Raw genomic sequence first — 115,343 nt, 5'->3', positions numbered from 1 at the left:
TAGCGAATTTTTTTACGCCGCCGAAAAATACGTAGACATGAAAAATAATGAATAATAAATGATAAAATTCGAGATCCGATTGACATGGTTTATTGATCCTCCTTCTTTAAATAACCTGCATTTAAAATTTTTTTAACCTCTCTTGCGCTTGGAATATTTTCAGTAAATCCATTGAATTTATTTTGATGTTCAATTTTTCCTTTAAGATAGCGTGGTCTATGAGACCATTTTTTTGAGGCATAATGCGTTCGGTAACGACGTTCAAATTCTTTTTGTAAAAAAACCAACTCTCGCTCAGGTTGCTGGCATAAAAAAATCCATCCGCCCATATCGCTCACCACACTGTGGATCAATGGATCCGTAAAGATTACACTTTCGTAATGGCCCACTTGTCGGATCGCTTTAACAATCTCTATCCACGCGGCAAGACTTTTGCTTTCTGTATCTCCCTCTATTGCTTTGATCCAATCCGCGGGACTTGGAAAATTTCCTTTCGCGTAATCAGGATTTTTTAAAAAATTCCATAATGTCGATTCAAAGACAACATATGAATATTTTTTTAAACAATTCCAATACGTTTGTAATAACAACGAAGAAAGTTTTCGATTATAAATTTCTGCTAAGATCATTAACCCTTGTGTAAACTTCTTTTGATCATGCAACGTCATCGTTCTTTTTTCCCCTTCAACACAGGAAAATTTTTTTGATGATCAAAAGACTCTTCGCACACTGAAAAAGGTGTCAACCATTTTTTAGCAATGCGTACGTTATGCTCAAAAGTCAATGGAAATGAACGACCTATTGTAAAATGCTTTAACCTATCCTGCTCTCTCGCCAGCCACGTATGAATATGTTGTAGAATTCGGTCACGTTGTTTCCGCTTATCCGGATTCGCTGTATTCCAAACAATTAACTTGCGCAGTTCTTTTAAAACATCAATGTTGCTATAAATATGCTGCCACTCAAGCAATTCTTGCCGTGTGATTGGATAAGCGGCATTATCATTCAGTGGTATGGTTAATAAAATTTCTGAGTGAGGGATATTCGATGAACACGGGCGCGTTATGGGGTTAAACGTTTCGAGGGGATCGTTAAACGCCGCTTTCTCTTCATGTTCCTGCTCCTTATCGTGTTCCTGTTTCTGATCCTGATTCGGGCAAGTATTCTCATAAGTGTCTCGAGAAGTATTTACTTTATAGTGATTCAAGGTTTCCATAAAGGCTAATGCAAAGGCTTTGCCTAAATCTCGAACACTGGACTCTAGTTTATTATACGCCTCATTTTTTAATGCACATTCAGGAATTTCATCCCAATGACCTCCCCAACTTCGTATTACATTCGGTGATTGCGGCTTATTATATTTAATTGCATTCGGGATAAAAATAACACGCGCTTTCGGATCCGCCTTCACTAACCCTTGTTCGATAACTTCTTTCAATGCGCGCTGAAATCCTTTAAGGGGCCATGCCAATTCTTCAGCCATCGCGCTTGGTCCCGCGCGATAGAGACCCGGAATGGATGTCGTATGCGGATTACTTAATAGATAAAGAAAAAGGGCTTGGCCACTCGGCTTCAGTGGTGTTAAGGATCTAAACTTTTTATCACACCAAATTCTAACATCTAACATTCGATAACGCATAACTTTCCTTGTTTAATAAATGAGATAAAACTTATCGCCTCATACGTTCATTGGTTGCTTGTTGATTTAACATTCCCTTTTCTTTTCAATCATTTTTTGTCGTGATAACGGTGGAATCAATTTAGCGGCTTTAGAAATACTTATTTTTTTTTGCTCAACATGTAGGATTAATTCTGCATTGGCATACGTTTTTATTTTTTTTGCATTCTGATAGGTAAAGTGACTCCCAAAACCTAATCGATGTGCAATCAATTGACGTAAAGAGAGTCCTTTTTTCTGGCGTACTTGTGCATCTTTATTCATAAGTTGAATCAATTGATCACTTTTTTGGATATTTCTTTTTTTATTTTCAACTTTATTTTTTAAATGGATCAAATCCGTTCGGTAACCCTGTCGATTTCCTAAAAATTTTTCTAACGCAATGCCAATATCAACGCGTTCACTAATTAAAAAGTTTTTCACGAAGAGTTCAGCGTTATAATAACCTTTCGCCAAATTCGCTAAAGAAATACGCCAGGTGGGTATAGTCCTTTTTTTAGCGTATTGATATAAACAAAAAACTTTTTCACCAAAAATTAATGTATTTTCTTCATTCACGCAGATGGGGCGATGTTTATGGAGCGGGATTACTTTATCCGCATCTGAAAGAGGCGGTTTAATCTTTTCAGCGTGTATACGTTCTAAAGCAACATACACTAATTCACAAGGAGGCAAATCAAATTGAGGTAACTGCAAGGTTAAATGTTTTAAACGTTGCACCAGATGAAAAGGAACTAAGTCTTTCCAATTAATTTCGCCACCCGTTAAATATTCAATTTGTAAGGCATATTCTAGCGGTATTTTGCTGAATCCCTTTATCCATGCATAAATATGCTCACGATGAATCCCCAATTTTTTAGCCATATGTCTCACGGAACCTAAACTATAAATGGCTTTATCTAACATTGCTTCCTGCATGAACTTACATCCTTAGTTTAGTTCTACAAAAAGTTTAACCAATAAAAATTAAATTTTTTTACTTCATCATTGCGTATCTTAAGTACCACACGACCACTACTGATTTGAGGATTAGAAACTGTATGCAACCTCGTTTAATTCGTTTACGTGATGCCCCCACTTATTTAGGCATGGATAGAAATCGATTTAATAATGAAGTACGACCTTTCCTCATCACACTTAAAATTGGCCGACAAGGGATTGCCTTCGATCGTATTGATCTGGATCACTGGGCCGATGAATTTAAAAAACATCAAGGTTGTCCTCCTCAGCAAACATTGCATTGGCAATATCCTCCCAATCAACACACTTTAATCAATGAAAAAAATAAGTCATTGACAAAAAACAATATTGAAGAAAAATTTCAACAACTTGTTGATCGTGTTTTGAAAAAAAATAGGTTTCATTTGCTATTGAAATGAAGAAAACATTCGGTTTCCTTTGAGGGGTATGAGAAATCATGGCAAGAAGACGTACACCAGGTCTCATTAAAAGAGGATCGATCTGGCATATTAATAAAAAAATGTATGGTCGACGTATTTCAGAAAGCACGCGTACTACCTCATTGGCGGAAGCAGAATGTTACTTAATGCATTGATTGGAGGAAATCCGTAAGGCCCGTATTTATGGAACAAGACCCAGACGTTGTTTTCGTCAAGCTGCACTTAAATTTCTCAATGAAAATAACAGAAAGCCAGTCTTCACATGGACGCTCGTTTACTCAAACAACTGGATGCTTTCATTGGTGACTTATCCTTGGCATCCATTCATCAAGGACATCTTGAAACCTATATACAAACACGCAAAGCAGCGGGTGTGAAAAATCGAACCATTAATTATGGATTACAAGTCGTACGTCGCATTTTATACCTTGCTGCTTCAGAATGGCGAGACGAAAATGGTCTGACGTGGATAGCGCATGCGCCTAAAATTCGTTTACTCACGGAAGAAAATAAACGCTTACCGTATCCTTTATCAAAAGAAGAAGAAAAACGATTAATTGGGCAATTACCGCAGCATTTAAAACAAATGGTCTTATTTGCGGTCAATACGGGTTGTCGCTGTCAAGAAATTTGTCGCCTACAATGGCAATGGAAAGTCGACATTCCTGAGTTAAACACGTATGTTTTTATTATTCCAAAAAATTTTGTCAAAAATCGACAACACCGATTGGTCGTTTTAAACCAACAAGCCAAGCAAGTCATCGAATCACAGCGTGGCCAACATCCTACTTATGTATTTACCTACCGTAATAAACCGCTATCAAGAATGTTAAATTCAGCGTGGTTACGTGCACGGTTGAAAGCGAAGCTTCCCAAGGTACGGGTACATGATCTAAAACATACCTTTGGTCGTCGTTTACGCGCTGCCAACGTCAGTTACGAAGATCGACAAGATTTACTCGGTCATAAAAGCCAACGGATGACCACGCATTACTCCAATGCTGAACTGGCCAATCTTATTTCAGCAGCCAATTCCATTACACAAAACAGTAGTACAACGCTTTTTACATTAATGCACTCCTATGATCATGGAACTTCTTATTGACGTTGCACGCTGTTGCGCGTGTCTCACCAAACAAAATGCTTTTATCAACATTTGCTGACTCAAGTGAACCCTCGTACACCGCCGTCATGCGCATTGTGATGGTTTGCAATGACAAAAAATAATCTACATTCAAAGGATTCATTCCGTCAGTGGATGACTGTTAATCATCCACTCACCTGCTGTTGTCGGCAGAATTTGGAGTGATTTTAGGGTACATAAACCGCGTTTATATTTATTACACTTTTCCTATCATTTCCGCATCAAGGCTGATAGAATAGGCCACTTTTAGAGCTAAAGATGTTACTTGGCTCAATTTTTAGCCAGGAACTTTTAGTGAACTTTACAGAATTTAACTTCAATACTCAGATTTTATCCGGAATTCAAACACAAGGGTATCGCACGGCTACACCGATTCAAATAAAAGCCATACCGGCTATTTTACAGGGTCGAGATGTTGTCGGATTAGCGCAAACCGGGACGGGTAAAACAGCCGCTTATGCTTTGCCTTTATTACAGCAACTCACTGAAGGTCCTCCAGGTCAATTACGTGCACTTATTTTGTCACCGACCCGCGATTTAGCGGATCAAATTTGTGTTGCTATGAATCACTTCGGTCGTCAAACTCATTTACGTTGTGCAACAATTTATGGTGGTAAAATCAATTACACGAGGCAATATCAACTATTAACCGGTGGTGTTGATATCATTGTTGCGTGCCCTGGTCGTTTATTGGACTTACTTCAAGGAAAAAAAAACAACTTTCTGCAACAGGTGAAACATTTAGTTTTAGATGAAGCCGATCATCTTTTTGATCACGGTTTTCGAGACGCGATTTATCACATCTTAAAACACTTACCCCCGCGGCGGCAAAACCTACTCTTTTCAGCCACCATGTCAGCAGATATCCGATTACTGATCGATAAAGTTCTTCATCGTCCGGTTCGGATTCAAATTGGCGAACCCAAGCCGGCCGTTACCATCACGCAAACACTCTTTCCAGTCTCTGAGACATTAAAGGTCAACTTATTAGAAACTATTTTACAAAATCATTCCATTCATTCCGCTATCATCTTTACGCGGACTAAACATCGTGCTCAATGCTTGGCCGAACACTTACGTGATCTGGGTTATAAAGCCACGTCCTTCCAAGGAAATTTATCACAAAGCCGGCGAAAAACAGCACTCGGAAAATTTCGACAAGGTGAATTGAAATTTTTAGTGGCCACTGATGTTGCTGCACGTGGCATTGATATTGATCATCTGTCCCATGTCATTAATTTTGATATGCCTAATACGGCCATTGAATATACGCATCGTATTGGACGAACCGGACGGGCCGACAAATTAGGAATGGCTTTCAGCTTAATTACCAAAAACGATAGACGAAAAATCCAATCGATTGAGCATCTTCAAAAAAAACGTTTAGAAGAATGTATTATTGCTGAATTTGATTACCACGCGAAAATAAATCCCTCCATGGAGCCTCTGAATGCCTATCGACGTAAGCCGCTTTCTTATCCTCATTCACCGTCAACATCGCGAAAAAAAATTGCATCACCTCGCCACTCAACCCTGCGCTCAAAAAAGAAAAACAGCTGATCCATTTAATTCGTTTAAAGACCCATGACGTGTCTGTAAAATTTATTGTACAATAGCCTGCTCATTGTTTTGGTATAACAAATAAAACTTTTTATTGTGGTGATAACGCTATGAACTTTATTGATGATTCTCAACGTATCAAAGTCGGTCTCGCTGAAATGCTGAAGGGCGGCGTCATTATGGATGTCACCACGGTCGAACAAGCGAAAATTGCTGAAAGTGCAGGTGCCTGTGCCGTGATGGCTTTAGAACGGGTCCCTGCAGATATTCGGAAAATGGGTGGTATTGCACGCATGGCTTCACCCCAAATCATTTACGATATCATGCAAGCGGTTTCGATACCGGTGATGGCTAAAGTGCGTATTGGTCATTTTGTTGAAGCACAGTTATTACAAGCGCTTAATGTTGATTTTATTGATGAAAGTGAAGTATTAAGTATTGCCGATGAAGAATGCTTTATTGATAAACACCGCTTTGAAGTTCCTTTTGTTTGCGGTTGTCGTAATTTAAGTGAAGCGTTAAGACGAATTGCTGAAGGCGCTGCGATGATACGCACAAAAGGAGAAGCAGGCTCTGGAAATATTCTTGAAGCAGTAAAACATATGCGAGCCATCACGCGAGAAATTAACGCATTAACCGTTCTAAAACAAGAAGAACTTTACACGCAGGCTAAAAACTTAAATGCACCTTTAGAATTAGTCCGTTGGGTTGCTCAGCATGCAAAATTACCTGTCCCTCAGTTTTCTGCAGGGGGTGTTGCCACGCCTGCAGATGCGGCGTTATTACGTCAACTGGGGGCAGAAAGTGTCTTTGTGGGTTCTGGAATTTTTAAATCCGCTGATCCTGAAAAACGCGCTTGCGCCATCGTCCAGGCGACAACGCATTTTAACAATCCAGAAATTGTACTCCACGTTTCACAGGATTTAGCCGAAGGGATGAGTGGCTTTCGTCTAAAAGCTGAAGAAACGTTAACGATGGCTGATTAATATGAACATCGGCGTTTTAGCGTTGCAAGGTGGTTATCAAGCCCATATAAACGTCTTAAACACGCTGGGCGTGTACTGCTCACTCGTCCGTGAACGACAAACACTCGACGCGAGCGATGCATTAATTATACCGGGTGGAGAAAGCTCCACATTGATTCAATTACTGAAGACACAACAACTGTGGACCCCTCTTAAAGAGTACAATAAACCTATCTTCGGAACCTGCGCTGGTGCTATATTACTCGCCAAGTCGGTATTATCACCGGCTCAAGAAAGCTTAAGTCGTATCAATATCCGTGCCATACGGAATGCGTATGGTAGACAACGCGCTTCACACGTCGTTCAGGGGCATTGTATCGTCAACAACACAACCCTGGAAATGGTTTTTATCCGTGCACCGAAGTTTCAGTTACTGAGCCCTGTTACACTAAAAATATTAGCCACCTATCAGGAGGAGGTCGTGGCTGTACAGGAAAATAATGTTATTGCGGCAAGCTTTCATCCCGAGCTCAGCCACGATCATTATTTACACCGTTATTTCATTCAACAAGTGGGCTGTAGCACCGCTACGGCGTTCTAACCGATGCACTTTTTTTCACCTCGGCATACATTTTGGCGTAACGGCCTGTACCGTTAAGTCTTTTTGTATTAACCAGGCCTGACAGGCCTCGCTAATATCCTTACAATCACTTTGTTGTCTAAAAAATGATTGGTAAAAAGATTGTGGATGAGTAACCTCTGTATTCCTAACCTTTTCTCGTCCACGAAGTAATAGCTCATCAAAAAGCGTAGCCTTAGCATCTTGCTTTATTATTCCATTGCATTTCTTAAATGGATTCAGTTCATGGATAAGGTTGTTCAGGGTCACTTTAGAAATAAATGTTTCATCTTTTTCGTTTAAATTTTTATAATCTTCGCTTAACGCATTAAAAACATCCGCTAATAACTTTTTATCTTTTTCATAGTCATGGGCTAATAACGTCGTTGCTAATTGCTTTAAACCTTCTATTTTTTTATGATATTTTGCATGTTCTGAAAAGAAATTAAATCGACTGTGTGAATTTTCTTTTAATTTAGCTTGCAACTCCACTATTTTGACAATAATTTCCTTTAACAGGTAAATTCGATTGGTCTCGGAAGCATTTGGATCAGATTTTAGCCTCGCCGTTCGGCATTTCTTCTTATAATAATCGTTATGAGTATTTTTAATGAATGCATTGTGTTGTGCTAAGCTACCGTTTGCAGGTGTTTGAATAACACAAGGCTTTAGATGAAAATAAATGGCTTTGGCAATATCAATAAACAATACTAAACCTACCAAACTGATCATAGCGATTAATCCACTTCCTCCCAAACTAAAACCAAACACACTCACGAGCGTTAATAGTATCGTTATGGGTATTCCGATACTTAAAATATGGATATGTTTTTGAAGATTGGCGCGATAATTTGCTTGTAACCACGTATGTTCTGCATCTTTCGGATAATGTTTAATCTTGTAATAACTCCACCCGAGCGTAAAAAGACTCATCATTAATTTTGAATAGGTATAAACACGAAATAAAATTTTAATATAAATATAGGTTGCCCATCCTACAGGCGATATGCCATAAATAAGGAGTGCTATCACAAAACTTAACATCAGACATGAAATAAAAACCTTAAAGCAAGCACATAAAAATTTTTTTATCTCCACTAAATTCTTATTCTCATTATCCTGAAAAAAATCCAATACGGTTAAAAAAGCTCGGAATAAATGGAGAATGTATAAAAAAATAAGCCCAGGAACCGGTAAATCCATTAAAAAATATTTCAATATGGTTTTAACAATGGAAACAATTCGCTTGACGACTAAGAGAATAAGTCGGAAAAGGGGAATCGTTATGAACTGGTTGCAATGCGATAAAAAAGCAAAATCTGGCTTAGGTTGATGGACACCCTTTTTTATTTCTGAAAGAAACTCATCACTCATCATGTAAGGCATAGTTTCTACTCTATGACTTGTTTCTTAATGCAGGCCATTGGCATCAGGCGGTTCAGTATAATGCTGTTTCCTTTAGTTATCCTTAAGTCCTTTTGTTGATTATCTCTCTTTAATTATTTTTACTCAGGATAATGGAACGAGACTTATCTGTTCCTCTATCGCACGTGACGCTTTAAAAGCATGTGATAACGCCTCGCACGCACCCATTTTTTTCCAAAAAGATTGATAAAATAGTTTTGGTTTATTCATTTCAGGAACCTGATTACTTTTCATTTGCTTTGCTAAAAAAAATAATTGACCCCATGTATTTTCTTTAAAACAATTTTTATCCTTCGGAATGAGATACGTTTGATTATTTTTATCGAATAATTCGAGTAATTCATCAAGTTTCTGATGTAAATATTTGAATTGTTTAATTTTTGCTAAATCGATTAACGTTCGAATAAACAAATCGATTAAAACCTCCTGATCGTCTGTATTTAAAACCCATGCTAACTCTCGAAGTAAGTATTTTTTTTTAATCTGGTGTTTTTTTTGTGATAGGATAAGACGGCCTATTTTTCCTAATTTCTCAATTTTTTCTAATGTACTTTCGATGTGAAGTAATTTTATAATGGTCATTTTTAACAGTAATTTTTTATTGGTCTGATTCACCTCAGTCATGCTCGGAAATTGATCCGAAATCTGCGTTTTTAAATAATAAATGGGTGAAAAAGTTGTGTAATAATCCCAACTCGTTTTCCAAAAATCTTGATGGGAAGGTTCACTCCAATGAGCGGGTTTCGGATCCGGAATACTACTATTAAAAAAATAATAATAAATAGTCAGTACAATGTCTTGCGCACAAAGAACGATTAAAGCGGTTGTCACTGAAAAAAAACCTAAACCCGGTGTCAGAATAATCAATAACAACGCAATGGAGGGTAAACCAAAAAATAATACTTTTTTTAAACACTGAACACTGTGTTCTCGACCTATTAAAATTTCACCATCGATGCGTTTATGTTTAATAATTTTATAACTGATATACCCTATTGTTGCCCCTATTCCGAACAGCATGACTCCATCAATCAGTAATAGTAGCGGGTTAGTCCACATCAAACGACTTCGCGTACTGAGATACGTTACGCTCACAAATAATAAGCCTGTACTTAATAAAGCCGCATGTTTGTTGATGTTACACCGATAATTCGATAACGCCCATTGCTGTTCGATACGTGACTTATTCATGTTGAGAGCGAACACGGTACTTGCGAGTAAAACAGCCGTACTGTGAACAAGTTTCAGCACCGTGTAAGAAAAAAACGCAGTCAGTAACGCGGTCGGTAGAGAGCCAAAACCAGAGGCCAATAAAGCGAATGCAATCAGAGCGATCAACACTTTAAAAACAGAAAATAAAAATTTGCACGTCTCGCCTAAATTTTTATTTTTAGTTTTCTTCACATAATGAACTATTCTTAAACTCGCCCTCACTCCATGCAAACTATAGAGAATTATCGTAAACGGAAGCGGAAGTTGTGTGAGATATTTTGCGATACTTTCAAGCCGCTTCAAGACGAACGATAAGGCCCGCCAAAATTCAGTTGTTGTGATATGTTCCTTGATGTGAGAAACAATCGTGAGCATTCAGTTGACTCAGCTCCCTAGTGAGGAAGGCCGGGATTATACTCAATTTTTTTAAAAAATGCTTGTTAATTTTATTTTCATGCTGATTCTGCTTTTTTTAAAAAAGATTGAGTCAACGTGAGAAAATTTTTGCTAAAATAGAAAGATTATGTCGCTTCATTCTCCAACTCCTTTATTTGATAACTTGAAATTTATCGATTTAAAGAAAGGGTTTCATCATTTAGACCTGTTCAACAATAAGCCTTATGCGCAGAAAGATTATGCACATGCTTTACAATTTCTCTATAGCTATCGTGGCAGCGAGGCGACGTTTAATGCCTATCGACGCGAAATTGAACGATTGTTACAATGGAGTTGGTTGGTTTTAAAAAAATCAATCAGAGAATTACGCCGTCATGACATTGAAGCCTTCATCACTTTTTGCCAACACCCCCCTCAACAATGGATAGGTGTTAAAACCGTTGCACGCTATTCCACACACCAGGGAGAAAGAAAACCTCATCCTGATTGGCGACCTTTTGTGGCAACGACGAGCAAAATGGCGAGCCAGCAAGGCATCCTGCCTGATATTAAAAAATATGCCTTGTCGCAAAAGGCTTTACAAGCAATTTTTGCCATTTGTGGAAGTTTTTATAACTATTTAATTCAAGAAGATTATATAAATTTTAATCCTGTTGCGCAAATCCGTCAAAAAAGTAAATTTATTCGACAGCAAAAAAATCATCGTCAAGTACGCCGTTTAAGTGAATTACAATGGTCCTATGTCATTGAAACTGCAGAAATACTTTCCAAAAAAAAACCGGACGTGCATCATCGAACTTTATTTATTATGAAAGCCTTATATGGCCTGTATTTACGTATTTCTGAATTAGCCGCAAGCGCCCGTTGGACCCCCCAGATGGGCCATTTTCAAAAAGACGCCGATGGCAACTGGTGGTTTTTAACCGTTGGTAAAGGAAATAAAGAACGTTTAATTAGTGTGAGTGATGACCTGTTAAATGCATTAAAACGATACCGTGAACATTTAGGGTTAACCGCCTTACCCAGCCGAGGCGAAACCACACCACTTATTCGAAAAATGAACGGTGGGGCTGCCATTCAAAGTACACGTCAAATTCGGTGTATTGTTCAAACCTGCTTTGACGCTGCTTTTTTACGCATGGCCCACGATGGGCTTGAGGATGATGCGATAGAATTAAAAACCGCCACGGTGCACTGGCTCCGTCACACAGGAATTTCGGAAGATATTAAACATCGTCCCCGTGAACATGTGCGTGACGATGCCGGTCATAGCTCGAGTGCAATTACGGATCAATATATCGATGTTGAAATGCGTGCACGTCATGCATCCGCCAAAAAGAAAAAACTCGATCCATTAGCCTAAGTTTTTAGGCAGAGCCAATCTCTTGCGATTAAAAATTTTTCGGTCAGTTCTGCTTCTTTAGATCCTTTATCCGGCTGCCAATTATATTTCCAATGTGCGTGCGGCGGCATTGTGCTTAATATAGACTCAGTCCGTCCATTACTTTGTAAACCAAATAATGTCCCTCTATCATAAATCAAATTAAATTCTACATAACGGCTTCGTCGTAAAGCTTGAAATTGGCGTTCGCGTTCACCATAAGCATCGTTTTTACGTCGTTGTACAATCGGTAAATACGCTTTTAAAAAATGATCACCCACACTTTGAACAAACGCAAAACATCGATCGAACGGCCACGCATTCAAATCATCAAAAAAAAGTCCACCGATACCTCGTGCTTCCTGTCGATGTTTTAAATAAAAATAATCATCACAATTTTTTTTGTAACGCTGATAAAGCGATAAACCAAACGGATCACAGCTTTGCTTAGCCACACGATGCCAATGCTGGCAATCTTCTAAAAAAGGATAATAGGGAGTTAAATCAAAACCTCCACCAAACCACCATTGCGGTTCCCGTCCTGGTGGCAAGGCAATAAAACGTAAGTTCATATGTACCGTGGGAACGTAAGGATTTCGTGGATGAATCACCAACGAAATTCCCATCGCCTGAAATGCAGTTGCGCCTAGAGAAGGATATCGTTGGCTCACACTGGCGGGTAATGCTTCACCCCACACGTGAGAAAAATTAACCGCTCCTTTTTCGATAAGATGACCTGATAAAATACACGTTTTTCCACCCCCTCCTTGAGGATGAATCCACTTATCGGTTATAAATTTTTCGTGGTTTTCTTCTTTTTCTAAACATAAACAAATTTTGGTTTGTAATGCCAGTAAATAATCTTTGATTGTTGGGATAATTACGTCATAATTCATCGTGTTCGTTTAATTAACCATTAAAATAATACGTGGAGATCATTTATGCTCTGGATCAAAGCCTTGCACATCATTGCAATGGTCGCCTGGTTTGCCGGTTTATTTTATTTACCGCGCTTATTTGTTTATCACGCTGATGCAAAAGATAGCATCAGCATCGAACGCTTTCAATGTATGGAGCGTCGTCTTTATTACTATATCATGACGCCTTCTGCGCTATTAACGCTTATTTTTGGATTTATCCTCTTTCACTCCGCGTGGCATTATTATGTCACCACTCGTTGGATGCATTTAAAGTTAGGTCTTGTGTTTATCTTGATTCTTTTTCATTTTTATTGTGGAAAATGCTTGATGGATTTTCGTAAAAATAACAACCCACATACAAGCCTATTCTACCGTGTATTGAATGAGGTTCCCACCGTACTGCTGATTGCTATTGTTATGGTCACGGAGATAAAACCTTTCAACTCATAATTCTACCATTTCAAAATCTTCTTTCATTGCACCACATTCAGGACAACGCCACGTTAAAGGAACATCTTCCCAGCGTGTGCCGGGTGGAATTCCATCTTCTTCCCAACCTTGTTCTTCATCATAAACGTAGCCACACAGCAAGCACATATATTTTCTAAAAATTTTAGTCTGTGACATTTTTCCTCTTTAATATACTATTTAATGTGTTCTAACGAGTTTGATTTTTTTTCCAAAGAAAATAAAGCCTCAACAAATTCCTTTGCAGAGAAAACATGTATATCACTCATGGCTTCACCGAGCCCCACAAAGCGAATAGGTAGACCCAATTTTTCGGCGATAGCAAAAATGACTCCTCCTTTGGCAGTCCCATCTAATTTAGTCAGCATCAAGCCGGTTAAGCCTAAGGCTTCATGAAAGACTTGCGCTTGCATTAACGCATTCTGGCCGGTATTTGCGTCTAAAATCAACATAATTTCATGGGGGGCGCTTACATCCAGTTTGCCCATCACCTTTTTAATCTTTTGTAATTCTTGCATTAAATTGTTTTTCGTATGGAACCTTCCCGCAGTATCTGCAATCAATACGTCAATATTTCTTGCTTTCGCGGCTTGGAATGCATCATAAATCACAGAAGCACTATCTGCGCCCTGATGCTGCGCAATAATGGGAATCTGATTACGTTCTGCCCAGATGGTGAGTTGTTCAGTCGCCGCAGCCCGAAAGGTATCCCCTGCTGCTAACATCACTTTCTTACCTTGTTTTTTTAAATAATAGGCAAGCTTCCCAATACTGGTTGTCTTACCTACACCATTCACGCCAACCACTAAAATAACCATCGGTTTATGGGTTGAATCAATCATTAACGGGGCTTCACACGGTTGCAATAATTCACCTAATTGTTGTTTTAATACGTCCCATATCACTTGGCCGTCTGTTAAATGGTTCCGTTCTAATTTCACCGTTAAGCGTTGGATAATCGCTTCGGTCACGGTAGAACCCACATCGGCCATTAAAAGCAAATCGACTATTTCATCTATTAATTCGGCGTCAATCTTTTTTTTACCGAATAGAAGATGGGCAAGATTTTCAGTAAACTGATGGCGTGTTTTCAGTAAACTATTTTTTATTCGATAAAGAAAATGGTCTTTACGTTCCAGGGATTCATTCCCCTCACGCACATTCATAGGAGATTCTTTGCGTTTTAAAAATTTAAACATAAGGTATGCAGTATAATTGAAACACTTTATAATAAATAGCGTCTCTAATTTAACACAATCTCGCTCAAAAGATGATGCTGCTTTTTAAAATTTTATTAAAAAATAAAACGTGCGGTATGCTATTTAGGTTAAGTTATGAAAAAAGGCGAAATTAGAATCATTGGCGGTCAATGGCGAGGTAGAAAACTTCAATTTCCCGCTCTCTTCGGTTTACGTCCTACGCCTAATCGCGTCAGAGAAACCTTGTTTAACTGGTTAGCTCACGATCTTGTTCATGCGCATTGCTTAGATTTATTTGCAGGCAGCGGCGCGTTAGGCTTTGAAGCACTTTCACGTCATGTACAATCGGTGACGTTTATAGAACAATCGGCCGTGTTAGTATCCTATTTAAAAACTCAACTGAGACAGTTTTCAGCGGAGAATCGTGCTCATGTCTATCAGAAACACTTTCCTTTTGATGCCAGCCGACTCTTTCAAACAAAAAATTCGCTATTTAATATTGTTTTTTTGGATCCTCCTTTTTACCAAAATTGGCTTGATTTAGCCTGTGCCTGGTTGCTCAAAGAACAGTTATTAGCGAAAGATGCTAAAATTTATATAGAATCCAAAACCCCGTTAAAACGGTTGAAACTTCCGGAAAATTGGTGTCTTCAATACAATAAAACAGCCGGTCAAGTGCACTATGGTTTAATACAATCGAACGTTTAGCCGACCGCTTGACATTATAGGGTCTTCTTGCTTCAATGCAGTATAAATAATAGAATTTTATTAAAACTCAACGTAAGAATGAAAAAAATAACAGCAGCGCTTTTTGTGGGTCTACTCTCCGGATGTGCTTCACAAAACGTACCTCATTCCATAACGCCAACAACGTTCAGTGCAACTTCAAGCGACGCTTCAATGAAGTTAGCCGAAGCAGCACGCTCTGTGAGTCAATCGCTCAATGAATTGAAAGAACTTGAAAAAGCATCGAGCCCTCCTATTACGAAATCACTTCCCTATCCGAGCGCCTCTGGCTTAGTGAAAACCATTGCTTCGGTGGACTGGTCGGGACCTATTGAGCCTCTGTTACAACGTATTGCAAAACTCGCTCACTTCCGTTTAGAAGTCATCGGAAAGCGGCCGGCCGTTCCTGTTTTAGTCACGATTTCCTCACACAATACACCGCTCAATTACATTATTCGAAACGCTAATCTGCAGGCAGGACAAAACGCGAATATCCATGTCTATCCCGGCATTAAAACGATTGAATTACGTTATGCTAAAAATTAAGCGCAAAAACATCCAAAACGGAGGTTACTCCGTTATAGGTCTATTGTTCAGCCCAAAAAAAAGGCTTAAGAACTACCTCAACAATATACTTTATTTTTTGACCCTATTAAATCTACTCGCATTGCTCAGTGCGTGTAGTACCGTGCAAACCCACTATAAAACGGTCGGTAGTCTCGACAATTTAGAACAGTTACAGAATTTACATGCACAAGCCGTAACTGCTAAAAAACAAATAACGGCTTTACGTTCGCACGCTTTAAAAGATATTGCAACCAGTGTCGGTGCTCAAGCGGGGTTAGCGTGGCAATCTGGGCGGATTAATCAAACGCTCACTCAGAACTCTTCTCAGCTTGATCGTATTTTTAATTTCAACCTCATGCTGCTCGATCACAATGTCGTCCCTCCTATATTAGTCCAAGGAAATAACTCGCTGAAACTTGCGGATGAACAAACGTTACGTATTGATGATCGTACTTATCAAATTATTAGCCAGGCTCGATTTACAACGGCTCCACCACAATGGCGTAACTATCTATGGATGGATTACTCACATCCCGAACTCCCTTTACCGGCTTTTTTGCCAAAAACGACAGAGGAACGTTTAATTTGGAAGAAATACGCGACCTTAGGCTGGCAAGAGGGGATTGATCAAGCCGATGCTATCTTTAATGACAATTTATCGCGTCTAACCCGTGATTTCAAAGGGATGGCTTTGTATCGGAATTTATTATTAAAAGGCATGGTGAGTAGGCCTTTCGTTGCGCATACTGATTTAGGGATTACCGGCAATAGTTCTGACTTACATATTAACGATAAAATACTCCGCATCACTTCATTACCTCAATTACAAATTAACCCGAAACGATGGAAATCGGTCGTAACACGTGATGACAAGCACTCTTCTTCCCGATGAACCGGTCCGTTTTACAGCGACTTGTTTAACTCGGCTATTAATTCATTGTCAAAAAACGCTTGCCGCATCGGATATTACTTTACAAACAGGTGAACCTATTTTTGCGGAAAGTTACGGTCGATTACACCGTATTACACAGCGAAAATTATCGAATACTGAAGTCGGCGAGATACTGAACCTTATTTATGGTCCTAATGGTAGCGCACAAATTTTAAGTGGTATTGATATTGATACGCATTATGAATTTCGGCCTCATCGAAATGAACGTTATCGATTCCGTGTGAACGCCACCGGTTGTTTGGTCGAAGGTCATGATGCAATACAAATAAGTTTTCGTGCTATTCCGAATACACCACCCAAAATGTCCGATCTAAACCTAGAACCTCAATTAATTGACGCTTTAGCGCCTTCACAAGGCATCGTTTATGTGACCGGTGCGACAGGTTCTGGTAAAACCACGCTATTAGCGGCTATCATCCGTGATTTGGCTGAAAAAGAAGATTCACATCGTAAAATTTTGACCTACGAAGCACCCATAGAATTTGTTTATGATTCAATTAGCATGCCCAGTGCTATTATTAGCCAATCCGAAATACCGAGGCATCTTCCTAGCTTTGCTGCAGGCGTACGTAATGCACTACGACGCAAACCTAGGCTCATTTTGGTCGGTGAATCCCGTGATCCAGAAACGATCACCGCTTCTATCGAAGCGGCTTTAACGGGACACCCTGTTTATACGACGCTCCATAGTAATGGTGTCTCTGAAACCTTAAGGCGTCTAGTCAATTCTTTCCCTGCTGAAGAAGCGAAAGCCCGAATGATCGATATCATTGAAACGTTACGTGTCATTATTTGGCAACAACTGGTACCCAGTCTGGATGGAAAACGCATTGCTTTACGTGAATTTTTAGTGTTCGATCAAACGTTACGTGATCATTTATTAGACGCGAAACTCGAAACAATGAGTGCCACTACGCGACGTTTGTTAAACGACTATGGCCAACCCATGTCGTCTGATGCTCAACGCAAATTTGACGCAGGTCTTATCAGTGAACCCGTTTTTAAACGTTTAATGCTCAAAACAAAAAATCTGCAGGATGACTGACTTTAAAAACACCTGGCAACCGACAACGACGTTAGCCCTGTTGCATTTACGGGCTAAACTATTGAAAAACATTCGTCATTTTTTTTCTGAACGCCATGTTTTAGAAGTGGAAACCCCATTACTTTCGCATGCCACGGTCACTGATCCTCATCTTCATAGCTTTCAAACGCACTATTATTTCGATAACGCTCACTATCAACAAACACTTTATTTACAAACCTCGCCTGAATTTGCTATGAAACGTTTATTAGCGGCCGGTTCCGGCCCTATTTATCAGATTTCTAAAGCGTTTCGCAACCACGGTGAATCAGGTTGCTATCATAATCCTGAATTTACGTTATTAGAATGGTATCGTCCTGATTACGATCATCATCAATTAATGGATGAAGTTGACGCATTATTAAAGCAATTACTCTCGTGCGAATCAGCAGAACGTTTTAGTTATGCGGAAATTTTTCAATATTATTTGAATTGCAATCCACATGAACTGACACTTAAAAATTTAAAAGAACTCACACTTCGCTTTCATTTAACGATTGAACATTTAAATTTAAATACGATTCCAGATTATTTAAATTTCTTAATGGCGCATGTCATCGAGCCTCAATTACCGAAGCAACTCGTTTTTATCTACGATTATCCGGTTACTTTAGCGGGTTTAGCCAAGATACGTTCTGACACGCTGCCTGTTGCTGAACGTTTTGAAGTGTATTGGAAAGGTATCGAACTTGCCAATGGTTTTCACGAATTAAATGACGCGGATGAACAACGATTACGTTTTATGAACGATCTCAGTGTACGAGACAATTACCATTATACGAAGGTCCCTATTGATGAATACTTCCTCGCTGCTTTGACGCATGGACTTCCTGATTGTGCCGGTGTTGCTTTAGGTATTGATCGATTATTGCTCCTTTTGACTCAAATGAAAAAAATTTCTGACGTGATTAGTTTTCCCATCCAGCGCGCTTAAAATAACTCCGTTTTTATTGACCTCTGAATCCATAAAAATAATTTTAGAAAATTGAGTCGCTTTGAATTATTTTTACGCCAACGGCTTTCATTTCTGAAATCGCTAAGCGTCCATCTTCTGGATTCACATTCACTGCTCGACATCCGTCTTCAATTAAATACGTTTTAAACCCTAATTTACAGGAATCAAGCACGGTATATTTCACGCAATAATCCGTTGCCACGCCCATAATATAGAGTTCAGTAATCTGTAATTTTTTCAAAAATTCAGCCAATCCCGTTGCTTTTTGATGATCATTTTCAAAAAAACCACTATAGCTATCAACATTTGGATTACTTCCTTTGCGAACCACTTTAATAATGTGGTCTAACTTAAGATTTTTAACAAACTCAGCCCCTTTTGTATTTTGCACACAATGAACAGGCCATAACATTTGTGACAAACCCGCTTGGTGAATAAATTCACCTGGGAAATGTCCGTGGTGATTTTTTGCAAAACAAATATGATCTTCTGGATGCCAATCTTGCGTTGCAATAACATATTTAAATTGTTGTTGAACACGATTAGCCACTGGAATCACTTCATCCGCTTTATCCACGGCTAAAGCGCCCCCTGGCATAAAATCATTTTGTAAATCCACTAAGATCAACGCTTTTTTCATATACGATTCCTAAAACACAAACAATGGTTATATGCGACAGCCAACAAAAAAATAGGCGTTCATTTTAAACTTTTCTCATGAGGGATAAAAGCAAAATTGAGGACGTAAACAACAACACTTTACCCTATTAAAATCTTATTATGAAAACTTTTAGCATGGTCTGCGATTCAAATGGCGTTTATCAATTATTTAACACTTTTTTTTAAAATAAGTTTTAATTTTAAATGATATAATTTTTCTTCTAAGCCAACAGGATAAGTATGTGGATTAAGGAGTCGCCGGATACTTTCATGAAATTGTTGTAACTCCCGATGTGTTTTTTCTTGGCTGGATTTTAGTGAAGGGATTTCGTAAACTAACGCTCCTTTTCTAAAAATGGGCTTTAATAGATCACGATAAGGCGTTCCTTGGGGAATAACACGTCGCTTTGTTGGATCGATCGGATCAATAATAATTTGATCGTCCTCAGAAATCCCGAATCGATCGTCATAAATAGCGTCTGCCATGGCCATTCCATTGATCTTGTCTACATAATAACGCCGTGCTGATAACAAACCCGGTGTAGAAATTTTAATGGTTTGTTCCGATAATTTAACTTTATTTTCCCATTGACCTTCCGCAGATTGAATCGCACTTAATTTATAAACACCTTCGAGTGCAGGTTGTTCATACGCCGTAATCAAATGAGTGCCTACACCCCATACATTAATCATCGCACCTTGTTCTTTTAAGCTACTTATCACAGAAGGATTCAGATCATTACTCCCTACGATAATGGCATCATCATAACCGGCCGCATCTAAAAGCTGGCGGGCTTGTTGGCTTAAATACGCTAAATCACCTGAATCTAAACGAATCCCCGCTAATTTAAATCCTTCCGATTTGAGTTCATCTGCAACATGGATAGCATTTTTTATACCCTGAATCGTATTGTAGGTATCCACTAAAAAAACACAGCTGTCTGGAAACGTACGTGCATACGCACGAAAAGCTGCTAATTCATTTTCAAAACTCAATACCCAACTGTGGGCATGCGTCCCTCGTACGGGAATATTTAATAATTTTCCAGCGAGTACGTTAGAAGTCGCAAAACAACCCCCAATATAAGCGGCACGACTGGCCATCAATGCGCCATCAAAACCTTGTGCGCGTCGTAAACCAAACTCCAATACCGGTTCGCCCCGACTTGCTTGTAGTAAACGTGCCGCGCTGGTCGCAATGAGACTTTGAAAATTAATAATATTTAGTAAAATACTTTCAAGTAATTGACATTGTAATAAAGGTCCTTTAACGCGAACTAAAGGCTCTTGTGGAAAAACAACACTCCCTTCTTCTATTGCATCAATATCGCACGAAAAAACGAGTTGTTGTAAATAATTTAAAAAATCAGTCGGAAATAATGGACTCTTTTGGGTGTCTGTTAATCCTTTTAAATAATCAATGTCTTCTCGGGTAAATCGTAAATGAAGCAAATAATCGATAAACGTTCCCAAGCCCGCACAAACGGTGTACCTCCCCTTAAAAGGTGCTTTTCGAAAACTATGATAAAAAACAGCTTCCCGTTCATGAATGCCCGCTTTCCAATAACCATAAGCCATGGTCAATTGGTAAAAATCAGTTAATAAAACTAAGGAGGATTTATAAAGCTGTGTTAATGAATGTTGCATTGAAAAAACCTAATAAGGACGAAAAAATTTCGTACCTTAAACGAATTGTTGTATTTCTTTGAATCGTTTTGGGATGGCTATAGCTTTCCCTTGAATGGCTGCGCAAGACAAACCGCCTCAGCCATGCAAGGACTACTCACCCCATTATTTAAAAAAATTCACGCTTTATGAAAAATAATGATTAACCACCGGTCTGTTTTTCTCGAATTTCATCCAATGTTTTACAGTCAATACAAAGATTTGCAGTAGGACGTGCTTCTAAACGGCGGATCCCAATTTCAACACCACACGAGCTACAGAAACCATAATGACCTTCATCGAGTTGATGTAGTGCATCCTCAATTTTCTTAATCAGTTTCCGCTCGCGATCACGTGCGCGTAATTCTAGATTAAATTCCTCTTCCTGTGTAGCCCTATCACTCATGTCAGGCAAAGGCGTACCCTCATCTTGTAGATGATGGACGGTTCGACCCATATCTTCCAACAATACCCGCTTTCGTTGTAATAATAATCGACGAAAATAAGCTTGTTGACTTGAGCTCATATAGTCTTCCCCAGGACGTTCCTTATAAGGCGCTATATTTAAATCGATTTCCGAATGAGTAGAAGTCAATTCTAGCCTTGTTTCTGGTAAAGAACGTTGTTTTTTTGATTCATTTTTAGGTTTTTTATGTTCTGCCATTTTTTTAGTTTCTATGAGTTGTTGTTTTACCGCAGGTAGCGCCTGGGAATCAGACTTTGTTTGCTGTTGTTTTTTTTTAGAAGGAGGTCGGACCACTTTTGCTTTTGAAGCGGTTGTTGCTTTTTTAGCTACAGGTTTTCTATGTCTGGTAACACGGGAGGACGACGTCGACGTTGTTTTTGAGATTTTGCTTTTACCAGGCTTTTTTTTTACACGACTAACGACTTTTTTTTTAGGCTTTCTACGCGTTGTTGTCTTACGACGCGTTGCCGGTTTCTTACGCGTTGCCGCTTTTCTGCGACGTGGTTTGCGAGCCACTGTTTTTTTAGCGGTTCTACGACGACGTGGTTTAGCTGCCACTGTCGTTTTTCGTTTTCTTCGTTTCATTGTTTTTCTTTTACGTGTAGGTGTGGACTTTGCAACGGTAGAGCGTTTTTTACGTCGCTTTGTCGTTGCAGGTTTTCTTTTTACTGGCATAAAAAGTTCTCCTTTTGAGAATTTAACAGTTTGCCGGAATTGGCACACACACATAACAACACATCTATACCAAAATTATTTCGACATGGCAATTATTTCAAAAAACAGGCCATGCCATTTTTTTTTATATGAATGATTTATAGATCATATTTTCAATTAATTCCATTTTCCACAACTCACACGTTGATGACCTGCCAAATCTTTGTAATTTTTTATCTCATGGTAACCATAGTTTAAAAAAAATTCCTCAACAAGAGTAGCCTGCTGTGCGCCATGTTCTAAAAATAAAATACCGCCCGGGTGAAGATATTCTCGTGATTGAATAATAATACGTTCTAAATCATCTAATCCTTTTTCTCCTGAAATTAAAGCATTTTTAGGTTCATACGCTAAACCAGGTTCGCTTTGCAAATGGGGATCATTCCGTGCGAGGTAAGGTGGGTTACTGAGAATGCCATCAAATTTTTCGCCTACATTGAGCGCCTCGCACCAATAACCTTTTCGGAGTTCTATAGTTTGTAGGTGATAACGACTGATATTACGTTTAGCCACCTGTAAAGCGGCCATTGAACAATCTGTTGCAAGCAATTGCCATGTGGGTCTTTCCCACGCTAAGGCAACAGAAATTGCTGCTGAACCTGTCCCCAAGTCGACTATTTTCCGAGGTTCAGTACTGAAGTTTTCCAATAGCACTTCTACTAATAACTCGGTTTCCGGCCTTGGGATAAGTACATCGGGCGTCACTTCCAACATGAATGACCAAAACTCCTGCCGACCGAGTAAATAAGCGATAGGTTCTCCTTTTTGTCTTCGTGCAATGACGTGTTTTATTCTTTTCTCCTGCGTAATGGTTATCAATCTATCCAGGGGCTGACTATGTAATTGCGCACGGGTTAATTTTAAAACCTCTGAAAATAATAATTCTGTATCTAGATATGCCGTGGGGCTTGTTCGCTTTAATTCGTTGATAGCCCAGCGCCAATAGGAAATAAATAACATAAAAAATAATATAAGATTACGTTACTCTCATGAAGCGTATCACTTAAAATTCTTTAGGATTTTGCTTACGTCGAACATAGGAGATAAAAAATAAGATAATTAATAACGGCAATAAAACCGGTAATAAAATAGGAAATAAAATAATAGCAACGATCGTCCATAGCGCCGCAATCGCACCAATAATTAAAACGCCTGCCCATGTTAAAATAAACAACAGTAAAATACTTAATGAAAAAAAGAAGACAGAAGCGACTAAAAATCCCCATACACTAAAACTAATGACTGCAGCGCCCGTAAACAAAGCGAGCGCAATATGCCCTCCCATAATAAGCAATAATAAAATAAACAACGCAATTGCCAATGATCGAAACATGAGTCTTCCCTCCACTCTTAAAATTGATGACCATTCTGGAACATTCAATATGAAAAAATTACGTGGTCGAACCCCCTAAAGCCGCTAACTCATCGGCTTGATACTCATGAGTCAAGGATTGAATAACGGGCTCTAAATGACCTTCCATGATATCAGATAATTGGTACAACGTGAGGTTGATTCGATGATCGGTTAAACGACCTTGTGGAAAATTATACGTTCTTATCCGTTCCGAGCGGTCACCCGTTCCGACGAGATCACGACGTGTTTCTGCTTCTTCACGTCGTTGTTTGGCTTTTTGTGCCGCTAATAATTTAGCCTGGAGTAATGACATGGCGCGGGCGCGATTTTTATGTTGCGATCGTTCATCTTGACATTCTACGACCAAGCCTGAAGGTAAGTGCGTAATGCGGATGGCAGAATCGGTTTTTTGGACATGCTGACCTCCCGCACCCGAGGCTCGAAAGGTATCAATTTTTAAATCGGAAGGATGAAGGGTAATATCATCCATTGATTCAATCTCGGGTAATATGGCAACCGTACACGTTGAAGTGTGCACACGTCCTTGCGCTTCGGTTTCAGGCACGCGTTGCACGCGATGAGCACCTGATTCAAACTTTAAATGAGCATACACCTTTGTTCCTGAAATCCGAGCAATTATTTCTTTATAACCACCTTGTTCACTCGGATTTCGATGAATAATCTCGACGTGCCAATGCTGACTCTCTGCATAACGTGAATACATTCGAAATAAATCACCTGCAAAAATCGCAGCTTCATCACCACCAGCCGCAGCACGAATTTCTAAAAAAACATTCCGATCATCGTTCGGATCCTGCGGTAACAACAAATGTTCTAATTCTTTCTCGAGCTCAATTTTTTTTTGTTGTGCTATTTTCATTTCTTCCATAGCCAGCTCTTGCACAATCGCATCTTTGTCCTTCAAGCAGTGTTCTGCCTGATTTAAGCGATCCAAGTTCGTCTGATATTGCTGAAAACATTGTACGAGAGGACCTAACTGAACATATTCTTTCGATAAATTACGGAAATGATTTTGATCCTTAATCACTTCTATATTCGCTAACAAAGCGGTTAATTCTTCATAACGCTGAACAATTAAGGTCAATCTATTGAATAAAGAGGTCTTCATATGGCCACACTTTATACTAAAGCTTGGCACAAAGTCGAGTGTTGAAAACGGGTATTCATGAAGTATGACATCACGCTTGTAAAATTGAATCTTAATGATTCATAAGCTATTCTAAAAATAAGTAGACCGCTATAGCGGGCGCTATAAGGTTTTACAGTATATAACCTAAGAGGATAGTATGAAAAAATTATTACTAATGGCTTCAGCTATTTGCATGGGTTTATTAAGTAGCATCAATGTAGCTAATGCCTACCCAGGCCAAAGTGCTTGTTCATTTAATGCTCACTTGATAAAAAAAGCTGGTTTTTGTTCTGGTTCCTACTATGACTGTGCCTGTATCCGACAGTTATTGGCCAGACTCCACGTTTCACCTAATGCATGTACCAATATAGCATCGTGTCAATATCGTTATATTTGCAGTGAATATCATCATCTCGCGACCAATAAATTAATTCCTAACCGAGGTCCAACGATTTATTGGCACACTTCACAACCTTTTTAACAAAAAAGGCACCGGGCATATTTAAGGTATCCCTTCCTTGTGGAGGGATATTTTTTTGTGCCTCTTATCTTTCGCGCTATACTCAGGCAATATGATTGAAAAGAACCTAAAAATTTTTTGGATAGCGCTTTTCATGAACCATTTATTAGGTTATGCATCATGTCAAATTTATCTGCAACGATTACGCTTTCAAAACAGGGGAATCATCAAATTGATTGCCAAGGCGCCTGGACCTTAAGTGGGATTCGTAAAAAAAATCTCGATCAATCGTTTCAAAAATTAAACCGACATATCGAATCACCGCTCATTTTAAATGCTGCTTTTATTACACAGATGGATAGCAGTGGTGCATGGCAGCTTTATCAATGGAAAAAACAACTGGCTAAAAAAAGAAAAGTACACCTTATTGGTCTGAATAGTAAACATCAAGCACTCTTTGGCATGATAGAAACAGCTGCCGAACAAATAAAACCCTTACCTCGTGAAAAAACTTTTCGTGGGCTTGGTTTACTTGGAAAAAAATCAATTGAACAATGGAACGAACTAAAATCTTATTTAGCCTTTATCGGTAAAAATTTTATAAGCGCCTGTCACGCATTTTTACATCCGAGGCAACTTCGTGTTCGCGCTATCTTAGGCATCATTGAAAATACAGGTTTAGACGCTTTAGGTATTATCGCTTTATTATCGTTTATGATAGGTATTGTTTTAACGTATCAAATGGGGTTTCAATTAAAAAATTTTGGTGCAACCCGATTTATTATTGATTTATTAGGGCTTGCCATATTACGTGAATTTTCACCGCTATTAACCGCTATTATGGTCGCCGGTCGCAGTGGATCCGCTTTTACAGCACAGCTCGGTATGATGAAGATCAAAGAAGAAATTGACGCTTTAAATACGATGGGCGTTTTACCGCGTCAGTTATTAATTTTACCTCGACTATGGGGCTTACTTCTCGCATTACCCTTATTGACGGTTTGGGCTGATATTTTTGGTTTACTCGGTGGCATGGCAATGACCCATAACATGATGAATATTAGCTACTTAGATTTTTTACACCGTTTTCCAAAGGTTGTTTCACTCTCTTCACTGATTATTGGTGTCGGGAAAGCACCGGTATTTGCGTTGATTATTGCAAGCACCGCGTGCTTCCAAGGCTTGCGTGTGAGCGGCAGCGCCGATAGTGTCGGTAGACAAACCACACGCAGTGTTGTACAAGGTATTTTTTTTATTATTGTTGCGGATGCACTTTTTTCAATTTTATTTAGCACATTAAATATCTAATCACCCTTTCTTGTAGAAACTCATAGAATCAAAATCCGCTATACTCAGATTATGACATCATGTGACCCTGTTATAAACGTTAAAAACGTTAAACTATGCATTGCTGGCCAATGGATTCATCGTGACATTACACTGCAAGTACAACGGGGTGAAATTGTTGCGCTGGTTGGCAAAAGTGGTTCTGGAAAATCTGTTTTATTGCGTGAAATTTTAGCATTAATGACGCCTGCTTCAGGCAACATTGAAGTATTTGGTAAAAATTTAAGCAAACTTTCTTCCAATGAACTGCTCACATTACAATGTCGTTGGGGAGTCTTATTTCAACAATCTGCACTCTTTACTTCACTCAATGTCATTGAAAATATTTCCTTTCCTTTACAAGAACATACTCAACTTGATCGATCAACGGTCAAGGAGCTCGCTTTAATTAAGTTATTAGCGGTCGGTTTACCGTTAGAATCTGCTGTAAAATACCCTGCTGAATTAAGCGGTGGGATGCTAAAACGTGCCGCTCTCGCACGCGCACTCATTATGGATCCTGAATTATTGTTATTAGATGAGCCCACCACGGGTCTCGATCCACAAGGTGCAGCAGAGTTTGACAAACTTGTTTTAAATCTGCGCAGTATTTTAGGATTAACCATTGTTATGGTCACGCATGATCTGGATACTTTATGGCAAATTACCGACAAAGTTGCTTTCTTAAGTGCGGGGCGTATTTTAGAATTTGCACCCATGGCGCAACTTGTACAATCAAAACAAACGGCTATCCGCACTTATTTTCAGGGACCGCGAGGGCGCACTGCACAACATCTTTATGAGGGAAATTATGGACACTAAAGTCAATTATACCTTAGTGGGTGCTTTCGTTCTCATTTTAACGATGACGCTCGTTATTTTTATTGTTTGGTTATCCACTGGAATATCGACAAAGCGTTATAAACATTTTCTTGTTATTATGCATGAATCTGTTTCAGGCTTGGCCGTGAACTCTCCTGTAAAATATAATGGTGTCGTCGTCGGTTCAGTTAAAAAAATTTATTTAACCCAAAACAATCCAGAACAAGTTCGTTTGCTCTTGCAAATCGAAGAGCATACCCCAGTCACCGAAGGAACAACCGCTACTCTAAATAGTCAAGGTTTAACGGGTATTGTCTACGTCGCCTTAAAAGGAAGTGACACGCATTTAAATCCTATTCCTCGTCTTCACGGCGAAAAATACCCCATTATTAAAAGTACGCCGTCGTTTTTTTTCCGCTTAGATCACACATTACGTGATTTAAATCATAATATGAATCAAATTACAGAGGATATTAATGGCATATTAGGGGGAGAAAATCCGATTTTATTGAAAAAGATTTTAAATAATTTATCCATAACCAGTCAGCATTTAGCGGCGCAAAGTAAATGCTTCGATACTATTTTAATTAATACCGCGCGTTCATCACGGTCGTTTCCCGCGTTAATGAATACACTCAGTCAACAAACACTTCCATCAACCAATCAAGTTTTGAATAATTTAAGTCTTATCACTGACAACTTATTAGAATTATCTGATCATCTCAGACAAAATCCTAGTCTATTAATTCGCGGACAAAAACCTCCTCCTTTAGGTCCAGGAGAATAATAAAATGGTTCACTTTCTCTCTCCCTGTTTCAATAAAAAAAATAATTTTATAATCGCAATCATCGTTTGCTTTCTCGCTTTCTTATTGTTATCAGCCTGTTCTTTATTTGAACCTATTAAAATACCCCCAACCCATTATTTTACGCTGGCAATACCGGACCCCAACGGGGATTGTCCTATACAGCGGGGATGCCGTACTATTTTAGTGAATCAACCTCGTGTCAATGCAGTCTATAACACGTCACGTATGATCTATATCCCCGCCTGTTATCAAATCCAATATTTTTCACAAAATCGATGGGTCGGCACGCCGGCAGAAATGTTACACCCTTTATTGATCAACGCGTTACAACATACGGGTTATTTTCAAGCGATTATAAACACGCCCTCTACGACCGATTATGATTGGGTGCTCAATACCCAATTACTGAGCTTTCAACAAGAATTTATCTATTTCCCCAGTCGTTTTCGTATTGCAATACGCGCACAACTTATCGATGCGCGTTCCAGACATATCCTCGCTACGCAAGATTTCGTCGCCGTAGAAATTGCACCTCACGATGATCCCTACGGTGGTACACTGGCTGCGAATTCCGCCATACAAAAAATACTGAATGAAATTAATTGTTTTTGTTTAAAAAATTTATACGTCAAAAACTAAATTATATTTCATTGAATGTCCTATTATTACGCTTTAGTTCATCAGGAAAGTAATGGTCACGAAATGATTTTGTTTTTTGTTGAACATCCTCAAGTAAAGTATTCATTTTTTTATCGATGCTTGCTTTTTTCAATCGACTTATTTTTTTTCTGAGTGAATAATAACGATTCGTTTTTTTGATTCGTATCGATAGCATAGTAGTCATAATCCTCAATTCATAGGTAAACGCTTTAGCCTATTTTTATTCGCTATAAAAATAGGCTAATAAGTATAAACGCATTATATTAAGTTTATATTAAATAGTATTATTTAATAATTTATAAAAACAACTATTTTTTTGTTTTACTTCAATGAAATAAATTTAAAATATTAAAAAAAGAATTATAATTTTTGATATACTCAAAATAGAAAATTTAAAAATTAAAATTTTACTGAAATAAAACCTTTGATGATTCCTATTTTCTCATTATTACTCATTTGTTATGGAATAATTTGTTATTTAGCTGTCGATATGTATTTGCCCGCTATGCCGAGTGTCGTCCGCGATTTGGATATCACGATTACATTAGCCCAACAAACCTTAACGGCGTGGTTTTTGGGTGCAAGTACTTTCTATTTATTGCTCGATCCTATCTCGGATAGATTTGGCAGAAGATCAACGTTACTCATCGGCGGTGTTCTATTTATTACAGCAACGTGGATGTGTGCATTTGCTGAAACGATTCGTATTTTACTAATTGCCAGGTTTATGCAAGGAGCGGCTATAACAACGTTTAATACAGCAGGTTATGCTGCTTTGCAGGAAACTTATCCACGAAAACAAGCCGTTCAAATGATTGCGCTCGTTAACAGTGTTGTCCTATTAGCACCAGCGATAGGACCTTTACTGGGTGGACTTTTTTTACAATGGTTACCTTGGCGCTGGATATTTATTTTTTTAGCCTTAAGCGCAAGTATTTTATGGTTCGGTTTATGTTTTATCATGAAAGAAACACAAACGACAACGCAACGATTGATGTTTGAATGGTCACAAATATTTACCAATTATCAGCTCATTCTAAAAAATAAAGCATTTATGTTAAATCTTGTCATCATTAATTTTAATAATTTAGTTAAAGTGGCATGGCTTGTCAGTGGACCTTTTTTAATTGTTCATCATTTTAAACTCAATACACTTTTTTTTGGCCTCATACAACTGTTATTATTGGCGAGTCAGCTCTTGGGAGTACATTTTAGGGAGCGAATGCATCATGTTGAAATAAATCGCCTTATTAATCACGGATTAAAAATTTCCTTATTCTCAAGTGTGCTTGCATTCAGTTTAAGTCTTATTTTCCCTCATGACTTTATTGGGCTCATCATTAGCTTGATGATTTTTTCTTTCGGCACAGCACTCGCTACTCCTTTACAACGACTTTGCATTGAAGCAAGCCCTGAACCGATGGATGAACGCATGGCTGTTTATTTCACGTTAATTAGTTTGTTTTGTACAATATCCAGTCTTTTATTTAGTTTCACTTATACCGGGCATTTATTCTGGTTTACAAGCCTTATGGTTGTACTCAGTTGTTTTGCTGGCTTATTGCGCTGGCTCAGCTTAAAATATTTTTTTTGCATTTAAATGAGTCATTTACCAAAAATGGCTATTAAGCTATTATTTATGAATTGTTTTTTACTCATTCATTGAAGTAGAATGAATCGGTCGTCAGCCATTGTTGGCAATCGCCGTTTTAAAATAATTAGTATAATAAAAATATGTCTGAATTCTCCATTAAAACTCATTTATTATCCTCGGATAGCCAGAATTATTTAAGGGAAATTTATTCACTCCCTTTTGCTATTTTGCCCGAAAAAATAACCTTTGATTCGTTGAGGATTCAGGGGAAGGATCCCGAAGCGATTTCAACTATTTTAAATCGATTAATTAATATGGAGAATGATTTTAAAATTAAATGTCGTCACCTCCTCACGCAGGCTCAGACTCATCTCAAAAAGATAAATAAATGGGGTATCGGTGTTAGCCTCTTCGCTATTCTACTCTCAGTAAGCACTATTTTATGTTTTTTATTTTTTCCACCGGCTGCTGCATTTATCCAGCCCCTTTCGCTCCTTCTCGGGAAAGGAGTCTATGGGATTTTACTTGTTGCAGACTTATTACCCACTTTAGGTCTTGGTATAGCGAAGCTTTTTAATTTATCTCGACTGAAAAAACTGCAACGGACATTGGCACATCATCAAGGGATAACCCAGCAATTAGTAGACGCCTTACAAAATACGGAAAGCTTGATGGCTCCACTCGAAAATGGATCTATTTCCCATCCTTCTTCATCAATAGACTTCATAAAACCAATAAGTCCAATCCTTTTTGCTGTCCCAAAGAGAAACTCCAATATTTTTACTGTTGATCATTCGTCGGATGTCACGACAAACGATGATAAAAGCATTGATGAGGTTTGTCCTATTACCTATCGAAATTCGATTTAACCCCGCGGAAATTTTATTTATTTTTCATAATGGATGGTGTTATTTATCGATAAATGTTTTAAAAAGAACGTCTTCGTTATATTTTTCTGTTTGAGTTAAAGCAATACTCGGCGCATGAATCAATTTATTCGTCAACCGATAGGCTAATTGTTTGATCACGGCTTCTTGACGACGACCTTTTTTTAATAAACTTAACGCTTTTTCAACTTCAGCATCACGAAGCTGTTCAGCATGTTTTCGGTAAGAACAAATCAGTGGAGCCGCTGCTTTTATTTTTAACTGTTCCAAATAGCGTTGCACTTTTTCTTCTATCAAACTTTCTGCTTTGACTGCTGCAGCTTTTCGACCTTGTTGATTTTTTTGGATCAATGTATGCAAATCCGCTAATGTATAAAGGTAAACGTCCTCCAATTCTTGAACAGCAGACTCCACATCTCTGGGCATACCGAGATCAGCAATAAATAAAGGTCGTCGTTTACGCGTCTTCAGGGCTTGTTTTAGGTTATATCTTTTAATATGGGGTACATCACTTGCTGTTGCAGCAATAATGATATCGGCTTTCGCTAAGAAATAAGGGATTGCATTTAAACAAATCGCTTGACCACCAATCGTTTTACCTAATTTTTCGGCTTGTTGTAATGTCCGATTCGCAATCCAAAACTGACGAACGTTTTGCGAGAATAAATACTTTCCTACTAAGGAAATGGTATCACCGGCACCTATCAATAAAATCTTTTTATCTGCCAAGCATGCAAAAATTCGTTTGGCACACGTCACCACTGCAAAAGCAAGCGATACAGGATGGGCCGTAATATCGGTCACTCCACGTACGTATTTACTCGCAGAAAAAACATATTGAAATAACCGATTAAAATGTACCCCCACACTGCCTAATGAATGAGCAAATGCATAAGCTGTTTTTATTTGACCTAAAATTTGTGGTTCGCCTAAGATTTTAGAATCTAAACCTGTGGCTAAACGCAACAAATGACGTAATACGTTTTCTTGCTGATAAACATACCAATGAGACTTTAAATGATCATGCGAAAGCTTTTTATAGCGATACAGCCAATTCATTGTTTTTTGGACATCGCCATTAATACAATAAAATTCAGTGCGATGACAGGTGGATAAAATAATGGCTTCTTCTGTTAACGTGTCTCTTAACATTGCACGTAAGGAATGGGCTAGATAATCCTTACTAAAACTCAGTTTCTCTCTGAGCGCAAAATCGACTGTTTGATGATTGATTCCCAAGGCAAGCATTTTCATAACAATTTTAGAGGGCTCTCCCTACTAAACTGACCCATTCTTGTTGAGAATTTATCTTTATTATTTCGAATCCGTTCGCACAATACGCTTTGCGCACGCTATCCATTTGCTCATTTAAAATCCCTGCTAAAACACAATCAGCATTGGGCTTTAGTAACGATCGAAAATAAGGAGCTAAATCAACCAGCGGTTGTGCTAAGATATTCGCTATCACAATATCGACGGGTTCTTGGTAGCGAAAATTTGCGGGGAAATAAACTTTCAATTTTTCGTCCGTAATTTCATTACGTTCGGCGTTCATTGCACAGGCTGTTACCGCTTGTGGATCATGATCAATTGCACTCACCTGCTTAGCACCCAGTTTAATCGCGGCGACCGCTAAAATACCAGAACCACAACCATAATCAATCATTGTTTTATCTTCAAGTATTTCACACGCTAACCATTCCAAGCATAAGGCCGTACTGGGATGCGTACCAGTGCCGAACGCTAAACCCGGATCTAAACGAACATTCACCGCATTTTTCAAAGGGGGATCAGACGTACTCGGACAAATCCAGAGTTTTTTTCCAAAACGCATCGGCTTAAAATCGTTTATCCAACACTGTTCCCACGCTTTATCGTTTAATCGTTCATAACGACTTTCTAAAATAACGTCTTCATCAAATGTTTGATGTAAGTGCTCCAAAACTTCAGACAAGGACGTTTCTTCTGCGAAAATAGCACTCACTTTAACCTGTTGCCACAGTGGTGTCGTATTTAATGGGGGTTCATAAATGTTTTCTTCAACGAGAGGTTGCCATGTAATGGCGATAGCCCCTCTATTTTCTAACACATGACTCACACGGTCGACATGTTCGCTGAGTGTATTCAGATAGAGTTGTAAACAAGCCATCGCGTTATTGTGATAAATGTTTTTCAAGATAGTGGATGTTTGTTCCGCCTTTTATAAAATTGGCATCACGCACTAATGCTTGATGCATTGGAATATTGGTGTGAATGCCTTCTATCACTATTTCATCTAAGGCATTGCGTAAACGCGCTAATGCAATTTCCCGCGTTTCACCATAGGCAATTAACTTACCTATTAATGAATCATAATAGGGTGGAACTCGATATCCCGTATAAATGGGTGTATCCACACGAATGCCTGGTCCCCCCGGAGGATGATATAAGCTGATGACGCCCGGAGAGGGCATAAATGTTTTTGGATCTTCTGCATTAATACGACATTCAATGGAATGGCCACGTAAACTAATTTGTTTTTGTTTATAATTCAATTTTTCACCGGATGCAATGCGTAATTGTTCAACCACTAAGTCAATACCGGTAACCATTTCAGTAATCGGATGTTCCACTTGAATCCTTGTATTCATTTCAATGAAATAAAAATGACCGTTTTCGTAGAGAAATTCAAACGTCCCTGCACCTCGATAATTCATATCACGACACGCTTTGACACAGAGTTCACCCATCTGTTGACGTTGTTTTTCAGTAATTCCGACAGCCGGCGCTTCTTCAATGACTTTTTGATGGCGGCGTTGCATAGAACAATCTCGCTCACCGAGATGGACCGCATGACCTTGACCATCACCTAATACTTGGATTTCAATATGTCTTGGATTAATTAAAAATTTTTCCAAATAAACACTGGCATTTTTAAAGTTAGCTTCTGCTTCCGATCGCGTCAGTGAAATTGCACTTAACAACGCTGCCTCACTATGCACCACACGGATCCCTCGCCCCCCTCCTCCACCGGCGGCTTTAATCAATACCGGATAACCAATTTTTTGTGCGATTTTCAAATTTTTTTTATCATCATTCTCTAATTCACCTTCCGAGCCCGGTACACACGGGATCTTTGCTTTTCGCATCGCGGCAATCGCCGATACTTTATCCCCCATTCTCCGGATAGTTTCCGGTTCAGGTCCAATAAAAACAAAACCACTTTGTTGGACCCGTTCTGCAAAATCTGCATTTTCAGAAAGGAAGCCATAACCCGGATGTATCCCCATCGCATCTGTAATTTCAGCCGCGCTAATAATGGCAGGGATGTTTAAATAACTTTGACTTGCAGAAGGAGGACCAATACAGACTGTCTCGTCAGCGAGTTTCACATGTTTTAAATTATCATCCGCGGTTGAATGCAAAGCGACCGTTTGAATACCGAGTTCTTTACACGCCCGTAAAATACGTAAAGCAATTTCACCACGATTTGCAATAACCACTTTATTTAGCATTATTTTTACCTACTCATTTTAACCCACGCAATTATTCAATGATAAATAAAGAATCATTATATTGAACGGGCATCCCGTTTTCGACAAATCTTTTTTTAATAATACCGTCTTTATGCGCTTCGATATGATTCATCATTTTCATCGCTTCAATGATACAGACGGTATCTCCTTTTTTAACCGATTGACCTAAATGAACAAAAGGTTCAGCACCCGGTGAAGGGGCTAAATAAACGGTCCCCAACACGGGTGCGACTAAAATATTATCTTCGGTTTCCGCTTTTTCAGATGCCGGCAATGCTGTTGGCGTCATTGAAAGATTGAGACGAGATGGCTGTGATTGCATCGGCACACTCTGTGCAGAAAGTGGTGTATCGCGTTTTATACGTATCGTTTGGGAACCTTCAGAAAATTCAATTTCATTTAAACCATGCTCATCTAAAAGTTTAACAAGCTGATTAATTTTTTCCGGATCCATCATTATGGCCTCTTTACAACAAGAATATGCGCCTTATTGGAGCATATCCTCGCGGACTTTGCTAGTCTTTATCAACCTAAGTTGCTAAGCTTACGCTTATACTTTTTACTTTTATTATGGTGTAAACCATCACGCACGTCGAGAAAGCATGATGCAAAACCTTGGTTTAAAAAATCCAAATCACGGAACTAAACAAACATTGGCTGAAATAAGCTGCACCCAATTGACGGGCGTTGGACCAAAGATAAGCCATTATTTGCACAAATGTGGTATTCACCATTTACAAGATTTGCTTCTGCATCTCCCCTTGCGTTATGAAAATAGAACACAACTGACCCCTATTCGATCGGTTCGTGAAGGTCAGCATGCGTTGATTACCGGTATTATTCAAGACCATCCACTCCGTATTAAAAATAAAAAAAGCTATTCCTGTAAACTCAGTGATGAAACAGGCTCTGTTACACTACGATTTTTCCATTTAAAAGCCAAACAAATTCAGCAGTTTAAAAAAGGACTGCGTTTACTGTGTTTTGGCCCAATACATGCCCAAAAAAATAGATTCTTTGAACGTGAAATGATTCATCCTGATTATGAATTTTTGCGTCCTCATCAATCACCTCTTTTACCCCCTTATTTAACCAGTATTTACCCCAGCACACCGGGAATGACTCAACGTCTATGGCATAAATTGATTACACAAGTGTTCCATTTATTATTCGAAATGACGACTGAAAAACCATTCGTTCACAAACAACAACATTATTTTCCTGACTATCTCCCTGAACATTTATTAAAACGCATCGCGCTTCCCTCTTTATTAGACGCCTTATATTATATTCATCGCCCACCCGCTAATGCACCTTTAGATCTATTAGCGCGTAGAAAACATATCGCTCAACAGCGCTTAGCTTTAGAAGAATTATTAGCCCATTCATTGAGTGTGCAACAAATGAAAAAAAAACGCGCTGCAGGAATAGCACCCCGATTTAAACTCAATTCAGCGTTAATGAAACGATTCCAAACTGCTTTACCCTTTCAATTAACATCGTCACAACAACGTATTATTAAAGAAATTAATCAGGATATGCAACGTGCAACCCCTATGCAACGTTTATTGCAAGGTGATGTTGGATCAGGAAAAACAATCGTCGCGGCTTTCGCCGCATTATTGGCTATTGCGAATCACTATCAGGTTGCGCTCATGGCACCCACTGAATTATTAAGTGAACAACATTATCAACATTTCCATCGCTGGTTAACTCCTTTAGGGTTTCATGTCGTCTGTTTAAACGCACGCTTACAAACTACGGCTAAAAAACAAATTCTCGATGAAATTAAAACCGGAAAAGCGCATATTGCTATTGGAACGCACGCGCTTTTTCAAAACGAGGTGTATTTTTCGAATTTAGGTTTTATTATTATCGATGAACAACATCGATTTGGCGTCAAACAACGTCTCGATTTATGGAAAAAAAGCCAACAAAAAAATTTACAGGCCCATCAACTTTTCATGACGGCAACGCCCATTCCCAGAACCTTAGCCATGACCAGTTTTACCGATCTCGATATTTCTTTTCTTGATGAATTACCTCCGGGTCGACTTCCTGTAAAAACACTGGTTATCCCCGAACGTCGTCGTTCTAAAGTCATTGAAAAAGTGCGCATAACCTGTGGCGAGAAAAAACAAGTCTATTGGGTCTGTCCACTGATCGAAGAATCAGGCTTACAACATTATCAGGCCGCTGAAACCCTCTTTAAAACCTTAAAAGCTGATTTAACCGACTTACGTTTAGGTTTGATCCATGGAAGACTTCACAGTACTGAAAAAGAAAGCATTATGCGTGATTTCAAAAAGGGCGTCATTGATTTACTCGTTTCCACGTCCATTATCGAAGTCGGTGTTGACGTCAGCAACGCTAATTTAATGGTCATAGAAAATGCTGAACGTTTAGGTTTAGCACAGCTTCATCAATTGCGTGGTCGTGTCGGTCGAAGTAGCAGCAAAAGCTGTTGCATTTTGCTCTATCAATCGTTGTCGCTACTGGCTAAAGAACGTTTAAGCATTATGCGGCTCAGCAACGATGGTTTTACGATCGCGCAAAAAGATTTAGAGCTCCGTGGTCCGGGCGAAATTTGGGGATTACGGCAAACGGGTTGGAAACAGTTGCGCATCGCGTGTCTAAAACGCGATCACGATCTCATTCCACAGGTTCTTCATCTGAGTACATTACTACAAACCAAATACCCCTATTTGATTCAACCGATTATAAAACGTTGGGCTCAAAGTAGCGATGACACTTATAGTAAAGTTTAAGATTTAATCCTATTTTTGAGTTCAGGTATTTAATCATTGAATAATGAATATAAATAAAATATGTTATTAATAAAATTGATAAGTAGCTTTTTTCTATGCGCGAATCATTGAAATGACGGTGGAATTTATCTCAATCTCGAACATCAAAGCACCGCAGAGGAACTGATGCCTTTTCGCATGCACCGCTATAAAGTGGCCATTATGCAGCAGCATCTAAACCTTGGATACAAAAAATTACCGGTTGTTATTTCGATGCTGTTCTACCATGGGAAAGGTCAGTACCCTTTGCTTAAAGCTCATCGATTGCGTTGAGGACACGCCCTTTGCAAAAGCACATTTCTTCGATGACCCTGCTTGTCGATCTCAATGTACTGCCGGATGAGGAGATCTATCGACACAAAACGCTTGCTTTCTTAGAAATTGTTCAAAAACATATTTTTACCCGAGATCTAGAGGATATCGCCGATCATATTATAAAGCTAATTAAACGGGTGAAGCCTGATCATGATTTGTTCAATCAATTGATATATTATATGTTAGTCAAAGGTGAGACTGCCAATGTGAACCAGGTGATTGAGAAGCTTAAAACCATCGAAGACTATGAGGAAGATATTATGAATGCAGCACAACAATTAAAAACAGCAAGGTCGGCAAGAAGATCTACAGCAAGGTCGGTACGAAGGAGTACCGTAAAAGCGATTAATATTGCTAAAAAAAATGTTAACTAAACGAATTAATCTTCCACTTATCAAGGAAATAACGGGTCTATCGGATGAGGATTTACTGATTCTAGAAGAGTAGCCATTTTTTTCTTCTTCTAAAATTTATTCATTTAGTTTAGCGTTGACACACTTCGTTAAATACTCCCTAATACAGAATTACTCACTCAATAGGCTTCCCGTCATCCCTTGAATTCAATTATAAAAAGGCCGGAATAATATTAATGGGTATTATACCGAATGCTCAACACAACGTTCACCACGCTATACCACACATTGGGAAGAAATTGTCAATGTCATCGCTTCATGCATTGATGCCCCGCGTAATACGGGAATCATTATATCGAACCGTCTGATAATCAGTCGGCCAAAATAGAACTATCCCCTTATAACCTGAAATGATATATTCATTTTTTATGTGTTATTTATTTTTTCTTGGGCATATAGAGATCAGTAATCGTCCCCTCAAAAATTTCACTGGCTAACATGACTGTTTCAGACAGTGTGGGATGCGGATGAATGGTTAATGCGATGTCTTCAGCTGTACAACCCATTTCGATCGCCAATGTAATCTCAGCAATCAATTCACCGGCATTAGGCCCCACAATTCCTCCTCCTAGAATACGGTGCGTTTTCGGATCAAATAACAACTGAGTCAATCCTTCATCACGTCCTTGCCCTAAAGAACGACCACTCGCTAACCACGGAAAAACAGCTTTTTCGTAAGCCACATTTTTTTCTTTCGCTGCATTTACTGTTAAACCCACCCACGCAATTTCAGGATCCGTATACGCGACTGCAGGAATACATTGCGGTTCAAAAAAATGTTTTTTTCCCGCAATTACTTCAGCAGCAACCCGCCCTTCTGCCGATGCTTTATGGGCTAACATAGGATGACCAACAATATCGCCTATCGCATAAATATGTGGAATATTTGTTCTCAATTGCTTATCCACTGGAATAAAGCCTTGCTCAGTAATAGAGAGCCCTAAAGCTTCAGCACCGATGTTTTTACCGTTGGGTTTACGACCCACAGCTGATAAGATTTGATCAAACCGTTGCGGTTTTGAAATACCCTCACCTTCAAATGTAACCCAAAGCCCATCTTTTTTTGCATCCACTTGAGTCACTTTCGTTTTTAACAAAAAGGTATATTCTTTTTGCAAACGCTTATATAAAGGCGTCACAATTTCTTTATCGGGACCATTGATAATCATATCGCCCGTTTCTACCACAGTAATCTCGCTACCCAACGCACGATAAACGGTTGCCATTTCCATACCGATAATCCCTCCCCCTAAAATGAGGAGTTTATCTGGAATTTCTTTCAACTCAAGTGCACCTGTTGAGTCCATAATACGCGGATCGTCGGGTAAAAAAGGCAATCGTATCGGTTGTGAACCTGCGGCAATAATAGCCGCATCAAAAACAATTTTTTGTTTCCCAACGATCAATTTGTTTTTTCCGATAAATTTTCCTTCGCCTTTGATCCATTCAACGTTTCGTTGCTTGGCAAGCAATGACAAACCCTGTGTTAATTTTTTTACCACGTTTGATTTAAAATCACGTAATTTTTTAAGATCAATCGTTGGTTTTCCAAAATCCAGACCCCACTTTGCCATCGCTTTTGCATCGTCAATGACTTTAGCGGCATGTAATAACGCTTTAGAAGGAATACATCCAATATTTAAACAAACGCCACCGAGTGTCGATTCTCTTTCAACAAGAATAACTTTTTTATCTAAGTCTGCGGCACGAAACGCAGCACTATATCCCCCGGGGCCACTACCGAGTACGAGAAGTTCGGTTTTTTTAATTTCTAATTCAGCCATAAATTCCTCTAAAAATAATTTTAATTACTTGATAAAATGAAAAAGGAGTTATCAAAAAATGTACAAAAAAGTTATAACAACCAACGGCGTATATCGGAGAGACATTCTGTTAAATGCATAATAAACCGTGCGCCTTCTGCACCATCAATGACACGATGGTCATACGATAACGACAACGGTAACATGAACCGCGGGATAAACTCACCTTCCCGATAGCAGGGTTTAAATTGTGCTCTTGAAACACCTAAAATAGCAACATCCGGGACATTAACGATGGGTGTAAACGCTGTACCTCCAATGCCTCCTAAACTGGAAATGGTAAACGAATGACCTTGCAAATCTCCACTCGACAGTTGTTTTGCGCGCGCTTTTTGGCTCACGTGGCCTAATTCTTCCGCTAACGTTAAAAGACTTTTTTTATCCACATCCCGTATGACCGGTACGACTAAACCTTCCGATGTATCGACTGCAATACCGATATGATAATATTTTTTAAGCGTCAGTTCCTGATCATTAGCGGATAAAGAAGCGTTAAATGATGGAAACGCTTTTAAACTCGTCACTACCGCTTTCATAATAAACACAAGCGGTGTCAGTTTAATCTGTTGTTTAGCGGCAAACCCGGCTTGTGCTTTACGAAAAACTTCAAGTTCAGTAATGTCGGCGTCATTAAACTGCGTGACATGAGGGACCTGTAACCAATTTCGGTGTAAATACTGTGCACTTAATTTTTTAATCCGTGATAAAGGTTGTTTTTCTGTTTCACCGAATTGATTAAAATCAATTTCCGGTACTGGAGGTAAGCCCATCTTGTCATTCGAGGCGAATTGAAGTTTTGTTTTAACAAATTTTTGTAAATCTTCCTTAAGAATACGACCTTTTGGACCCGTACCCTGAATGTTATTCAAATCGATACCCAGCTCGCGCGCTAAACGTCGAACACCGGGACCGGCATGAATCGTTCCTGGATCATCATCTTCCATTTCTTCGTCTGACACGTTGACGGTTTCTGATATTTCTTCATTTTTATTCAAAAGAATCGATGCTTTTTCAACCCCTGTCTCAGAGAGCGATTTTTTTTCTTCATTCCCAGTTGGTATAGACTTGATCTTTGGTTCTTCTGCATCACTCGATTCTTCCGTTTCTAAAATCGCAATCAAATCCCCTTGAGAAACGTTATCACCGACGTTCACTTTTAATTCTTTTAATGTTCCCGCAAAAGGCGAAGGAATATCCACAGACGCCTTATCACTTTCTAATGTAATTAATGCCTCCTCGACTGCAATCCGTTGACCTTCTTTCACGGGGATATCAATGATTGCTGCAGTGCTTATGTTACCTAAATCAGGAACATGGATTTCTTTTAAACTAGACAAACGTTTTCTCCTCGAGAATTTTCGCATTTAAATTTTTAGTCAAATCGGTTCATAGGAAAAACTCACTGTTAAACCGTAAAAGGATTGGGCTTTGTAGAATCAATATGATATTTCTTAAAGGCGTGTTCAATTTCGATTTTAGTCACTAAATTTTCTGTCAATAAACTGTATAAACACGCAATAACAATATAGTAACGATTGACTTCAAAAAATTGACGTAATTGTTCACGCGTATCACTTCGCCCATAACCGTCTGTTCCTAACACACGATAGGGCGCTTTAATAAATTCACGAATTTGATCAGCATTTAAGCGTATATAATCGCTTGCTGCAATCACAGGTCCTATTCGGTCCTGTAAACAGTGTGCAACATAACTTTTCTTTTCGGGTTCATTCGGGTGTAACATATTATAACGTTCTGCATGTAATGCTTCTTTACGCAATTCAGAAAAACTCGTCACACTCCACACATCTGCCGTTACATCAAAATCAGTTTTTAATAATTCTTTGGCGGCAATCACTTCATTTAAAAGAGTACCCGAACCTAATAATTGGACATGTCGCTTGCTGGGTTTCGTTTCTGACAATAAATACATTCCTTTGATGATTCCTTTTTTATGCTTCTCGTTAAAGGGTGGATGCACATAATTTTCATTCATTACTGTCAAATAATAAAATACATTTTCTTGGTTGTTCATCATACGATGCAAACCATCTTGGATGATGACCGCTAATTCATAGCCAAAACAAGGATCATAGGCCACACAATTGGGAACAACCGAAAAAAACAACAAATTATGGCCATCTTGATGTTGCAATCCCTCACCGACTAGCGTCGTTCTTCCCGCCGTCGCCCCTAAAATAAATCCCCGTGCTTGCATATCGCCCGCGGCCCAGACAAAATCACCGACACGCTGATAACCAAACATGGAATAATAAATATAAAAAGGCACCATCATTAAGTTATTCGTACTATAGGACGTCGCAGCGGCCATCCACGAACAAAACGCACCGCCTTCATTTATCCCTTCTTCCAGTAATTGTCCTTTTTTATCTTCTCGATAATACATTAATTGACCTGCATCAACCGGATCATAAAGCTGGCCTACAGGAGAATAAATGCCAATCTGTCGAAATAAACCTTCCATACCAAAGGTTCGTGATTCATCTGGCACAATGGGTACGATTCGAGGTCCTAAGGTTTTTTCTTTTAAGAGATGACGTAATAGTTCAACAAAGACCATCGTTGTTGAAATTTCTCGTCCATTCGATCCGTCCAAAATTTTCTTGAAATCATTTAATGGTGGAATATTTAACGATTCTTCAGCCTGTGTACGCCGCGCGGGTAAATAACCACCCAATTTTTTACGCTGCTCTTTTAAATAGCTGATTTCTGGACTTTTTTCATCGGGACAGTAAAAACTTAAATTTTCAATATCCCTATCACTCAACGAGAGCTGAAAACGATCACGAAATGCACGTAATTGATCATACGTCATCTTCTTTTGTTGATGCGTAATATTTTGACCTTCACCCGCCGTACCCATACCATAGCCTTTAATGGTCTTCGCCAAGATAACGGTCGGTTGATCTTTATGCTGAACCGCCGATTTATACGCTGCATAGACTTTTTTAATATCGTGTCCACCTCGCTTTAAAAGCCAAAGTTCCTCATCACTCATCTCAGCAACCAGCGTTTTTAATTCAGGATATTTTGCAAAAAAATGTTCGCGGATGTAAGCACCATCTTTAGCACGATAGTTTTGATATTCGCCATCTAAGGTTTCCATCATTAATTGAGAGAGTAAACCCTGTTTATCTTTTTTGAATAACGGATCCCAAGCGCTCCCCCAAAGCACTTTAATCACATTCCACCCCGAACCCCGAAATACACCTTCTAACTCTTGAACTATTTTGCCGTTACCGCGTACAGGCCCATCTAATCGTTGCAAATTACAATTAATCACAAAAATAAGATTATCCAATTTCTCCCGCGCAGCAATACAAAGCGCACCGAGTGATTCAGGTTCATCCATTTCACCATCACCGCAAAACATCCACACTTTTCTATTTTGTGTATCTAACAGGCCACGATTTTGCAGATACTTCAAAAAACGCGCTTGATAAATCGCTTGCATCGGACCCAAGCCCATCGAAACGGTAGGAAATTGCCAAAATTCAGGCATAAGCCAGGGATGTGGATAAGAAGATAATCCTTGCCCTCCTATTTCTTGTCGAAAATAGGTTAATTGTTTTTTAGAAAGACGTCCTTCTAAAAAGGCACGTGCATAAATACCGGGCGAAGAATGCCCTTGAATATAGACTAAATCACCGCCATGATGGGCATTCTCCGCATGAAAAAAATGGTTAAAACCCACTTCATACAACGTCGCCGCTGATGCATAGGTGGCGATGTGCCCTCCTAACTCAGAAGAAACTTTACCGGCTTGTAACACCATCATGACTGCGTTCCACCGAATTAACGCGGCAATCCGTCGTTCTAATTTTTCATTTCCAGGAAAAACAGGTTCCCGTTCAGGGGGAATCGTATTGACATAAGGAGTGTTCATTCCAATGGTCAATTCGCAACCCCGCTGACGGGCCTTATTAACCAATTGTTGGATAAGAAATTGCGCTCTATCCGCACCTTCACACTTTAAAACCGATAAAAGCGCAGCTATCCATTCTTGGGTCTCAATGGGATCCTTATCTCTATAAGGCGTTTGCTGTGTCATAGGATTTACCTTGGAAAAATTACATTATTTATTCTTATAAAAAACGGACCTCATTCACTATAACAGCACGCCTAGTGTAACCGCGAACACAATTATTAAAAATAAGATTAAACTACGATCAATCAGCTTTAATGCCGTACTATAATTTTCATTGGTAAGCTCTGCCGTTTCGGTAAGGCCCAATGCAATACGTCCACTTTTTTCAATCAATTCCCGATTAAAAGAAACCTCTCTAAACAAATAATCTAAACAATATTGACTTGTTTTTACAAAATCACCCGCCAAAGCAAACAACATTGAAAATACACGAATAGGTAACCAATCCAATAAAGCGCGAACCTGTTGAGCGGATTTCCCTAACGCAGGATAACTGGCGTGGATATGTGCAGAACGTTCAACAAGACGATAAATCAATGCCGCAATCGGACCCAACAACGCCATCCAAAATATCACTGCAAAAAGTGATTCATTCGCTTGCCAAAAGATGCGCTGATGGATTTCTTTGCTATCAAAAAGATTGATAGGTCCTAAACAATAAAAAAGTACCGCTGCGCCTATTAAAAAGGCTAATAACCCTTGGATAAATGCGGCACTTAAACTATAAATGACCGCTATTGGAACAACGATGGGTAATACGACCAATAACAACGGTATAAAATAATGTTGCGTCCACGCGTAATTTTTAGTGAGATCATCAATCTTGCTGGCATACTGTTCAAACCAATTAAAACGGGCTAAAAAATTGCCTCGATGTAGAAAACGTTCCAATCCAAGGCATAGTAACAAGGTAATAAATGTCATAATCTTCCTCCGGCATCCAACCTTCTGTTTAAAAATTATTATTCGGTTTAATAGGATCACTTAAATTTTTATCGATGTTGACTTTTCCAAGCGCTCCAAAAATTTATAATGACGCTTTTTAAAAAACATAGTTTAGTCTACTCGCATCTTCTCATTCAAGGCTAACGGTGTAGGATAACGTAAAACAACCCAATAAGATGAGCCCACGAAGGTTAAAATAGTGACCGCTTGGATTAAATAGTTCGCTTTTCCACCAATTAAAGCAGGTGTTGTTTCAGCTGCTAAATAAGCGATCAATAAAGAAAACTCACTCGCTTGTCCTAAACGAACACCCACTTCACGCGCGATATACTTCTTTTCACCTGACATTTGTAATAAAACTTGGAACAACCACGGTTTAATTAACAACACCAATCCGGCTAATAAGAGCGCCGGTATAAACACCTCGGGTAAATAACGTAAATCAAAGCTCGCACCAATGGCAAAGAAAAACATAATTAAACAAAAATCACGTAATGGTTTTAAATTATCCGCAATGAAAACGGCAATTGGTCCTTCGGCTATCGACACGCCGGCCAAAAAAGCGCCTATTTCTGCAGATAGACCTAAGGCACGCGACAATTCAGCTAATCCTAAACACCACCCCAGTGCCACTAAAAAAAGATATTCTTGCACCCTATCAAAACGAATAAACAATTTGCTGATAAAATAACGTTGCACGACAAAAGCAAATGCGAGCAATGAAGGGAACGTAATTAACGTTAAGCCCAAATCGGCTATTTTCGAACCGGTCATGTTTGCACCATGCACAAACAAGAGCATACCAATGGCCAACAAATCCTGTAGTAATAACACACTAATCATTGTTTCACCAATAGGTTTATGATGTAACGCTAATGTAGGTAATAGTTTGAGACCGATAATCGTACTTGAAAAAATTAAACTTGCACCGATTAACAGACTTTCTAAGAGCGTAAAACTAAATAAGTAGCCGACAGCAAATCCAATGGTTGTAAATAACGCACTAAATACTAACGTCACGATCGCTGTTTTACGTAAACTTCGATAAAATTCTTGAGGGGTTAAATCGAGACCGACTAAAAATAACAAAAAGATGATGCCTACATCACCGATACCCCGTGCCAAACTTAAGTTCGGCACTAATTTCAAACAACTGGGACCTAATATTAAACCTAATAAAATATAGGCTACTAATAATGACTGATGCGTATAAAGTGCGATGGTTGCTAAAACCGCCGCGCCCGTAAAAATAACAAAAATAGAAAAAACAAAACTATGATCCATTAGTCCTCCAGGCAAAGCAATGAAGCATTACCTCCAGCCGCTGTTGTATTGATCGATAAAGAACGTTCTAAACAAAGGCGGGGTAAATAATGGGGACCACCGGCTTTAGGCCCTGTTCCAGAAAGACCCTCACCGCCAAAGGGTTGAACACCCACCACAGCACCTACCATGGAACGGTTAACGTATTGATTTCCGGCATGAACGCTGCGTGAAATGCTCTCCACAGTGTGCTGAATTCGACTTTGTATACCTAGCGTTAAACCATACCCAGTATTATTAATTTCATTAATTACTTTTTCGCGATCGTTCATCGAGTAGCGAATGACGTGTAAAATAGGACCAAAAACTTCACGTGTTAAACTATCCAAACGTTTTAATTCAAATAGGCACGGTGCAAAAAAATGGGTTTGATCGAGTTCACGTGGTATCGTGCATTGATAAAGCAACTTCGCTTCTTTGCACATCCTATCAAAATGTTCCTGTAAGGTTTTTTTGGCTGCACTATCAATCACAGGACCAACATCCGTAAACAACAGACTGGGATCGCCCACTTTAAGTGTCGCCATTGCACCTATTAACATTTCAATAAACGATTCTGCCATTTCTTCTTGAAGGTACAGGACACGCAATGCAGAACAGCGTTGACCTGCGCTACCAAACGCTGAAATTAACACATCAACAACCACTTGTTCCTTTAATGCAGACGTATCGACGATCATCGCATTCTGCCCACCCGTTTCAGCAATGAAAGGCAAAATTCCTCCTTCACGATGCGCTAAACGTTGATTAATTTCACGGGCTGTTTCAGTCGATCCGGTAAATATTATGCCTTTAATACGTGGATCATCCGTTATTTTAGGTCCAATGACTGAACCACGGGCCGGTAAAAGCTGTAATGCATCCACTGGAATACCGACTTCATGTAATAATTTCACAGCCTCTGTCGCAACGCATGGGGTTTGACTTGCAGGTTTTGCAATAACGGTATTACCTGCGACTAAAGCGGCGGTGACTTGACCGATAAAAATAGCTAACGGAAAATTCCAAGGGCTGATACAAGCAATCACACCGCGCCCCGGAAAACGAAGCCAATTTTCTTCACCCGTCGGTCCAGGTAAATGCTGCGGTATTAAATCTTTCCGTGCACGCAGTGCATAATAACGACAAAAATCAATTGCTTCTCTGACTTCAGCGACGGCATCAGGCAGTGTTTTTCCACCTTCCTTGATGACTAACGCCATAAATTCACCAAAGCGTTGTTCGAAACGGTCAGCAGCGCGCTCTAAAGACGCGGCGCGCGTTTCTAACGGTGTGTTTGTCCAGGTAAAATTCATCGCATAAGCATTGCTTAACGCCTGATCCAATTGTTTCTCACTCGCCAAGCTTACATGCCCGACAATTTCCTCTGGATTGGACGGATTACGAACAGCCTGCCTTTTTTCGCCTTCAACTAATCCGCCTTTAAGGATAGGCCCCGCACGATACGATTTTTTAAAGGCTATTTCTATTTGATGAGCCAGCGGCTCCCACGTTTCACTATCTGAAAAATCAATACCTCGAGAATTTTTGCGATCCGGCGCATAAATAGCCGGAGGTAAAGGGATTTTAGGATGCGGAATTTCATTTAAGGACGCTAATTTCCGCACCGGATCTTCTAACATCGTTTCAATAGGAATGCTTTCATCCACAATACGATTTACAAATGACGTATTTGCGCCATTTTCTAATAAACGTCTCACCAAATAAGCCAATAAGTCCTCGTGTTCCCCTACCGGCGCATAAACACGACACGGAATATTAAATTGTTGCGATCCAACAATCGAATCATACAAGGTATAACCCATACCATGTAAACATTGCATTTCAAAATCTCGATTTTTTCCAGCCAATTCGAGTAACGTCGCAAAGGTATAGGCATTATGGGTTGCAAACTGAGGATAGACTTCTGCAGTGTGTGCCAACAATTTTTTCGCACACGCGACAAAGCAAACATCCGTTGCTGCTTTACGTGTAAAAACGGGATAAGTCAGCACGCCTTTTATTTGCGCATTCTTGATTTCCGTATCCCAATAAGCCCCTTTAATTAAACGAACCATCCACCGTTTATGTTGTTTTTTCGCTAAATCAATCAGCCAATCGATAACGTAAGGCGCGCGTTTTTGATAGGCCTGTACGGCCAAACCCAATCCTTCCCAATGCGCTAAATCCTGATCACAAAACACCGCTTCAATAATATCAAGCGACATATCTAAACGATCGGCTTCTTCGGCATCGACAGTCAACGTCATGTTATTGTCTTTTGCAGCTAACGTTAATTGTTTTAATCGCTTCGTTAAAAAAGGTACCACTTCCTCTTTTTTAGCAAATTCATAGCGAGGGTGCAGCGCTGATAATTTAACGGAAATACCCGGTGCCTGATACAGCGATTGAGTAGGCGCATTTTTTCCGATCACTGCAATGGCTGTTTGATATGCTTTAAAATAACGTTCCGCATCTTTTTCAGTTCGTGCGGCCTCACCCAGCATATCGTAAGAAAAGCAATAGCCCTTGGCCTCATAGGTTTTAGCACGTTTCAAGGCCTCGTCAATCGTTTCGCCCATGACAAACTGCCGACCCAACTGTTGCATCGCTTGTTTAATCGCTTTCCGAATAACGGGTGCACTCGTTCGACGAATAAAGCGGCCTAATACCTGGCCCAAACCTTCTGATTTTTCAGACTGAAATAATTTCCCCGTTAAAACAAGCCCCCATGTGCTCGCATTAACAAACAAAGACGGACTTTGACCTAAATGTGAAGCCCAATCTGCATGCGTAATTTTATCTTCTAATAAGGCATCGACCGTTTTCGCATCAGGGATGCGAAGCAACGCTTCCGCAAGACACATCAATGCAATTCCTTCTTCACTCGATAGATCATATTCATATAAAAAGGCGTCTAATCCCCCTTTTGATAAGCGCTCAGCACGAATTTTTTCAATGAGTTGAGTGGCACATTGTTCAATTTTTTCTAGCGTTTGAGCGGGTAAAAAGGCCTCTTGCATTAATTGTTTAACACACGTTGTTTCATCCGCATAATAAGCGTTTTCAATCGCGTGTCTAAATGGATTTTTCTTAACTGATATTAAGGGAATCGACATTTGAGCCTCTATAATTTAGGAAAGTTTTTTATATTATTATTTTAGTGCTGATCGTTTAAAGTGAATAATTGTCTAGATTGCCTTTAATTATGAACTATTAATGACTAATCGTACATCAGTTCATCAAGTGGGGTTTGTAACGCGCCTCCATTCTGCATCAACTCACAGAGTACATCCGTAATACAAAGATAGCGTAAAATATTAGGGGTGACTTCATCAAAATTGGCTTTTACACCGAGTAAAGCATGTTCCACCTCGTCAAAGCTCACACCAATCCCATACCCCAAACAAAGCGAGCATAATTGATCGGCACGGCGCGCGATCGCAGGTAATAAGCCTATATCAGAAAAAACTTCATCATAGGTGACTGATCGACCTTTTAATGTAAAATTGGCATTTAACGCATTCGCAATGGAATGCAATGCTTTTTTTAACTCCATCGGTTTACACTACTACTCCTTCCACCAGGGGATAGCCATTTTACGTGGTCCTGCCAATACTGTGCGTAACCAACGCAAAAATACCGTAACTGAAAAACCATAATGCTCCAATAGGCCAAAAAATGCCATCGCTGCTATCGCCAATAAAAAGCTCCAAACGCGAATATGCAATAAAAATAAAAGCAATGGAAAAGCTGCCCGCGCATCGATCAAAAAAAATCGTGGTATACGTGCTGAATCACGCCAATGTGCCGCAGTAGGAACCCGTGACATAAACCATGACCTCGCTTTGGTTAATATTCTATCAATTATGGCGAGAATCATACAGCAACTGACTTCAAATTTAAAGTTAAGAACTTAAGATAATCATTGCAATAAACGCTTCCTTGTTTAGGCTTTAAGGACTATTTTTTATGGGAAATTAAATGATGTCCCCATTGAGTCAATCAAAATTTAGGATTCACTTGACTCAACTTTAACTAAACGCTTTAATACGCAACCGGTTCCCGTTTAAAAAAGACGATTAGCATAAAATTTTACACGGAACCTATGTTGTTCAATATGTTTAATTGAAAAAATATAATCTACACAAAAACGCAACAGGCCGAATAGCTCAGTCGGTAGAGCAGAAGACTGAAAATCTTTGTGTCGGTGGTTCGATTCCACCTTCGGCCACCAGATAAATCAAACACTTACATCACTTTTAAAATATCCAAAAAATTTATCTGCGCGACTTTTGCGCGACTCCCAGTTTTACATGGCTCTTTTAAGCACCGTGAGTAACGGGATACCTTGACCTACCCCACAAACTTTATTTGCAGCATGAATTAAATTACTTAATTCCGCTTGTGAGTAATGAGTAGTCATACGACTACTTTTATGTCCTAATAAATCTTGGCGATCTTCGAAGCTTACACCTGCTGCATGTAACCGCCGCCCAAAAGTCTGTTTAAGATCATGCACTCGCACCTTTGGTAATCCTGGACGCGCACGTGTCTTTAACCATGCCGAATTAAGCATACGCGTAGTGGATTTCCCTAAGTAAGTAAAAACATATTTAGGATGGATACTACGAACCTGATTAATTACAGAATGTGCAATATCATTTAAAACAACTAAACGATCTTGACGATTTTTCACAAACTTTCCAGGAATCATAAATACTGAGCTCCCATTTAAGCGAACTTCCCATTCCCACTGCAACTTACATACTTCTTGATCACGGCATCCTGTATTGACAGCAAACAATGCCATTCGCTTCAAGTGTGCAAGCAACTCGTTAAATAAACGTGCTTGCTCCTGTCGATCTAACGGATAAGGTTGCTGTCTATCCAATTCGGAAAATAACCGGATTTTAGGAGCAACAGCTATCCAAGTTAAACCATACTCATCTAACCACTCACTAGCCGCCAAATTTAAAATACGACGAACAATCTGTAACCCATGATTAATCGTTCTCGTCTTTACACCTTCTTTTCGACGAGCACCTATATAAGACCAAAGTCCCCATATGAATTCCGTCTAAAGGTAAGCCTCCTATGAACTTATCAAGTACCCTAATGTTACCCGCATCAACGTGAATACTTGCTTTATGTTGATGTTCCATCAAATATTTAGTCGCTGCTTCCTGAAAAGTCCGCTTTGGTCTTATTCCATAGAGACTGGCTTGACGAATCTGTTCGAGACGTCGAATTAAGTAACGTTCGGCTTCTTCGAGCAAGCCTGATCCAGTGCTTTCTGAAATGCGACGCCCGTTGACTTTTTTGTTAATGTGCCAAATGTTCCCGCGTTTAACGAGTCCTGGCATTTTTTTTCTTCCCATGGTTGTCCCCTTTTAACTGGAGGACGACCCTTACACCGCTTATAATCGTCCACCCAAACATCTAAATCAAGTCGGTCAAATGCAATTCCTATTTCCCCAATTGGAATTACTGTTAAGTAAGGTCTCACTTCTTCATTAAATCGATGCCGATCCATTCCTAAATAATTCGGTGCGTCACGTAAACGTATGAGTCTTGGCTGCATATTCTTATCCTTATTTTTGAACTATCCGCTAATCAGATTACTAGAATTATTTGCAAAGAATATTTCAAGAATCTTGTATAGACTTATTTTGTTCATTCATATTCATAAAAAAATAAATGGAGTGGATAAGTATGGAAAACAGCCCTTTTGAGATATTTATTCGAGAATGTGGAACGGTAGAAAAGGCGGCCAAAATTTTGGGCACATCACATCAAAATTTATGTTCTATGCGAAATGGCCATACCTGGGCAAAATTGAAGTTTGCGAAAAAAATTGAAAAATACCTATGGGAAAAACTGAAATATAAAATAGATCCTTTAGATTTGATTTCACCATTGGATCGGATGGAACTAAAGTCGTTATCTCTACCTTTATGCATCATCCTATTAAACTCATGAATGTTTCGATAGCTCATGTGAAATGTAATTTTTCAGTTCCTAGTTTTACCGACCGAGAGCAACGTCCTTTAAACCAGTTTAGACCAGTTATCATCGATGAAAATCAACAACTCATAGCCAACCCAAGCACTTATTTAGTTTATCAGCAACAGAACAAAAAAATGGTTCCTGCTTGGCACTTTTCTTTATCTGATCTGCTAACAAAAAAATATGAGTTGGCTGTATTAGTGCAAACCTTTTTAATCTGCGAACGAGCTGCTATTGGAATTGCGACGAAAAAATATTTAGGAAACCGCCAAGGGCCTCGTTTTCACAAACCATTTCGTCGAAATTTCGACGAAATAAAAGGAAGAACAGATGAATTGATAGCTGCTTTACTTGGCTTTGGTTGCAAAGACAGTTATCGCTACGCTGAGAAAATTCAATTACTCGGCAGTTCTGAACTGGTAAAAGCCGTTGATGAAGGAAAGCTAAAAACTTCCGCAGCTGCACTTCTAACTCGCTTCACTCACAGAAAGCAGCAAAAAATATTAACACATGATAAAAAAGAAATTTCTTCTTTTATTTATCAATCTAAAAAAAGGAAATAAAAATGAGAGAATACGGTTCGGTACAAACCCAATTTTGGTCTGATTTAGCATTACAAAATTTATCTACACACGCCAAATTATTAGCCGTTTATTTATTGACAGGACCGCATACTAATATGTTGGGTTGTTTTCGATTACCCATAGGGTATGTAGCAGAGGATTTAAAATGGAATGGAGAAACAGTTTATCAAGTATTTTCAGAACTATCTCAAGTTAAATTTTTAATTCGAGACACTGAATCTAATTGGATTCTGATCACTCACTTTCTAGATTGGAACCCGATTGAAAATCCAAATCAAGGCAAAAGTCTGAGTAAACTTTTTAAACGAGTTCCAACACAATCAATGGTTTTTAGACCTTTAATAGTAAGCTTATTAGCTCAAAATAAACACTTAGATGAAGGGTTTAAAAACCATTTAGCAACTCTATCGCAACCCTTTCAAAACCAGGAACAGAATCAGGAACAGGATCAGAATCAGGAGAAGGATCAGGAACAGGATGTTGTTTGTAAGCCGTCGTTTATCGGCGGCTTACCCAGCAGCAACTCAAAAATTCCCTTATTAATTAATAAAAAAAGTGTAGTAAATACCATTTCCAACGAAGAAATCATCGATATTCCACTTCAAAATAACGATGTATTTATTCTGGGAAAATGGATATCAACACCTGGAAGAAAATCTATTCAAATATTGATGTTTTGCAAGAGTTGCGCCAAATACAAGCTTGGAATGAAGCTAATCCAAATGCACGAAAAACCCGATCACAGATCTTGCGTCACATCAATGCATGGCTTGCTAAAGAGCAACGTGAGTCTCTACAACAACAGCAGGCGCCTCCCGACCATGATGTAACTCGTTTAGATTCTTCGAGCACAACAACGGCAGCACCTTCAGAAATATTGGCAAGTGCTTGGGATCGAAGCGGGTGATAATCAGTTATCCCAAAATTCTTCTTTTCCTTGACCATTAGGAGCAATTATCCCAATCCCTGTGATAACAACACGTCTTTTCATAGCATATTTCTTGCTACCCAAAAGTTAATGTCCACGCTTTTTCTCCTTTTTCTTTTGCTGTTTAAGTTCAAAACGTTCCTGCTTAATCGCTTCTTTTAATTTACTGTTAAAAGATCGTCTTTCTTTTTTGTTTTTTTCTATTTCCAAACGTAGTGCATCCTGTGCTTTTGAAACAATATTTTTTTTAGAAATTTCCTTTTTCACTTCACGTTGTAAGCGCTTTGGATTAATTTTCCTTTTAACAATTTCATCTTCTTGAGGATTTGAAAATTTAAGCTGATCCATTTTATTTATAACAAATTCAAATACCTCAAAATCACGTGGTTCAGCACCAAATACAATTCTTGCTACGGAGTATTTCCCATCCTGTTCTTTCTCAAATATTCCCACCCAAAAAGGGGATTCAAAGAGAACTGTAAGCTTTATCACAAATATAGCTTTATGTAAGTACAGACAGTTGAAAAGGGTATTTATTAGCTAATTCATAATCAATAATCTTACGTAAACCAAGTTCATCCATGACACACAAAACCTCCTTAATAAAAGCACAGCGTAGCTCATCATTAGATTGTCGCTTAATCCCATAAAAATTAAGCAGCTCTTGAGATTTAACATTAGGCGGACCAAAAAAATTTAAAGCATGCACATACCATTGCCGAATTTTTCGTATTAATTCTTCATCAATATTATGTTTTTCGATATAATGTTTAAGCTGTTTAAAACCAAATGCTTTATGCAAAGGAGATGTAGATATAGGTGCCATGATTTGCTACGACCGTGAGTTTCCTGAAAGTGCAGGTGTGTTAATGCTGGGAGGCGCCGAAATTATACTAACACCCAACGCTTGTGAAATGGAAGAAAATAGATTGTGTCAATTTAAAACCAGAGCATTTGACAATATGGTGGGTGTAGCGCTCACTAATTACGCGGCTCCTCAAAATAACGGTCATTCCTGTGCATTTGATGGTATTGCATTTAACCATGATGGCGTCTCGTAATACATGTATTACCATAGCCGACGAAAAGGAAGGTGTTTTTATCGCTGCATTTAACATTGAGAAAATTCGTGCCTGGAGAAAAAAATGAGACTTGGGGAAATGCCTATCGCAAACCTACTAAATACCAATCTCTAGTTTCTTTAAAAATTAGGGAGCCGTTCATACGGCACAATGCCAAAAGATAAAAAAGGTCGAAACTAATGTTCATCGGATCCATTTCCAGTTTCTCACTAGAGTTATTTAATTGGTAGATAGGCAATCATATTTCTAATTCAAAACGTGTATTTAAGACAAAAGCAAGCAAAGGGCAAATCATGTCTAGTTGTTTAACGCTTTAAAGATAATATCTAGATGTTTAACCGCTAAACTTAAAGGTAATATAGGCTTTTCTTTTTTTAAAACACACTGAACAAAGTGATTATCAAGCTCATAGAAATCATGTTCATGACTGGTATGATTTCCCATTGCGATCAAAAATTTTTCTTCCGTTGGTGTATCATTTTTCTCTGAGTAGTACGTCACCTCATTAGCCTCCCATGATAAATAGCTAAATTTTAATCCGCCATGAGTGCCATAAATTTTAGTCTGATTAGGTGTTTCATTATTAGCGTGACTTGATCTTTCCCAAAAATAGTTTAAACCTGTATCAAATTCCATAGAAACTAGGCCATGTTCTTCTACATTGAACTCTTTATTATTTCGGCTTTTTGAATCTAATCCATTGAGGGTAAATGATTTAATGAATTTTAATTTAGGATTATCATTGAGAATGCCTAAATGAAAAGATAAATCGTATACACCCCAATCTAATAAAGGGCCACCACCACATAATTCTTTTTTATAAAACCATTTAGCATTAGGATGATATTCAATACCAGGTCTTAAGTTTCTATAGATAGCACTATGGTGAATATAATAAATTTGTCCGCATTGACCCGATTAGATAATTTTTTTTATAGCAAAGAATTTAGGCTGTAACCGAGAGTGCCGTGAAGAGCATTCGAAGATTACAATTTCTGGATTTTTACTGGCTTCATCATAAAGCCTATATGTCTCTTCTCGAGTTACCGCAATAGGTTTTTCAAGCAAAACGTGTTTTTTAGCTTGTATAGACTCCATACCAATTTGGTAATGATTATGAGGCGAGGTACAAATAATAACTGCATTAATAAATTTATCATTTAGAATTTTTTTGTAATCGGTGCAAATTCCTTGAAGTTTATATTTTTCCGCAGTTCTTGTTAAGGCCTCTCTAGAGGTATCACAGATCCACTTTATCTCAACATTATTTATTTTTAAAAAGTTACTGATATGATAATCAGCCACCATACCACATCCGATTATTCCAGGGTTACCTATTAAAGGGTGAAAGAATTAGTATTTCTCTTCTGCAACCACTACTGCTTGGATGCCCACCGCAAGCCAATGGAACAGTAAGTATTGAATCTCCTCGTTTGGTTAAAGCAGCAGGGGGAAGTTTGGGAGGTTTACATTGTACTTCTATTTATTGTCCTAAATTTTTTATAAAAAAAAATTTTAATTGCGTTCGATTTGTCTAAAGCAATTGATTTAACAATTAAAATAAAATAACTACCTATTGCGATATTTTTAATTAACTATTTTTAGATAAATTGAAAATTTTATACTAAATGTTATTATTCTTTATGGGTTCAATTTTTATAAAAGGAAAAACAATGAAAACTCTAGAAAAAAATAATTACGAGAAAGGGGTGGATGTATCTAAATGGCAAGGGAATATTAAATGGAATGAAGTAATAAATGATGGAATAAAGCATGCTTTTATTAAAATGACAGAAGGAGGTACTTATACCGATCCCCAATTTGTTGCTAATTGGAATGCCGCTAAAAAAACAGGTATTAGCGTAGGTGCTTATCATTATTTCAGAGGTGCAAGTAGTACACCCGAAGAACAGACAGAAAACATAAGAAAAAACCTGACTTCCATTGCGTTTGATACTACAAAAGATTGGCTGGCTATTGACGTTGAAAAAAGAGGGAATGAGTCGGTAACCCCAGATGCTATGGCAGATAATTTACAGAATTTATTGACTCGAATAAAACGGGATGTTTTGCCAAATTTTGATGTAATAATCTATTGCTCGTCAGGTTATTGGGATAGTGGAGTGAATTGGAAAAAATATGATTTTAGCGTACATCGTCTTTGGGTAGCTCATTGGAACGTAGAAAAACCTCGCCTCCCCAAAACTTGGGACAAACCAGGAACCACATGGTTTTGGTGGCAACATAGCTCAAAAGGCCATGTACAAGGAATCCAAGGCGAAGTCGATTTAGATTGGGTAAATACACCTTCAACTAATTCCTACTGCTCAATTTTATAAGCATTTAAATATTGAAAAATTAGAGTATTTATCTCCTACTTCGCAAAAAGAGGATAACTGGCTGATCAGCAGCAACCGTTGCACCGCGAATGGTATTGGCACACTTTGGCGTTTTGTTATCCTCATTTAAAAGAATAACTTTATTTTACAATCTTACTCTAATGAATTAGATCCCATTGAAAACGTTATGATTATCTTAGAAACAAAACGTCTAATACTGAGAACGTGGAAAGAACAGGATCTTGATCCCCTGTCAGCAATTAATCAAGATCCTTTAGTCTGTGAATTTCTGCCTAAAATTGGAGATCGAGCGACAACAAAAACCTTAATTCAACGTTTTATGAACCATTATAAAAAATATGGTTTTACAGCATACGTCGTAGAATTGAAAAAAAATGGTGAATTCATTGGTTTTGTAGGGTTGTTAGTTACTTCTTTTGAGGCGCATTTCACGCCTGCTATTGAAATGGGTTGGCGATTAGCTTCTCAACATTGGGGGAAAGGTTATGCTACCGAGGCTGCAAAAGCCGTAGTCGATCTTGCGTTTACTACACTGAAGTTAGAAGAAGTTGTTTCATTTACCGTAGAAAATAATAGTCGATCGCGTCGAGTAATGGAAAAGATCGGTATGCATCATCATCCACACGACGACTTTGATCACCCAAAGCTACCAAAAAGCAGCTCTCTTTGTCGGCATGTTTTATATCGATTAAGCCGCGCGAGCACATAAGCTTGCGCGTTCAAATCGTTTAAAAGGTTACAACACTTCGTTTATAACAACACACTTCTACCACTGCTTCCATTTCTTGCACTAACTGGTGATACAAGGTCTTCAGGTATTCTTTCTTACTCGTTGACCAATACTCATTAAAATTTTTACACGCTTGTTCCAATCGCTTAGCACCATAATAAACAGCACCGCCTTGCCATTTGTGTGCAGTCGCTTGAATGCTTTCCCAATCTTCTGATTGATACCCGGCTGCGAGTTTTACTAAATCTTCACTTAAGCCTGTTATCATCAATTGTTGACATTCTTCAATGACTTTCTCATCCCGTAAGATCTTTTTGATTTCATCAAAATCTATTACTGCGCCTTTGATCATAAAGCGTGTTGATGCGGTGGGCTCGTCGGAGGATTCATTCTGCATAAATGTGGTTAATAATTCTTGAACCGTTTCTTTTTTTAAGGGTTTATGAATAACGGCATTCATACCCGCATCAAGACATTCCTGTTTTCTTTCCCCAATATGCGCCGTTAGACCAACGATAGGAATCGTCGCATGATTTTTTTTCCATTGGTTAAGACGTATGCAGTGGGCTAAGGCAATTCCATCTGTATCAGGCAATCCAATATCCATGAGGATCAATTGATACACATTTTTTTGTAACCGTTCCATGGCTGTTTTGCCATCCGGCGCGATATCAATGGTATAGTTAAATTCTGACAGAACGCCGGCAGCGGCTTTCGCTGCTAAAACGTTATCTTCTACTAGCAAAATTTTACTGTTACCTATTTCTTCAGATGAAATCGGTGTGACACGCGTTGTAACCGCTTTATTCGATTTTCCATAATCCGGCAACGGTATTTCTTCTACCGTGGTTTCATCCATCACTAAAGGTTCTTGAAAAGGAATGAAACACGTAAACGTAGCACCGTGATCCAATTCACTTTCAACGTAAATCTCACCATCCAGGTCATCAACGAATTGTTTGACAGTGGTTAATCCTAGACCTAAGCCTTTGTAAATCCCTTTGTAGGAAGGCGTTAAACGCTTGAACCGAATAAAGATCTCCTCTTGCTTATCTTTAGGTATACCCATACCGGTATCACTTACACTCAGTTCGACGATGACTTCTCTTGATTCTTTTTTCTTGAGTGCAATATTGACAGTAACCTGTCCTTTTTTAGTAAAGGTTAATGCATTGGAGAGCAGCTCTAATAGAATACGCTGTACGCGTACGGGGTCACCCATTACGTATTGAGGAATGCGCTCATCATAGTGAAACTGTAAAATGAGTTGCTTTTCTGCGGCCAAGGATTTATTAAGGTTGATGATTTCTTCCAATGGTTGACGTAAATCAAATTTCTTTTTAACGAATGGAATTTCACCCGTAGCGACTTGAATCCCTTCTAAGACATTATTATGGAAATCCAGTAAGGCATGGCTGGATTTAACAAGATCGTTCGCATACTCAGAAATAGTCAGATCGTTAGTTTTTGATTGCAGCAACTCAGCACACCCTATAATGCCAGACAATGGTGTTCGTATATCGTGACGCATGTTTTCTAGAAATTCAGTTTTAGCTTGGTTGGCCACTTCTGCCGCTTCTTTAGCTTGGATAATGGCTTTTTCTGCTTTTTTCTTTTCAGTGATATCAACGTAAACGCCTAAAATACCTATAATATGTTGGTGTTCTATATCATAAATCGGTACTTTACTAACAGACAGTATCTTTTTTTTCTCTGCTAAATACATTGGAACTTCTTTGTTTAAAATAGATTTTCCTGTGCTGAGAATATATTTATCTTCTTGTTGATACTGCATGACTGAATTCTTATCCCAAGGTAATTCATAGTCATTTTTCCCTATCGGATTACTCCCACCAATAGCAGTAACAAAATTATGATTACATAGTTGATATACCAAATTACTATCTTTTACAAAAATATAATTTGGTAAATTCTTAATAATACGCACTAACAATCGGCTATTTATTTGCATACTTTTATTTTCCTCTTCTCATTATTAACAAGCTTAAACAACATTTGCTAATAACTGGGGACTCAATTAATTTCTTATAGTGTATAGAAAAAAACTGAAAGGTAGATTTACTACTCCCTAGACTTGGTTTAGGCCTTAAATGAGAAGTTAGCTCTTGACTAATACATTTAGAAATCTGAGCAGCTTGTTTAACAACACACCCCATATCCGCCGTTATTAAGTAATTTCCTCGTGTTAACTCACCTATAGCAAATAATCTTGGATGTGGCTGTCCACGCGAATTAAGAACTCGCAAAGTCTGTTGATCAACTTCCAGCCCACCTAATAAATGTTGACGTATTAATCCTCGGTTCTGCATTTTACTATAGAGTGATTGACAAAGGATATTGTGTCCTGGGCCCGTTGCATTAAAAAGATGTTTTACCTCAAAACTTGCATTTTTTCCTTGTAAAATATACTTTTCCTGTTGTCGTTTGATAGATTGACATCCCCCTAATACTTTTAATTGTCCCGATTCCAATAGCTGCTGAATTTTATACGCATTATCAAGCGGAAAAGCAGCTAAATAAGTCATCAATGTACTATAATACTTTAGCAGAAATTCTTTTTTATCCTCCAAGCTTAGCTTGGACCATATTAAAGAGAAACTTGGGTATATTGAAAAAAAAACTTGTTGCCATGGTTTCTCTCCTTTTTCAGCTTCATTAATTTCTTTATTCAACCAAGCCAATGCAGTCATATCCTGATAGGATTTTACGATAGAATTAAAGCTACATTGTTTACCTTGTGCAGTACTCACTTCTTTAAAAAATAATTTAATTAATGTATTGAGTGTCATTGTTTTTGAAATAGCGGTAGGTTTTAAATATTGCAGTGGATAGGAAGGAATGCTTTTGGCTAGTACGGCAGGTAGTAAGCCATTTCGTGATGTCATTATAATTGGACCACGATGCTTTTGATTTAAAAGTCTAATAACAATATCAATAGCAGTTAACCGTGTGCCTATAATACCCACAGATTCATTATTTTTTAGCGTAGAAAATGCTAAATTATCCCATGGATTATGCCAATAACCAGGCTGGCCGATATGTTGACTATAATTTTCTGAAGGCATATGTCCTGTACATAATATGACATAGTTTGCTTGCCACGTTCCTCTATTGGTTTCAACTGAAAAATGATCAGTGCCTAATTTACTAATATTTAACACGCTATTTTGCGTTAAGTAATTTACTTTAATATTATATTTTTCAGACTCCTCTTGAAGTTTTTCAGCACGATGTTGCAAATACTGACCAAAAAAATAACGCGGAGAAAAAAAAGAAGCATTATTAGGATATTTTGTTATTAACCAAGTAGAAAATCTTCTCTTATCTTCAGGAATAACTTCCATTTTATCTTTAGGTAAATTCAGGATATATGAAGATTCTTTTTCGGCATAGGGCAAGCCAGCGCCAATGGTATTAGTTTTCTCAAATACCATGATCTCTAATGGATACTTTATAGCGCGAAACTTTAGTTGATTAAATAACTGTAAGCATAAAGAAACTCCAGCAGGACCTCCTCCAATAATGGCAATACGAGAAATAAATAGTTTTTCTTTTGATACGGTAGGCGTAGCATCATCATAAGACATAATTATTATTTTAGTCAAAATTAAAAAAGGAAACTTTAGCACAAAAACCATAATAAAACAGTTTTGAATTTATATGCAAACAACAGCTTCCTTTTAATAAATTAAAACTATATGTTTTAATTTTTTAGTTAATTTTTTGAGAATAATTGGTTTGTAAAAAACATTAGTCCCCCAAATTGAGGTATTTTTGTTTTTTTCTTTATTAGCATGCAGTACAAACAATCGTTGAGTTAATTCATTCACGAAATTAGTCTGCACAGTGGATCCGCTGGTATAATCAAATACTTACACTACTTTTAATTTATATTATATAAAATCCTTGGGCGACTTTCTCGCGAATTCCATACTTTCTTAAATTACTTGCGAGGCTACGTCAGATATTGTTGACTATTAAAAGTGAAAATTTCAATGTAGTTCTTTCATCGATAACTTTGCGATCAATCTCTCTATAATTACGTGCTACTTCTTGAGTAAAAATATCAAAATCCGTTTTACCCTTTAGATTGGCACTTAACCCTGCCTTTTCCATTTTTTCTACAGTAAAAGCATTGGTAACCAAGGTATCTACCCTCTGTATCTTTCCAATAAATACAAGCAGGTACAGCATCTAATATTGTCTGAACAAAAGGAGGAATATTTTTCATATTTATGTTAGATTGCATGGCTAAAAAAATAGTTATTTGTAATTAATCTATTAAGGTATATATGCGTGCACTTTTATTTAAAAATCATAAGAATAGACACTCTAAACTATTATTTACGTCAGTTAATTTGCAAAACGCTAAACTTTGTCATTATAAGGGCTTATTGAAACAAGCAATAGACCATTCTCATCGGATATTATCATTCCAAAAGATATTCCCTCGAAACTAAAAGATCTATCTAATAAAAAAGAGTATTTTGACTATATTCATTATAATCCCCATAGCACTCAAGATATGTATGGTGAAAATGATTTAGCCAAGTTTCCTATGTTTTCAGGAGGATATATTAATTTTGGTTTCTGGAAGGGAATAAATTACAAAAATAATCCCCTTACTGAAGAAATAAGAACACAAAGTGCGATAAATTTATATCAATATGTATTTAAGCAATTAAATTTAAATCAAAACAGTGAGGTTATTGAAATAGGAAGCGGGCAGGGAAATGGTTGCGTAATATTATCCAACAATTTTGTCCTAAACGAATCGTTGGGTTAGATGCTGTTTATCAACAAACCGAACGAGCTAAACATCGGCATGCTGATTTTCTCAAATTGCATCCAGAAATTAAGTTTTTTACTGGATTAGCAGAAAAAATTCCATTTCAAAATAATTCATTCAGCCATCTTATTTCAATTGAAGCAGCCTTACATTTTTCATCCATGACAGATTTTTTTCACGAAGCAAGTAGAGTACTTAAACCGGATGGAAAATTGTTAGTCGCCACTTTTTTCCTAAAAATGCAAAAACGTTAAAAGAATTAAAAAGTTTGCTACCCAAATATCATATTTATATGAATGATTTTACTATAGATAAAGTTCAAGAATGTGCTACAAAATTTCAAAATATAAAAATCATCTCTATCGGAGATAATGTTTGGGAGGGCTTGGATGAGTGGTTAAAACGTGATGAATTAAAACAATCTTGGTCGCGCCTTTGGCTACAAGCTTATAAGACAGGCCTTATAGATTATTATGTTATTGAAGCCAATCCATTCAGCTTAGAAGAAAAATTAAAAAATCAATCTGTTGCATCATTAAGAATGGATCAAATACGATAATAATTATTATAAAATAAGGCTATAGTTTATGTTTTCTACACGTATTTTACGCGCTCAAGTGTTTTCTCTATTTAGGCAAAAACAGAGTATTAAAAAAAATAAAGAACTCGTTTTTTATTTTCCTTTACATAAAGTGGAATTTCACACACATCAAAAATTAATTTTTAAAAATTTTACAATTTTCCATAATAATGAAGAAGCTACACAACAAACTATAAAAGAAATTTTTGTAGATGCCTCCTATCAGTTTAAATCTAACAAGGAATATCCTGTTATTATTGACGCTGGCAGCAATATAGGCATTGCCACTTTATTTTTTAAATACTATTACCCTAAAGCTAAAATTCTTTGTTTTGAGCCTGATCCGAATGTTTTTAAGCTTCTTGAGCTTAATATAAAAGCGAATCAACTTAAAGACATCACATTAGTTAATGCAGCGCTTTCTAACAAAAAGGGAAAAGCCAATTTTTATGGTCAAATTTATCAAAATAAACCAGATACTAGGGAAATTCTATTATAAAAACGTGGGGGGCACAAAGAGATATTTATGATGAAATATCTGTCAATTCAGTAAAGCTCTCTTCCTATATTCAATGTACTGTAGATTTCTTGAAATTAGATATTGAAGGTGCTGAAGAATTAGTTTTAACCGAATTAGGAGATAAATTGTATCATATAAAAGCACTCGCAATTGAACATCACAAAGCGAAGGGTATGGAAGAAATAAACGATCTAAATCGAATTAGTTATTTGCTAAATAAGTATAGTTTTCACTATAAAATTAGTTCCAATGATATTTCAGTTCTACCTGACGCCGTGAAAAAATGGTCTGATGAGGTAAAACCCGCTTTGTATACTATTCGTGCTGCTAAGCCCTAGCAAATAAAATATTTTTTTAAGCTATTGGACTATCGCGGTCAAGAACGCATTTTGGAAAATCAGGATAATCCATTTGCCTGGGTTGTTTTAGCGCAGCTCGCCGCGGTAGAAACAAAACAAGATAATGATGCACGCTTTCAAAAATTTAGTTTAGCCCGACGTCTTTATGAACACGATTTGAGTCGTGACAGGATCATTGTGCTTTCACGTTTATAGACTGGGTGCTTACACTGCTTAAGCCTTTAGAGATACGTTATAATCAAGCCTTATCATTCAATGCTTCTTTTGAGTGAATGAATCTCGCTTCAAGGTTTATGGGTATTGCAAGAAGTTTATATAACGTGTTTCGCCCTCTTTCGTGGAAATAAATAGGTATGGCAACTCAATTTCGAATATCTTTGGCCTTTTCTGTTTTTTGCAGGATACTTCTACACCGACTATAATCTAAGTTCTTTAAATGCGAAAAGGAACGACTGAAAGATGAAATGGATTAAACCGGTCTATACGGAGATGCGTTTTGGTTTTGAAATAAATATGTACATCTATTACTCCTAATTGCATCCGGAATGGATAAAAATGCGACTCAAAATTCTCGGATCAGCCGCAGGCGGAGGGTTTCCGCAATGGAATTGTCACTGCAGCAATTGCCAAAACGTACGTGTAAAATCGATAACCACGCTTTCGCGTACACAATCCTCGATTGCCATCAGTGAAAATAGTAAAAAATGGATTCTTGTCAATGCATCTCCTGACATACGCAAACAACTGGAAGACTTTCACGAAGCACAACAAACGAACCGGTTACGCGATTCAGGAATTTGGGCCATCATTTTGACAGACAGCCAAATTGACCATGTCGCAGGATTACTTTCACTACGGGAAGCTGAAAAATTAATCATCTATTGCACCGAAGTAGTTCGAGAAGAACTCACATACCATTTGCCACTGTTTGAAATTTTAAAAAACTACTGTGTGATTGAATGTAATCGTATTCATGATTCGCATGTTTTTACGGTTCAAGGATTCGAAAACTTACGATTAACACCTATCGATTTACCGGGAAAGTCTCCGCCGTATTCTCCTTATAGACACACCCCTAAACGTGGTGCGAATACGGCTTTGATGATTTTAGACACGCTCACCCAGAAGACTATTTTTTATGCACCCGCCATTGCGCAATGGGATGAACCGTTATTTCAACGGATGAATAATGCGGATTGTGTGCTGGTTGATGGTACATTTTGGCACGACGACGAAATGTCGCGCACCGGAATAAATAACAAATTAGCCGCCGAGATGGGACATTGTGCGCTCGCTGGCGAGGAAGGGTTGCTTTCTCATTTGAATGCACTGCAAAAGCCGAGAAAGATAGTTATTCATGTGAATAATACGAATCCGATACTCAATACAACCTCTTCCGAATACGCGCAACTCAATCATGCAAACGTTGAAATCGCCTATGATGGAATGGATATCTTACTTTAGGAGCGCTGTTTTATGCCGACTAAACGCTGCGAAGTATCATTGTCTCAGAGTGTATTTGAAAAAAAAATTTTAAACCTTGAAAAATATTATCATATCCATCATCCTTTCAATCAATTAATGAACGATGGCCAATTGACTCGGCAACAAATTCAACAGTGGGTGATTAATCGCTTCTATTATCAAGTCAATATCCCTGTAAAAGATGCTGCTATTTTATCCAATTGTCCTCTACGGGAGATACGAAGAGAATGGGTGAAACGGATCATTGAACACGATGGCGATGTCATTAATCCCGGTGGAATTGAAGCCTGGCTGACATTGGGAGAAGCGTGCGGACTGACGCGTAACTTATTGTGGTCTATGAAATATGTCCTGCCGGGCGTGCGCTTTGCAGTAGACGCTTACATTCAGTTTACACGAACGCATCCATGGCAAGCTGCGGTTTGTTCATCGTTAACGGAGCTTTTTGCACCCGAAATCCATCGCCAACGTTTAACGAATTGGCCCATCCATTATCCATGGATGGATTTAAACGCATTAGCTTATTTTCGTTGTCGATTAAATCAAATCAATCATCATGTCAAAAAAGGCTTACAATGGACACTCGAAAATTTTCAAACACACGAACAGCAAACACAAGCATTGGCTATTTTAAAATTTAAATTAGAAATTCTTTGGTCAATTTCAGACAGCCTTTACTTAGCCTATGTATTAGGTCACCCTCCCATCACATTTTCAAAGGATGATACATGATACAGGAAAATCAATTCAATCTGGATGCACCGATTGGTCTTGCTTCAGGGTTTCGCTTGCAATGGGAAAAAAGCCAAGCGCGCTATGTACTGCTTTATCCCGAGGGAATGATAACACTCAATACCACTGCGGCTGAAATTTTAAAATTATGTGACGGTTACCGCTCTATTACAACAATAATTAGTGCGTTACACACTCAATATAAGCACGGTGCAATCCTTCATTTAACCGAAGATACGCATCATTTTTTAATCACCGCACTACAAAAAGGGTGGTTAACCGTTTTTTAAATGTTAGGAAAACATCAAAAAGCACAGGACACACCATCACCACCCCATTGGTTATTGGCGGAACTCACCTATGCTTGCCCCCTACAATGTATTTATTGTTCGAATCCATTAGACTTTAGTCAACGTAAAAAAGAATTAGATACAAAATGCTGGATACAACTATTGCGTAACGCGCGAGAATTAGGTGCTGTTCAATTAGGTTTATCGGGGGGGGAACCGCTGTTAAGAAAGGATCTAACCCTTATCGTGAGCGAAGCACATGCATTAAATTATTATACGAATCTTATTACCTCTGCAGTTGGACTTAATGAAAATCGTTTAATAGAATTAAAAAATGCGGGTTTAGATAGTATACAAATTAGTCTTCAAGCCCCTACTGAACGATTAAATCATCACATTGCCAGAACAAAATTATTTGAGCATAAACTATTCATGGCAAAAAAGGCCAAAGAAAAACGTTTTAAGCTTACTTTAAATATCGTTATTCATCGATTAAATATTGATTCTGTTGGCGAACTATTAGATTTAGCGTTAGATTTAAAAGCCGATTATATTGAATTAGCGAATACGCAATATTATGGTTTTGCTTTCGTGAATCGCGATCGCTTGTTGCCCACCTTTGAACAAATAAAAAAAACGGAAGCTCTTGTAGGAGACTATCAGAAACGCTATCGCGATAAAGCCAAAATTTATTACGTTATTCCCGATTATTATCGTAATCGACCCAAACCGTGTATGAATGGTTGGGGTAAAATTTTCTTAACCATTACACCAGACGGTTATGCGTTGCCCTGCCATTCCGCGAGAATAATACCGAATTTGATTTTTCCGACCATTCATGAACATAGCTTACATTGGATATGGTATGAATCCCCGTTATTTAATACGTTTCGAGGCCATCAATGGATGAAAGAACCGTGTCGCTCTTGTTCGTTGCGATTTAAAGATTTTGGCGGTTGCCGTTGTCAAGCGTATTTACTCCTTAACGATGCGTATGCGACAGACCCGGTCTGTGATTTGTCACCGAAGCACGGGGTCATTCAAGAAGCGATTGACCGCGCGATGGAGAATACCTGCAAAGAAATTCCGTTGATCTATCGAAATACACGGACTTCAAAATCCTTTTTAAAGTAATGAAACGTTTAGGGGGTATTCAACGAACTGTCTCTTGCAACACCAATATCACCAGTAATTCCCCCTGCAATAATAAGAAGTGCTGCTGTAAACGGTGAGACGGCCGAAGAAATCACCGCGGTAAAAGATAATAAAGCCAATAAAATGACTCCTAAAATAATTACCATAATAAATAAAAATTTAGAATGAACATAAGAAGGCTTAAAGGCCAAGAGTGCTAAGAACACGCTTGCAAAGGAAATAAGAAAAATAAAAGCGCCGATGAAAAGCTCCTCTGATTGCGGAATGCTTTGGTTGTAGTCATAGATAAATTTCTCTGCAAAGAAATAACTCAATGATCCGATTAGTCCTAAAAGCCCTCCGATCAGTATGATAATTTTTGCTATCGTTTTAAGGTTCATCCGGATTTCCTCTGATTCGGTAAAGCGAAGGCAATGACTTCGTCACTCACGTTCGGTGTTAAAATAGTATTACCGCCGGCAACAAACACCACATATTCTCTGCCTTGATATTCATAAATAGCGGGAATCGAAACTGCCGGTGCAGCGACCTGAGCACTCCACAGTACATCACCTGTCGTCAGATCCAATGCACGTACTCGCGAATCCATAGAAGCGCCGATAAAAATTAACCCGCTTCCTGTAATAACAGGCGCACCAATGGTAATACTTCCCCAGGATTTTGGCATATAAAAACCCCATTTTTGCACTTCACCAAAAGGCTTTTTCCATAATCGTTGTCCTGTATTCAACGCATAAGCAGAAATTTCACCATACGGTGGTTTCCAGCAAGGCATACCGAAAGGGTTTAAAAAGGTCTCTAATTTAAATCCATAAGGCGCACCTGCCATGTCATACATGCCAAACGCTTCGCCTACATTGGCAGTGTGATGATGTTTAAGAAAATCATTATAAACCTCGCGTGGTATTAATTTATAAATTTGTACCGCCATCGAACTATTCACCACAAAAATTTGTTTATTCGGATCGATCGCACCACCACCCCATTCCACACCCCCTACGGTTGCGGGGAAAATAAGACTTCCTTGTTCGCTCGGCGGCGTAAAACGACCTTGATATTTTAGTGTGGCTAATTTTCGTGAGCAGTAGCCAAAACTAAGCCAATCGGAAAGTTTAAAAATACCGGGCCATTTATCCGAAACAACGGGAATGGGATAGGGAACCGTGGGTTGCGTACTCGCGGCAACCTCGCCTTTTGCATCTGAAGCAGGCACTGGCTTTTCAATAATTGGGTAAATCGCTTCTCCTGTGTAACGATTCAAAATAAATAAATAACCTTGTTTCGACGTTTGGATTAAAGCAGGAATCGTTTTACCGTCTTTCTTAATGTCTACCAGTGAGGGCGCGGCGTTTGTATCCAGATCCCACAGATCATGATGAACGAACTGTTTACTCCAGATGACATGCCCGTTATGCGCATTTAAAGCAGTCATCGACGTTCCAAAAGGAATCGGTGTTAAACGATTCCCTCCCCAAAAATTGGGGCTCGGTGAACTGATTGGTAAATAGACAATTCCTTTGTCTTTATCTACCGACATACTGGCCCACACATTGGATGTACCGGTTTTCGGGGCGATATGAGCGGGTATTGTCTGGAAAGTCCACACCAACCGACCCGTTCGTGCATCTAAACCCAAAACATTACCGACGGGATCAATAGAATATTCCCAATCTTTACCGGCCCAACCTAAAATGAGCAAATCTTTATAGACGGTGGGTGGCTGTAAAATGGCTAACGGCCAAAGATCGGGATGGGTATTCCATTGATTAATATCTAACTGGCCCTGCACACCGAAATCGGTACAACGTTTTCCTGTATCTGCATCGATGGCGTATAGTTTCCCATCCATAGTGCCGCTATAAATCCGTTTCTGACAACTCCTTCCGGGAATCATCGTTTTCGCCTGCCAATAAGCGACACCTCGCGTTTTTAAAGCCGGTTGCACCAATGTTTTTAAGCTCGCACGTGGATCAAAAACCCATTTAATTTGACCGGTCGCAGGATTAAGGGCAAAAACGCGATAAAAAGGCGTGCTCACATAAACGGTATTATTAACAAAAAGCGGTGTTGCTGACCACACCGTAGGCGGTAATTGACCTTTTCCCGTAGAAAAATCGCCCGTATGGATTTCCCACGCAACGGACAAATCGCGAACATTATGGGGAGTAATTTGAGTTAATGAAGAATATTTCTGTGCGTTTAAATCACCATTGAATGTTGGCCAGGTCGTGTTTTCTGCAGAAAGGCTGACCATGTGAAAACACATAAAAAAAAATGCGATCCATTGAATAAGGTTGCTCATTCTTTAATCCATGTAGCGACGTAAATAAACCATCCACAACCCGCTAACAGTATGAAAATAAACAGCAACCTGCTTTCTAAGAAATAAGCGGCGCATAATGTACCAAATAACAACACCATCATCAGCATATTGACGCCCACGTGTATCCATCGATAATGATCGTGTCGGAAAAAGTAAATAAGCCCGCTTAATAAAGTCATTGTCAACGTCGTTAAGCTGACTAATTCAGCCCCGCCAGTATAACGAATTGGACTTGCCGGAAGAAAAAAATTAAATAACGATACAATCAATCCAATCGCAGAAAACAGGAACATCATCCCTATTCCTAACCGTTTTTTGTCTTTAAGCAACATCGAGCTATCCTTTCGTTTTTAAAGACGTCATGGCGTTTAATCCTTACTTACCCTGTAGCGTAGTCGATTTATCATTTTTTTCAAATCGGGAACGGGATAGTCAACGTGGATATCTTTTGCTTGAGCGCATGAAGTTGTTTTGAGGTTTCTGTTTCTTGAAAAAATAAAAAACGACCATTCACCACTTTATTGACAAAAAAAGCGGTTCCTAAGGTTAATATCAACACAACAAGATTGCCTAATAATTCTTTATACCCTCGGTGCTCCTCCAATAGAAATCTGGCTTTATCAATGGCCGCCAAGGCTTGGAATTGATAATCCAAATACGTTATTTTTTTTTCTTCAAAATACAAAAGATCTAATTTTTTTAAATCTGAAACCAGTGTATTGGCACTCTTTGCAGCCAAGAAAAATCCACGATTTACTAAATCATCGACTTTATAAAATAAATGATCTAATTGAAATTCAATATCCACATACGTTAAAAAAGAATCACTCACCTGGGTTCGATAATTGGAGTAGGTGAAATCTTTTAATGTTTTACTTTTTGAAAAAAAAAATTCTATTTCTCGTAATTTTATAACTGAATTAAAATCAGCGATTGACTGAAACTGAATCGCTTCTAATTGTTTAATCCCTTCTGTCAGATCGTCTATACTGTGAGTTACTTCATAAAAAATTTTAAATGGAGATAATTCTCTTTTCGTTTTAATGTCTATTAAATGATTTAAAAGGAGCGCCAGCGATCGCCTTATGATTTCATTTTTTTCATCCATTTCTTTATGCATAATGACTATTTCCTGTTAAATTTTAAATGATTACATGGAATGTTTTAAAGATTCTATTTTTTCATCTATCCTTGCTCATTCACGAGTTAGGGTATACCGTGTTAACGGGGGATGCAACACAACCGCGTTTCTAGACGAACACGGTCCTATCCGTTGCGTTATAGTGCGATCCTTAGAAAACCTGTGCGTGATATAACTAACCTATCAATCCGAACGGATTTGTTCGCCGCCAGAAACCATCATTCATAAAACATCAACCGCTAGAACCCTCGAAAACATCCCTGTTTTCTCAATCCAAAACGATTCACGTTACAAAAAATCAGTTTAATGATTCCACTTCCCCTAAAAAGAGAAATTCTCTACACACATCCACTTTAACGCAACCAGAAACGTACAACCTATCGAATAAAAACAAAAAAACTTGTATTTTTAGATTTTATGACGAGAAAATTTCTAAAAAATCCTATGCCTCAGTTTTCTTCGGATAAGAAATTCAATAAAACGATTCAAAAAATACAAAGGCAAAAAGATAAGATCAACACGGATGTTTTTAAACACAATAACCTTAAACAGTAAAAAGTATCGCTCTACTTTCGTTCTGTTAAAAATAATTAAGAATAACGCGTTTAATTAGGTTGCAGTGCGGTGCGTTTAATGTTCTCTAGCGTTGAGGATAAAACTTTAGAAATATCACAGAATTGACCGCTTTTTATCTTTTTCAGCAACTCAGTCTGCAGCGCAATGCTATCAAAATCTACCTTAACTTCTATTTTTTTTAAATGCGCTTCAAATTCAGTGACGATATTCAACGCATAAGCTTGCGCATCTAAATCAGAAATAGAATCGTCTTTTTGAAAAAAATTTAACGTTGTACCCTTTTTTTTTCTTATCAGTAAATCAATCAGAGGAAGCACGCTAGGAATACTTATCAAATTATGAGGAATAAATTCTCGTGTCGTATTAAAATAACCATGCTCACACGTAGCCGGATTTAAAAATCCAATTAAATTTGAACATTCAGATAGATTTGCTTTTTCTTGAAAAGTATTTGAAATGAATTGTGTTTCTAAGCCTAAATTCATTCGAATAGGTTGGTTTTTTTTTATTCTTGGTTTTAAATGTTTTTCAAAACGCGTATTGTGAGCACTCATTGAGAAAGCTACGTTATCCTTTTGTTTCTTTTCGGTTATGAGATGCTTTATTTTTTCATAATGACGATGTGTCGGAGAGAGCTGATCCAATGGTGTATTTCCCTTATTATTTTTTATATGACTATTTGCATGCTGTTCTAAAAGATAGGTGACCATTTTTAACGATAAATTTTCATCGCTGATAATCATCGCAAAGTGTAACGCCGTATTTCCTTCACTACCCTGTGTATTTAAATTGACCATGCTATGTTCAACAAGATAATGCACCACATCCATCGCGTGACTTAGAATAGCCACCTGTAAAGGGGTATTGCCTTCATTATTTTTTGCCTCGATATCTGCGCCATGCGTCAGTAAAATTTGTATCGAATTTACATAATTGGTAATCCCCGCCGTGTGTAATGGTGTATTGCCGAGCTGATCAGTACTATTTACATCGGCACCTCTTTCCACTAAATAAATGACAAGTTCTGTATAACCAAACCAAATAGCAACATGGAGAGGCGTACGACCATAGCGATCTTTACATTTTAAATCCCTATTTTCTTCTTCAACCAAAAAAGTAATCACATTTAAGTGATAGTTTTTGATTGCCTCTAATAGGCTGAGATTTAATTTTTTTCCTTTAAAAAAATAACGAATAGTGGCAACGCTTCCATTATCTAAAATACTGTTTAAAAAAGTCTTTCCGACATTATTTTCAATGCCTGTATCAGCCCCCTGTTCCATTAAATAATTTATCAATTCAATATAGTCATTAAAAGCCGCGACATGTAATGCGGTATTTCCATGGTTATCCTGCGCATTGATATCCGCGTCTTGTTCTATCAGATAACGAACAACGTCCTCATTATTCCTTGACACCGATAAATGTAACGGTGTGTTCCCTAAATTATCGCTTATTTCGCTCGTGGCATTTTTTTTTATCAGATATTTCACAATGTCTAAATGGCCATTGCGAGCCGCCTCATGTAACGGTGTACTCCCTGAATCATTGTTTGCTTCAATCGTTGCATTTTTTCCTATTAGATACTTGACAATGTCTAAATGGCCATTGCGAGCCGCCTCATGTAACGGTGTACTTCCTGAATCATTGTTTGCTTCAATCGTTGCATTTTTTCCTATTAGATACTTGACCATGTCTAAATGGCCATTGCGAGAAGCGACATAAAGGGGGGTCACACCCATTTTATTTTTCGTCTCTACATGAACGCCATGATCGATCAGAAATACAACAATCCGTAAGAAATTATTTCTAGTGGCTAAATGAAGCGGAGTATCGCCGTAGTTGTCTTTTATTTCTAAATTGACATTCTTCTTCGTAAGATAATTAACCATATCAAAATAGCCATTTTGAGAAGCCCAATGTAAAGGTGTTCTGCCGAATTGATCACTCAGTTCTAAACGGATTCCTTTTTTTGCAAGATGATCGATTATCCCTATTTCACCATGGGCGGCTGAAAAATGGAGTATTTGTTCATAGAGCGCTTCACATTTTAATGTGAATTTAATCGCTGTTTCCTTTACCAAAAATTCCATTAAATTTATATTATTGTCCACAATACTGATTTGTAAGGGAGTGTAAGATTTTATATTCACTGCCGTTAAGTCAGCTCCTGCATTAATGAGAGATTTTACAGATTCTAAATCGTCCATCAGTACTGCGTAATGTAAAGCAGTATTACCGTCATTATCTTTCGTTTCCAAATCTATTTTCTTTTCTAAAAAAAAGTTTACTAAATCGGAATAACCATCGTGAATTGCATTATGGAGTAATGTACTGTTATTCGCATCTTTTATTGCTAGATTAGCGCCGTTTTCGACTAAGCACTTTACCAGTACTAAATCTCCTTTTAATGTCGCTATTTGCAAAGGAGAGAGATGACTTGGCATTTTCAAATCGAGCTTAACTTTTTTACTCAGTAAAAAACTGACAATATCCGTATAACCGAATAAAGTCGCGTAAAAAAGAGGTGTATTGTGTTGCTTATCGAGGCTATCTAAGTAAGCGCCTTTTTCTACTAAATAACGAACCATATTTAAATGACCATATTGAATCGCATAATACAAGGCTGTTTCCCCTGTAACGGTCATCTTATTCACATCCATCCCTTTATTAATGAGATATTCCGCTACCGCCAAATTATTTTTCTGAGCCGCATAATGTAATGGCGTAAGGCCCGTATAGAATTCATCTAAATAAGCTCCATTTTTTACTAAATATTTTACTAACTTTAAATGTCCATATTTGACCGCATAATTTAAGGGGGTATCGCCTTGGCTATTGAATATGTTTAAATCAACACCTCTTTCAAATAGCATATCAACAATGTCAACGTGACCGTATTGAACAGCGATATGTAAAGGGGTATTACCCATCATTCTTTCTTTAATTTCCAAATAGGAGCCTTTTGTTATTAAAAATTTTACGATAGGGGAATAACCATAATAAACGGCAAGGTATAAGGGAGTCATTCCCCGAAAATTTCTAACATTTACCGAAACACCCGCTTCTACAAAAAATTTTACTGCGTCTAAACAGCCGTGTCTTATGGCTCTAAAAATATTATTGATCATTAAATTTCTATTAACCAACTGAGAATGACATAGTCTCGATTTCCTACGAAAATAAATGAAATGAGTTTGGTTTGATCGAATGAAAAATTTATTTTTTAGCAGCATTGCCTTCTCCCTGGATAATCATCTTAATTTATAAACCATTAAATCAAACATTAAATTTTTATTTTTTTAATGCAGTCGATCGAATTAAAACAGACATTTTAAATTAAAGTTTCTCAATAAACAAACTGTAAAATAGATCAAGAAATGCAGTATTATATCGACGACACTGCATATCCTGTAGAATAGAAATGATTCAGACTCTCAAAGGTATTTAATCCTATGTCGAACCCTTTAAACGCAAAAAATACGCACACAAGTGATGCATTTGAGTATACATGCCCTATGCATCCAGAAATTATTCGTCATCAACCGGGGAGCTGTCCCATTTGTGGTATGTCTTTAGAGCTTCGGTCACCCTCTCCCCAAATAGCCAAACCCATTCAAACCGAATTAAACGATTTAACACAACGATTTTGGTGGAGCGTCCTTTTCACACTGCCCATTTTATTTTTAACAATGGGTTCGCATATCCCTGGAATCAAAGACGTTATCGCCGCTATTCCAGTGCCGTTTTCTGCGGGACTCCAATTTGTTTTAACCACGATAGTCATCGCCTGGTGCGGTTATCCACTGCTAAAAAAAGCATGGCTTTCTATCACTCAGCGTCATTTGAATATGTTTACCTTGATTGGTTTAAGTGTCAGCATTGCTTATGGATATAGCGTCATTGCTTTGTTTTTCCCCAATCTTTTTCCGACTACTTTTTTGGAAAATGGCTCCATTCATTTCTATTTTGAAACAGCCAGTGTGATCATAACGCTTGTCCTCATGGGACAGGTTTTAGAAACAAAAGGACGTGAACAAACCGGCAGTGCGTTGCGGTCTTTGCTTGATTTATCCCCAAAAACCGCTCGACGAATACAGGGTCAAACCGAAACTGAAATTCCTTTCGATGAAATTCACATCAATGACACACTCCGTGTACGGCCCGGTGAAAAAATCCCTACCGATGGTGAAGTGATTCAAGGTCATAGTTCAGTTAACGAATCGATGATTACGGGTGAATCCATCCCGATTGAAAAGCAAGCGGGTGCATCCGTCATCGGTGGCACTTTAAATTTGTCTGGAAGTCTTATTATGCGCGCTAAACAGGTGGGAAAAGAAACACTGCTCGCTCAAATTGTCCAATTAGTTTCTGAAGCACAACGATCAAAAGCACCCATTTCAAAGCTTGTTGATCGAATTTCCAGTTATTTTGTACCTGGTGTCTTAGTCATTGCAGCACTTACTTTTATGATATGGTCAATTTGGGGTCCCAGCATGACCGATGGTTTAATCGCTTCCATTTCGGTATTAATTATCGCTTGTCCGTGCGCCTTAGGTTTAGCAACACCGATGTCTATTACGGTTGGAATGGGACGAGGCGCAAAAGCAGGAATTTTGATTAAAAATGCGGACAGTCTCGAACGTTTTGAAAAAGTTAATGTGCTGGTCGTTGATAAAACAGGCACATTAACCCGTGGAAAACCCGCGGTGAATCATATTATTCCACATAAAAATTTTACTCACAATGAAATACTACGACTCGCTGCCAGCTTAGAAGTGGCCAGTGAACATCCGCTTGCCAATGCGTTCATTGACGCTGCCCAAAAAAATCAGCTTGATTTAGAAGAAATTGAACATTTTTCCGCTGAAATCGGTCAAGGTATTCGAGGGATTTGGAAAGGTAAACAACTTGCTTTAGGTAATGCTACACTTTGTAATACACTGAACGTCTCAATAGCACCTTTAAAAGAAAAAGCGTTGCAATTCGCTAAAAAAGGTGAAACGGTCATGTATTTCATCGTTGAAAATCAGCTCGCAGGACTTATCAGTGTTGTTGATCCCATTAAAAACTCAACTGCATCCGCATTAAAAAATTTAAAAAATCTGGGTTTAAAGATTGTTATGGTAACCGGTGATAATCAAACAACCGCTCAGGCGGTTGCTAAAAAATTAGCTATCCAAGACCTAAAAGCGGAGGTATTGCCTTCTGAAAAAGGCAAAATTGTGAAACAATTACAAAAAAAAGGGAATATCGTTGCCATGGCAGGCGATGGCATCAATGATGCACCTGCCCTCGCTCAAGCAGACATTGGTATCGCCATGGGCACTGGCACGGATGTAGCCATCCAAAATGCAGATGTTACTTTGGTCAAAGGTAATTTAATAGGAATCGCCCGCGCAAAACAACTCAGCAGCCATGTGATGAAAAACATCCGTGAAAATTTATTCTTAGCATTTATTTACAATAGTCTTTGTATCCCTATCGCCGCAGGCATTTTTTACCCCTGGAATGGTCATTTGCTTGATCCCATGTTCAGTGCGCTCGCCATGAGTTTAAGCTCGCTTTCAGTTGTCGGAAATTCCCTACGGTTACGCACATCAAAAATTTATCCGTAAAAAATAACGTCGAATCTCCCTCTCATTACAATTTTTTACTCACTTCTGAAAAGACATGGATATCAAATTTTTTTAATTCTCGTAAATAACTTTCGAGTGAAATGAATTGGGTGCAGGATAATGCTCCAGTTTCAACCATTTCATCTTGTATTATTTTTTTTGCTAAAAGTACCGCTGGAATCGTTGGAACATAAAGACCGTCACCATTTTTAGCAATCATAAACCATTTAATGCTTTTATAATAACCTTCATAATCTTTACCGGAGATCAGCATATGCATGCCACCATCGTCACTACCCAAAGACTTAAAATAACCACTCCACTTTAATAATCGTTTTGCATGTTTTTCTAATTTCATTGGAAATTTTAAACGAATTAACCACGATAAAGCCCATAAACCAAAGTGTTCAATACGACTTTCGACACCCGTAGAAAACCGAATTGATTTAATCGGAAAAAAAGCCGGCAATAAATCGAGATCAGTCACATCGCAGTTTGCCATCCAACGTTTTCCGAGGAGTGGATAGTTTTGACGATATAAATCTTGCCATCCATAAACTTTTTTAGTGGCTCCACAAAAATCTTCTAATCGACGTCCTACCTGGCTTAAAATAGATTTTAAGGTAGCCAGTCCTCTTTCCGTTTTTTGGCCCAGTGAAATCCCATAAATTAAGGAATCTATCGTTTTAAATTCATCTTTATAATAATTCAAAACGGCTGATGATAAACACGGCAATGTACTCGCACCGGTGATCGCCACACAATGTTTTTTGACGGCTTCTTCTTCTAAAGCCGAAAATTCATTCACATACTCTCGGGCATTGGCTAAATCGATGTAATTTATCCCCAAAAGAACACAATTGACGGCCGCTGCAAAATCAGCGGTTTGATAAGGTCCAGTGGCATTAATCACTAATAAGGGTCTCCATCTGAGTAATTCTTGTGATAATTTCGATTTAAAATCAAAACAAGCAACATCAATAGAGAAATGAGCGGCTACTTTAGAAAGTTGTTTTTTTAAAATTAATAATTTTTCTTCATTACGCCCTGTAATAATGATAGCAATATTTTTTTCCACTAAACCTTTTGCTATTTTTTTACCCAGCGTTCCTGTCGCTCCTAAAATTAAAACTTTACACTCTTCATCCGGCTGCATGCGTTAATATCCCTCTTATTTTTAAATTCAAAACAGTCATTAAGATTTTATTATATCTCTATTTTTTGAAAAAACTTAAAATTTTTTTAATCTAAATCTTTTCCTCCTTTTTGAAAAAAAACTTTCCATTTTTAGAGTTCTTTATCGTTGATAAGCCACTAAAATTGTAACATGTTTTTTAAATTTTTCATGATGAGATTTGATCAATCATTGATAAGCCAGAAACAGCAAAAAAATAAATTATTAAATGATTTCAAAAATAAATTATTTTTTAAGCTTTATTTTTTAATTTAATATGATAATCTACGTTGTGTTAAGACCGGTCAATAATTTTTTTCCGATACGTATAAAGGTATGGCGCATCAGAAAAAGCTGCCAGCGTGTCCCTTGTAATTGGCGCCATAACGCCGCTGATCGAACACCTGCCAGTAATGCAGCACGGATCCTGTTAATCGTTTCAGCGTGTGTTAAGTATTTTCCTTGTCCAATAATATGCAACCGAAACGAAAGTGTTCCCAATGTCGTCACATAGATATCGGCTAAGCCATTGATGATAAGTTGAGGCGAAGCTGAAAAATAATTAGCCTGAGAAATAGCATGCTTAATCCGTCGACCTAAATTTTTTTTAATTTCTGGTGATCGAAAGAGTTTGCGTTCAAGATGCATTAAACCAATTAAATAATGCATTAATTCGCGATCCTGTTTGATTTTAGTAGCGGTCAGCAAATCGACCAATGCTTGCAAACCTAAACGTAACCCTTGAATCGTTCCTCCATAGACGTGTTCCACCGATTTCACATCAATGGTATAGATACTTTGAATACTGGTATCAAAGGCAAGCTTTTCAACCTTTCCCGTTCTTGCTAAATCGCGAACTAATGCGGCCGACTGAAAAATACCAGCCAATGCTAAGCTTCGTTCAATATTTTTTTTTTCGTTGATGTGCATGACGCGTTAATAAGTAAAAAGATAAGCTTAACGTAGTTTCAAGGTCGCTAACCCAAAGAGTACCAAGATAAATGTAATAATCCAAAACCTTACAATAATTCTGGGTTCTGGCCAACCCTTTAATTCAAAATGATGATGAATAGGCGCCATACGGAAAATCCGTTTACCCGTTAACTTAAAAGAAGCCACTTGCAACATCACCGAAACCGTTTCTAACACAAAAACACCGCCCATAATCAGTAGTACAAATTCTTCTCTCACCACAACGGCAATACAGCCTAAAGCAGCACCTAAACCTAAAGCACCCACATCACCCATAAATACTTGCGCGGGATAGGTGTTAAACCATAAAAAACCCAATCCTGCACCGACAATTGCACCACAAATAACCACCATTTCACCCGCACCCGGAACAAAAGGGATCGCTAAATATTTAGCATAGGCTATGTTTCCGGTGAGATAGGCAAAAATACCTAACCCACTTCCGACTAATACCGTCGGCATAATCGCTAAACCATCCAAGCCATCGGTTAAGTTAACGGCGTTACTGCTGCCCACAATAACAATATAGGCCCAAGGAATATAAAATATTCCCAAGGGAATCAGTAAGTTTTTAAAAAAAGGAACCACGAGTTGGGTTTCTATGGGTAATTTCGCATTGATATAAAGTAATGTAACGATTGTCAAACCCACGACAGATTGCCAAAAATATTTCCAACGAGGAATTAATCCTTTACTATTTTTTAACGTTAATTTTAAATAATCGTCTGCAAATCCAATGAAACCAAACCCTACAATGCCTAATAACACGAGCCAAATCATATGATTATTCAGATTCGCCCATAGTAAGGTTGTCATCACAATCGCAATTAAAATTAAAGCCCCCCCCATGGTTGGTGTACCCGCTTTACTGAAATGGGTTTGTGGACCATCCTCACGAATGGATTGACCAATCTGCCGGTGACTTAATGTGCGGATCATTCTGGGCGCCAACAACAGTGAAATAAGAAACGCTGTTAACGTTGCTAAAATAGCTCTTAATGTTAAATATTGAAAAACATGAAAAGCACGATAATAATTTGATAGAAAAACAGTTAACCATAACAACATGTGTTTCGTTCTCTTAAAAAAAATAAAAAATAATCGTCTCTAACGTTATCATCCACATATTATTAATCCATTAAAGCAGCCGCTACTTTCTCCATTTGTGCATTGCGTGAACCTTTAATTAAAATAGTCACGTTTTTTTGTACATCGGGTTTTAACGCTAAAATCAATTTTTGATGATTTGAATAGTGTTTGCCATGGGCACCAAACGCTTTGGCTGTTTCTTCACTTAAATCACCACAAGTATAGACTTTATCGATCGTTAACGCTTTTGCTAATTCTCCCATTTGACGATGATAGGCACCCGCACTTTTACCCAACTCACTCATATCACCCAGAACCAAAATTCGCAGGCCTTTGTAATGTGCTAACAATTTTAAGGCCGCCGCCACTGAACTCGGATTCGCATTATAGCTGTCATCAATCAATGTCGCGCCTGTTTTTGTTGTGCGATTGATCACTCTCCCGGATAAGGGTTGCATTTTTTCTAAGCCGGATTGAATAACAGAGAATTCCACACCCACTTGACGCGCGACCGCCGCGGCCGCTAATGCATTCATGACGTGATGTTGTCCCGATAAATTTAAGCGAATGATGATTTCCTCTCCGGAAGAAACCAATAAAAAAGTAGGTCTTCCCGTTTTATCCAGCTGGATCTGACGCGCATAAAAATCACAGTTTTGAGTTAAACCAAAATTCACACGCCGATACTGAGCGCTGGCTTTTTCCAATATATCCCTATGATTATCCGCAGCGTTAAGGATAGCCACGCCCTTTTGAGCTAACCCTGAAAAAATCTCTGCTTTAGCCTCGGCAACGCGCAAAATGGACCCAAATCCTTGTAAATGAGCAGGACCTATATTCGTGATTAACGCAATATCAGGTTGTGTAATATGCGTTAAATAGTCAATTTCTCCGGCGTGATTGGCACCCATTTCAATAACCGCATAACGATGCTCCGCCGTTAAATGAAGTAACGTTAACGGTAATCCAATCGCATTATTAAAATTTTTAAAATTAGCCAGTACCGGCCCCATTTCCGCCAAAATAGAACGAATCATTTCTCGCGTTGTGGTTTTCCCGCAACTTCCGGTTAAGCCAATAATAGGAATAGAAAACTGACGCCGATGGTGCTTCGCAAGTTCACCGAGCGCTTTCCGCGTATCCTCCACGAGAACTAAAGGTAAATCCGTTTCTATCACCTCTTCCACAACAGCCGCCGCTGCACCATGCTGCTGAGCCTCACCAACATAGTGATGGCCATCATACTGTTTACCACGAAGCGCTATAAAAAGTTCATGCGGTTTTATAGAACGCGAATCCACGCTTATCCCCTTGTAATGAGCGTCTGCACCGAGCAGTGTTCCTTTCAGCCTGCTTGCAAGCGTTGATAATTTCACTTCGTTAACCCTAAAAAGGTAAGTATAGTAATCGATAGTTATCGATATTGCACGGGTAACACGAAATCTTATTTTGGAAATAAAAAATTACTGATTTAAAAAATGTTGAACTTCAACGGCATCATCAAAAGGATAGTTGATTCCATGAATCGACTGATAGGACTCGTGTCCTTTTCCTGCGATTAAAACAATATCCGAAGGTTGAGCGGCTTTCAGTGCATAGGCTATCGCTTTTTTCCGTTCAGGTTCATAATAAATCGCTTTGTTTCCCTTAAAACCTTGTCGAATATCTTGAAAAATTTGAAACGGATCTTCATAACGAGGATTATCATTTGTTACAATAATATGATCCGCCCCTTCTTCCGCGATAGCTGCCATCAGGGGTCGTTTTCCTTTATCGCGATCGCCGCCACAACCAAATAAACAATAGAGTTGCCCTCGACAATGCGACCTTAACGCCTGCAAAACCTGCTGTAGCGCATCGGGTGTATGCGCGTAATCCACAACAACGATTGCTTTTCCTTTCACTCGAAAAGTTTGCATGCGTCCTTTAGCGCTTTTTAATCGCGATAAAACTTGCGAAATTTCGGCCAAAGAAAAATGTAAGCTTTTCAGCACTGTTAATACTAACAACAAATTACTTAAATTAAACGCGCCCATTAAAAACTGATTTTCAATAAATACGTCTCCCCAGGGCGTATCAATTTCTGCCTGTAGTCCCTGTTGATTAAAATCAAATTTTTTTACCGTGACCTGTGGAATATGTGACCAACGCGCTTGAGGACGTTTTAACGAATAAGTAGAGATAGGGAGTTGTTTCTCAAACTCAGTTAACCATAATTGTGCGTAAGGATCATCGGCATTTAAAACAATGTGTTGGACACCGGGTAATTCAAAAAAAGAGCGCTTGGCCTTTGCATAAGCATCCATTGTTTTATGATAGTCTAAGTGATCACGCGTCAAATTAGTCAATGCGGCGACCGAAAATTCAGTTCCATTTAAACGCTTTTGAGCCAATCTGTGCGAGGAAACTTCCATAACAACCGTTTGTGCGTGTTGAGCGCGAAAAGCTGCGAGTAATTGTTGTAGTTCGATGGCATCCGGTGTCGTTAATTGAGCGCGTTTTAAATGACCATAAAAACCGTTGCCTAAGGTGCCGATAACACCACACGATCGTTGTAACTTTTGCAAGCTATCTGCCAAAAAATGGGTACACGATGTTTTACCATTCGTACCAGTTATTCCGATAACGGGTAGATAGCGACTCGGATAACCATAAAATCGTGCAGCAAGTGATCCTAACTGTGATGTTAAATGGTGCAACGCTATTATAGGAATAGAGGATGATTTTAAATGTATCGTATAATTTTCGTCGGGTTCCACTAAAATAGCTGCTGCACCTTTTTTAATGGCATCCTTAATAAAATAGCGTCCATCACTTTTTAAACCTTTATAAGCAAAGAATAGATCACCGGGCTTTATCTGCCGACTATCTTGACAGAGTCCTTTAATAATAGGATCAGTTGCTATTGAAATATTCATTCCGCGTAATAATTGGCTCAAATGCATAAAACGGACTCATCGGATCATGGATTAATTCAATCCGCATCAAAACAAGAGTAGTTTATAACACGTTCGCTTGCCTCATCGTTAAAAACCCTTTATTATAAATAATAATGATTCTCATTTAAAATCGTGATGGCCCACTCTTTAATACCGCTCACCAAGCTGCATCCAGGACAATCCGCTAAGATAGTCAAATACAGTGCTGATATCTCACCTTCTTATCGAAAATTATTACAACATTTAGGCATAACACCCCGAGTGACCATTACTTTAATACGGCGTGCTCCACTGGGAGATCCTCTACAACTTCAACTCTTAGGAAGCCAATTTAGTTTAAGGGCTACTGAAGCCTGTCATATTTATGTCGAATATTCAAACTAATTTAAATACTTATGGCTAAAAATAAGATCATTGCATTAGCAGGCAATCCCAATTGTGGTAAAACGGTTATTTTTAACGCACTAACTGGTTCCCGACAACAGGTTGGAAATTGGGCAGGCGTGACTATCGAACAAAAAATTGGTTTTTTTACAGTGGGATCACAAACCTATGAAATGGTTGATCTTCCGGGCACTTATTCTTTAAGTGTTGTTGAAGATTGTGCAATAGATGAGCGTATTGCGTGTCATTATCTTCTTTATCACCATCCTGACCTTATCATTAATGTCGTAGACGCGAGCAATCTGGAACGTCATCTGTATTTAACAGCGCAATTACTTGAAATGCAAATACCGCTTATTATCGCACTCAATATGACAGATATTGCTAAACGACGGGGTATACACATCAATATTCAATATCTGAGTCGATTATTAACGTGTCCTATTATCCCTTTAATTGCCATTCGTGACATCGGAATGACTGAATTGCGTCAAGCGTTGACTATACCCCTTTCAATACAGTCCACGTTACCTTATCCTTTTGATCCTTTACTGCAAAATGCTTTGGAAACACTGAAGAAAACATTACCCCCCCACAAAGTACCACCTCAGTGGTTGGCGTGTCGGTTATTAGAAGGTGATGCAATCGCTTGTCTTTACGTTACAAAAGAAGAACATATTTTTGCACAATCTTTGATACAACAAATCAAAGCAGAATGTGGCGAAGAAGTGGATTTGCTGATAGCCGATGCGCGTTACACCTGGATACAATCAATACTCAAAAAAAGCATAGGCCAACAATCTGGAGAAACACTCACATCACGCATTGATAAAATTATTTTGAACCGATGGTTAGGCATTCCTATCTTTCTGCTCATGATGTACACGCTGTTTTTATTTTCGATTAATATCGGTGGCGCTTTTCAGGATTTTTTTGATATCAGTAGTACAGCATTGTTTGTACACGGCAGCTTTTCTCTCCTCACTTCATTGCATTTACCCGCTTGGTTCATTGCATTCATTGCGAATGGTTTAGGAAAAGGTATTAATACAACGTTGAGTTTTACTCCTGTCATCGGAGCAATGTTTTTATTTTTATCCTTATTAGAAGATTCAGGTTATATGGCACGCGCGGCCTTTGTCATTGATAAATTAATGGCCACTATTGGTTTACCTGGGAAAGCCTTTGTTCCGTTAATGATTGGATTTGGCTGTAATGTACCGACCATCATGGCCACACGCACCTTGACCTCGCAACGCGATCGTATCTTAACGGTGATGATGGCACCCTTCATGTCCTGCGGTGCTCGACTCACTGTCTATACTTTATTTGTTGCTGCTTTTTTTCCACATGGCGGTGCATTCATTATTTTTTCACTCTATGGAATCGGACTACTTGCAGCCATTTTCACCGGTTTATTATTACGTTCAACCTGCTTAAAAACACAAAATACACCGATCGTATTCGAATTACCGACTTATCATTGGCCGCACTGGCGTAGCATCTTTCAAACCACCTGGCATCGTTTAAAACTTTTTTTATTGAAAGCCGGTCGTTTTATTATACCTATTTGTATGTTGGTCGGTTTTTTCAATACTATTAATACCCATGGAAAACTCATTCGTAATGATACCCGTTCCTCTTCTTTGCTATCCACTATTGGAAAAACGTTTACACCGCTTTTTGCACCGATGGGCATACAAAAAAATAATTGGCCTGCGACCGTTGGCTTAGTCACCGGTTTACTCGCGAAAGAAGTTGTTGTTGGAACCTTAAATACGCTCTATTCCCAAGCAACTCAACTCACAGAACAAGCCGAATCACACTCATTAAAGGAGGAACTAAAAACGGCAGTGCGCTCCATTCCTAAAAATCTACAGAATTTAAGCAAAACATTAACCAATCCCCTGTCACTTAAAGCGCAAACGCCTCGCGTTACGCGAGGCGTTTATGGTGTGATGTCACATTATTTTGCGAACAAGATCAGTGCATTTTCTTATTTACTGTTTATTTTGCTCTATTTTCCCTGTATTTCAACCATGGCTGTCATCAAACGCGAAATCGGAAACGCGTGGGCCTATTTTTCGATGGCATGGTGCACCGGAATCGCTTATGCGATTGCGACTTTATTTTATCAAACAGCGACGTTTAATCAACATCCTCTCACCACACTTTTATGGTATCTCAGTCTGTCTATTCTGCTCATAGCCACCTATATTTTCTTATCAAAAACCCCCTCCATTAAACCCATTTCACCGAGAAAATGCGCATGATGAGCTTACTTGCTGTAAAAAAATTTATTGCTGAAAAAAAAACAGTGAATCTATCGCTTATTCTCGAGACGTTTGGAACTCAAAAAAAAGAAACGCTAGCCATTCTCAATGTGCTTATTCGTAAAGGTTATATCAAACAAAATATAAAACATCCGAATTGTGCAAAGACATGTTTTCATTGTGCGCCCGAATCCTCTGCGTTATACCACGTTGTAGAACCCGATTAACTCGAAATATATCCTCGTTACCTACGCGAAATAAATTCCTGTAGCGTTTCTTTTATCTTCACGAATGAATAACGCCGTTGTAACAGTTCACTTAATGTTTGCCGCCATTGTTTTGTACCCACTACACCATGAAATAAACCCAATAAGGGTTGAATTAAATGCGCCAAATTTTCACCGGACTTTAGTGCTTTTTCAAGATAGGGTAAGTACTGTAAAATAATTGAAAAACGGTGAGGAACAATAAACCTATCTTGTGGGCTGATAAGCGCATCGAGTTGAGCAAACAAATAGGGATTATACCAAGCAGCACGACCTATCATTACCGCATCAACGTGTTGCAACTGTTGATATGCCCTCTTTAAACAGGTTATTCCGCCGTTTAAAACAATCGTTAAGTGTGGAAAATCACGCTTAATCTGGTAAACCCACGGATAATTGAGCGGCGGAATTTCACGATTTTCTTTAGGGCTTACGCCGTGTAACCATGCTTTTCGGGCGTGAATGATAAAGGTGTCACACCCTGCCAAACTAACCTGTCGAATAAATGAGGCTAAATAATCATAACTTTCGTCATTATCAACGCCTATTCGCGTTTTGACCGTAACTGGTAATCGAACAACTGCTTTCATTGCTGCAATTGCGTCAGCAACTCGGTTTGGTTCTTTCAGTAATACAACACCGAAACCACCGGATTGAACTTTTTCACTGGGACAACCGACATTAAGATTAATCTCTGAATAACCATAGGATTCGACAATTTTAGCGGCTTTGGAAAGATCGGAAGCAATACCTCCTCCTAATTGGATAGCTAACGCTTTTTCATTTGCATCAACCGTTAATAGCCGTTCTCGCGCGGGACTTTTTAAAATAGCCTGTGCAGTGAACATTTCAGTATAGAGCTGTGCTTTTTTACAAATGAGACGGAAAAAATAATGATAATGACGTGTAGTCCACCCCAACATGGGCGCAACCATCAATGAATGTGCGTGTTTTTTCTGCGGTTTTAGCATGCTTTTATTCTAAAAAGGGACTTTCCTCTTCATTTTTTATATGATATAAGCCTATTTTACAACAATAACAATTGGAGTTTCATCATGAAATTAAGACAAACATTCACCATCGGTCTAATGAGTGTGGTTTTTGCGCTCCCTGTTATCGCCGCAGAATCAAGAATGGACCTCAATCAAGCCAAGGGCTTATCTTCTACAGCAACTCCATCTCAGAAAGAAGCCACTCCGCTTAAAAAAACACACAAAAGAAATTTCTTCGCGAAAATGATTGAATCGAAACAGCCAAAAGAAAAAGGTAAACGAGGTGAGCTCAACGCAGCTTCTCAAACCATGGAGAACGGACCAACAGAAAAAGGATCAATTGAACTTTAATTTATCATCCAACTTATTATGTTGTTGCTAAAAAGGCCGAATCTCGGTCTTTTTAGCAGTCGTTTTTATACAATCTTCAAGTTCTCAATAATTAATTGCAGAGTTTTTCGACCTTGGTAGTAATTAATATCCAAGCGGTAGCACGCCGTAATATATTCAGCACGATGATTAGGCCAATGCGGGTTGACATTAAATGCAATAGCTTCAATGGGCTTGTTATTTCCTTTCTGCGTGGTTAATACCATTTTTAAATGTTTATCGCCCACTAAACGTTGAGTTAATACCCGAAAACAACCTTCAAACACGGGCTCTGGAAAATCTTGACCCCAAGGACCGGACTGATAACGTATTAATTCAGCAAATTCTATATGAAGCGCTTCCTGTGTTAATTCACCATCGGTGTAAATGGCGGGAAGACAATCCGTCTGGCACTGTTGCTCACATTCCTGTTGGAAAAGCTGAGAAAACGCATCAAAGGACTCTTTTTTTAAACTCAACCCCGCTGCCATCGCATGTCCACCAAACTTAGTCATTAAGTGAGGATAACGCAATGCAAGATTTGCTAGTAAATCACGAATATGCACGCCGCGAATGGATCGCGCTGAGCCTTTTAACTCATTGGTTTGATGGCCATCTGCAAAAATGATCGTGGGTCGATGCAAACGTTCGGATAATCGGGAGGCGAGCAAACCAATAACACCTTGATGCCAGCGACTATCGTATAAGCAAATTCCTTTTTTTAACGATTTTTTTTTAATTATTTTTTCCAAAATAATAAACGCCTCGTGCTTCATGGTGTTTTCTATTTTACGACGCTCTTCATTCAATTGGCTAAGTTGCAACGCATAGTCATACGCGCGATTAAAATCCGTTTCAAGCAAACACGCGATACCCAGAGACATATCGGCTAATCGTCCTGCTGCATTTAAACGGGGTGCAATCGTAAATGATAAATCACTGGCAACCAGATATTCCTTCTCACATTTGGCCAACGTGAGCAACGCATAAATACCCGGTCGTGCTTTACCTTTTTTAATCCATTGTAAACCTTGACTCACCAGTATACGATTATTTCGATCAAAACTGACTAAATCCGCTACCGTCCCCAAAGCAACCAAATCCAGAAATTGCCCCATGTTCGGTAATGCACATTTCATTTTTTCAAACCACGCGTGGCAGCGTAAATACTGTCTCAAGGCTAACATCACATAAAAAATAACGCCAACGCCAGCTAAATGCTTACTTGGAAATTGATCACCCTGCTGTTGCGGATTCACTATTGCATCCGCGCACGGTAGACTCTCTGCTGGCAAATGATGATCAGTAATTACCACTTTTAATCCAGCCGCTTTTGCAGCGATAACGCCATCATGACTTGAAATACCATTATCGACAGTAATAATCAGGTCTGGTTTTTTAGTCTGTAAAGCGAGCTCAACGATTTCCGGTGTCAAACCATAACCATATTCAAAACGATTAGGCACTAAAAAATCGACGTGCTGCGCGCCAAACTGGCGTAGCGCATTGACGGCTAATGCACTGCTCGTTGCGCCATCACTATCAAAATCGCCAACAACAAGCAGACGTTGCTGCTGCATTAAGGCCTCACCCAAACACTTTGCCGCTTCTTCAATACCGGTCAATGACTGATAATGGAGTAAATGTTGCAATTGGTAATCTAATTCCGCTTTGGATTTTATACCTCGTGCCGCATAGATCCGTTGCAAAACAGGATGTAAACCACTTAAGTTTTCAACCCCATTAAATTCACGACGTAAAACAGCTTTGTTCATGATTTGAGATTCATCCCCACTTCAGCGAACCCTCCCGAAGGAACAGCCTATCAAAAGGTGAAAATCTTGAATAAATGATGATATTGCGGTATCAATAAGACTTTTTGAGCATTATAATCTAACGTCAATCATTTTAACGAGATAGTCCCATTATGGAATTAACCCTCGATACCGGCAAAGGCCACTATCACATTCGTGCTTATGGCAACAATTTCATTCAGATTAACGAACAAAAATTTTCACAGAGTCTTGTCGTCACGCCGCATCGGTTAATCTACCCTTTTCCACCTCAACGGCGTGCTGATTGCAACTCAGCACATCTACACACCATTATTGAATTAAACCCCAGTATTGTCGTATTCGGTAGTGATGAAAACTTATTTCCTGATCCCCATTTAGTCAATCTATTTTATCGCCACAACATAGGCTTAGAGGTCATGACCTTTGCTGCCGCATGCCGAACTTACACCGTTCTGATGTCAGAAGAACGTCATGTCGTCGCTGTTTTATTGCTTACTGAATGAATTTTTAAATTTTAAAACGAGAAAGACCTACTCAATTGTCTCCATGCGATCAATCCACCCATCATGATGGTCTTGGCATGGCCGTTGTATAATCGACCTGCTTTGTTAGGTGCGCTAAGGTCGATAATGAAAACAGGGGGCCATAATGATTCATACCGTTATCAAACTTCACGACGTGCAACGGATCATTTTTTAAAACATCAACATTATCTTTTTCCTGTTTCAATGCATGGTTTACTTGAGTTAAACTCTCGACAGATAATTGAAGTGCATCATCAATTTTTGTATCCAGCTGATTCAATTGTTTTTCTAATTTCTCCAATTCTGTAATGTTTTTTTTAAGCGTGGAATAATGTCTATCCTCTGCTTTTGCCTTTACCTCGCTAAAACTATGACGCATCCTCCAATAAATAGGATATCCCAGCGTATTTAGCAGAACAAGTCCCAAAACAATCAAGCTCAAGCCAATACTCACTCCAATAGCCCCCACTGACAAAATAGGCGCTAAAAAGATAGAATAGGACAGCATCTGTATCATCAATAAAGTCATTGCAGATAAAGTAATTCCTATACACGAAAAGATTGCGGAATAACGAAAAATTTTATCCCAAATCTGTTTTTCCTTTTGTTGTCTCACATGCGCTGGATGGCTGTTTATTTGCTGTTTAAACCGTTTTATTTGATCCTTTAAGCTTAATTCAGAAAATGTCGCTTTTTCCTGAAACGACAGTGTAGGTAAAAAAGAGCTAATAGCACTCGCTAATTGAATATCTCTTTTTGCCGATAAAACCTCATTTTTAAACGCTAATTTTTTTAAAGTCATTAATACACGTTGGCATTGATCATAGGCTTTATTTTGATTTTTTATTTTTTCAGAATTAAATACATTCCGTATGCCTAAATAAACGTTATACAAAGGTAGCACAATAAAGGGAAGACTCAATGATGAGAGCAATCCAGCCTCAACAATAATAATCGATAACGCTGTTCCAAGTAACGCAACAGCACACCATCCACTTGAAAAAATAATAATTCCACTGAGCGAAAGAAGTGTTGAAAGGGCATAAAAAAGCGCTTTATTTTTTTCGGTTTTTTCTTTTTGTGCATAAACCGATGAAGTTTTTAATTGAACGTCTAGTTCTTTAATCCTTTGAACCAATTTTCTGTCACGATCAATTTTCTTTTGTCGTTTCAAGGAAGGCAACATAACATCTACAGGTTGAAAATTTCATCTCGAAGATAATAACACAAACCGATTCGATTGTTTTTATTTTTTTATACTTTTTCAAAACCGAACCTACGTCCTTTGTTCATATTGCGTTAAGTTTTATTTTTTATAGTATTTATTTTAACAAAAAATAATAAAAATGCATTATGCGACTATTCGAAGCTGGTCTTTTGCGAGTGAAACCACTTCACGCGTGCCGATTGATTTCTATATCGATTTCACAGAGCGTGCTAAAAAAAACCCCTCTCTTGAACATGCAGTGCGTCAAGCGGCGAATCGTTTAAATCAAATTCTTTTTCCACACTTTCAATTCAAAGTAAGCCTAAAAACGGCTTCTATTCAAAAAACACGTCATATTCGCGTTCATGATGAAGGATGTAATGCTCGCTTAGGTGCTCAGCAGCATCATGGAAATAAATATGGATATCTTTCCTGCTTTATTGGTGGTGGATGGCGAGGCTATTGGAAAACACATAATGTCGATTCCATTATTCATGAGCTTTTTCATACGCTTGGACGATTCCATGAGCACCGGCAAGCCGATTCCCCCATTCTTATACAAAATTTTTCTAAACACCAATTATCTTCTGAAAATTTTTTAGAGTTCTATGATCCCTTTAGCCTCATGCACTACTCATCAAGTTTAATCAACGCGGTCATCGGGAAAAGCGAAATAAGACCCCAAACGACGGTTATAAAAAGCTTAATGGATCAGGGTTATCCCAAAAAATTAGCCTTGGATTATTATGATGCTTTACGAGGACTTAATGAGAACCATTGTAATTGGGATGCCTTTAATCTTGGTTTTGGTTTGTTAACGCGACGAGATTTCACAACGCTCCGTAAAACAGCATGTATTATTGACGAGACATGGTGCGATTTTGAAAGCCCTATTCCTCTTTTTGCATTCACGAGTCAACCGAAGATCAGCTATCATTATTTATTAAAATTAACGAAAATTTTTGTTCATTCTCATTATCAAAACGAAAAACTTATTGTTGGCGCAGCACATAAAACAGTGGAAATCCAATCGAACCAATGCTACATCATCCATCTTATCCATTTTTTTCAGGTTTATCCTAAAACGGGTATCCATTGTGACGTGATAACACCACTCCTCAAGCAATCGATTGCAACGTTTTCACCGTTAAATTTTCTTAGAAAAACAAACAACAGCTGCATTTTAAAGATAGAAAAAGAGGGGATTAATCCCTGGGCTTCATCCTCGATTCAAAGCCACATTATCTTTTATTTAAACAAGGCGAATGTATCCCGTACGTTGCAATGGAAGCCTCTGTTAACCAATCGAACGGCACATGATGCATCCGCCGCACAGTGTATTTCTATTCCAAATCATTTTTTTCAGACCGTATTCAATAAAACAACAATGCCTTTCCTTCATTCAGAAACGGTGTCGGGTTCTTATTTAAATTTTTATGAAAGAAATAAATATTTCTTTCGACTCGGTTTCAATGCAATTCCTTTTTTTATATTCGGTTTTATCACTGGGATCACGCGTCATGCCGAATGGATTATTTTTTTCAATGACAAGGAAACCTTTTCTAAAACCAGGCGTCATCTTAAGCATTTAGCTCAATGGGCCATTTCTTTTATGCACGTCGGTCTATCCAGCTACGCCTTGTATCAGCATATTATTGAAGAAAATGCACGACAATTATTAATTCCTTTCCTGAATGAAAACAGACAGTTATTCCAAACGGCCGATCTGATGGACAGGCTGAATAATCATGAATCGTGTTTAACCTTACTGCTTCCGTACGGAATCAATACAACCATCCTACTCCTCTCGGCGCACGTGAAGCCTATCCACCAACACCCGATGACTCAATGGGGCTTTACACAAAGTTTATCGCTTCTCGCGGCTTGCCTTATCAATCATGCGAACACCTATAGTCATCTTGAATTAGTTATTGGCATTAGTTTATACCTCGGAGGGACACGCTTAGGTTACTGCTTAACCGCAACCTGTTTGCTCTTTTTTAAAAAATTAGAACCTTACGTATCACTTTGCTGCTCTCATCGGGGAGGCCCCCATCAGACAGAGGGAACCCCATCCATTCAGAGAGAACAAGAAATAAAACCGCGCTGCACGAAAGCCCTAAAATCAACAACTTCGGTCATAACCGCAATGAATCAGGCATGGAATACAGTGACATTTTCAAAATTCACGAAAGCCCTCTCACGGACGGCGTGGATTTCTTTTTTCACGCTCAAAACTGAAAAAAACACGCCAACAAAAGACGCAGACGCTGAAATGCACGCAATGAATCCGGCAGAGAATCGACCTTAAAACACACAGCCAAGGAGCTTGTAGGGCATTTTGATGGACCATTCATTAAAAAGGATAAACGAAAAAGTCAATTTAATTTAAATTTTTTTCACGCCACTGTGTTTTTATTGTTTTTATTTTTCGGTATAGTGCGTGTGCACGTATTCCTCTACAATATGCTGGAATTGTTGGAGCATATCATCTCCTCTTAATGTCGCTACTTTACGTCCATCGGCAAAAACGGGAGCAATCGGACGCTCGCCAGTACCCGGTAAACTAATGCCAATGTTAGCATGCTTGCTTTCACCCGGTCCGTTCACAATACACCCCATCACCGCCAAAGAAAGCTTCTCAACCCCTTTATATTTTTTTGACCATGTTGGCATACGCGTTTCAACATACGATTCAACGTGATGAGCCAATTCCTGAAAGTAACGACTTGTCGTACGCCCACAGCCCGGACAGGCAGACACAGACGGTTTAAACGCACGTAAACCCAACGATTGTAAAATCTGTTGGCAGACCCGCACTTCACGTCGTCTATCACCACCAGGCTCTGGAGTTAATGACGCACGAATCGTATCCCCTATCCCTTCTTGTAATAAAACGGCAAAAGCGGCTGTCGTTGCTATTATTCCGTTCGATCCCATTCCTGCTTCTGTTAAACCTAAATGGAGAGCATAGGGACAACGTGTAGCGAGATCACGATGAATGGTTATTAAATCGGGTACGCGGCTGACTTTACAGGATAAGACGATTCGATGAGCAGGCAACCCCATTTTTTCCGCGCATTGAGCACTGGACAAGGCAGACAGTATTAAAGTTTCTCGCAAGACTTCTGCAACAGGACGTGGATGTTTCAATTGAGCATTTTTATCCATCTGACGCGCGCTGAGATCCTGATCTAAACTCCCCCAATTCACGCCTATTCGCACGGGCTTATTGTAGGTCAATGCAATATCTATCATCCGTTTAAATTGCACATCGCGTTTTTCACCGTAACCGACATTTCCTGGATTAATACGGTATTTATCGAGCGCTTCTGCACAGGCTGGATCATTCTGCAAAAGACGGTGACCATTGTAATGAAAATCCCCAATTATCGGCACAAAGTAGCCTGATTCACGGACTTTATCACGAATAAAAGGAACTTGTTTTGCAGCGTGTGCGGTATTGACTGTTATTCGAACTAATTCCGAACCGGCTTCGGCTAACGCTATAATTTGTTGGGCTGTCGCTTCAGCATCCTCTGTATCGGTATTGGTCATCGATTGAATAACGACAGCAGCCCCTCCCCCCAATCTCACCGACCCCACTTGAACAGGCGTGCTCATACGCCGTATAATCGAGGTTGCAGGCTCGGATTCAGTCATAAATTTCCTTTATTTTTAAAAAGGCGGATGAAAATAAGAATCTTTTGCGGTATACTTTAGCACATTATGAAGTCAAGTGTACCTATTAAAACAAGTCTAAAGACAACGGAGAAGGTCATGAACACGCACTTACAAGCACTTTATCAGACGCTTCCTATCAATAGTACGGACGCCTATATTACCCGGCTGAAACAAATCCCCGTATTAAGCGCTGAAGAAGAAATCGAACTTGCCGAACGTTATTATCAACACCACGATCTGGACGCCGCTAAAAAACTTATTATTACGAACCTACGCTTCGTCGTCCATATTGCACAAACCTATATGGGGTATGGCTTAGCACTGGCTGACCTCATTCAAGAGGGAAATATTGGCTTAATGAAAGCGGTTAAGCGCTTTGATCCCAAAGTCGGTGTGCGTCTTATTTCATTTGCGGTTCATTGGATCAAAGCTGAAATTCAGGAATTTATCTTACGTAACTGGCGTATTGTTAAAATAGCCACGACGAAAGCACAACGTAAATTGTTCTTTAATTTACGTAAAATGAAAAAACGTTTAGGTTGGTTTAACCAAAACGAAATTGAAGCCGTTGCGCATGATCTCGGCGTTAAACCTGAAACGGTACGTGAAATGGAATTTCGTTTAGCCTCCAACGATATGAGCTTAGACATCAGTCATGATGACCCTAACGAGGCGAAATCCACGCGCTATCCCTTATTGGATATACATTTTGAAGATAATCGTTATGACCCCGCACGTTTACTGGAAGCCAGTAACAGCACTGAATCTAATCATGACAACCTCTATAAAGCGTTAACTCAATTGGACGAACGAGAACAAAATATTATTCGTGATCGTTGGTTAATGGAGCCTAAAATGACCTTGCAAGAATTAGCTCAGCGTTATCACGTATCCGCAGAACGTATACGTCAATTAGAACAAAAAGCAATGAAAGCACTACGTCATACCCTCTTGCAGCAAACAACATGAAATCAATAAAAAAAACCCTTCATTTAAATCGCGACTTTGTCAGTGATAGCGATCAATTTCTGGCGAAATTTGATAAACACCATCCTGATAAATCGGCTTCACAAATAGAAGAAATAGAATACTATCAACGATTGATGGCTCAGCGTGATATAAAAACGCAAACACCTGCTTAAATTTATGTTTTTAGAAATTGAACTTAAACTTCATATTGCTCCTGAACAGGTTCATTTGTTATTAGAACACCCTCTATTGAAACCTAATCCTACACAACCCATTTTAGTAGAACGACTTATTAGCCGATATTTCGACTCAGCTGATCTTGATTTATGGCAACATGGACTATCGATGCGGATCCGAGAGGCCGGTGGCCGCACTATTCAAACCTTAAAAACTGCGGGAAAACAAATAGGGGATCTACAACACCGGCATGAATGGGATCAACTCGTCACACACAATAAGCCAAATATAGAGCAATTTACCGACGTTCATTTAAAAACAAAATTAAAAAGCATTCTGGGTCATAAGCCGCTATTCGAATTATTTCATACTGATTTTGAACGCCGCTCGTGGAATTTATTCACCGAAAATGAAACGCACGTCGAATGTGTACTCGATCAAGGCCATGTCAAAACAGCCACACATCAAACCGCGTTACATGAAATTGAGCTTGAATTAAAGCAAGGCGATAGCCAACAACTCTATAAAATAGCGGAACAACTGAAATCAACGATCCCGCTTACCGTAGAAACTCGCAGTAAAGCAATGCGCGGTTATCTGCTCTATAATGACAATAAAATGTCATCCAATTGTCTCTAGTTAATTCCCAATAATTCCGGTAATATCTTGGAAACTTAATAAGAGCTTTGTCATTTATGTTAAAAAACACTGTCGCCTATAAAAACCAACGAAAAAAATTTATTTTAATCGAAGGTGTTACTGAAACCGGTGAGAAATTTAGACCCAGTGATTGGGCTGAGCGGATGTGTGGTTGTTTAGCAAGTTTCACGAACCGGCGTATGACCTATTCGCCTCAACTTCGACCCATGATCGATCAGGAAAGTCGTAATAAATGCTTAGTTCTTGATCCCAAGCTCAAAAAAACCAATCCTGATATTTTCGACTGTATTATGAAATTTGCCGGTGAAAATCGTTTAAAAATACATCCATTCTATTCTGAATCCGAAGAGACATCGTAGTTCTCTTCTAAAAATTTCAATCCCTCATGGTTACCGTTTATTCGGCAACCATGGTATTGCTACTTGTTATCAAATAGCCCTTTTATGGAATGTTACGATGTGGTAAAGGTGGAGGAAAACCGTGTGAAGATCCTTTCGCTCGAAAAGAAAAAAGTTCATTGGGATTAATTGAACCTTTCATTTCCACATAATGACTTTCATCTTTATCATTTCGCTTTTGAATGGATTGACTTTCCCGGTCATCAAGATCATTTTGGAAACAGTTCAGAATATAGAATAACGTGTTTTGTACAATTTTTTTATTCTCTTCGGTAAGCTGAATCATGGGTTCGATAATTTCTTTTAAAATGAGATTGATATCGATTATTAATTGAAAAATATCGTCGTTGCCTTCAATCTGTTTGGATTTAAAAAAATAATTAACCTTCTTTATCATTGAGAGCAATCGTTCATGATTAAGAAAAATTTTTATACTCTCTTCCGCTGGAAGTAAAAATAAACGCTCTAGTTTCTCATTTTTTTCTTCATTTTTTTTCAATACATTGATTAAACAATCTTCTTCATCTTCAGTAAGAATTTTAGGCTTCATGGGGATTTTATTGATGTCCATGGGTGAAGCAACTGGGCATTTAACGTCGGCTTTATTTTCTGTTAAATTAGATTGAAAGTCAGTCATCGATTTCTGATAAGCAGTATCTTCATTGATTTTTGGATCATTATCACGACTCATTAATTTTTTTGATTTAAAAGACAATTTGCTAAAAAAAGATTTATTTTTCATATTCACTATCCCCATAAATAATGAATTTAATAGATTAAATAAAAAAAATTAACGGAGTATTAAATAAACCGTTTCATTTATCATTTAGCTTATTTAACACAATCTGACAGATGACAACGTGATTGCAATAAACACTGAAGACAAACCGGTTTTGTTTTTCGACAATGCTGTTTGGCGTGCACGACGATAAGGGCATGATACTGTTTATAGAGATCAACCCGTTTTGGAAGTTGGGTTTCAAATATTTTTTGGCAATATTCATAATTTTCATGGCCTTGTATACGATTCAAACGTTGTAATAAACGACGCGTATACGCGTCGATCACAAAGACCGGTCGGTTAAAGGCATAAAGTAAGATATCATCTGCTGTTTCAGTCCCTATCCCCTGAACGCTCAATAGTTCCTCGCGCAACGTGGACGTACTCCGTTGATCTAAGCCGTTATAACCGCCTTGTTTTAAGTACCATCGACAATAATTCTGTAAACGACGGGTCTTTATTCGAAAATAACCACTGGGTTTTAAACAGCTTTCCAGTACCGAAGTGGGTAACCTGAGAATAGCGTTAGCGCTTAAATTACTTTGTTTTTTTAAATGAATGAATGCTTTTTCAACATTGGACCAATTCGTATTTTGTGTCAATAGAGCACCCACCATGACCTCGAAAGGGCTTTCTGCTGGCCACCATAATTGGCGACCATACATCGTTCGCAAGCTTTCGTAGATATCCATCAGGCTTTGTTGAATCACTGACATCTTCAATATCAACAATAAAAAGAGTTCTATTCTAACCCTAAGTTTTAACAGAAGCGATGACCCTTTTCATTCACTAAACATTTCTTTTCCTGTTGTTCCTTATCATTCGAAAGAGAAGAATCCGTTTTAGGCCTTATAAACAATGAAGCGTGCATTCTCCCTAACAACGCAGGCGGCTGTGTAAAACGATTTTCGTTACTCGAAGAAGGAATGAAAGGGCTATTGATTGAGGCTTCTTGAACAACGGGTTCGCCCGCTTCGTTCCTATCAGACGCGTAATTCCATGGAAGTGGGCGAATTTCTCTCAAACGGGTTAATAGCTCAGAAACTTCTTTCCATAACGGATGACTCTTTTTTTTCCTTCGACTTTTTTTCTGACTGAGTCGCGCTAGATTCGATTGTATTTTTTTTAAATCCTCTTCAAGCGCTTTAAATATATTTCGATAGGCATTTTGGTTTGTTGCCCCTCTTGTTTGACTTCGCTCAAGCAGTGCTAAAATATTCTGTATTGCGGATTCAAGATCGCCCTCAAAATTCAATTGATACACGTGATGATTGATTCTTTTTTTGATTTTATTGGTTAACTGTTCCAAATCTTTTTTAAGCTGGTTTAACGTAACTTCGTCATCTGAACTATTTTTTGAGTAATCCGCTAACAATGTCGATAATGAAAACGGGTCCTGATGACGAATCTCATATCCCCTCTCACTATGAGGAAAACAGTGTTTAATTCCTTTCTGTACACCCCATTCACCGGTTTTAAACACTATTCCGCTCGATAGCATACTGAGCAGGGGCATCACGAGCCCTGCAAAATTTTGACTGCTTAACCCTTCACTAAAAAGTGCTGTGAGCAATCCTGGATTAAGAAAAAAGGTATAACATAAAATCGTTATTAAAAAACTCCCCAGCTGACTTTTCATTTTTTTTGCCGTCTTTTCTCCAAGTTGTGCAATGATTAATCCGAAGTAGTTCATACTTAAATAATAAATGAAGCTCAGTCCTGTCTCCTCTAAACCCATTGATTCTACAGGTCCTGCCACGAAAACATTCATCGCTGCGCTTCCCAACGCTAAAGAAGCGGGTTTTAAACCATAAAAAATAAGGTACGGTAAAGAAGGATAGTCATCTTGATAACGCTCAATGATTTCTTTATATCCCGCGCTTATTCCACCACTGATTAATGCCGATAAAGGAATACTCACTGTTATTGCGATGGGTTGTTCCGGATAAGGTATCAATGCTGTTTTATTGGATGGTGTATATCGAGCAAAAAGAGTCCGGATACGTTGCAATTGCGTCGAATTACAGTTTCTTTCAGCCAGTGCATCAGGTAATAAACCCGCATGATTGTTGATCATAACCGGATTGTATTTCAGAATGGCGTTTAAATAACGCGTATCGCAATTCGCATAAAAATAAAGATAATGTAACGGTGTATTCCCATTATATCTATCCCGATAATTAACATCCGCTTTTGGTAACAACGCGCGAAATTTTAATAAATCTCGGTTATAAATAGCGAGTATCAGATCATAGGCCATCGTTTCAGGACTGGGTTTTTTCTGAATGAAATTTCCTGTGGAATGATTACGCACCGTGGTCATCTGCGGTGCTATGGAGGTTTTTTCAATAAACCCATTTTGCGTTGATGACGGTGCGATTAAAGAAGGACAATAGTTATCCCCTTGACCTAAGGCTTTAAAGGGATGATGAGCACAACGCGTTCGGTAGGTGTCTAGCCATTGTAAAAATCCAGTATCTTCTTGAATGAGCTGAGTCAGTTGAGACTGAATCATCGCAGCCTCATTAGGATATAAATTTAATAATTTCGCAAAACCCGGGTGATGCGTATCGACAAAATAAGTCATCAATAACGAGGAGGGGTTATACCCTATAAACGATTGATTGGATAATAACGCCAAAGACATAAAACGATAATTTTTATTCAACCAATCTTGGAACGATTCATTAAAGCAGGGATCTAAGATAAGCCGATAGCTCAGTCCTTCATCAAAATTTCGTGGTATATGGCCAAATGCTCTAAAATTAAGATGATGCGCATATTCATGCGCCAAAACCTGCCACCAACTCGTTGGATCGGATCGATACTGCACATAAGCATTGCCTATGGCCTGTGTTTTATTTCTGAAAATTCCTGTAAAAAACCCTGTACTGAAAGGACCAAAATCAACATAACGATAAATATCCCTAGAAAAGCTTCGCGCATCTGAAAAAATATGAAGCGTATAATCACTCGTGGGCAAGCGTTGACTTTTTTTTATTTTTTTTAACCATTCGTTATGATTTCGATCCGCACAAGCCTTTGCCTGACAAACAATTTCTAATTTCGCTTTCTCTAAACCGCTGTGTTTAATTATAAATCGATGGTTTGAAAAACTCGGACATTCATCACGATACGGGAGGGGATTAAAATTTTCATTCGAATACGTGCTTAAACGATGGCTGTAATTGTTTTTAAGTAAGGGAGATAATTTTATATTTTTAATAAAATACTTAAAAAAATAATACTTTAATAGTGGCAAAGAAACATCGTCTCTTTGGTCACTCTGATCCAAAAAATAAGATTGGATGTCTATCGTCGCGTCTAACACATCCGTTTGACACATCGAGATATTTTTATTCTTTAACTCCAATTGATAATAATCAAGCAGTGTAAATTCATACGCGAGCGCAGAAAAAAATTTTGTGACTAGTAAAGGGATGGACGTTTCTTGATCTAAAAAAATAATCTTTGCGATTGACGTGATCCCTTCATTGGCCTGTTGATAATCATTCAAAAAAGAAGTCACATCAAAACTTAATTTTAAGATATCCAGATACCTTATTATAAATTCATCGACCGTATCATTCTTTTTTTTAACCACCGTAATCGCGATTCGTTTCAAATCCGTTGCGTTAAAGGATAGTGTTGGTATTGTTTTTTTAAATAAATAACGATGTTTGGAATGAAACAGTAATTGCAACACATCTAAAAAATGAACCATCATGTTAATATGTGGTTTGTTAAAAACCCTTTGATAAAAAATTCTTGTTTTAAACTGTTCTAGGATAATATTGATTTTTTTTAAAATAGCCGAATCAGACGTCGCAGAAGACGTTAATTTAAGCTTTATATACGCTTTTAAAAAATCTAAAAACGTATTCATCCCATAGTCTTCTGTAAAAAAATTCTTATCACGAATCTGATTATTTAAACTATCTAAGACGTTTCTCATCGTGTCTGTAGAGAAAAAATAATGCGCCCATTGACTGGATTCTGTTTGTAAAACATGGCGTAAATTATTATCCAATACATTTTCGTGTGTTTTTTTTATTTTTATTGCAGGCATGTGGTTCTCTAAGAAATAAAATAGCGAGCTGGTATTTAATAAGCATACCTAAAAAAACTTAACAATGACTTAAATTGGATTTACGTTTTTCAAAAAAATTATTCATTCATTTTGGTCGTTGTGATTCTTGGTGCATATGGACTTGGAATGAGTAAGTCTTAAAATAAGTTAATACTTTCTTAAGTTTTTCAATTTATGATGTTGTGCATTTTTTTATTTCGAGGTGTCATAATGCCGACCTATAATAATACATCCGATAAATTGAACGCAGACGCCTTCAATGGACGTTGCGCGAAAGATTGTGTGGAGTCCGTTACGCCCGATTCTTTTACAGAATTTTTGAAAAAAATCTTACTCACGGGCAACGCTAAAAATACCGACTCAACATTATTGAGTCATCATTGCATCGCTTTTCGAGAAGAAAAAAATGAGTTGAACAATATGTATTTACTCCATTTATTAACGCACAATCAATGGGCTAATCTTCTCACTTTTCTAGGCGATTATATCACGATTAAAAAAAACGCTTTATCTGAGGATAATATTTGCGATTTAATTTTTTTAACCGCTCATTTTAATGCGTTTTATGAAAAAAAAATGAATAACACATCACTTATTAATCATGAGGACGTCCGCACATTCTCAAATTTTCTTTATTTTTTTGAACGATTGTTAGCGCATCCAACGATTCAAGAAATAGTTAAACCGCATGATGAACCCTTCTCTCAACCACAACACATGGAATCACTTATTGGCCATACGAATGTATTGCTCGATAAGCTTATTTTAAAAGGTGATCCTCAGTCATTTATTTCAAATGAGATCGTTGTTTTCGTTGAGCGGCTAGGAAAATTTGGTTTTAAAGCCAACAAAATGTTTCCTTCGTCAGCAGGAAGAACCGATACACTGTTGCATGATCTTTTAAAAAAGCCATTCAGCAAAAATATATCACGTAAATCGATTGCATGGATCTATCTGAATCAATATTCCCAAGGAAATGCTCATGAAATAAAAGAGAAGTGTGCTGAACTTGATCTCCACCATTGTCATCCTCCTCAAACTCAACTTTTTGAAGACATCATTTCTGGTGAAAAGGTATCTCATTTTTCCGTAGGTGATTTTAAAACGGTTAAAAATGAAATTTTTTGGAGTATTTACTGTGATAGGTTCACGCTGGATAAAAATACGCATATCCTTGGATTTTTAAAAGATTTTTTAAATAAAAATGAAAACACGATGGGTGATGTCAAACGCACTCGATGGCTGAAATTCGCTTCTTATCATATCGCTCAATTAAGTAAAACGAAAACAACGCCGGATCATTTTTTTAATAACCTGGAAAATCTCTCCTATCTTCTTTTCAATATTATTCAACGCGCCCAAAAACCCAATACCCATGACCAATTTCACGTCATAAATGAATTCGTTCGTTTATATCCGCTCATCGTGGAACAAACGTCACCTTTAACAAAACCGCTTTCCAATACGTTATCGAGCCATTTATTTGGCATGCTGGGCCGAATGATTAATTACGAAGATGAAGCGGCGCTCAATTACAATCAATTTTTTCATATCATTAAATTGGTGAATGACCTTTCGAAGCCAAAGATTCATCTTTTTAATTCAAAGAAAATAGCTGTTTTATCGTTTAAAAGTTTAGGTGCACTCTATCGTAAAAGTTTAAATATATCGTCCCAAAGGATGAATACGACACAAAAAACAATTAAAGAAACACTCTTGCTGATTAAATCATTAAAAGATGATTTAACGTCACAGCAATTACGCGATGCTGTTTCCTACTTTTTCAAACCCAAAATAAAACAGCGCATTTTAAATGATCAATGTCAACAACTTTTTGGATTAACTGGTTGTCGACCTGCTCGATTTATCAATGCATCCTCTCCGTTTGATGACGTAACGAATGAAACGATGTCAACCCCATCAAGAACCGGAGATCCAAGCCAATCTGAGAATCTCATTTCGGTTAATGCCAGTCATCATCGGTCACCTTCGACAATTGCCTCGCGTGCACCCTCACTGAAAATCACGCCAGAGCCCCAATCAACCACTGAAATCTCGACGCCTGTGAATCATCATACCCTTTTTCAAAATTCTACTGCGCTGACCGAGTCTCATCACAAAACAGATACCGCGGCTATAACACCTTCCGTCGTCGAATTGAGCGCCTCTGCAGCGCATGGTGCATTTTCCGGGATGCTAAACGGGATAACCCACTATTTTGCAGTCAAACACACTTATCAAAACGAACATCGATTGACGCGGTGTACTCCGCTTCTCTATTGTAGTATGGTCGGTCAAGCCTCCCTTGCTGCTACCTTTCCACTGATGCTCAATGAAATACAAAAACAGCTGAATGTCGCGCGTGAAGAAGATGACTCATCATTGTCAACTGTACTTCTTGAACAATCGCTTCCCATCTTTATGAGCAGTCTCGGTGTCCATTTCGGATTGCAATTAATCCGCGACTTTACTTATTTATTTGACACCCCATGGGTGCGATTACTCGGTGGAAATATTCTTCCCTTTGCAAGTACGCTTGTCAGCGCAATCAAAAATCCCCTCCCTACAGCCACTCACGTGGGAACGTCTATCGCAACCAGTTCGCTCATTTATGGTGTGTTGGATCGCATAGCGCCTGTAAAACAAACAAAACATCACCACATGGAAGCGAATGAGATTGAAATGAAGCCGCTTCATCCAGAAAAGATCACTCCGCAAGTGAATGGAAGTGTATCGATTGAAAAAGAAATCATCGAAAAAACCTTCCTCTATATCAGCCAGGAAAAATTTGAACAAATAAAGAATCATTCCCAAGAAATCTTGAATATACTTGAAACCCTATCCGATTCCTTGGATAAAAATATAAAAAAACTACGATCTAAAATTGAGCCGGATACGTTGCCTGCTGTCGCCAATACGTATCAAAAAATTTTAGATGATCAGTTGAGCGTATTGCAGTTGATCCAACAGGAAGAAAAGGCTTGTCGTCAAGAGGTTAGTTTTTTAACGGATGATCATAGCGCCGCTTATCAAAAATATACCATTAGTACGGATCTTTCTGCAGAAGCAAAAAAAGAAATCAAAGCGCATTATACGTCGGCAATGGAAAAATTAGGAAATGTATTTAAACGAATGGAAACGATGTTTAACACGATGAAAAGTAATTTAGGCCGGGCTGAGGGCTATATTAGCGGGGCGCGTGATAGCTTTCCGGGTAATGATCACACACAAGAGAGTTTAAACGACGTGATCGGAAAAATTCCATTTCCTTTAAGTCTGATTAAACTTTATCTGAATACGTATAGTACCTCCCAAGCCGCGGAACAAGCAGAAAAACGGGGTGTAATAAGAGCGTTGAGTCATCAGCAGTTTTTCGAAAAACTGTCTTCGGAAAATAATTTGAATTCTAAACGCCCTAAAAAAACAAGAGTTTATTCTGATAATCGCTCCCATTCGATGATGTCAGATGCGAAAACACTTTCTTCTGCCTCTGATGAAAGTTCAGTCGTTTCGCTAGGAAGTTCCAAAGATAATGAAGAGGTACAAATCGTTCGACCCTTATTAAGCCCTTCGATTTAGTTGATTCAAAAAAGCCCGCTCGGCGGGCTTTTTTCAACGTTTAGCCTTGTAAAATATTGCGATAATCAATCTCCAGCTTATTCAGATCAAGTTGATCAAAAAATAAGGAATAACACATAAAGCAGCTTAAAGCAGCCAAATCCCGAAATTGACGCGGCATAAAATGAGGTTTAACCAATAATCCTTCTTCAAATAAATGCGCTAATAAGCGTTGATCTTCTAAACTCGTTTTACCGACAAATAATAAATCAATTCTCTCAACGAGACCTTGTTCCACCGCTAATCGAAGGTAATTGTAGATTAAAATAAAGCCTTTCGTGTAAACTAAATCCTTTGTAAAAGGACCTAATGTGGGTAAACTACCGCGAAAAATTCGCACGCTACTTTTGTAACTGTCTTCGGGTGTGTGATCTTGTTCACGAAAAAAATTAAAGATTTGCAAAAAGTCAGCGCCTTCTTCAGCCATCGCGATACCGCTGACCCGATCGATTAATTTTTTAATTCGTATCGGTGAGGAAACGAAATGAAACAATTCCATAATGATCGCCAAACCTTCTTGATTTGCAATTGCAGACGGGGGACCTTTACTCAGAAATGTACAAATCGGTTGATCCATTCCATTGAGTGTCGTGCCCATGTGGACCCAGCCCTCATGAACTTCTAAAATACGTAGATCGCGTTCACTAAATAACGCATCTTTACGAATCTTAATCGCTTCAGCGCCGGCTGCTGCATCGGCCACGATTCCATCGCTGACAATGACCCATTTTTTTAATTGAGGCTTATGCGCTTTATGTTCAAAGTAAGCACATAAACGTTCATTCAAAATGGCTGCCGCTTGCTGGCTCGTGTAACGTTTCTCATCGAGTTCATTTTTCGTTTTATCTTTAATATTGGCCAACGCATGTGAAACAATCGGCACTAAATCCTTTAAACGTGGCGCATTGACATAAAATGCATCATCGGCACTGCCATAAAGTTCCTGCGATAACGCACTAAATTCCGGTTTTCCACGTGCGATTAATAAATCTAAAACCTCTTGATATTCGCGACACATGCGCAACATGATGTGTCCAATACTGCTTATCGGACCCACTTCACGACTAATATCGCGCTCTAATGTTTGAAATTCTTCGCGTTTTTTATGGATATCAAATGCTAAACTATTTTTTTGATAATAATCCACATCAACCTTCGGTAATTGCTTACACTTTTTTTTAAAAAAATCAGCTTCAATTTCAGGCCCCCATTTAATGCTATCGAGAATTTTAATGGTGTCTTGTGCCTGAACAATACGATCAGATAACTGACGTAATCGTGCGCGATACGCCTTTTCATAATTTTTCATCGAAACTGCCTACTCATTCATTGTGCCTGTCGCACTAATTGACTTAATCCTTCCACATGACAGGCGGTGTCATTTAACGCCGGAATATAAGTCAATTGTTCACCACCTGCATCTAAAAAAAGCATTCGATAACGTTTGGAAATCTCTTCTAAGGTTTCTAAGCAATCGACTGCAAATCCAGGACAAATAATAGTAACATTTTTGATGCCACGTGCTGGAAGCGTTTGTAATACACGATCACAATACGGTTTCAACCACGCTGTCTTACCAAAACGAGATTGAAACACGACTTGATAGGTGTCTTTTGTTAATTGTAATTGTTCTGCGATTAAACGGACAGTGCTAAAACAGTGCTGCTGATAAGGATCACCGTTTTCAATGTAACGCTGGGGGAGACCATGAAAAGAAAATAATAAATAACTGGGCTGGGATTGCTTGGCGCGCATTTTTTTAATCTGACTCACTATCGCTTTGATATACCAGCGTTGATCAAAATACGAGGTAATCCATTTGATATGGGGAATAACACGTGATGTTTGAAAAAATTGACTGATTTGGTCAAAACAACTAGCTGTTGTCGTCGCAGAATATTGCGGATAAAGGGGTAAAATCGTAATCGTGGTCACCCCCTGAGCAAGCAATGTCTTCAAACCTGATTCAATCGTGGGCGTTCCATAACGCATAACCCCTATTAATTGATAGTTATCCCCTAAATAAGTTTGCATTTTTTCTGTTAACCGCTGTGTAATCACCGCTAAAGGAGAGCCTTCATCCATCCAGATAGTCTGATAAAGCTTTGCCAAATACCGCGCACGTTTTGGCAGAATAAATAATTTCAACACGATTTGCCAGAGCCATTGAGGGTATTCGACAACGCGTCTATCGCTCAAAAACTCGGATAAATAACGACGTACTGCTTGCGTGGTCGGTTGCGAAGGTGTCCCTAGATTAACGAGCAATACCCCTTGTTTCATGATCGAATACCGATGCCACGATTTAAACAATAAAGATTCGTCACGAATAACGCTATACAGCAAATCAATAGAATGGTTAACGCTGAAACGACTGAAATATCGCTAATACCTAATAATGCGTAACGAAAACTATTCACAATATATAAAATCGGATTCAACAATGAACAATGACGCCAAAAGCTCGGTAGCAAATCGATGGAATAAAATACACCGCCCAAATACGTTAACGGGGTTAATACGAACGTCGGGATAATAGAAACATCATCAAATGTTTTGGCAAATAATCCATTGGTAAAACCTGCAAGCGAAAATAAAATCGTAGTCAAAGGAACAATCACCAACAATACCCCCACATGCATAATTTGCAAATGCGTAAAAAATAAAGCTAAGAACGTCACGAGTAAACCAACCAGTAAGCCTCGCGCAACCCCGCCTGCAACAAATCCAGACAATAATAAATAATTCGGCAATGGAGCAACCATCAACTCTTCAATACTGCGTTGAAACCGCATACCAAAAAAAGAGGTCACAACGTTCGTATACGCTGCAGTAATAACTGACATCATAATTAAACCGGGTGCAATATATTGAATATAGTTATAGCCTTGGATAGGACCTAAACGTTGACCCACTAAACGCCCAAAAATTAAAAAATAAAGGGTCATAGTGACCAAAGGTGGCAATAAGGTTTGCACCCAAATACGTAAAAAACGTTTTATTTCTTTGCGAAACAAACTCGTAAACGCGATCCAGTAGACTTTTGCTTGCATATAATCATTCATCTTTATAATCTCGCTCAATACGCGAGGTTTTTCTGTCATTCACTGTTGCTATAGGGCTATTTATTTTTATTCGTTGCAATCAAGTTTAAAAATAATTCTTCTAAACGATTCGCTTTATTACGTAAACTCGTCACCTCGATATGATGTCCTTCTAAAAAACCAAATAAATTATTGAGTGATTGTTCTTTCGCGACATCCACTTCTAAGGTCATCGTATCCAATAAACGCATGGTAAACGGCGATTGAGGTAATTCGTCTAATGGTTTTTTTAAATCGAAAACAAAGGTTTCCATATTTAACGTGGTCAGTAATTGCTTCATACTTGTATTTTCGATAATCCGTCCTTTATTAATAATCGCTATATTTTTGCATAGATATTCCGCTTCCTCTAAATAATGGGTGGTTAAAATAATCGTAATGCCTTGTTGATTAATATGACGTAAAAATTCCCACATTGAGCGCCGTATTTCGATATCTACCCCCGCAGTGGGTTCGTCTAATATAAGCAATCGAGGTTCATGGACTAAAGCACGTGCTATCATCAAGCGACGTTTCATTCCGCCTGAAAGTTGCATTGAAATGAGATTGCGTTTATCCCAAAGATCCAGTTTTTTTAAATAATATTCTGCGCGTTGCATCGCTAATCGACGAGGCACGCCATAATAACCCGCTTGGTAAACAATAACGTCAATCACTTTTTCGAAGATACTAAAATTAAGTTCTTGCGGTACAATGCCAATACAGGATTTAGCCGTTTCTAATTCATTCTCAAGACTATAACCAAAAACATGAACGGTGCCTGCTGTTTTATTGATGAGCGATGCAATAATACCAATCGTCGTAGACTTTCCAGCGCCATTAGGGCCCAACAATGCAAAAAAATCACCTTCTTGAACCGTCAGATCAATATTCTCAAGCGCAACAATGCCATTCTTATAAATTTTACGAAGACCCTGAATGTCCAACGCTTGCATAAGTTAAATAGCACCCTAAAATAAATAAAATTTCGAGAGGAAATACTTTTTTTCCCTAATATACTGAATCCTTAAACCTCATTGGTGAGTATAGCATGATAAATCCAATCTCATTTCCCTGTGATCAACACGCAAAATTGTTACTCAGTGGCCCAGCCGGACAACTCGAAGTCATAACGAGCTTTCCTAAAATACCACGATCCCCCGAAACCATTGCCGTGATATGCCATCCTCACCCGTTATTCGGTGGTACATTGCACAACAAAGTGGTTTATACTTTAGCGCGTTGTTTCAGCGATATGGGTCTTCTTACGGTACGTTTCAACTTTCGTGGTGTTGGCTCAAGTGACGGTCACTACGATGAGGGTCATGGCGAAAGTGATGATTTATTCGCAATCTTAACGTGGTTAAAAGAAATCCGTCCATTCTCTGCTATTTGGCTGGCAGGTTTTTCTTTTGGTGCCTATATCGCTGCGTGCGCTGCTAAACGTTGGCCCACAAAACAGTTGATTAGTGTTGCACCGCCTATTGAGAATTTTCCATTTAAAATGCTTCCCCCTTTCCCCTGCCCTTGGATAGTTATCCAAGGCGATGAAGATGAAGTGGTCTCACCCACGGCGGTATTCTCCTGGTTAGATTCTTTAATCCCTTCGCCAACAATTATTAAAATTGAAGGTGCAAGCCATTTCTTTCATGGCAAACTCATCGAATTGCGTGAACGTCTAACAACCACATTAACTAAAAAATAATATGACCCCTTTCACTGCTTATCAAGAACAAATCGCCCTCGGTATTTTGCAACCGGATGCACAACAAGCGTTGGCGATGCAGGAGTTTCAAGCAATCTATGATGAATTAGTCACCTCCAAAAAATGGTTTTTCAAAAAAAAATCTCCGCAAAAAGGTTTGTATCTATGGGGTCGTGTCGGGCGAGGGAAAACCTACTTAATGGATTTGTTTTACCATCATTTACCCGTTGCTAAATCTCGCTATCATTTTCATCAGTTCATGCAGCATGTTCATGCCGAGCTGATACAACGACAAGGAATACCGAATCCGCTAAAACAGATCGCTAAACGTCTACGTAAAGAAGTTCATATTATTTGTTTAGATGAATTTTTAGTTCATGAAATAGCCGATGCTCTATTACTCGCGGAATTATTAAAGGCTTTATTGACTGAAGATATTCGATTAGTCATGACCGCAAATGTCTCTCCTGAAGATTTATATGCGAACGGTTTACAACGCGAACTTTTTTTACCCGCTATTCATCTTATTCAACAACATCTACGTATTTTTCATTTAGATAATACGATAGATTATCGTCACGATCCTTCAAAGGAAGAAAACAGCGTGGTATGGGTCATGAATCCATCCCACGTGCACACATTATTTGATCAATTAAGAAAAAAAGAAGCGGTTCATTATCGCGCGCTGAACATCAATGGACGGCTCATTTCCCATAAAGGTTGTACCCAACAAGTAATATGGTTTGATTTTCAATCGATTTGTTCTATTCCACGGAATCAACTCGATTATTTAGCCATTGCTCAACGTTTTTCCACGATCTTAATCAGCAATGTTAAACCGATCGCCAAAGAAGATGACAATAGGGCGCGTTTGTTTATTCATCTTATTGATATTCTTTATGATGCGAACCGCACACTCATTCTCACATCGACATTACCTATCCATACGCTTTATATCCCAGGTCGATTAGGTTTTGAATTTGAACGAACGAAAAGCCGTTTAGCTCACTTTAAAAAACAATGGTATACATAACTGTACATTTATTTTTTATTAATAAAAAAAGGCGCTTTTTTAGCGCCTTTTTTAAGCATAGTCCTAGACAGCGGCTTTCAGCTTCTTTAATGGTTTTATTTTCACCACTTTTCGAGCAGGTTTTGCTTTAAACGTCGTGGGCTCTCCTGTAAAAGGATTAATCCCTTTTCGTGCTTTTGTTGCTGGTTTTTTTACAACCGTAATTTTGTAAAGTCCCGGATGCGCAAAAGCACAGCCTGCTTTGACATGGGCATGCATGATCATCTGGAGTGTTTCTAAAACTTCAGCAATTTTTTTCTTAGGTAATTCGGTGCTTTCAACTAAACATTGAAGTAATTCCGTTTTAGTAAACGACTTTTTCACGGCAGCTAGTTTTTTACTACCTGAAGTGACTTTCGTTTTTTTACGTGCTTTCGTTGCCGAAGATTTTTTTTTAGCTAATTTTTTAGCCATGGTCGATATTCCTCTAAATTATAAGGAGTAAACAGAAGGTTAGGATTATATAAAATAGCATATTTTTAGTTTTTTGCTAGAGGTCCTTCATTATTTTATGCGTTTCAACAGAAAATCCCTTCTTTTATACATGTTGAAGAATTTGCACTACAATTTCGATAAAAATTAATAAAATGATTACAAATTCTAAAATACTGGAATAACGGTGTTGCAGCTGACTATTGAGCATTTCTAAAATTTCGTGCGCGACGTCCAATTTATGATTTAAAGCCGCTACTCTTTTGGGGATATCTAAAAATTTCTCGGTCATTTCATAATACGATTCAAGATTAGAATAACGCCAAAAATATTCAGGAACGTCTAAATATTCACTACTTAAGTTAACCGAACTTCGTGTCAAGAAAATTTCGCCAATACGTTTAGAAATTTCTAATCGTGAAAGAGAAATTTTTCCAAAACGTGCGAGTTCTTTAGGGAAAGGACTATTTGCAAGAACTGTTTTATTGACTGATTCTTCATAGGATTCCAGTTTAATTGATTGCGCTAAACCATAAGAAATAGCCAATTTAATTTGAACATTATCCGATTCAGTTGTTTCTATCGTTATCACATCAACATTAAAGCGTTGATGTGGAAAAAGACGTGTTTCCCTATCCGTGTAATAAATAAATCGATCCATTTCAATTTTTTCTAATGGATCAACCGAAAAGGGTTTTATATCCTCCAGCATCTTTTTTTCTTGTTTTTTACTGAGATTCCAGGTTACGAAACAACCATGATGAAAGAAAAAAAGATCAATGGGTTTATTCTGTTTCGTTACATATAAGACATTACGAAATAATTTGGCAATATAATGCTTATCGCGAAAAAATTCCGCCAAAAGACCCAGTTTATAATTTGCTGCTGTACAAAATGAAACACAACGCATAACTGTTTTACATCATTAAAAAGATAGAGGTTGTATAATACACAAAATTAAGTTGACTTTTTGCTTTTATGATGAGGAACGACTTCATTTGAATTATAGCCGATGACTTGAGGTATTCCATTTTCATGAACACGAACGTGTTCAACGGATTCCCATTGGATTTTAGCAGTTTTTACATGATTTGCTCGAAGCCACTTTTTCAGTGTTGAATGATTCAATAAAAAATTTCTTTTCAAGGGTACATGTGCTTCTAAAAAAAGCTTATGTTTTTCCCATCCTAATTTATAAGGTAAATCGATTATGCTCACTTTTTCCTTCCGTGCTACTTGTGCAAATAAACTTTCGATATCTTCTGGAAAAAGTCGAATACACCCTGCACTACTCCGTCTCCCTATACCCTGCGAGTCATTCGTACCATGAATTAAATAAGTGACTTGTTTGAGTCGCATCGCATAACCCCCTAAAGGATTGTCAGGACCTGGCGCCACTTTTATGGGCAAATAGACCCCCTCTTTAGCGCGATCTTTACGTATCGATTCAGGTACCGTCCAAATAGGATTACGCATTTTTTCTGCGATCCACGAAGGACCCAAGGGCGTATCCCAGCCTTCACGACCTATTCCAACCGGATAAGTGATGACAATATGACGATGAGAGGGATAGTAATAAATCCGTAATTCGGCTAAGTTAATGATTAAACCTTGACGTTTAGGCGGTAAAATAAAACGGCTGGGAATAACAATGATGCTCCCTAAAGGAGGATGATCGGGATTTATCATGGGATTGGCTTCTACTAATTCAAAATAACCCATATCATAGCGTCGGCCAATGGTATTAAATGTATCGCCCGGTAACGCTTGCGTCCATTGCACCTGGCCCACGATATCCTCACCAGGTGGAGGTAACGGAAATGTTAATGCAGAAATAGACTGAACACGACATACAGCGATAAAAATCCCAATGGTCCATCGTATTACGCGTTTTTTAAAACACGGAGATGCTATCAAGGAAAGCAAAAATGTTGACATAATGACCGATAAAAAAACAGTTTTTTAAAAGCTTGGGTATTGTACATCGAATCAGTGATTACGCAACTACGGTCCTTTATTAAAAACAAGGTTGTTATGAACGCGTGCGTTTTTTATCGTATCTATTGATTCGCTAAAAAAGTCCAAAGCATTTATCCTATACTAGAGCTATTTAGTTTGACTCGGTTTCCCACTATGCTTGCATTCATTAAACATCGCTCACGATTTCCATTACAAAGAATAAAAACATTTTTTCGAGTTGATAAACCCTTGTTCATTGGTTTGCTCAGTTTGGTGTGTTTAGGCTTAATTATACTTTATAGTGCGAGCAATCAAAACGTAGTCATTATTGGTAAACAAGCACTCCGGATGTTCATTGCTTTTTCTACCCTATTAATACTTGCCCAGATTCCACCCTCAACGTATCGGGCATGGACACCCTGGTTATTTTTTTTCAGTTTTAGTTTATTGCTGGCCGTATTAATTTTAGGTGTTGTTGGGAAAGGGGCCCAACGTTGGTTGAACGTGGGCCTCTTTAAATTTCAACCGTCTGAATTGATGAAATTATCCGTGCCCATGATGTTAGCCTGGTACTTTCACGATAAATCGTTACCGCCTTCATTATTCAATTTATTTATTGCATTACTTATCATCGCTATACCGACCTTATTCGTTGTCAAACAACCCGATCTCGGAACAGCATTATTAATCGTTGCTTCAGGATTAAGCGTCATTTTACTCGCCGGTGTCAAGGGTCGGTGGTTACTGCTGGGAGGCTTACTCCTATTCATCGTTGCGCCGCTGGGTTGGCATTTCATGCATGATTATCAAAAATTACGTGTACTTATCTTTATCAATCCAGAACGCGATCCACTGGGTGCAGGTTATCATATCATTCAATCAAAAATTGCCATTGGTTCCGGCGGACTTTTTGGAAAAGGCTGGTTACAGGGCACACAGTCACATTTACAATTTTTACCAGAGCATACCACTGATTTTATTTTTGCTGTGGTGGGTGAAGAATTTGGTTTATTGGGAGGCATTATTCTTTTGAGTCTTTATCTTTGGATTGCAGCACGTGGGCTTTATATCAGCACAAAAGCGCAAGATACATTTTCACGTTTGCTCGGTGGTGGATTAAGTCTTAGTTTTTTCATTGCTGCATTTGTTAATATGGGAATG

114 protein-coding genes, 1 tRNA gene and 1 pseudogene (1 of these 116 only partly in view) are annotated in these 115,343 nt (G+C 38.4%); 55 read left to right on the top strand and 61 right to left on the bottom strand.

Features of this window, described 5'->3' with window-relative positions:
- Positions 1–89: 89 nt before the first annotated feature.
- From RICGR_RS07440 to RICGR_RS02810, 3 genes are all read right to left on the bottom strand, one after another.
- Positions 90–668 carry a DUF6475 domain-containing protein gene (locus tag RICGR_RS07440; protein WP_006035182.1) on the bottom strand — a complete coding sequence of 193 codons (579 nt, stop codon included), beginning with the start codon at positions 666–668 and terminating at the stop codon, positions 90–92.
- On the bottom strand, positions 665–1,639 hold the full coding sequence (locus tag RICGR_RS07435) for a hypothetical protein (RefSeq protein ID WP_006035279.1): 975 nt from the start codon (positions 1,637–1,639) through the stop codon (positions 665–667). The genes RICGR_RS07440 and RICGR_RS07435 overlap by 4 nt, the downstream gene beginning before the upstream one ends.
- Before the next feature lie 66 nt (positions 1,640–1,705).
- Entirely contained in the window at positions 1,706–2,596 is an 891-nt protein-coding gene (locus RICGR_RS02810) for a YdaS family helix-turn-helix protein (RefSeq protein WP_006035884.1), read from the bottom strand.
- A gap of 122 nt (positions 2,597–2,718) precedes the next feature.
- On the opposite strand from RICGR_RS02810, the gene RICGR_RS02805 reads away from it, so the two are divergent.
- The 6 genes from RICGR_RS02805 to pdxT all read left to right on the top strand — a co-directional run bounded on the left by RICGR_RS02805 (position 2,719) and on the right by pdxT (position 7,348).
- Entirely contained in the window at positions 2,719–3,057 is a 339-nt protein-coding gene (locus tag RICGR_RS02805; protein WP_006035599.1) for a hypothetical protein, read from the top strand.
- A gap of 38 nt (positions 3,058–3,095) precedes the next feature.
- Positions 3,096–3,233, top strand: a complete 138-nt coding sequence (locus RICGR_RS07900; protein ID WP_240992206.1) for a hypothetical protein — start codon at positions 3,096–3,098, stop codon at positions 3,231–3,233.
- Between the two features lie 107 nt (positions 3,234–3,340).
- Positions 3,341–4,183 (top strand): tyrosine-type recombinase/integrase, encoded by an 843-nt coding sequence (locus RICGR_RS02800; RefSeq protein ID WP_040615134.1) that lies wholly within the window; start codon positions 3,341–3,343, stop codon positions 4,181–4,183.
- A gap of 333 nt (positions 4,184–4,516) precedes the next feature.
- On the top strand, positions 4,517–5,782 hold the full coding sequence (locus RICGR_RS02795; RefSeq protein WP_006034759.1) for a DEAD/DEAH box helicase: 1,266 nt from the start codon (positions 4,517–4,519) through the stop codon (positions 5,780–5,782).
- 110 nt (positions 5,783–5,892) lie between these two features.
- On the top strand, positions 5,893–6,768 hold the full coding sequence (pdxS, locus tag RICGR_RS02790; RefSeq protein WP_006035422.1) for a pyridoxal 5'-phosphate synthase lyase subunit PdxS: 876 nt from the start codon (positions 5,893–5,895) through the stop codon (positions 6,766–6,768).
- Position 6,769: 1 nt separating this feature from the next.
- Complete coding sequence (gene pdxT, locus RICGR_RS02785) at positions 6,770–7,348, top strand: pyridoxal 5'-phosphate synthase glutaminase subunit PdxT (protein ID WP_006034859.1); 579 nt, start codon at positions 6,770–6,772, stop codon at positions 7,346–7,348.
- Between the two features lie 15 nt (positions 7,349–7,363).
- Here pdxT and RICGR_RS02780 read toward each other — a convergent pair whose 3' ends face one another.
- Both RICGR_RS02780 and RICGR_RS02775 read right to left on the bottom strand, forming a co-directional pair.
- Positions 7,364–8,752 (bottom strand): hypothetical protein, encoded by a 1,389-nt coding sequence (locus RICGR_RS02780; RefSeq protein ID WP_006035911.1) that lies wholly within the window; start codon positions 8,750–8,752, stop codon positions 7,364–7,366.
- Positions 8,753–8,875: 123 nt separating this feature from the next.
- Positions 8,876–10,378 carry a hypothetical protein gene (locus RICGR_RS02775; RefSeq protein WP_006034937.1) on the bottom strand — a complete coding sequence of 501 codons (1,503 nt, stop codon included), beginning with the start codon at positions 10,376–10,378 and terminating at the stop codon, positions 8,876–8,878.
- A 148-nt stretch (positions 10,379–10,526) separates the two neighbouring features.
- Between RICGR_RS02775 and RICGR_RS02770 the strand changes: the two genes are divergently transcribed.
- Positions 10,527–11,762, top strand: a complete 1,236-nt coding sequence (locus RICGR_RS02770) for a tyrosine-type recombinase/integrase (RefSeq protein WP_006035747.1) — start codon at positions 10,527–10,529, stop codon at positions 11,760–11,762.
- Here the strand turns inward: RICGR_RS02770 and hemF are convergent.
- Positions 11,759–12,676, bottom strand: coding sequence for an oxygen-dependent coproporphyrinogen oxidase (gene hemF / locus RICGR_RS02765; RefSeq protein ID WP_006035559.1), 918 nt, complete (start codon positions 12,674–12,676; stop codon positions 11,759–11,761). The two genes, RICGR_RS02770 and hemF, sit on opposite strands and share 4 nt — an antisense overlap.
- Positions 12,677–12,721: 45 nt before the next feature.
- On the opposite strand from hemF, the gene hemJ reads away from it, so the two are divergent.
- The gene (gene hemJ / locus RICGR_RS02760; RefSeq protein WP_006035321.1) at positions 12,722–13,150 is read left to right on the top strand and encodes a protoporphyrinogen oxidase HemJ; all 429 of its coding nucleotides are present in this window, start codon (positions 12,722–12,724) and stop codon (positions 13,148–13,150) included.
- Here the strand turns inward: hemJ and RICGR_RS02755 are convergent.
- Positions 13,145–13,327 carry a rubredoxin gene (locus tag RICGR_RS02755; protein ID WP_006035334.1) on the bottom strand — a complete coding sequence of 61 codons (183 nt, stop codon included), beginning with the start codon at positions 13,325–13,327 and terminating at the stop codon, positions 13,145–13,147. The two genes, hemJ and RICGR_RS02755, sit on opposite strands and share 6 nt — an antisense overlap.
- Positions 13,328–13,344: 17 nt before the next feature.
- Complete coding sequence (gene ftsY, locus RICGR_RS02750; protein ID WP_240992205.1) at positions 13,345–14,367, bottom strand: signal recognition particle-docking protein FtsY; 1,023 nt, start codon at positions 14,365–14,367, stop codon at positions 13,345–13,347.
- A gap of 135 nt (positions 14,368–14,502) precedes the next feature.
- Between ftsY and rsmD the strand changes: the two genes are divergently transcribed.
- From rsmD to epmA, 5 genes are all read left to right on the top strand, one after another.
- Positions 14,503–15,075 (top strand): 16S rRNA (guanine(966)-N(2))-methyltransferase RsmD, encoded by a 573-nt coding sequence (gene rsmD, locus RICGR_RS02745; protein WP_006034801.1) that lies wholly within the window; start codon positions 14,503–14,505, stop codon positions 15,073–15,075.
- Between the two features lie 78 nt (positions 15,076–15,153).
- Positions 15,154–15,639: a type IVB secretion system lipoprotein DotD gene (gene dotD, locus RICGR_RS02740; RefSeq protein WP_006035365.1), complete on the top strand. Its 486-nt coding sequence runs from the start codon at positions 15,154–15,156 to the stop codon at positions 15,637–15,639.
- Positions 15,626–16,552 carry a type IV secretory system conjugative DNA transfer family protein gene (locus RICGR_RS02735; protein WP_171910135.1) on the top strand — a complete coding sequence of 309 codons (927 nt, stop codon included), beginning with the start codon at positions 15,626–15,628 and terminating at the stop codon, positions 16,550–16,552. The genes dotD and RICGR_RS02735 overlap by 14 nt, the downstream gene beginning before the upstream one ends.
- Positions 16,527–17,657 carry a Dot/Icm type IV secretion system ATPase DotB gene (dotB, locus tag RICGR_RS02730; protein WP_006035565.1) on the top strand — a complete coding sequence of 377 codons (1,131 nt, stop codon included), beginning with the start codon at positions 16,527–16,529 and terminating at the stop codon, positions 17,655–17,657. Before RICGR_RS02735 ends, dotB begins: the two co-directional genes overlap by 26 nt.
- Positions 17,650–18,630: an elongation factor P--(R)-beta-lysine ligase gene (epmA, locus tag RICGR_RS02725; RefSeq protein ID WP_006035552.1), complete on the top strand. Its 981-nt coding sequence runs from the start codon at positions 17,650–17,652 to the stop codon at positions 18,628–18,630. Before dotB ends, epmA begins: the two co-directional genes overlap by 8 nt.
- A 43-nt stretch (positions 18,631–18,673) precedes the next feature.
- Here the strand turns inward: epmA and pncA are convergent, their stop codons facing one another.
- The 6 genes from pncA to prfA form a co-directional block, all read right to left on the bottom strand.
- The gene (gene pncA, locus RICGR_RS02720; protein ID WP_006034765.1) at positions 18,674–19,291 is read right to left on the bottom strand and encodes a bifunctional nicotinamidase/pyrazinamidase; all 618 of its coding nucleotides are present in this window, start codon (positions 19,289–19,291) and stop codon (positions 18,674–18,676) included.
- A 185-nt stretch (positions 19,292–19,476) separates the two neighbouring features.
- Positions 19,477–20,958, bottom strand: a complete 1,482-nt coding sequence (locus RICGR_RS02715) for a nicotinate phosphoribosyltransferase (protein ID WP_006035993.1) — start codon at positions 20,956–20,958, stop codon at positions 19,477–19,479.
- A gap of 181 nt (positions 20,959–21,139) precedes the next feature.
- Positions 21,140–21,571, bottom strand: coding sequence for an RNA polymerase-binding protein DksA (gene dksA, locus RICGR_RS02710; RefSeq protein ID WP_050764065.1), 432 nt, complete (start codon positions 21,569–21,571; stop codon positions 21,140–21,142).
- 702 nt (positions 21,572–22,273) lie between these two features.
- Complete coding sequence (gene prmC / locus RICGR_RS02700) at positions 22,274–23,116, bottom strand: peptide chain release factor N(5)-glutamine methyltransferase (protein ID WP_006035083.1); 843 nt, start codon at positions 23,114–23,116, stop codon at positions 22,274–22,276.
- Between the two features lie 43 nt (positions 23,117–23,159).
- Positions 23,160–23,489, bottom strand: coding sequence for a hypothetical protein (locus RICGR_RS02695; protein WP_006034831.1), 330 nt, complete (start codon positions 23,487–23,489; stop codon positions 23,160–23,162).
- A gap of 58 nt (positions 23,490–23,547) precedes the next feature.
- On the bottom strand, positions 23,548–24,639 hold the full coding sequence (prfA, locus tag RICGR_RS02690; protein WP_006035801.1) for a peptide chain release factor 1: 1,092 nt from the start codon (positions 24,637–24,639) through the stop codon (positions 23,548–23,550).
- Between the two features lie 178 nt (positions 24,640–24,817).
- Here prfA and RICGR_RS02685 point away from each other — a divergent pair, with 178 nt between their 5' ends.
- The 5 genes from RICGR_RS02685 (at position 24,818) to RICGR_RS02665 (ending at position 28,716) form a co-directional block, all read left to right on the top strand.
- Positions 24,818–25,141, top strand: a complete 324-nt coding sequence (locus RICGR_RS02685; protein WP_040615133.1) for a hypothetical protein — start codon at positions 24,818–24,820, stop codon at positions 25,139–25,141.
- A gap of 159 nt (positions 25,142–25,300) precedes the next feature.
- Positions 25,301–26,428: an MlaE family ABC transporter permease gene (locus tag RICGR_RS02680; protein ID WP_006035329.1), complete on the top strand. Its 1,128-nt coding sequence runs from the start codon at positions 25,301–25,303 to the stop codon at positions 26,426–26,428.
- 51 nt (positions 26,429–26,479) lie between these two features.
- Positions 26,480–27,268 carry an ABC transporter ATP-binding protein gene (locus tag RICGR_RS02675; RefSeq protein ID WP_006035170.1) on the top strand — a complete coding sequence of 263 codons (789 nt, stop codon included), beginning with the start codon at positions 26,480–26,482 and terminating at the stop codon, positions 27,266–27,268.
- Entirely contained in the window at positions 27,258–28,055 is a 798-nt protein-coding gene (locus RICGR_RS02670) for an MlaD family protein (protein WP_006035861.1), read from the top strand. Before RICGR_RS02675 ends, RICGR_RS02670 begins: the two co-directional genes overlap by 11 nt.
- 4 nt (positions 28,056–28,059) lie before the next feature.
- Positions 28,060–28,716 carry an ABC-type transport auxiliary lipoprotein family protein gene (locus RICGR_RS02665; RefSeq protein WP_006035029.1) on the top strand — a complete coding sequence of 219 codons (657 nt, stop codon included), beginning with the start codon at positions 28,060–28,062 and terminating at the stop codon, positions 28,714–28,716.
- A gap of 1 nt (position 28,717) precedes the next feature.
- Here the strand turns inward: RICGR_RS02665 and RICGR_RS02660 are convergent, their stop codons facing one another.
- A complete protein-coding gene (locus RICGR_RS02660; protein ID WP_143549618.1) occupies positions 28,718–28,921 on the bottom strand; it encodes a hypothetical protein in 204 nt (67 codons plus the stop codon).
- Positions 28,922–29,164: 243 nt separating this feature from the next.
- On the opposite strand from RICGR_RS02660, the gene RICGR_RS02655 reads away from it, so the two are divergent.
- Both RICGR_RS02655 and RICGR_RS02650 read left to right on the top strand, forming a co-directional pair.
- Positions 29,165–30,337, top strand: coding sequence for an MFS transporter (locus RICGR_RS02655; protein ID WP_006034946.1), 1,173 nt, complete (start codon positions 29,165–29,167; stop codon positions 30,335–30,337).
- Positions 30,338–30,471: 134 nt separating this feature from the next.
- Positions 30,472–31,200 carry a hypothetical protein gene (locus RICGR_RS02650; RefSeq protein WP_006035563.1) on the top strand — a complete coding sequence of 243 codons (729 nt, stop codon included), beginning with the start codon at positions 30,472–30,474 and terminating at the stop codon, positions 31,198–31,200.
- 39 nt (positions 31,201–31,239) lie between these two features.
- Here RICGR_RS02650 and hemA read toward each other — a convergent pair whose 3' ends face one another.
- Genes hemA through accB form a run of 4 tightly spaced genes read right to left on the bottom strand, consistent with a single transcriptional unit; the run spans position 31,240 to position 35,190 of the window.
- Positions 31,240–32,472, bottom strand: a complete 1,233-nt coding sequence (gene hemA / locus RICGR_RS02645; protein ID WP_006034828.1) for a glutamyl-tRNA reductase — start codon at positions 32,470–32,472, stop codon at positions 31,240–31,242.
- A 7-nt stretch (positions 32,473–32,479) separates the two neighbouring features.
- Positions 32,480–33,394, bottom strand: a complete 915-nt coding sequence (gene prmA, locus RICGR_RS02640; protein ID WP_050763992.1) for a 50S ribosomal protein L11 methyltransferase — start codon at positions 33,392–33,394, stop codon at positions 32,480–32,482.
- Entirely contained in the window at positions 33,372–34,712 is a 1,341-nt protein-coding gene (gene accC / locus RICGR_RS02635; protein WP_006035758.1) for an acetyl-CoA carboxylase biotin carboxylase subunit, read from the bottom strand. The genes prmA and accC overlap by 23 nt, the downstream gene beginning before the upstream one ends.
- A 31-nt stretch (positions 34,713–34,743) precedes the next feature.
- The gene (accB, locus tag RICGR_RS02630; RefSeq protein WP_050763990.1) at positions 34,744–35,190 is read right to left on the bottom strand and encodes an acetyl-CoA carboxylase biotin carboxyl carrier protein; all 447 of its coding nucleotides are present in this window, start codon (positions 35,188–35,190) and stop codon (positions 34,744–34,746) included.
- A 145-nt stretch (positions 35,191–35,335) separates the two neighbouring features.
- Between accB and recG the strand changes: the two genes are divergently transcribed.
- The 3 genes from recG (at position 35,336) to RICGR_RS02620 (ending at position 38,229) form a co-directional block, all read left to right on the top strand.
- Complete coding sequence (gene recG / locus RICGR_RS02625) at positions 35,336–37,501, top strand: ATP-dependent DNA helicase RecG (protein ID WP_006035115.1); 2,166 nt, start codon at positions 35,336–35,338, stop codon at positions 37,499–37,501.
- A 123-nt stretch (positions 37,502–37,624) separates the two neighbouring features.
- Positions 37,625–37,813, top strand: a complete 189-nt coding sequence (locus RICGR_RS07675) for an Rpn family recombination-promoting nuclease/putative transposase (RefSeq protein WP_081441674.1) — start codon at positions 37,625–37,627, stop codon at positions 37,811–37,813.
- A gap of 11 nt (positions 37,814–37,824) precedes the next feature.
- Entirely contained in the window at positions 37,825–38,229 is a 405-nt protein-coding gene (locus RICGR_RS02620; RefSeq protein ID WP_240992202.1) for an Rpn family recombination-promoting nuclease/putative transposase, read from the top strand.
- Positions 38,230–38,645: 416 nt separating this feature from the next.
- Here the strand turns inward: RICGR_RS02620 and lpdA are convergent, their stop codons facing one another.
- From lpdA to icmT, 8 genes are all read right to left on the bottom strand, one after another.
- Entirely contained in the window at positions 38,646–40,052 is a 1,407-nt protein-coding gene (lpdA, locus tag RICGR_RS02615) for a dihydrolipoyl dehydrogenase (protein WP_006035823.1), read from the bottom strand.
- Between the two features lie 71 nt (positions 40,053–40,123).
- Positions 40,124–41,455 carry a 2-oxo acid dehydrogenase subunit E2 gene (locus RICGR_RS02610; RefSeq protein WP_050763988.1) on the bottom strand — a complete coding sequence of 444 codons (1,332 nt, stop codon included), beginning with the start codon at positions 41,453–41,455 and terminating at the stop codon, positions 40,124–40,126.
- Positions 41,456–41,496: 41 nt separating this feature from the next.
- Complete coding sequence (aceE, locus tag RICGR_RS02605; protein WP_006035188.1) at positions 41,497–44,163, bottom strand: pyruvate dehydrogenase (acetyl-transferring), homodimeric type; 2,667 nt, start codon at positions 44,161–44,163, stop codon at positions 41,497–41,499.
- A gap of 57 nt (positions 44,164–44,220) precedes the next feature.
- Positions 44,221–44,964 carry a hypothetical protein gene (locus RICGR_RS02600; RefSeq protein WP_006034734.1) on the bottom strand — a complete coding sequence of 248 codons (744 nt, stop codon included), beginning with the start codon at positions 44,962–44,964 and terminating at the stop codon, positions 44,221–44,223.
- 132 nt (positions 44,965–45,096) lie between these two features.
- Positions 45,097–46,269 (bottom strand): cation:proton antiporter, encoded by a 1,173-nt coding sequence (locus RICGR_RS02595; protein WP_006035398.1) that lies wholly within the window; start codon positions 46,267–46,269, stop codon positions 45,097–45,099.
- A complete protein-coding gene (gene putA, locus RICGR_RS02590) occupies positions 46,269–49,406 on the bottom strand; it encodes a bifunctional proline dehydrogenase/L-glutamate gamma-semialdehyde dehydrogenase PutA (protein WP_006034648.1) in 3,138 nt (1,045 codons plus the stop codon). The genes RICGR_RS02595 and putA overlap by 1 nt, the downstream gene beginning before the upstream one ends.
- 104 nt (positions 49,407–49,510) lie before the next feature.
- Entirely contained in the window at positions 49,511–49,846 is a 336-nt protein-coding gene (locus RICGR_RS02585) for a type IV secretion IcmS family protein (RefSeq protein ID WP_006034656.1), read from the bottom strand.
- Positions 49,847–49,858: 12 nt separating this feature from the next.
- Positions 49,859–50,119 (bottom strand): IcmT/TraK family protein, encoded by a 261-nt coding sequence (icmT, locus tag RICGR_RS02580; protein WP_006035456.1) that lies wholly within the window; start codon positions 50,117–50,119, stop codon positions 49,859–49,861.
- A 329-nt stretch (positions 50,120–50,448) separates the two neighbouring features.
- Here icmT and RICGR_RS02575 point away from each other — a divergent pair.
- A tRNA-Phe gene (locus RICGR_RS02575) sits at positions 50,449–50,524 on the top strand.
- A 75-nt stretch (positions 50,525–50,599) separates the two neighbouring features.
- On the opposite strand, the gene RICGR_RS02570 is transcribed toward RICGR_RS02575, so the two are convergent.
- Both RICGR_RS02570 and RICGR_RS07895 read right to left on the bottom strand, forming a co-directional pair.
- Positions 50,600–51,259, bottom strand: coding sequence for a tyrosine-type recombinase/integrase (locus tag RICGR_RS02570; protein WP_240992201.1), 660 nt, complete (start codon positions 51,257–51,259; stop codon positions 50,600–50,602).
- A gap of 34 nt (positions 51,260–51,293) precedes the next feature.
- On the bottom strand, positions 51,294–51,668 hold the full coding sequence (locus tag RICGR_RS07895; RefSeq protein WP_240992200.1) for a hypothetical protein: 375 nt from the start codon (positions 51,666–51,668) through the stop codon (positions 51,294–51,296).
- 334 nt (positions 51,669–52,002) lie between these two features.
- On the opposite strand from RICGR_RS07895, the gene RICGR_RS02560 reads away from it, so the two are divergent.
- The 3 genes from RICGR_RS02560 to RICGR_RS07430 are packed head-to-tail and all read left to right on the top strand — an operon-like array spanning position 52,003 to position 53,710.
- Positions 52,003–52,269 (top strand): hypothetical protein, encoded by a 267-nt coding sequence (locus RICGR_RS02560; protein WP_006035078.1) that lies wholly within the window; start codon positions 52,003–52,005, stop codon positions 52,267–52,269.
- 17 nt (positions 52,270–52,286) lie between these two features.
- Positions 52,287–52,859 carry a hypothetical protein gene (locus RICGR_RS02555; RefSeq protein ID WP_240992199.1) on the top strand — a complete coding sequence of 191 codons (573 nt, stop codon included), beginning with the start codon at positions 52,287–52,289 and terminating at the stop codon, positions 52,857–52,859.
- 2 nt (positions 52,860–52,861) lie between these two features.
- Positions 52,862–53,710, top strand: a complete 849-nt coding sequence (locus RICGR_RS07430) for a hypothetical protein (RefSeq protein ID WP_006035526.1) — start codon at positions 52,862–52,864, stop codon at positions 53,708–53,710.
- 80 nt (positions 53,711–53,790) lie between these two features.
- Here the strand turns inward: RICGR_RS07430 and RICGR_RS08135 are convergent, their stop codons facing one another.
- From RICGR_RS08135 to RICGR_RS02540, 3 genes are read right to left on the bottom strand one after another with little or no spacing between them, the layout of a single operon-like run.
- Positions 53,791–53,871 (bottom strand): beta-ketoacyl synthase N-terminal-like domain-containing protein, encoded by an 81-nt coding sequence (locus RICGR_RS08135; protein ID WP_420806101.1) that lies wholly within the window; start codon positions 53,869–53,871, stop codon positions 53,791–53,793.
- A 24-nt stretch (positions 53,872–53,895) separates the two neighbouring features.
- A complete protein-coding gene (locus tag RICGR_RS02545) occupies positions 53,896–54,300 on the bottom strand; it encodes a YjdF family protein (protein WP_006034762.1) in 405 nt (134 codons plus the stop codon).
- Positions 54,301–54,310: 10 nt separating this feature from the next.
- A complete protein-coding gene (locus RICGR_RS02540) occupies positions 54,311–54,634 on the bottom strand; it encodes a hypothetical protein (protein ID WP_006035367.1) in 324 nt (107 codons plus the stop codon).
- Between RICGR_RS02540 and RICGR_RS07890 the strand changes: the two genes are divergently transcribed.
- Positions 54,633–54,869 (top strand): nitrilase-related carbon-nitrogen hydrolase, encoded by a 237-nt coding sequence (locus RICGR_RS07890; RefSeq protein WP_050763986.1) that lies wholly within the window; start codon positions 54,633–54,635, stop codon positions 54,867–54,869. The genes RICGR_RS02540 and RICGR_RS07890 overlap by 2 nt on opposite strands.
- A 318-nt stretch (positions 54,870–55,187) precedes the next feature.
- Here RICGR_RS07890 and RICGR_RS08130 read toward each other — a convergent pair.
- Positions 55,188–55,796: pseudogene (locus RICGR_RS08130) on the bottom strand (Gfo/Idh/MocA family protein); the annotation flags it as partial.
- A 12-nt stretch (positions 55,797–55,808) separates the two neighbouring features.
- Positions 55,809–56,210, bottom strand: coding sequence for a Gfo/Idh/MocA family protein (locus RICGR_RS02525; RefSeq protein ID WP_275113651.1), 402 nt, complete (start codon positions 56,208–56,210; stop codon positions 55,809–55,811).
- Between the two features lie 353 nt (positions 56,211–56,563).
- On the opposite strand from RICGR_RS02525, the gene RICGR_RS02520 reads away from it, so the two are divergent.
- Positions 56,564–57,229, top strand: a complete 666-nt coding sequence (locus RICGR_RS02520; protein WP_040615128.1) for a glycoside hydrolase family 25 protein — start codon at positions 56,564–56,566, stop codon at positions 57,227–57,229.
- A gap of 187 nt (positions 57,230–57,416) precedes the next feature.
- Positions 57,417–57,959 (top strand): GNAT family N-acetyltransferase, encoded by a 543-nt coding sequence (locus RICGR_RS02515; RefSeq protein WP_006035624.1) that lies wholly within the window; start codon positions 57,417–57,419, stop codon positions 57,957–57,959.
- Between the two features lie 19 nt (positions 57,960–57,978).
- Here the strand turns inward: RICGR_RS02515 and RICGR_RS07885 are convergent, their stop codons facing one another.
- The 3 genes from RICGR_RS07885 to RICGR_RS02500 form a co-directional block, all read right to left on the bottom strand.
- Positions 57,979–59,952 (bottom strand): ATP-binding protein, encoded by a 1,974-nt coding sequence (locus RICGR_RS07885; protein WP_006035036.1) that lies wholly within the window; start codon positions 59,950–59,952, stop codon positions 57,979–57,981.
- A gap of 4 nt (positions 59,953–59,956) precedes the next feature.
- Positions 59,957–61,588 (bottom strand): FAD/NAD(P)-binding protein, encoded by a 1,632-nt coding sequence (locus RICGR_RS02505; protein WP_240992197.1) that lies wholly within the window; start codon positions 61,586–61,588, stop codon positions 59,957–59,959.
- A gap of 373 nt (positions 61,589–61,961) precedes the next feature.
- On the bottom strand, positions 61,962–62,195 hold the full coding sequence (locus tag RICGR_RS02500; protein WP_040615127.1) for a PAS domain-containing protein: 234 nt from the start codon (positions 62,193–62,195) through the stop codon (positions 61,962–61,964).
- 543 nt (positions 62,196–62,738) lie between these two features.
- Here RICGR_RS02500 and RICGR_RS02495 point away from each other — a divergent pair.
- The 10 genes from RICGR_RS02495 to pqqE all read left to right on the top strand — a co-directional run bounded on the left by RICGR_RS02495 (position 62,739) and on the right by pqqE (position 67,890).
- Positions 62,739–63,044, top strand: a complete 306-nt coding sequence (locus RICGR_RS02495) for a class I SAM-dependent methyltransferase (RefSeq protein WP_040615125.1) — start codon at positions 62,739–62,741, stop codon at positions 63,042–63,044.
- A 38-nt stretch (positions 63,045–63,082) separates the two neighbouring features.
- Positions 63,083–63,349 carry a hypothetical protein gene (locus RICGR_RS02490; protein WP_040615124.1) on the top strand — a complete coding sequence of 89 codons (267 nt, stop codon included), beginning with the start codon at positions 63,083–63,085 and terminating at the stop codon, positions 63,347–63,349.
- Positions 63,350–63,377: 28 nt separating this feature from the next.
- Complete coding sequence (locus RICGR_RS02485; RefSeq protein WP_040615123.1) at positions 63,378–63,869, top strand: FkbM family methyltransferase; 492 nt, start codon at positions 63,378–63,380, stop codon at positions 63,867–63,869.
- Positions 63,863–64,228, top strand: a complete 366-nt coding sequence (locus RICGR_RS02480) for an FkbM family methyltransferase (protein ID WP_081441673.1) — start codon at positions 63,863–63,865, stop codon at positions 64,226–64,228. Before RICGR_RS02485 ends, RICGR_RS02480 begins: the two co-directional genes overlap by 7 nt.
- A gap of 51 nt (positions 64,229–64,279) precedes the next feature.
- On the top strand, positions 64,280–64,444 hold the full coding sequence (locus RICGR_RS02475; protein WP_240992196.1) for a hypothetical protein: 165 nt from the start codon (positions 64,280–64,282) through the stop codon (positions 64,442–64,444).
- Positions 64,445–64,708: 264 nt separating this feature from the next.
- On the top strand, positions 64,709–64,783 hold the full coding sequence (pqqA, locus tag RICGR_RS08125) for a pyrroloquinoline quinone precursor peptide PqqA (protein WP_071661041.1): 75 nt from the start codon (positions 64,709–64,711) through the stop codon (positions 64,781–64,783).
- 21 nt (positions 64,784–64,804) lie between these two features.
- A complete protein-coding gene (gene pqqB / locus RICGR_RS02470; RefSeq protein ID WP_006035578.1) occupies positions 64,805–65,713 on the top strand; it encodes a pyrroloquinoline quinone biosynthesis protein PqqB in 909 nt (302 codons plus the stop codon).
- Positions 65,714–65,725: 12 nt separating this feature from the next.
- A complete protein-coding gene (pqqC, locus tag RICGR_RS02465; RefSeq protein ID WP_006035857.1) occupies positions 65,726–66,466 on the top strand; it encodes a pyrroloquinoline-quinone synthase PqqC in 741 nt (246 codons plus the stop codon).
- Complete coding sequence (gene pqqD / locus RICGR_RS02460) at positions 66,463–66,756, top strand: pyrroloquinoline quinone biosynthesis peptide chaperone PqqD (RefSeq protein WP_006035045.1); 294 nt, start codon at positions 66,463–66,465, stop codon at positions 66,754–66,756. The genes pqqC and pqqD overlap by 4 nt, the downstream gene beginning before the upstream one ends.
- A complete protein-coding gene (gene pqqE / locus RICGR_RS02455; protein ID WP_006035997.1) occupies positions 66,757–67,890 on the top strand; it encodes a pyrroloquinoline quinone biosynthesis protein PqqE in 1,134 nt (377 codons plus the stop codon).
- Positions 67,891–67,898: 8 nt separating this feature from the next.
- Here the strand turns inward: pqqE and RICGR_RS02450 are convergent, their stop codons facing one another.
- The 5 genes from RICGR_RS02450 to RICGR_RS02430 form a co-directional block, all read right to left on the bottom strand.
- Positions 67,899–68,291, bottom strand: coding sequence for a hypothetical protein (locus tag RICGR_RS02450; protein WP_006035234.1), 393 nt, complete (start codon positions 68,289–68,291; stop codon positions 67,899–67,901).
- On the bottom strand, positions 68,288–70,213 hold the full coding sequence (locus RICGR_RS02445; protein WP_006035138.1) for a pyrroloquinoline quinone-dependent dehydrogenase: 1,926 nt from the start codon (positions 70,211–70,213) through the stop codon (positions 68,288–68,290). The genes RICGR_RS02450 and RICGR_RS02445 overlap by 4 nt, the downstream gene beginning before the upstream one ends.
- A complete protein-coding gene (locus RICGR_RS02440; protein ID WP_006035937.1) occupies positions 70,210–70,566 on the bottom strand; it encodes a hypothetical protein in 357 nt (118 codons plus the stop codon). Before RICGR_RS02440 ends, RICGR_RS02445 begins: the two co-directional genes overlap by 4 nt.
- A gap of 80 nt (positions 70,567–70,646) precedes the next feature.
- Entirely contained in the window at positions 70,647–71,354 is a 708-nt protein-coding gene (locus RICGR_RS02435) for a hypothetical protein (protein ID WP_006035300.1), read from the bottom strand.
- Positions 71,355–71,980: 626 nt separating this feature from the next.
- The gene (locus RICGR_RS02430; RefSeq protein WP_040615120.1) at positions 71,981–75,082 is read right to left on the bottom strand and encodes an ankyrin repeat domain-containing protein; all 3,102 of its coding nucleotides are present in this window, start codon (positions 75,080–75,082) and stop codon (positions 71,981–71,983) included.
- A gap of 324 nt (positions 75,083–75,406) precedes the next feature.
- Here RICGR_RS02430 and RICGR_RS02425 point away from each other — a divergent pair, with 324 nt between their 5' ends.
- Entirely contained in the window at positions 75,407–77,569 is a 2,163-nt protein-coding gene (locus RICGR_RS02425) for a copper-transporting P-type ATPase (protein ID WP_006034872.1), read from the top strand.
- 25 nt (positions 77,570–77,594) lie between these two features.
- Here the strand turns inward: RICGR_RS02425 and RICGR_RS02420 are convergent, their stop codons facing one another.
- The 5 genes from RICGR_RS02420 to RICGR_RS02400 all read right to left on the bottom strand — a co-directional run bounded on the left by RICGR_RS02420 (position 77,595) and on the right by RICGR_RS02400 (position 83,749).
- Positions 77,595–78,725 (bottom strand): saccharopine dehydrogenase family protein, encoded by a 1,131-nt coding sequence (locus tag RICGR_RS02420; RefSeq protein WP_006035722.1) that lies wholly within the window; start codon positions 78,723–78,725, stop codon positions 77,595–77,597.
- A gap of 303 nt (positions 78,726–79,028) precedes the next feature.
- On the bottom strand, positions 79,029–79,673 hold the full coding sequence (hflD, locus tag RICGR_RS02415; RefSeq protein WP_006035522.1) for a high frequency lysogenization protein HflD: 645 nt from the start codon (positions 79,671–79,673) through the stop codon (positions 79,029–79,031).
- Positions 79,674–79,700: 27 nt separating this feature from the next.
- Positions 79,701–80,783 carry a phospho-N-acetylmuramoyl-pentapeptide-transferase gene (gene mraY, locus RICGR_RS02410; protein WP_006035409.1) on the bottom strand — a complete coding sequence of 361 codons (1,083 nt, stop codon included), beginning with the start codon at positions 80,781–80,783 and terminating at the stop codon, positions 79,701–79,703.
- Between the two features lie 62 nt (positions 80,784–80,845).
- Entirely contained in the window at positions 80,846–82,180 is a 1,335-nt protein-coding gene (locus tag RICGR_RS02405; protein WP_006035873.1) for a UDP-N-acetylmuramoyl-tripeptide--D-alanyl-D-alanine ligase, read from the bottom strand.
- 87 nt (positions 82,181–82,267) lie between these two features.
- The gene (locus RICGR_RS02400; protein ID WP_006034815.1) at positions 82,268–83,749 is read right to left on the bottom strand and encodes a UDP-N-acetylmuramoyl-L-alanyl-D-glutamate--2,6-diaminopimelate ligase; all 1,482 of its coding nucleotides are present in this window, start codon (positions 83,747–83,749) and stop codon (positions 82,268–82,270) included.
- 129 nt (positions 83,750–83,878) lie between these two features.
- Between RICGR_RS02400 and RICGR_RS02395 the strand changes: the two genes are divergently transcribed.
- From RICGR_RS02395 to RICGR_RS02385, 3 genes are read left to right on the top strand one after another with little or no spacing between them, the layout of a single operon-like run.
- The gene (locus RICGR_RS02395) at positions 83,879–84,127 is read left to right on the top strand and encodes a FeoA family protein (protein ID WP_050763982.1); all 249 of its coding nucleotides are present in this window, start codon (positions 83,879–83,881) and stop codon (positions 84,125–84,127) included.
- Between the two features lie 11 nt (positions 84,128–84,138).
- Positions 84,139–86,400 (top strand): Fe(2+) transporter permease subunit FeoB, encoded by a 2,262-nt coding sequence (gene feoB, locus RICGR_RS02390; RefSeq protein ID WP_006035434.1) that lies wholly within the window; start codon positions 84,139–84,141, stop codon positions 86,398–86,400.
- Positions 86,397–86,627 carry a FeoC-like transcriptional regulator gene (locus RICGR_RS02385; protein ID WP_240992195.1) on the top strand — a complete coding sequence of 77 codons (231 nt, stop codon included), beginning with the start codon at positions 86,397–86,399 and terminating at the stop codon, positions 86,625–86,627. The genes feoB and RICGR_RS02385 overlap by 4 nt, the downstream gene beginning before the upstream one ends.
- Before the next feature lie 17 nt (positions 86,628–86,644).
- On the opposite strand, the gene dusA is transcribed toward RICGR_RS02385, so the two are convergent.
- Entirely contained in the window at positions 86,645–87,637 is a 993-nt protein-coding gene (gene dusA / locus RICGR_RS02380; protein WP_006035915.1) for a tRNA dihydrouridine(20/20a) synthase DusA, read from the bottom strand.
- Positions 87,638–87,721: 84 nt separating this feature from the next.
- Between dusA and RICGR_RS02375 the strand changes: the two genes are divergently transcribed.
- Positions 87,722–88,009 (top strand): hypothetical protein, encoded by a 288-nt coding sequence (locus RICGR_RS02375; RefSeq protein ID WP_006035149.1) that lies wholly within the window; start codon positions 87,722–87,724, stop codon positions 88,007–88,009.
- 65 nt (positions 88,010–88,074) lie between these two features.
- On the opposite strand, the gene recJ is transcribed toward RICGR_RS02375, so the two are convergent.
- Positions 88,075–89,802, bottom strand: coding sequence for a single-stranded-DNA-specific exonuclease RecJ (gene recJ, locus RICGR_RS02370; protein WP_006035761.1), 1,728 nt, complete (start codon positions 89,800–89,802; stop codon positions 88,075–88,077).
- A 152-nt stretch (positions 89,803–89,954) separates the two neighbouring features.
- Here recJ and RICGR_RS02365 point away from each other — a divergent pair, with 152 nt between their 5' ends.
- Positions 89,955–90,326: an Mth938-like domain-containing protein gene (locus RICGR_RS02365; protein WP_006035386.1), complete on the top strand. Its 372-nt coding sequence runs from the start codon at positions 89,955–89,957 to the stop codon at positions 90,324–90,326.
- A gap of 61 nt (positions 90,327–90,387) precedes the next feature.
- Here RICGR_RS02365 and RICGR_RS02360 read toward each other — a convergent pair whose 3' ends face one another.
- Entirely contained in the window at positions 90,388–91,533 is a 1,146-nt protein-coding gene (locus RICGR_RS02360) for a hypothetical protein (RefSeq protein WP_006034943.1), read from the bottom strand.
- A gap of 160 nt (positions 91,534–91,693) precedes the next feature.
- Here RICGR_RS02360 and RICGR_RS02355 point away from each other — a divergent pair, with 160 nt between their 5' ends.
- Entirely contained in the window at positions 91,694–93,865 is a 2,172-nt protein-coding gene (locus tag RICGR_RS02355) for a zinc metalloprotease (RefSeq protein ID WP_006035976.1), read from the top strand.
- A gap of 113 nt (positions 93,866–93,978) precedes the next feature.
- Here RICGR_RS02355 and ispG read toward each other — a convergent pair whose 3' ends face one another.
- Complete coding sequence (gene ispG, locus RICGR_RS02350) at positions 93,979–95,217, bottom strand: flavodoxin-dependent (E)-4-hydroxy-3-methylbut-2-enyl-diphosphate synthase (RefSeq protein WP_006035778.1); 1,239 nt, start codon at positions 95,215–95,217, stop codon at positions 93,979–93,981.
- A gap of 117 nt (positions 95,218–95,334) precedes the next feature.
- Here ispG and rpoH point away from each other — a divergent pair, with 117 nt between their 5' ends.
- From rpoH to RICGR_RS02335, 4 genes are read left to right on the top strand one after another with little or no spacing between them, the layout of a single operon-like run.
- Positions 95,335–96,207 carry an RNA polymerase sigma factor RpoH gene (rpoH, locus tag RICGR_RS02345; protein WP_006034960.1) on the top strand — a complete coding sequence of 291 codons (873 nt, stop codon included), beginning with the start codon at positions 95,335–95,337 and terminating at the stop codon, positions 96,205–96,207.
- A complete protein-coding gene (locus tag RICGR_RS07880; protein WP_006035838.1) occupies positions 96,204–96,380 on the top strand; it encodes a CBU_0585 family protein in 177 nt (58 codons plus the stop codon). Before rpoH ends, RICGR_RS07880 begins: the two co-directional genes overlap by 4 nt.
- A 4-nt stretch (positions 96,381–96,384) precedes the next feature.
- A complete protein-coding gene (locus RICGR_RS02340; RefSeq protein ID WP_006034838.1) occupies positions 96,385–97,023 on the top strand; it encodes a CYTH domain-containing protein in 639 nt (212 codons plus the stop codon).
- 56 nt (positions 97,024–97,079) lie between these two features.
- A complete protein-coding gene (locus tag RICGR_RS02335; protein WP_006036009.1) occupies positions 97,080–97,403 on the top strand; it encodes a DUF3579 domain-containing protein in 324 nt (107 codons plus the stop codon).
- Between the two features lie 82 nt (positions 97,404–97,485).
- On the opposite strand, the gene RICGR_RS02330 is transcribed toward RICGR_RS02335, so the two are convergent.
- The 3 genes from RICGR_RS02330 to RICGR_RS02320 all read right to left on the bottom strand — a co-directional run bounded on the left by RICGR_RS02330 (position 97,486) and on the right by RICGR_RS02320 (position 102,292).
- Positions 97,486–98,184: a hypothetical protein gene (locus tag RICGR_RS02330; RefSeq protein WP_006035034.1), complete on the bottom strand. Its 699-nt coding sequence runs from the start codon at positions 98,182–98,184 to the stop codon at positions 97,486–97,488.
- An 89-nt stretch (positions 98,185–98,273) separates the two neighbouring features.
- Complete coding sequence (locus RICGR_RS02325; protein ID WP_040615117.1) at positions 98,274–98,939, bottom strand: endonuclease III domain-containing protein; 666 nt, start codon at positions 98,937–98,939, stop codon at positions 98,274–98,276.
- Positions 98,940–98,983: 44 nt separating this feature from the next.
- Positions 98,984–102,292, bottom strand: coding sequence for a hypothetical protein (locus tag RICGR_RS02320; protein WP_006035435.1), 3,309 nt, complete (start codon positions 102,290–102,292; stop codon positions 98,984–98,986).
- Between the two features lie 231 nt (positions 102,293–102,523).
- On the opposite strand from RICGR_RS02320, the gene RICGR_RS02315 reads away from it, so the two are divergent.
- Positions 102,524–105,892 (top strand): hypothetical protein, encoded by a 3,369-nt coding sequence (locus tag RICGR_RS02315; protein ID WP_006034971.1) that lies wholly within the window; start codon positions 102,524–102,526, stop codon positions 105,890–105,892.
- Between the two features lie 40 nt (positions 105,893–105,932).
- On the opposite strand, the gene RICGR_RS02310 is transcribed toward RICGR_RS02315, so the two are convergent.
- The 4 genes from RICGR_RS02310 to RICGR_RS02295 form a co-directional block, all read right to left on the bottom strand.
- Positions 105,933–107,240: a flavohemoglobin expression-modulating QEGLA motif protein gene (locus tag RICGR_RS02310; RefSeq protein ID WP_006035576.1), complete on the bottom strand. Its 1,308-nt coding sequence runs from the start codon at positions 107,238–107,240 to the stop codon at positions 105,933–105,935.
- 17 nt (positions 107,241–107,257) lie between these two features.
- Complete coding sequence (hemH, locus tag RICGR_RS02305; protein WP_006034950.1) at positions 107,258–108,214, bottom strand: ferrochelatase; 957 nt, start codon at positions 108,212–108,214, stop codon at positions 107,258–107,260.
- Positions 108,211–108,984 (bottom strand): ABC transporter permease, encoded by a 774-nt coding sequence (locus RICGR_RS02300; RefSeq protein WP_006035354.1) that lies wholly within the window; start codon positions 108,982–108,984, stop codon positions 108,211–108,213. The genes hemH and RICGR_RS02300 overlap by 4 nt, the downstream gene beginning before the upstream one ends.
- A 68-nt stretch (positions 108,985–109,052) precedes the next feature.
- Positions 109,053–109,970, bottom strand: coding sequence for an ABC transporter ATP-binding protein (locus tag RICGR_RS02295; RefSeq protein ID WP_006034686.1), 918 nt, complete (start codon positions 109,968–109,970; stop codon positions 109,053–109,055).
- A gap of 95 nt (positions 109,971–110,065) precedes the next feature.
- On the opposite strand from RICGR_RS02295, the gene RICGR_RS02290 reads away from it, so the two are divergent.
- Together RICGR_RS02290 and zapE are read left to right on the top strand one after the other, a co-directional pair.
- A complete protein-coding gene (locus tag RICGR_RS02290; RefSeq protein ID WP_006035633.1) occupies positions 110,066–110,719 on the top strand; it encodes an alpha/beta hydrolase in 654 nt (217 codons plus the stop codon).
- A gap of 1 nt (position 110,720) precedes the next feature.
- Positions 110,721–111,752 (top strand): cell division protein ZapE, encoded by a 1,032-nt coding sequence (gene zapE / locus RICGR_RS02285; protein ID WP_006034875.1) that lies wholly within the window; start codon positions 110,721–110,723, stop codon positions 111,750–111,752.
- A gap of 63 nt (positions 111,753–111,815) precedes the next feature.
- On the opposite strand, the gene RICGR_RS02280 is transcribed toward zapE, so the two are convergent.
- The 3 genes from RICGR_RS02280 to RICGR_RS02270 form a co-directional block, all read right to left on the bottom strand.
- Positions 111,816–112,205 carry an HU family DNA-binding protein gene (locus tag RICGR_RS02280; RefSeq protein WP_006035822.1) on the bottom strand — a complete coding sequence of 130 codons (390 nt, stop codon included), beginning with the start codon at positions 112,203–112,205 and terminating at the stop codon, positions 111,816–111,818.
- A 124-nt stretch (positions 112,206–112,329) separates the two neighbouring features.
- Complete coding sequence (locus RICGR_RS02275; protein WP_006035031.1) at positions 112,330–113,133, bottom strand: RMD1 family protein; 804 nt, start codon at positions 113,131–113,133, stop codon at positions 112,330–112,332.
- Between the two features lie 47 nt (positions 113,134–113,180).
- On the bottom strand, positions 113,181–114,161 hold the full coding sequence (locus RICGR_RS02270; protein WP_006035959.1) for a L,D-transpeptidase family protein: 981 nt from the start codon (positions 114,159–114,161) through the stop codon (positions 113,181–113,183).
- A 195-nt stretch (positions 114,162–114,356) separates the two neighbouring features.
- On the opposite strand from RICGR_RS02270, the gene rodA reads away from it, so the two are divergent.
- Positions 114,357–115,343, top strand: partial view of a rod shape-determining protein RodA gene (gene rodA, locus RICGR_RS02265; RefSeq protein ID WP_006035353.1) — the 5' portion only. Its footprint extends 135 nt past the window's final position; the window shows 987 of its 1,122 coding nt (coding positions 1–987); its start codon is at positions 114,357–114,359; its stop codon lies beyond the right edge, outside the window.

Source organism: Rickettsiella grylli, assembly GCF_000168295.1.
GTDB classification, from domain to species: domain Bacteria; phylum Pseudomonadota; class Gammaproteobacteria; order Diplorickettsiales; family Diplorickettsiaceae; genus Aquirickettsiella; species Aquirickettsiella grylli.
This window is presented reverse-complemented; position numbering and strand designations above follow the sequence as displayed.

Excerpts from the sequence above, each read along its gene's own strand:
- RICGR_RS02490 (WP_040615124.1), top strand. The coding sequence starts at position 63,083 with ATGAATGATTTTACTATAGATAAAGTTCAAGAATGTGCTACAAAATTT.
- RICGR_RS07885 (WP_006035036.1), bottom strand. The coding sequence starts at position 59,952 with ATGCAAATAAATAGCCGATTGTTAGTGCGTATTATTAAGAATTTACCA.
- RICGR_RS02520 (WP_040615128.1), top strand. The coding sequence starts at position 56,564 with ATGAAAACTCTAGAAAAAAATAATTACGAGAAAGGGGTGGATGTATCT.
- RICGR_RS02280 (WP_006035822.1), bottom strand. The coding sequence starts at position 112,205 with ATGGCTAAAAAATTAGCTAAAAAAAAATCTTCGGCAACGAAAGCACGT.
- RICGR_RS02445 (WP_006035138.1), bottom strand. The coding sequence starts at position 70,213 with ATGAGCAACCTTATTCAATGGATCGCATTTTTTTTTATGTGTTTTCAC.
- RICGR_RS02735 (WP_171910135.1), top strand. The coding sequence starts at position 15,626 with ATGCTAAAAATTAAGCGCAAAAACATCCAAAACGGAGGTTACTCCGTT.
- RICGR_RS02335 (WP_006036009.1), top strand. The coding sequence starts at position 97,080 with ATGTTAAAAAACACTGTCGCCTATAAAAACCAACGAAAAAAATTTATT.
- RICGR_RS02505 (WP_240992197.1), bottom strand. The coding sequence starts at position 61,588 with ATGTCTTATGATGATGCTACGCCTACCGTATCAAAAGAAAAACTATTT.
- hemH (WP_006034950.1), bottom strand. The coding sequence starts at position 108,214 with ATGAAACAAGGGGTATTGCTCGTTAATCTAGGGACACCTTCGCAACCG.
- RICGR_RS02290 (WP_006035633.1), top strand. The coding sequence starts at position 110,066 with ATGATAAATCCAATCTCATTTCCCTGTGATCAACACGCAAAATTGTTA.
- RICGR_RS02600 (WP_006034734.1), bottom strand. The coding sequence starts at position 44,964 with ATGACATTTATTACCTTGTTACTATGCCTTGGATTGGAACGTTTTCTA.
- RICGR_RS02320 (WP_006035435.1), bottom strand. The coding sequence starts at position 102,292 with ATGCCTGCAATAAAAATAAAAAAAACACACGAAAATGTATTGGATAAT.
- pqqC (WP_006035857.1), top strand. The coding sequence starts at position 65,726 with ATGCCGACTAAACGCTGCGAAGTATCATTGTCTCAGAGTGTATTTGAA.
- RICGR_RS02560 (WP_006035078.1), top strand. The coding sequence starts at position 52,003 with ATGGAAAACAGCCCTTTTGAGATATTTATTCGAGAATGTGGAACGGTA.
- RICGR_RS02325 (WP_040615117.1), bottom strand. The coding sequence starts at position 98,939 with ATGTCAGTGATTCAACAAAGCCTGATGGATATCTACGAAAGCTTGCGA.
- RICGR_RS02340 (WP_006034838.1), top strand. The coding sequence starts at position 96,385 with ATGTTTTTAGAAATTGAACTTAAACTTCATATTGCTCCTGAACAGGTT.
- accC (WP_006035758.1), bottom strand. The coding sequence starts at position 34,712 with ATGCTAAATAAAGTGGTTATTGCAAATCGTGGTGAAATTGCTTTACGT.
- recG (WP_006035115.1), top strand. The coding sequence starts at position 35,336 with ATGATGCAAAACCTTGGTTTAAAAAATCCAAATCACGGAACTAAACAA.
- RICGR_RS02310 (WP_006035576.1), bottom strand. The coding sequence starts at position 107,240 with ATGAAAAATTATGAAAAGGCGTATCGCGCACGATTACGTCAGTTATCT.
- RICGR_RS02775 (WP_006034937.1), bottom strand. The coding sequence starts at position 10,378 with ATGCTCACGATTGTTTCTCACATCAAGGAACATATCACAACAACTGAA.
- recJ (WP_006035761.1), bottom strand. The coding sequence starts at position 89,802 with ATGAACAAAGCTGTTTTACGTCGTGAATTTAATGGGGTTGAAAACTTA.
- RICGR_RS02585 (WP_006034656.1), bottom strand. The coding sequence starts at position 49,846 with ATGGAGTTAAAAAAAGCATTGCATTCCATTGCGAATGCGTTAAATGCC.
- rsmD (WP_006034801.1), top strand. The coding sequence starts at position 14,503 with ATGAAAAAAGGCGAAATTAGAATCATTGGCGGTCAATGGCGAGGTAGA.
- prmC (WP_006035083.1), bottom strand. The coding sequence starts at position 23,116 with ATGTTATTTATTTCCTATTGGCGCTGGGCTATCAACGAATTAAAGCGA.
- hflD (WP_006035522.1), bottom strand. The coding sequence starts at position 79,673 with ATGCACATCAACGAAAAAAAAAATATTGAACGAAGCTTAGCATTGGCT.
- RICGR_RS02330 (WP_006035034.1), bottom strand. The coding sequence starts at position 98,184 with ATGAAAAATAAATCTTTTTTTAGCAAATTGTCTTTTAAATCAAAAAAA.
- hemF (WP_006035559.1), bottom strand. The coding sequence starts at position 12,676 with ATGAATTATGACGTAATTATCCCAACAATCAAAGATTATTTACTGGCA.
- RICGR_RS02755 (WP_006035334.1), bottom strand. The coding sequence starts at position 13,327 with ATGTCACAGACTAAAATTTTTAGAAAATATATGTGCTTGCTGTGTGGC.
- pdxT (WP_006034859.1), top strand. The coding sequence starts at position 6,770 with ATGAACATCGGCGTTTTAGCGTTGCAAGGTGGTTATCAAGCCCATATA.
- pqqD (WP_006035045.1), top strand. The coding sequence starts at position 66,463 with ATGATACAGGAAAATCAATTCAATCTGGATGCACCGATTGGTCTTGCT.
- pqqE (WP_006035997.1), top strand. The coding sequence starts at position 66,757 with ATGTTAGGAAAACATCAAAAAGCACAGGACACACCATCACCACCCCAT.
- aceE (WP_006035188.1), bottom strand. The coding sequence starts at position 44,163 with ATGACACAGCAAACGCCTTATAGAGATAAGGATCCCATTGAGACCCAA.
- RICGR_RS07880 (WP_006035838.1), top strand. The coding sequence starts at position 96,204 with ATGAAATCAATAAAAAAAACCCTTCATTTAAATCGCGACTTTGTCAGT.
- RICGR_RS07435 (WP_006035279.1), bottom strand. The coding sequence starts at position 1,639 with ATGCGTTATCGAATGTTAGATGTTAGAATTTGGTGTGATAAAAAGTTT.
- RICGR_RS07440 (WP_006035182.1), bottom strand. The coding sequence starts at position 668 with ATGACGTTGCATGATCAAAAGAAGTTTACACAAGGGTTAATGATCTTA.
- RICGR_RS02665 (WP_006035029.1), top strand. The coding sequence starts at position 28,060 with ATGGTTCACTTTCTCTCTCCCTGTTTCAATAAAAAAAATAATTTTATA.
- RICGR_RS02500 (WP_040615127.1), bottom strand. The coding sequence starts at position 62,195 with ATGCTGTACCTGCTTGTATTTATTGGAAAGATACAGAGGGTAGATACC.
- RICGR_RS02355 (WP_006035976.1), top strand. The coding sequence starts at position 91,694 with ATGCATTATGCGACTATTCGAAGCTGGTCTTTTGCGAGTGAAACCACT.
- dotD (WP_006035365.1), top strand. The coding sequence starts at position 15,154 with ATGAAAAAAATAACAGCAGCGCTTTTTGTGGGTCTACTCTCCGGATGT.
- RICGR_RS02395 (WP_050763982.1), top strand. The coding sequence starts at position 83,879 with ATGGCCCACTCTTTAATACCGCTCACCAAGCTGCATCCAGGACAATCC.
- RICGR_RS07895 (WP_240992200.1), bottom strand. The coding sequence starts at position 51,668 with ATGGGAAGAAAAAAAATGCCAGGACTCGTTAAACGCGGGAACATTTGG.
- RICGR_RS02805 (WP_006035599.1), top strand. The coding sequence starts at position 2,719 with ATGCAACCTCGTTTAATTCGTTTACGTGATGCCCCCACTTATTTAGGC.
- RICGR_RS02360 (WP_006034943.1), bottom strand. The coding sequence starts at position 91,533 with ATGTTGCCTTCCTTGAAACGACAAAAGAAAATTGATCGTGACAGAAAA.
- RICGR_RS02780 (WP_006035911.1), bottom strand. The coding sequence starts at position 8,752 with ATGCCTTACATGATGAGTGATGAGTTTCTTTCAGAAATAAAAAAGGGT.
- pdxS (WP_006035422.1), top strand. The coding sequence starts at position 5,893 with ATGAACTTTATTGATGATTCTCAACGTATCAAAGTCGGTCTCGCTGAA.
- RICGR_RS07900 (WP_240992206.1), top strand. The coding sequence starts at position 3,096 with ATGGCAAGAAGACGTACACCAGGTCTCATTAAAAGAGGATCGATCTGG.
- ispG (WP_006035778.1), bottom strand. The coding sequence starts at position 95,217 with ATGACTGAATCCGAGCCTGCAACCTCGATTATACGGCGTATGAGCACG.
- hemA (WP_006034828.1), bottom strand. The coding sequence starts at position 32,472 with ATGAAAATGCTTGCCTTGGGAATCAATCATCAAACAGTCGATTTTGCG.
- RICGR_RS02515 (WP_006035624.1), top strand. The coding sequence starts at position 57,417 with ATGATTATCTTAGAAACAAAACGTCTAATACTGAGAACGTGGAAAGAA.
- RICGR_RS02810 (WP_006035884.1), bottom strand. The coding sequence starts at position 2,596 with ATGCAGGAAGCAATGTTAGATAAAGCCATTTATAGTTTAGGTTCCGTG.
- RICGR_RS02540 (WP_006035367.1), bottom strand. The coding sequence starts at position 54,634 with ATGGCACCTATATCTACATCTCCTTTGCATAAAGCATTTGGTTTTAAA.
- RICGR_RS02375 (WP_006035149.1), top strand. The coding sequence starts at position 87,722 with ATGAAATTAAGACAAACATTCACCATCGGTCTAATGAGTGTGGTTTTT.
- epmA (WP_006035552.1), top strand. The coding sequence starts at position 17,650 with ATGACTGACTTTAAAAACACCTGGCAACCGACAACGACGTTAGCCCTG.
- RICGR_RS02300 (WP_006035354.1), bottom strand. The coding sequence starts at position 108,984 with ATGCAAGCAAAAGTCTACTGGATCGCGTTTACGAGTTTGTTTCGCAAA.
- RICGR_RS07890 (WP_050763986.1), top strand. The coding sequence starts at position 54,633 with ATGATTTGCTACGACCGTGAGTTTCCTGAAAGTGCAGGTGTGTTAATG.
- prfA (WP_006035801.1), bottom strand. The coding sequence starts at position 24,639 with ATGAAGACCTCTTTATTCAATAGATTGACCTTAATTGTTCAGCGTTAT.
- RICGR_RS02385 (WP_240992195.1), top strand. The coding sequence starts at position 86,397 with ATGATGAGCTTACTTGCTGTAAAAAAATTTATTGCTGAAAAAAAAACA.
- lpdA (WP_006035823.1), bottom strand. The coding sequence starts at position 40,052 with ATGGCTGAATTAGAAATTAAAAAAACCGAACTTCTCGTACTCGGTAGT.
- RICGR_RS02610 (WP_050763988.1), bottom strand. The coding sequence starts at position 41,455 with ATGCGAAAATTCTCGAGGAGAAAACGTTTGTCTAGTTTAAAAGAAATC.
- RICGR_RS02420 (WP_006035722.1), bottom strand. The coding sequence starts at position 78,725 with ATGCAGCCGGATGAAGAGTGTAAAGTTTTAATTTTAGGAGCGACAGGA.
- hemJ (WP_006035321.1), top strand. The coding sequence starts at position 12,722 with ATGCTCTGGATCAAAGCCTTGCACATCATTGCAATGGTCGCCTGGTTT.
- RICGR_RS02680 (WP_006035329.1), top strand. The coding sequence starts at position 25,301 with ATGTCAAATTTATCTGCAACGATTACGCTTTCAAAACAGGGGAATCAT.
- RICGR_RS02425 (WP_006034872.1), top strand. The coding sequence starts at position 75,407 with ATGTCGAACCCTTTAAACGCAAAAAATACGCACACAAGTGATGCATTT.
- feoB (WP_006035434.1), top strand. The coding sequence starts at position 84,139 with ATGGCTAAAAATAAGATCATTGCATTAGCAGGCAATCCCAATTGTGGT.
- dotB (WP_006035565.1), top strand. The coding sequence starts at position 16,527 with ATGACAAGCACTCTTCTTCCCGATGAACCGGTCCGTTTTACAGCGACT.
- RICGR_RS07430 (WP_006035526.1), top strand. The coding sequence starts at position 52,862 with ATGAGAGAATACGGTTCGGTACAAACCCAATTTTGGTCTGATTTAGCA.
- RICGR_RS02670 (WP_006035861.1), top strand. The coding sequence starts at position 27,258 with ATGGACACTAAAGTCAATTATACCTTAGTGGGTGCTTTCGTTCTCATT.
- accB (WP_050763990.1), bottom strand. The coding sequence starts at position 35,190 with ATGATGGATCCGGAAAAAATTAATCAGCTTGTTAAACTTTTAGATGAG.
- RICGR_RS02485 (WP_040615123.1), top strand. The coding sequence starts at position 63,378 with ATGTTTTCTACACGTATTTTACGCGCTCAAGTGTTTTCTCTATTTAGG.
- RICGR_RS02800 (WP_040615134.1), top strand. The coding sequence starts at position 3,341 with ATGGACGCTCGTTTACTCAAACAACTGGATGCTTTCATTGGTGACTTA.
- RICGR_RS02450 (WP_006035234.1), bottom strand. The coding sequence starts at position 68,291 with ATGAACCTTAAAACGATAGCAAAAATTATCATACTGATCGGAGGGCTT.
- zapE (WP_006034875.1), top strand. The coding sequence starts at position 110,721 with ATGACCCCTTTCACTGCTTATCAAGAACAAATCGCCCTCGGTATTTTG.
- RICGR_RS02715 (WP_006035993.1), bottom strand. The coding sequence starts at position 20,958 with ATGCAACATTCATTAACACAGCTTTATAAATCCTCCTTAGTTTTATTA.
- icmT (WP_006035456.1), bottom strand. The coding sequence starts at position 50,119 with ATGTCACGGGTTCCTACTGCGGCACATTGGCGTGATTCAGCACGTATA.
- RICGR_RS02770 (WP_006035747.1), top strand. The coding sequence starts at position 10,527 with ATGTCGCTTCATTCTCCAACTCCTTTATTTGATAACTTGAAATTTATC.
- putA (WP_006034648.1), bottom strand. The coding sequence starts at position 49,406 with ATGTCGATTCCCTTAATATCAGTTAAGAAAAATCCATTTAGACACGCG.
- rpoH (WP_006034960.1), top strand. The coding sequence starts at position 95,335 with ATGAACACGCACTTACAAGCACTTTATCAGACGCTTCCTATCAATAGT.
- RICGR_RS02675 (WP_006035170.1), top strand. The coding sequence starts at position 26,480 with ATGACATCATGTGACCCTGTTATAAACGTTAAAAACGTTAAACTATGC.
- RICGR_RS02650 (WP_006035563.1), top strand. The coding sequence starts at position 30,472 with ATGTCTGAATTCTCCATTAAAACTCATTTATTATCCTCGGATAGCCAG.
- RICGR_RS02660 (WP_143549618.1), bottom strand. The coding sequence starts at position 28,921 with ATGACTACTATGCTATCGATACGAATCAAAAAAACGAATCGTTATTAT.
- RICGR_RS02440 (WP_006035937.1), bottom strand. The coding sequence starts at position 70,566 with ATGTTGCTTAAAGACAAAAAACGGTTAGGAATAGGGATGATGTTCCTG.
- pqqB (WP_006035578.1), top strand. The coding sequence starts at position 64,805 with ATGCGACTCAAAATTCTCGGATCAGCCGCAGGCGGAGGGTTTCCGCAA.
- pncA (WP_006034765.1), bottom strand. The coding sequence starts at position 19,291 with ATGAAAAAAGCGTTGATCTTAGTGGATTTACAAAATGATTTTATGCCA.
- mraY (WP_006035409.1), bottom strand. The coding sequence starts at position 80,783 with ATGTTGTTATGGTTAACTGTTTTTCTATCAAATTATTATCGTGCTTTT.
- RICGR_RS02270 (WP_006035959.1), bottom strand. The coding sequence starts at position 114,161 with ATGTCAACATTTTTGCTTTCCTTGATAGCATCTCCGTGTTTTAAAAAA.
- ftsY (WP_240992205.1), bottom strand. The coding sequence starts at position 14,367 with ATGTTTAAATTTTTAAAACGCAAAGAATCTCCTATGAATGTGCGTGAG.
- dusA (WP_006035915.1), bottom strand. The coding sequence starts at position 87,637 with ATGCTAAAACCGCAGAAAAAACACGCACATTCATTGATGGTTGCGCCC.
- RICGR_RS02295 (WP_006034686.1), bottom strand. The coding sequence starts at position 109,970 with ATGCAAGCGTTGGACATTCAGGGTCTTCGTAAAATTTATAAGAATGGC.
- RICGR_RS02365 (WP_006035386.1), top strand. The coding sequence starts at position 89,955 with ATGGAATTAACCCTCGATACCGGCAAAGGCCACTATCACATTCGTGCT.
- RICGR_RS02400 (WP_006034815.1), bottom strand. The coding sequence starts at position 83,749 with ATGCATTTGAGCCAATTATTACGCGGAATGAATATTTCAATAGCAACT.
- RICGR_RS02430 (WP_040615120.1), bottom strand. The coding sequence starts at position 75,082 with ATGATCAATAATATTTTTAGAGCCATAAGACACGGCTGTTTAGACGCA.
- RICGR_RS02435 (WP_006035300.1), bottom strand. The coding sequence starts at position 71,354 with ATGCATAAAGAAATGGATGAAAAAAATGAAATCATAAGGCGATCGCTG.
- RICGR_RS02315 (WP_006034971.1), top strand. The coding sequence starts at position 102,524 with ATGCCGACCTATAATAATACATCCGATAAATTGAACGCAGACGCCTTC.
- RICGR_RS02275 (WP_006035031.1), bottom strand. The coding sequence starts at position 113,133 with ATGCGTTGTGTTTCATTTTGTACAGCAGCAAATTATAAACTGGGTCTT.
- RICGR_RS08135 (WP_420806101.1), bottom strand. The coding sequence starts at position 53,871 with ATGAAAAGACGTGTTGTTATCACAGGGATTGGGATAATTGCTCCTAAT.
- RICGR_RS02595 (WP_006035398.1), bottom strand. The coding sequence starts at position 46,269 with ATGGATCATAGTTTTGTTTTTTCTATTTTTGTTATTTTTACGGGCGCG.
- RICGR_RS02655 (WP_006034946.1), top strand. The coding sequence starts at position 29,165 with ATGATTCCTATTTTCTCATTATTACTCATTTGTTATGGAATAATTTGT.
- RICGR_RS02685 (WP_040615133.1), top strand. The coding sequence starts at position 24,818 with ATGAAAAAATTATTACTAATGGCTTCAGCTATTTGCATGGGTTTATTA.
- RICGR_RS02695 (WP_006034831.1), bottom strand. The coding sequence starts at position 23,489 with ATGTTTCGATCATTGGCAATTGCGTTGTTTATTTTATTATTGCTTATT.